A 114,556-nucleotide genomic window follows, 5' to 3' on the forward strand; every position below is an offset into this window, starting at 1 on the left:
CGGCGCGGGGCGGTGTGTCCTGCTCGTCGGCGACGGTGTAGTGGTCGGGGCCGCGCGCGACGGCCACGTCTCCGGGGCGGATCAGCTGGGGTTCGCCGCTGTCGGGCACGATCCAGGCGGTGCCGCGCACCATGATCATGACGGAGAGGGGCGCCTCGTCCGCGATACGGACGGACCAGGGCGGGTCGAAGCACGCGCGGATCATGAACGCTCCCCGCGCGCGGGGGCCCTCCAGCAAGCCTGCGAGTACGTCCATGCCGGAAGCGTAGACGCACGCGTATGGGGGTGAGTCCCTGGCGGATGGTTCCTTGTGGCGGGCGGCAGTTGACTGGGACGCATGACAGAGAGCGCGTCGCAGACGCAGAAGATGACAGTCCTCGTCACGGGTGCTTCCGGCAAGACCGGGCGCCGGGTCGCGGAGGCCGCCGAGGCGGCGGGGCACACGGTGCGGGCCGCTTCCCGGTCGGGGGCGGTGAAGTTCGACTGGTACGACCCCTCGACCTGGGAGGACGCCCTGCGGGGCGCGGACGCCGCGTACCTCGCCTACCAGCCGGACGTCGGCGCGCCCGGCGCGGGCGAGGCGGTGGGCGCCCTTGCCCGGCAGGCGGTGGCGCTCGGTGTGCGGCGGCTCGTGCTCCTGTCCGCGCGGGGCGAGGACCAGGCGGAGCCCGCCGAGCGGGCGCTGCGGGAGTCCGGGGCGCAGTGGACCGTCGTACGGGCGAGCTGGTTCGCCCAGAACTTCAGCGAGGGTCCGCTGCTCGAAGGCATGCTGGCCGGGGAGCTGGTCTTCCCTGCCGGGGAGGTGCTCGAACCGTTCATCGACTCGCGGGACATCGCGGACGTGGTGGTCGAGGTCCTGCGCCCCGGATCGGCGCACGCGGGGCGGATCGTGGAGGTCTCGGGGCCGCGACTCCTGTCGTTCCGGGAGGCGGTGGCCGAGATCTCGGCGGCTGCCGGGCGGGAGATCCGCTACGTTCCCGTCTCCGCCCGGGAGTACGGGGCCGCGCTCGCGGAGTTCGGGGTGCCGCCCGAGGAGACGGAGTTCCTGATCGAACTCTTCGAGACGAATCTGGACGGGCGCAACGCGTATCTCTCCGATGGGGTGCGGGAGGTTCTGGGGCGTGCGCCGCGGGACTTCGGGGATTTCGCTCGCGAGCATGCGGAGGCGGGCGTCTGGAAAGCGTGATTCTCCCCGACCCCGCCCCTTCCCGAAAACTCGCCGGCGCGAGGGCCTTGTCCTCAATCGCCGGACGGGCTGAAATACCCAGCCCGTCCGGCGCTTGAGGGCACCCCGCCCCCCTACTCCGGCGGCGGAGGCTGCTCCCCGTTGCTGCTCCCGCCGCTCTTCTTCACGTGCGTCCGCAGGCGCGAGGAGACGTCGTCCGGGGGGAGGAAGCGGGACCAGCGTTCGGGGAACTCGGACGGCATGTCCGGGTCGTCGGGGTCCGCCAGGGCCTCCCGGGCAGCGGCCGCCCTGGCCACCACCTCGACCGCCCGGGCCTCTCGTATCCGGTCGTTGGCCGCCCGCGCGGCAGCCGTGGCGACGGAGGGCCACACCCGGTCGATGGCGGCGTTCACCGCGGCCCCCACGAGAACCGCGAACGCCGACACGCCGATCCACAGGAGCACCGCCACGGGCGCGGCCAACGAACCGTAGATCGTGGGCCCTTCGACCGTGCTCGTGAGGTAGATGCGCAGCAGGAAGCTGCCGAGGACCCACATGCCGAGAGCGATCAGCGCACCCGGCATGTCCTCGACCCAGGGAGAGCGCACCGGCACGGACACGTGGTACAGCGTCGTCAGGAACACCACCGAGAGCAGCGTCACCACCGGCCAGTACAGGACCTGCACCACCGTCGTGGAGCCCGGCACCAGGTTCACCACCGCGTCAGGGCCCGCCACCATCAGCGGCAGCGCAACCGAACCGATCAGCAGCGCCACGATGAACAGGCCGAACGCGAGCAGCCGGGTCTTGACGATGCCGCGCGCGCCGTCCAGGCCGTACATGACCGTGATCGTGTCGATGAAGACGTTCACGGCGCGCGAGCCCGACCACAGGGCGAAGAGGAAGCCGATCGAGATGACGTCGGGGCGGCCGACCCGCATGACGTCTTCCAGTATCGGCTGCGCGATCTGGCTGACGCCCTTGTCGGAGAGGACCGTGCGGGACGCCTCGAGGATGTTGTTCTCCACGCTGGCGATGGTGTTCGCGCCGGTCCACCGGTCCACGTACGCGAGCAGACCGATCAGGCTGAGGAGCAGCGGGGGCACGGAGAGCAGCGTGAAGAACGCCGCCTCGGCCGCCAGACCAAGGATCCGGTATTCGATGCACGAGTTGACCGTGTCCTTGAGCAGCAGCCAGGCAGTCCTGCGCTTGGAGACGTTGCTGTAGAGAGCGCGGGCCCGGTGCCAGCGGCCGCTCGGCCTCCCGGGTGTTTCTTTTGCCTGGTGCACCTCCTTACCGTAGCGGCATGGCAGCCACCACCCACACAGTGACCAACCAGGCTCCGCCCCTGGTGGGATATGACGTCTTTACGTCTGACCGGGCGCTCGCGGAAGGAGTCGAACGGCATCTCGATCCCGCGCTTCTCGCTACCGCGCGGGAGCAACTCTCCGAACTCGGGCGTACGGCAGGATCGGTCCAGGCGCGGGACTGGGGGTTTCTGGCCAATGAGAATCCGCCCGTTCTGCACACCCATGACCGCTATGGGAATCGTATCGACGAAGTCGCCTTCCATCCCTCGTGGCACCGGCTGCTCGGCAAGGCGGTGTCGGCGGGTCTGACCGCGGCCTGGTCGCGGCCGGGCGGCCATCTGCGGCGTGCCGCCGGATTCCTGGTGTGGACGCAGGTCGAGGCGGGGCACGGCTGCCCGGTTTCGATGACGCACGCGGCGGTGCCCGCGCTGCGGGCCGATCCGGCGCTGGCCGCCGAGTGGGAGCCGCGGCTCACTTCTCTCGTCTACGACGAAGGGCTGCGGCCCGCTTCCCAGAAGGCCGGAGTGCTCTTCGGAATGGGGATGACGGAGAAACAGGGCGGCAGCGACGTGCGGGCGAATACGACACGCGCGCGTGCTCTCGCGGAGGAAGGCGCCTATGAACTCACGGGACACAAGTGGTTCTGTTCCGCACCTATGTCCGACGGTTTTCTCGTGCTCGGACAGGCCGCCGAGGGGCTCACGTGTTTTCTCGTGCCGCGCGTGCTCGATGACGGCACCCGTAACGCCTTCGCCATTCAGCGCCTGAAGGACAAACTGGGAAATAAGTCGAATGCGTCGAGCGAAGTCGAGTTCGACGGAACGTGGGCGCGGCGGGTCGGCGAAGAGGGGCGCGGGGTGCGCACCATCATCGACATGGTGGCCGCCACGCGGCTCGACTGCGTCGTGGGCTCGGCGGCGCTCATGCGGCAGGCCGTCGCCCAGGCCGTGCACCATGCCACGTACCGCGAGGCGTTCGGCGGCAAGCTCGTCGACAAGCCGCTGATGCGCAACGTACTGGCGGACCTGGCCCTGGAGTCGGAGGCGGCGACGACGCTCGCGCTGCGGCTGGCCGCCGCGTACGACGACGGGAGCGAACAGGAGCGGGCGTTCCTGCGGATCGCGGTGCCGGCCGCGAAGTACTGGGTGACCAAGCGCTGCACGCCGCTCGTGGTGGAGGCCCTGGAGGTGCTCGGCGGCAACGGCTACGTCGAGGAATCGGGGATGCCGCGGCTGCTCCGCGAGTCGCCGCTCAACTCGATCTGGGAGGGCTCGGGCAACGTACAGGCCCTTGACGTGCTGCGGGCGCTTCAGCGGGAGCCGCAGGCGCTGAACGCCTTCCTCCGGGAGGTCGGCCTCGCGCGCGGCGCCGATCACCGGCTGGACGGCGCGATCAAGGCGCTGCTCACCGAACTGGCCGATCTGGACGGCATCGAGGCGCGGGCCCGCCGGCTCACCGAGCGGATGGCGCTCGTGCTCCAGGGTTCGCTGCTCGTGCGGTACGCGCCCCCGGAGGTGGCCGACGCGTTCTGTGCCTCGCGGCTCGGCGGGGACTGGGGGTCGGCGTTCGGGACGCTGCCGCACAGTCTCGATCTGGCGGCCGTGGTGGAGCGGGCCGCGCCCGGCGGCAACTAGCGGGATGCGCGGGGGTGGTGCCGCGCCGACACGGCGCCACCCCCGCTTTCAGGCCCCGTTGAGGAGCGCTGACGCCGCGTGAACGGCGGCGAACATCATCTTCCGGCGCCGCACGGCCGTCCGCGAGAGTTGCAGACCGTTGCAATCATCGGTTCTTTGCTGAACTACAACAGTTCATCACTGAACTAATACCCTTGCCGCCACCGAAGGGGCACGATGAGCGGATGAACGCGACCTCGACGATCGACCTCGCGAGGATCTCCTCCATGGACCGCACTCAGGCCGCGCGGCTGCTCGCGAGCGTGCGCCACGCGGCTCTCAGCGGACAGCGCCCGCGCGTGCAGCCCCGCCCGGTGATAGAGGAGTCCTGGGGGCGCATGCTGCTCGACGGGGTCGATCCGGACCGCGACTTCCGCTCGCGGCTGCTCGGCGCCGAGGAGTTGGAGGAGCGGCGGCGCGCCTCGCCCCTTGCGGAGATCGTGCCGGTACTGCGGGACGCGCTCGTCTCGGTGGCGGACGCGGCGCACCACATCATGGTGGTGTGTGACGCGGACGGCCGGGTCCTGTGGCGCGAGGGCAACTCGGCGGTGCTGCGCAAGGCGGACTCGCTCGGCTTCGAACCGGGCGCGGACTGGAGCGAGAGCGTCGTCGGCACGAACGGCGTGGGAACGCCGCTCGTCGTGCGCCGGCCCGTGCACGTGTTCTCCGCCGAGCACTTCGTGGAGACGCATCACGCGTGGACGTGCACGGGCGCGCCCATCACCGACCCCCGTGACGGCCGGCTCCTCGGCGTGGTCGACATCAGCGGTCCGCTGAACACGATGCACCCGACGATGCTCGCCCTGGTCGACTCGGTGGCCAAGCTGGCCGAGGCCCGGCTGCGGGAGAACCATCTGTCGGCGCTCGACCGGCTGCGCTCGGTCGCGGCGCCGGTCGTCGCCCGCCTCGGCGGGCGTGCCGTGGCCGTGGACCCGCACGGCTGGACGGCGGCCGTGACGGGAATGCCGCCGACGGACCGGTTCTCGCTGCCCGCGTCCATGGCCGCGGGCCACATGCGGCTGCCCTCCCTGGGCCCCTGCGCGGTGGAGCCGCTGCCCGGCGGCTGGCTGCTGCGCGCCGAGGAGGCCCCGCAGCCGCTGACCGCGACGCGGCTCGTCCTGGACGTGCGGGGGCCGCGGCGCTGGTCGGTCACCGTGGAGGGCGGCAGCGCGGGGGGCTGGACACATGAGCTGAGCCCGCGGCACGCCGAGTTGCTGTTCCTGCTGTGCGCGCACCGCAAGGGGCGCAGCGCGTCGGGCCTTGCCGAGGACATGTTCGGCGATCCGGGCCGTACGGTGACGGTCCGCGCCGAACTCTCGCGCGTCCGCCGCTACCTGGGCAACCTCCTGGCCCACCGTCCCTACCGTTTCGCCGAGGACGTGGACGTGGAGATGCTCCTCCCCGACCACCCCGCGAACCTGCTCCCGCATTCGACGGCCCCGGCGGTACGCGCGGCACGGCGGGTGCCGGAGCCTTGAGGACGCTCACGGAAACCTCGATCACCCAGGCTCGCAGGTCAGGGCGGCCCCGCCGTGCACGTGACCCCCGTCTCGTGATTCTCTGACCGGCATGAGCCTCACTGTCACCACTTGGTCCCTGGAGCAGACCGCGCCCGGCGATCTGCGTCCCGCTGCCGCTCTCGGGGGCGACGACGTACGGATCGTCCTGGCCGAGATCCCCTCCCCCGAGTTCAGCCGCTTCCTCTACGCCTCGGTCGGCGGCGACCTCCGCTGGACGGACCGGCTCTCCCTCTCCTACGCCCAGTGGCAGGAGCAGCTCGCGAAGCCCGGCGTCGAGACCTGGGTCGCGTACGAGAAGGGGACGCCCGCGGGGTATGTGGAGCTGGCGGCGCAGGCGGACGGTGACGTCGAGATCGTGTACTTCGGGCTCATCCCCGCCTTCCGGGGCCGGGGAATCGGCGGCCATCTGCTCTCGTACGGGGTGCGGCGGGCCTGGGACCTGGCCGAACGGCATCCGGAGCTGCCGCCCACCAAGCGGGTATGGCTGCACACCTGCTCCAAGGACGGCGAGCACGCGATGGACAACTACCTCCGCCGTGGCTTCCGGCTCTTCGACACCAAGGTGGAGGAGGAGCCGGACGTGCCGACCCCCGGCCCCTGGCCCGGCGCCTAGGCTCTTCTCGCGGGGGCGGCGAAACGCCCGGTCAGGCGCCCCCGCGAGAGCCGGAACGAGTGACCGACACCACACCATCTCGCGATGCGAGACTCCCCCGTCCACATCTTGGATAATGGTGGACTGGGCCGAAAGTCCCATGACACGCTTCCGTCATGGATCGCACTGGAATTGCCTTGGTGAGTCGACGCCACGTCGATCTCTGCCGCATGTCCAGCGCCATGTGTCCGGCGAGCTGACAGCACCAGCGCCGACGCCTCTCTCTTCCTGACCACTCCTTGCGCACCGCCGCGCCTCCTGCGCGAAGTGTGCAGGTCAGCCCCGCCCTCAGCCCGCCTTGAAGGACGTATAGCCATGGCTGCCACCCCCGAAAAGCCCACGACTGCCGCGCCGCGGCGCAAGGTGAGCCGTCACCGTGGTGAGGGCCAGTGGGCCGTAGGCCACTTCACGCCGCTGAACGGGAACGAACAGTTCAAGAAGGATGACGACGGTCTCAATGTGCGGACACGCATTGAGACGATCTACTCCAAGCGCGGCTTCGACTCCATCGACCCGAACGACCTCCGTGGCCGTATGCGCTGGTGGGGGCTCTACACCCAGCGGCGGCAGGGGATCGACGGCGGCAAGACCGCGATCCTGGAGCCCGAGGAGCTGGACGACGAGTACTTCATGCTGCGCGTCCGGATCGACGGCGGGCGGCTGACCACCGAGCAGCTGCGCGTCATCGGCGAGATCTCGCAGGAGTTCGCGCGCGGCACCGCCGACCTCACCGACCGGCAGAACGTCCAGTACCACTGGATCCGCATCGAGGACGTCCCCGAGATCTGGGAGCGCCTCGAAGCCGTGGGCCTCTCCACGACCGAGGCCTGCGGCGACACGCCCCGCGTCATCCTCGGCTCGCCCGTCGCCGGTGTCGCCGAGAACGAGATCATCGACGGCTCCCCCGCCATCGACGAGATCCACCGCCGCCACATCGGCAGCCCCGAATTCTCCAACCTGCCGCGCAAGTTCAAGACGGCCATCTCGGGTTCCCCGCAGCTCGATGTCGCGCACGAGATCAACGACATCGCCTTCGTGGGCGTCAACCACCCCGAGCACGGCCCGGGCTTCGACCTCTGGGTCGGCGGCGGCCTGTCCACCAACCCCAAGCTGGGCGTGCGGCTCGGCGCCTGGGTGCCGCTCGACGAGGTGCCGGACGTATGGGCCGGCGTCATCGGCATCTTCCGTGACTACGGCTACCGCCGGCTGCGCAACCGCGCCCGTCTGAAGTTCCTCGTCGCCGACTGGGGGCCGGAGAAGTTCCGGCAGATCCTCGAGGACGAGTACCTCGAGCGGAAGCTCGTCGACGGGCCCGCGCCCGAGCAGCCGGCCGGCACCTGGCGCGACCACCTCGGCGTGCACAAGCAGAAGGACGGCCGCTTCTACGTCGGTTTCGCCCCCCGCGTCGGCCGCGTGGACGGCGCGACGCTCACGAAGATCGCCGACGTGGCCGCGGCGCACGGCTCGGGCCGCCTGCGCACCACCGCCGAGCAGAAGATGATCGTGCTCGACGTCGAGGAGGCACAGGTCGAGTCGCTCGTGGCGGGGCTCGAAGCCCTGGACCTGCGCGTGACTCCCTCGCCCTTCCGGCGCGGCACCATGGCCTGCACCGGCATCGAGTTCTGCAAGCTGGCGATCGTCGAGACCAAGGAGCGCGGCGCCACGCTCATCGACGAACTGGAGCGCCGCATCCCGCAGTTCGACCAGCCGATCACCATCAACATCAACGGCTGCCCGAACGCCTGCGCCCGCATCCAGGTCGCCGACATCGGCCTCAAGGGCCAGCTCGTCCTGGACGACGAGGGCAACCAGGTCGAGGGCTTCCAGGTGCACCTGGGCGGCGCGCTCGGCCTTGAAGCCGGGTTCGGCCGCAAGGTCCGCGGTCTGAAGGTCACCTCGGCCGAGCTGCCCGACTACGTCGAGCGGGTCCTCACCCGCTTCCAGGAGGAGCGCGCGGACGACGAGCGCTTCGCCACCTGGGTGGGCCGGGCCAGCGAGGAGGCCCTGAAGTGAGCGAGCGTGCCGCCCCCTTCCACTGCCCCTACTGCGGCGAAGAGGACCTGCGTCCCAACGAGACCGGTCACGGCGCCTGGGAATGCGCCGCATGCAATCGAGCCTTCCAGTTGAAGTTCCTCGGGCTGCTCGCCCGCGGAGTTCAGCGCAACAACGTTGGAGGGGAAGAGATATGACGACCGCTCAGGTGCAAGAGCAGCGTACGAACGACGAGTTGAAGGCTCTGGCCGAGCAGGCGGGGCGGGATCTGGAAGACGCGTCCGCCCTCGACATCCTCCGGTGGGCCGTCGACACCTTCGGCGAGCGCTTCTGCGTGACCTCCTCCATGGAGGACGCCGTCGTCGCCCACCTGGCATCGCGGGCCCGCCCCGGCGTGGACGTCGTGTTCCTCGACACCGGCTACCACTTCCCGGAGACCATCGGCACCCGTGACGCCGTCGCCGCCGTGATGGACGTCAACGTCATCACGCTCACGCCGAAGCAGACGGTCGCCGAGCAGGACGCCGAGTTCGGCGCGAAGCTGCACGACCGCGACCCCGACCTGTGCTGCGCCATGCGGAAGGTCAAGCCCCTTGAGGAGGGCCTGGCCTCGTACGCCGCCTGGGCGACAGGACTGCGCCGCGACGAGTCCCCGACCAGGGCCAATACCCCGGTCGTCGGCTGGGACGAGAAGCGCCAGAAGGTCAAGGTCTCCCCCATCGCCCGCTGGACGCAAGACGACGTGGACGCCTACGTCGACGAGCACGGCGTTCTGACCAACCCCCTCCTCATGGACGGCTACGGCTCCGTGGGCTGCGCGCCCTGCACCCGCCGCCTCCTGGAGGGCGAGGACGCCCGCGCGGGCCGCTGGTCGGGCAACGCCAAGACCGAGTGCGGGATCCATTGATGACAGCCCTTCAGCAAGCCGGCGCGCCCGGCCCCGGAAACGTATCGGAGAAGCACGTGACCACCGGAGCCACCATCTGGCTCACCGGCCTGCCCAGCGCGGGCAAGACCACCATCGCGTACGAGCTCGCGGGCACACTCCGCGACGAGGGCCACCAGGTGGAGGTGCTCGACGGCGACGAGATCCGCGAGTTCCTCTCGGCGGGCCTCGGCTTCGGCCGCGCGGACCGGCACACGAACGTGCAGCGCATCGGCTTCGTCGCCGAACTGCTCGCCCGTAACGGCGTGAAGGTCCTGGTGCCGGTGATCGCGCCGTTCGCCGACAGCCGCGAGGCGGTGCGGGAGCGCCACCAGAAGGGCGGCACGCCCTACCTGGAGGTCCACGTGGCCACGCCGGTGGAGGTCTGCTCCGTACGCGACGTGAAGGGTCTGTACGCCAAGCAGGCGGCCGGCGAGATCTCCGGGCTCACGGGGGTCGACGACCCGTACGAGGCACCCGAGTCACCCGATCTGCGCATCGAGTCCCAGGACCAGACCGTGCGGGAGTCCGCGGCGGCCTTGCGCACGCTGCTCATCGAGAGGGGTGTCCTGTGAGCGACGCATGCGCGGCCGCCCAGCCGCAGACGACCGTGAATCCCGCACCTCTGCGCCGCGCAGGCGGAGAAGCGAACGAAAGGGGTGCAGCATGACCACGACCGTGGCCACCGTGACCGAGGGGACGGACAGCCCGTACGCGCTGTCCCACCTGGACGCGCTGGAGTCCGAGGCGGTGCACATCTTCCGCGAGGTGGCGGGCGAGTTCGAGCGGCCGGTGATCCTCTTCTCCGGCGGCAAGGACTCGATCCTCATGCTGCACCTGGCGCTGAAGGCGTTCGCCCCGGCGGCGATCCCCTTCTCGCTCCTTCATGTGGACACCGGGCACAACTTCCCCGAGGTCCTGGAGTACCGCGACCGCGTGGTGGCCGAGCACGGGCTTCGGCTGCACGTGGCCTCCGTGCAGGAGTACATCGACGCGGGCAAGCTGCGCGAGCGCCCCGACGGCACCCGCAACCCGCTCCAGACCCTGCCGCTCACCGAGAAGATCCAGAGCGAGAGGTTCGACGCGGTCTTCGGCGGCGGGCGCCGCGACGAGGAGAAGGCCCGCGCCAAGGAGCGCGTGTTCTCCCTGCGCGACGAGTTCTCGCAGTGGGACCCGCGCCGCCAGCGCCCCGAGCTGTGGCAGCTCTACAACGGCCGCCACGCGCCCGGCGAGCACGTCCGCGTCTTCCCGCTGTCCAACTGGACCGAGCTGGACGTGTGGCAGTACATCGCCCGCGAGCACATCGAGCTCCCCGGGATCTACTTCGCGCACGAGCGTGAGGTCTTCAGCCGCTCGGGCATGTGGCTGACCGCCGGCGAGTGGGGCGGCCCCAAGGACGGCGAGACGACTCAGAAGCGCCTGGTGCGCTACCGCACGGTCGGCGACATGTCCTGCACCGGCGCCGTCGACTCCGACGCCACCACCCTGGACGCCGTCATCACCGAGATCGCCGCGTCCCGGCTGACGGAGCGAGGCGCCACCCGCGCCGACGACAAGATGTCCGAGGCCGCGATGGAAGACCGCAAGCGCGAGGGGTACTTCTAACCATGACCAGCACCACCGAACCCGACAAGGCACAGCCGCTCTCCGCCGAGCAGCTGTCGGCCACCACCCTGCTGCGCTTCGCGACCGCCGGTTCCGTCGACGACGGCAAGTCCACCCTCGTGGGACGGCTGTTGCACGACTCCAAGTCGGTCCTCACCGACCAGCTCGAGGCCGTCGAGCGTGCGTCGGCCAGCCGCGGCGCCGGGGCGCCCGACCTGGCGCTGCTCACCGACGGCCTGCGGGCCGAGCGCGAGCAGGGCATCACCATCGACGTCGCCTACCGCTACTTCGCCACCCCCGCGCGCCGGTTCATCCTCGCGGACACCCCGGGCCACGTGCAGTACACGCGGAACATGGTCACCGGCGCCTCGACGGCCGACCTCGCCGTGGTTCTCGTCGACGCCCGCAACGGCGTCATCGAGCAGACCCGCCGCCACGCCGCCGTCGCCGCGCTCCTGCGCGTCCCGCACGTGGTGCTCGCCGTGAACAAGATGGACCTCGTCGACTACGAGGAGACCGTCTTCGCGAAGATCGCCGAGGAATTCACCGCGTACGCAAGCGAGTTGGGCGTACCGGAGATCACCGCCATCCCGATCTCGGCGCTCGCGGGCGACAACGTGGTGGAGCCGTCCTCCAACATGGACTGGTACGGCGGGCCCACCGTCCTGGAACACCTGGAGACCGTCCCGGTCAGCCACGATCTGACCTCCTGCCACGCGCGCCTGCCCGTCCAGTACGTGATCCGCCCGCAGACCGCCGAACACCCCGACTACCGCGGCTACGCGGGCCAGATCGCGGCGGGCACCTTCCGGGTCGGCGAGTCCGTGACGGTGCTCCCCTCGGGCAAGACGTCGAAGATCGCGGGCATCGACCTGCTCGGCAAGCCCGTGGACGTCGCCTGGACGCCGCAGTCCGTGACGCTGCTCCTGGAGAGCGACATCGACATCGCGCGCGGCGACCTGATCGTGCCGAGCAGCGACCAGCCGCAGACGTCGCAGGACATCACGGCGACGGTCTGCCACGTGGCGGACACCGCGCTGAGCGTGGGCCAGCGGGTGCTGCTCAAGCACACCACCCGCACGGTCAAGGCGATCGTCAAGGAGATCCCCTCGCGGCTCACCCTGGACGACCTCTCCCAGCACCCGGACCCCGGGGCGCTGGTCGCCAACGACATCGGCCGCGTCGTCATCCGCACCGCCGAGCCGATCGCCGTCGACGCCTACGCCGCCTCGCGCCGCACCGGTTCCTTCCTCCTGATCGACCCGGCCGACGGCACGACCCTCGCGGCGGGCATGGCGGGCGACGCCTTCGCCACCGACTCCGAGACGCCCGAAGAGGCCGAGCCGGCCGCGGACGACGAGGGCTGGGACTTCTGACCATGACCTCCATCGACTATTTCTCGACCTTCGCGAAGGAGGGCGGCCGCGTCGGCAGCGGCGCCCTCGGCGCGGGGCAGGGCGGGGTCGGGCGATGTGCGTGATGACGTACGCGCACCGCTTGCGCGCCCACACCCCCCGCGAGTTCGACCTGCGAAGACGAAAACCTGCCGATCTCCCGGCCACGCCCTGACGGCGTGACCGCCGGGCCAACGAGAGGAAACCCTCCCGTGCCTGCCAGCCTCCGCGCTCCACGCCCACGCATGACCGGCGGTCGCCGCGCCCTCGCCGCCGTGGCCGCCCTGCCGCTGCTCGCCGTAGTGCTCACTTCCTGCGGCTACGGATCCGCCGCGGACGACAAGGACGACAAGGCCGAGGTGGCCGCGGGCGCGAAGAAGATCGAGGGCCTGGACGAGGTGAAGATCGGGTACTTCCCGAACCTCACGCACGCCACCGCCCTGGTCGGCGACCAGGAGGGCCTGTTCCAGAAGGAACTGGGCGCGACGAAGGCGAAGTACACGCAGTTCAACGCGGGTCCCTCGGAGATCGAGGCGCTGAACTCGAAGTCGATCGACATCGGCTGGATCGGCCCGTCGCCCGCGATCAACGGCTACACCAAGTCCCAGGGCAAGAACCTGCGCATCATCGGCGGTTCGGCGTCCGGTGGCGTGAAGCTGGTGGTCAACCCCGACAAGATCAAGTCCCTGGACGACGTCAAGGGCAAGAAGATCGCGACGCCCCAGCTCGGCAACACCCAGGACGTGGCCTTCCTCAACTGGATCAGGGAAAAGGGCTGGAAGGTCGACGCGGAGAGCGGCAAGGGCGACGTCTCGGTGGTCCGCACCGACAACAAGATCACCCCTGACGCCTACAAGTCCGGCTCGATCGACGGTGCCTGGGTTCCCGAGCCGACCGCGTCGAAGCTGGTCGCCGAGGGCGGCAAGGCGATCCTCGACGAGGCCGACCTGTGGCCGGACAAGAAGTTCGTGATCACGAACATCATCGTGTCGCAGGAGTTCCTCAAGGAGCACCCGAAGGTCGTCGAGGCCGTCCTGCGCGGTTCGGTGAAGACCAACCAGTGGATCAAGGACAACCCGGAGAAGGCGAAGGCCTCCGCCAACGCCGCCCTCAAGGAGGCCTCCGGCAAGGAGCTGCCCGCCGAGGTCATCGACCCGGCGTGGAAGTCCATCCAGACCACGGACGACCCGCTGGCCGCCACGCTCGACTCCGAGGCCGACCACGCGGTCAAGGCGGGGCTGCTCGACAAGCCCAACCTCAAGGGCATCTACGACCTCAGGCCGCTGAACAAGGTCCTCGAGGCCGAGGGCAAGCCCGCTGTCGACGACGCCGGCCTCGGCGTCAAGTAACCCCGGACGCCAACCAGTTCCCAGGAGGTGACGACCATGGCGACGAGCACCCTCGCCAAGGCGGCGGAGGACATCACGGCCGCCCCGCACGCAGCCCGGATCGAGCATGTCTCGAAGTCCTTCGCCACACCCGCCGGGCAGCAGCTCGTCCTGGACGACATCACGCTCGATGTCGCTCCGGGCGAGTTCGTCACGCTCCTGGGGGCTTCGGGCTGCGGCAAGTCGACGCTGCTCAATCTGGTGGCCGGGCTCGACAAGCCGTCGGCGGGCGACATCGCCACCGACGGCCGCCCGGCCCTGATGTTCCAGGAGCACGCGCTGTTCCCGTGGCTGACCGCGGGCAAGAACATCGAGCTGGCCCTGAAGCTGCGCGGCATCGCGAAGGCGGAGCGGCGCGAGCGGGCCGAGGAACTCCTCGGTCTCGTACGGCTCCAAGGGGCGTACGGCAAGCGGGTGCACGAGCTGTCCGGCGGCATGCGCCAGCGCGTGGCGCTCGCCCGCGCGCTCGCGCAGGACGCCAAGATCCTGCTGATGGACGAGCCGTTCGCGGCGCTCGACGCGATCACGCGCGACGTCCTGCACGACGAGCTGACCCGCATCTGGAGCGAGACGAACGTCTCGGTCCTCTTCGTCACGCACAACGTGCGCGAGGCCGTCCGCCTCGCCGAGCGCGTCGTGCTCCTCTCGTCGCGTCCGGGCCGGGTGGCGCACGAGTGGCGGGTCGACATCCCGCACCCGCGCCGCATCGAGGACTCCGCCGTGGCGGAACTGTCCGTCGAGATCACCGAACAACTGCGTGGGGAGATCCGCCGACATGGCCAGCACTGACACTCCGGTCGGCAAGACCGAGGTCGACAAGGGCGCGCGGGACGGCGGCAGAGACAGCAACCAGGACCTGGCGGGGCTCGAGGCGGGCCTGGACGCCCTGGACGCGGTCCAGTCCCGGCGCGTTCCCTTCCGCCAGACCTTCGTCAAGAAGATCCTGCCGCCGGTGACCGCCGTCGTGCTCGTCCTCGTGGTCTGGCAGATCCTGGTCTGGGCGAAGGTCACCGACTCCTACAAGCTGCCCGCGCCCTCCGTCGTCTGGGACGAGGTGGAGGAGGCCTGGCTGCAGGGCACGCTCCTGGAGTACATCTGGACGTCCGTCTCGCGCGGTCTGCTCGGCTTCCTGATGGCGCTGGCGATCGGTACGCCGCTGGGTCTGATCGTGGCCCGCGTGCGGTTCATCAGGGCGGCGATCGGCCCGATCCTGTCCGGCTTGCAGTCACTGCCCTCCGTGGCGTGGGTGCCGCCCGCCGTGATCTGGCTCGGGCTCAACGACCAGATGATGTACGCGGTGATCCTGCTCGGCGCGGTCCCCTCGATCGCCAACGGTCTGGTCGCGGGCGTCGACCAGGTGCCGCCGCTGTTCCTGCGGGCGGGCCGCACCCTGGGGGCGACGGGCCTGCGCCACACCTGGCACATCGTGATGCCCGCGGCGCTCCCCGGCTACCTTGCGGGACTGAAGCAGGGCTGGGCGTTCTCCTGGCGCTCGCTGATGGCCGCGGAGATCATCGCGCAATCCCCCGACCTGGGCATGGGGCTCGGCCAACTCCTGGAGGCGGGCCGCACGAACAGCAGCATGTCGCAGGTGTTCTTCGCGATCCTCCTCATCCTCGTCGTCGGCATCGCCATCGACCTGCTGATCTTCAGCCCCCTTGAGCGGCGCGTGCTGCGCAGCCGCGGACTTCTCGCGAGGAGCTGACCCACCATGTACGTCCGCCCCCTGCGCACCGCCCGCCCCGTCCTGCTCGTCGTCGCCCACGGCAGCCGCGATCCGCGGCATGCCGAGACCGTGCGCGCCCTGGTGCGCCGGGTGCGGGAGCAGCGGCCGGGGCTGCGGGTGGAGACCGGCTTCCTGGACTTCGACTCGCCCTCGGTCCCCGAGGTGCTCGAATCCCTGGACGCCGAGGGCGTACGTGACGTGATCGCGCTGCCCCTGCTCCTCACCCGGGCGTTCCACGCGAAGTCGGACATCCCCGCGGTCCTGAGCCAGGCGCCGCCCCGCCTGCGCATCCGGCAGGCGGCGGTGCTCGGCCCGTCCCCGCTGCTCCTGACCGCTCTGGACCAGCGTCTTTACGAGGCGGGCCTCACCCCCGCCGACAAGTCCTCGACCGGGGTCGTACTGGCCGCGGCGGGGTCATCGGACCCGGAGGCGATCGCAGTGATCGCTGAAATCGCGCGGGAGTGGCGGCACACCGGTTGGTGCGCCGTGCGGCCTGCGTTCGCCTCCGCATCTCTGCCCCGCACTCAGGACGCCGTGCGGGAGCTGCGCGGCCTCGGTGTGCGCAGGGTGGCGGTGGCGCCGTACGTCATCGCGCCCGGTTTCCTGCCGGACCGCATCGCGCGGGGCGCGGCCGACGCGGACGTCACCGCCCAAGTCCTCGGCGCATCGGCGGGGTTGGCGCGGCTCCTCGTGCAGCGCTACGACGAGGCGCGTGCCGAGTCCGGTGTGGTCGGGCGGGTGGCGCGGGTTCCCGTGCTGGCCTAGCTTGTGGGTTCATGACCCTTACCAGATCCCGGACGCTCTGGCTGCGCACCGAGCCCCTGCACGCAGTGCTCTACTTCGAGGAAGGCTGCCGCGATCTGGGCAGGGCACTGGGCCTCAAGGGTTTCTGGATGGGCTATTTCGCGGCCCGCACGGCTCCCATGGGCCCGATCGAGGCGGGCCCCGCGACGGCCTCGCTCGGTGTCTTCGCGCCCGACATGGTGGCCCGGGCTCTGCCCTCCGCCTGGCAGTACGTCTCGCCGGGCCGGATCGTGGAGGAGCGCGCGGCCTACACGGCCCGGGCCCTTCGCTCCCTGGTGCCCGGCATCGACGACCAGGCCATCGCCCTGTGTCCGCCCCTCGCCGCGATGGTCGAGGACGCACCCTCGCTCGCCCGCCCGCTGTTCGCGGCGAACCGCGACGTGAGCGACCGCACCGACCCGGTGCAGCGGCTGTGGCAACTGGTCACCTGCGTACGCGAGTTCCGGGGCGACGCGCATGTGGCCGCGCTCGCCGACCACGGTCTCGACGCCTGCGAGGCGGTGGTGCTCGCCGCCGCCACGGGCCGCGTGGACCCGGCAACCATCCGGCACGACAGGGGGTGGAGCGAGCAGGAGTGGGCGCACGCTGTGGACCGGTTGCGCGGGCGCGGCCTGGTGGACGGGGACGGACACGTCACCGAGCGGGGCCGCACGGAGCGTGAGCTGATCGAGGACGCCACGGACCGGCTCTCGGCCCGGCTGCTTCGCCCGCTCGCCGCCCGGGACGCGGACACGCTCCTGGCCGCCCTCGAACGCCCGGTGCGGCAGATCCTCGCGGCGGATCTCATTCCCTTCCCCAATCCGATCGGGCTTCCGCGGCCGACGGGCTGAGCGGGCCGGGCGGGGGGGCCGGGCCAATCTGGTTGCCGTGGTGCCGCCTCAGCCCCTACCGTCACGCCGATGACCCCCGTACTGCGTTCCGCACGCCTGAGCCTGTCCCCCTATGTCGCCGCCGACGAGGAACAGTTCGTCTCGCTGCTCCAGGACGAGGCCGTGGGCCGCTGGTTCGGGGACGGGATGCAGAGCGTGGACCAGACCCATGCGCTGTTCCGCCGGATCTTCGGTCTCGTGTACGCCGAGAACCAGTTCCCGGTGTGGGCGGTGCGGCACGAGGGCCGCTATATCGGGCACGCGGAGATAAAGCCGTCGCCCGAGAGCTGGCTCGACGGGCACGAGATCGTCTACGGCCTGTTCCGGGGCAGCTGGGGCAAGGGCCTCGGCACGGAGCTGGCCCGCCTGCTCACCTCCTACGGCCATGAGACGCTCGCCCTTCCAGAGGTGCACGCGACCGTGGACGCCCAGAACATCGCGTCCCTGACGGTCCTCAGGCGCCTCGGTTACACGCAGGGCCGTTCGGTGCCGGAGGACAACGGCCGCACCACGCTCCTGATGACCTCGGCGCTCAGCTGACCCCGAGGCCACCCATACCGGTGCGTTTCAGCTCGCTTCTGACCTCGCCACCAGCGCCAGCAGCTCGGACACCGGCATCGACCCCGCCTCGCGCCGCTCCCGCGCGAACGCGTTCGCCACGGTCTGCAACGCGTCGTTCACCGGCGTCGGCACTCCGTGCAGGCGCCCGAGCAGCGCGATCTCGCCGTTGAGGTAGTCCGCCTCGATGGTGCCCGTGCCCCGGCTCAGGCTCTGCCAGGAGGAGCCGCCGCCGCGCTTCGAGCCGTCGAAGGGCTCGAAGCTGACACGGTCGCCGCGGGCCTCCTTCTGCTCCTGCTCGCCCACCGCCTCGATACCGGCGGCGGCGAGCACCGCCTCGCCCTCGGCGCGGGCCCGCCGGTAGAGCGCGACGGCGTCGTCGCCGGCGAGTACGCCCGTGACGGCCTCGATGGAGTTGGCGAGATTGGCGAGCAGCTTCCCGTACTTCCAGCGCATCACGTCCGCCACGACGGGCGAGTGCAGCTTCGACTTCTCCAGGTCGGCGGAGATGAGACGGGCGGTGTCGTCCGTTCCCCCGGGGTAGCGGCCGAGGTGCAGGATGCCCGTGTACGGGGCACCCGCCGCGGAGACCGAGCCCGGCTCCACGTGGGTCGCGGGCAGCCAGACGCACATCCCGTACACCCGCCGGAAGCGGCGCAGCGCGATGCGTTCGCTCTCCACGCCGTTCTGCGCGCAGATCAGCGGAAGGACCTCGCCCGCCGTTCCGCCGCCCGCCACCGGACGCCCGCTCCAGGCGTCCAGGGCGGCCGCGCAGTCCTGTGTCTTCACGGCGAGGAAAAGCACGTCGTCCGCGTGCAGTTCGCCGAGCTCTTCGGGGGTCCGGACGACGGGCAGCCGGTGGACGATCGTCCCGTCGGCCGTCCTGACCCGCAGTCCGTTCTCCCGAACCGCCTCGTAGTGCGCGCCCCGCGCGACGAGGACCACGTCGTGGCCGCTCTCCGCGAGGCGTCCGCCCACCGTGCCGCCGATCGCCCCTGCTCCGATGATGATGTAGCGCATGGGGCCGAGCCTCGCACATCCGGCCGGGGAGTGATCAGGTTTCCGGCGTACCGTCGTCGGCGCTGAACGGCGTGCCCTGGTGGAACCAGAGCAGCCACTCGCCTTCGTACCGGCGCCACAGTGAACTGCGGTGCGCCGTACGCCCGTTGCTCTCGGTGTCGAACGTGAGGTGTACGACGTCGTCGGCGAGCTGGACGCCCCGCATCCGGGAGGTCATGATCGGGCGGCCGGTCCGGTGCGTGTTCTCGCTGAGCGCCTTGATGATCGACTCACGGTCCCAGGGGGTGCCGGAGGCGCCGAACTCGGTGAACTCCGGGTGCAGCAGCGCGGCGAGCAGGGCGGGCTGCGTACGGACCTCGGGGGCGAGCAGCCGGAGCTCGGCCTCGATGGCCGCCTCGACGGCGGGGGTGCGATCAGCCACGGTCCGGCTCCCGGGTGAGCTCCACCAGCTTGGCGACGGTGTTCCAGTTGCGGGACGTGGCGATGAGGCCCTTGAACAGGGCCGGGCGTGACAGGGCCTCGCCCAGCTTGGAGCGGCCGAGGCCGTCCGGCGCGTAGAGGTAGAGGGCGCGGTCGCCGAGCCGGAACTCCTCGGGCAGGAACGCCGCCCGGTCGATGTTGTCGAGCCGGGAGGCGTCGACCGGCTCGGAGAAGTACGTGACGTGGAGTTGCTTTCCTTCGAGGGAGGCCGCCGGGAAGGGGCAGGCGTCGGCGACCGCCTTCAGATAGGCACCGTCGCGCACCAGGACGTCCACGGCGAAGCCGAAGTGCCCCTCGATGGCCTCGCCCACCCGCGCGGCCAGGGTGTCCTCGTCGGCCGCCTCGCTGGTGAAGACCGCGTTACCGCTCTGCAGATGGGTGCGTACGTCGCCGAACCCCAGCCCGGAGAGCAGCGGCCGCAACTCCCCCATCGGCACCTTCTTGTTGCCGCCCACATTGATGCCGCGCAGGAGCGCCGCGTATGCCTTGACCGTCATCCGCACACCATAAGACGGCCGCCGCGCCCCGTGGGGGTGGGCGCGGCGGCCGCCTGTCCATTGGGTGTTGCCCGATCAGGTGTTACTCGACGACCTTGAGCAGCTTGTTGGGCGTGCCCTCGCTCGGGTTCGAGATCTTGTCCGCGGTCGCTCCGTCGGTCAGGGCCTTGGCGACGGCGTCCGGCTTGGCGTCCGGGTGGGCCGCGAGGTAGACGGCGGCGGCGCCCACGACGTGCGGGGTCGCCATCGACGTGCCGGAGATGGTGTTGGTGGCGTCGTCGCCCGTGTTCCAGGCGGACGTGATGTCCGAGCCCGGCGCGTAGATGTCCACGACCTTGCCGAAGTTGGAGAAGTCGGACTGCTCGTCGTCCTTGGTGGAGGAGGCGACCGTGATGGCCTCCGGCACGCGGGACGGGGAGCCCTGGCCGGCGTCCGAGGACTCGTTGCCGGCCGCGACCGCGAAGGTGACGCCGGAGGCGATGGCCTTCTGGACCGCCGCGTCGAGCGCTTCGTCGGCGCCGCCGCCCAGACTCATGTTGGCGACCGAGGGGCCCTCGTGGTTCTTGGTGACCCAGTCGATGCCGGCGACGACCTGCTCCGTGGTGCCGGAGCCCTGGTCGTCCAGGACGCGGACCGCGACGATCTTCGCCTTCTTGGCGACGCCGTGCGCCTCGCCGGCGATGGTGCCGGCGACGTGCGTGCCGTGGCCGTTGCCGTCGTCCGCGTTGTCGTCGTTGTCGACGGCGTCGAAGCCGGAGGTGGCGCGACCGCCGAAGTCCTTGTGGCTGACGCGGACACCGGTGTCGATGACGTACGCCGTGGCGCCCTCACCGGCCGCGTCCGGGTACGTGTACTTCTTGTCGCCCGCGGTGTCGTCCTGGTCGATGCGGTCCAGGCCCCACGACGGCGGGTTGTCCTGCGTCGCGTTGATGCTGAACTTCTTGGACTGGACGACCTTGCCGACGGCCGGGTCGGCGGCCAGACGCTTGGCCTCGGTCTCGCTGAGGCTCTTCGCCGAGAAGCCGTTGATCGCGGAGGAGTAGTTCCGCTTCAGCTCGCCGCCGTACTCCTCGGCGAGGTCGGACTTGGCTCCCTTGTCGGCCTTCTCGTCGAGCATGACGATGTAGCTGCCTGCGACGGCGCCCTTGGCGTCGGCTCCGTAGACCTTGCCCTCGGCGGGGGTTGCCGCACCGGCGAACGAGGTCGCGAAGACGGTGACGCCGGCCGCGGTGGCGGCGGTGGCTATCGCCGCGACGAGCTTCACCGAGCGGACACGCTTGTGAGTTGCCATGAAGAGGGGTCTCCTCGTGGTGCTTGTGGGGGGTATGTGGGGGGTTTCAAAACTTCACTGCAACGCCCCCCGAGATCCGGAAGATCTCCGGGCGTTGGGACGAAACCATGTCTGATTGACGCGCGCAGATCAATACCTACATACACCTGTGACTTGTTCAACAAGGTTCTGTAATAACAAATCGGGCCCCCGTCGGCAGATCGGACACCGCGGGGCCGAATCCCGTAAGTCGCCATAGATGTAAGGGGCTTGTGACGCCCCGGCCCGGCGGTGGCCGCGGTGGCTGCCGGACCCCCTGGGCATGAAAGAACGCCGGACGGGCTGGAGGTGTCCAGCCCGTCCGGCGTTCGGGGACGATGTCGGCGAAGGCGGTGGGGCCCTTACACCGTCGTCAGAACCTTGCGCTCCTCGAAGGAGTCGATGGTCCGCGTGAAGTCCCGCGTCGAGAGCAGCAGCTTGTAAATGATGGCGAGCTCGAAGACGAGGAGCAGCGCGCCGGAGACGATCGTCGCCGGAAGCACCACGTCGAACAGCGGGCCGATCATGAAGACGCCCATCTGGAACTCGATGCCGCTCACCAGGTGCGTACGAATCCGGTGCCGCAGCAGGAAGGAGCGCGCCCGCAGGTACGCGGGGAACTTGCCCCGGAACTCCTGGTGCAGGTCGATGACCTGCTTCTTGGGCGCGGGTGCGGCCCCGACGGCCTCGACGGCCTCCAGGGCCTCCACGGCCTCCACGGCCTCCACGGCCTCCGGAGTCTGCGGCACTCCCTGCTCCGCCCGCGTCTTCTGCAGGTCCTGCTCGATGTCGGCCTCGGGGTTGTCCCGCAGGAGGTCCTCCATGAAGGCGAGCTCGGCCTGGTTCTCGGCCCGGCGCGCCGCCCGCATGCGGCTCTTGATCTGCTTGCGCATGGTGTGCCGGATCTTGAAGATCTCGAGCCCGTTGATGTAGCGCAATGTGTCGAGGGCCACCACGGCGACCGCGGCCCAGATATAGAAGGCATCCCCGGTGCGGTGGAACTGTCCGCCCATCAGGGCCACCGCACACGCCATCACGCGAATCCGGTCGAAGACGAAGTCCAGCCAGGCGCCGAATACCGAACCGGTGCCGGTGAGGCGCGCGACCTTTCCGTCCATGCAGTCGAGGATGAAGCTGCAGTGGTAGACGACGGCGCCGACGACCAGCCACTGCCAGTCACCCATCGCGAAGAACGCCGCGGAGACGAGCCCCAGCAAGAACGCGCCCCAGGTGATCTGGTTGGGCGTGATCCGGGTCCGCATCGCCGTCCACCGCACGAGAGGCGTGGCGACCGGATCGACCAGAATCACGGTCCACCAGGCGTCTCGCTTCTTCTGGGTAATACGGCGCACCTCGTCGAGGGGCGGTATGTCTCGTCGCATGTGGGGTCAACTTCCTGGCGTTCGCGGAACGTTCACCTCACGCTAAGAAGCCATTGGTTCAACTTACAAGTAGCAGAGCGTGCAACCTTTCGGGTGGGGTAATGGTCGAACGGGCAAGACGAGTCAATACCTATGCCAGAACCACCCTGCGTTACCTGAGCGTTATCGAACGACAGGTATGTAACAGAATTGTCCGGGGTGCAACGGAATAGCGTTTTCAAGCATCGGGCTCGCGCCCGTCGGGGCGAATGCAGTACGCCCCGACGAGCCCGATCCGCGTCCCGACGGCCGCCGGCGTCACCTCCCGGCCGGCCCCGCCGCCTTCGCCAGCTCCTCCTCGATCAGGTCCGCCGCCCTCTTCGTGCCGCCCTCCCCCGCCATCCCGGCGCGTATTCCGGCCAGACGCCGCGCCACCTCCGGGTCGTCCGTCAGGGCGAGCACGGCGTCCCGCAGCGTCCGGGCGGTGACCTCCTCCATCGGTATGTGCCGGGCCACCCCGAGCGCCTGGAGCATGTCCGCGTTGCCGAACTGGTCGACGGCCTGCGGCACCGCGACCATCGGCGTCGCGGTGGCGAGTCCTTCCTGGCTGCCGCCCGCGCCGGCGTGCGTGATGAAGGCATCGGCCTGCTTGAGGACCGCGAGCTGCGGGACCCACTGGCGGACCTCCACGTTCCGGGGGATGTCCCCCAGTTCGCCCGCCTCGACGTGCTTGCCGACCTGGAGCACCACATGCCAGCCGGGCAGATCCCCGAACGCCTTGACGCACTCGCGATAGAAAGCGGGCTGCTTGGTGAAGGACGAACCGAGCGAGACGAGCAGCACCTTCTCCGCGTCGGCAGGACGCCGCCAGTCGCCCTGCGCCGAGCGGTCGCCCTGGCAGGCGCCGACGAATGTGTGCACCGTCTCGTCGACCCGGTCGGCGTTCGGCTGGAGCGCCTTGGGGATCAGGACCAGCGAGCGGGGCGGGCGGCCGACGAAGGAGTCGGGGTCCTGAGTGACACCGTTCTCCTCCAGCCAGGCATGGAAGCGCGCGTAATACGCCTTCCCGCGCTCGGTTTCCTTCAGCTCGGCGTACATCGGCTCCGAGACCTCTTCCTCATAGCCGTCCCAGGCCACGAGGTTCGGTGAGAGCGAGATCTCGGGCACACCCCAGCGGCGGGCGAGCACCCGCGCGGGATACGAGGTGATGTCGTGCAGGACGAGGTCCGGCTCGTCGCCCTCGTACGCCGCCGCCAGCTGCGGCAGCGTCTCGATCCCCTCGGTGAGGAACGGTTCGATGTTGTCGATCAGTTCGGTGCCCCAGGCCTCGGGGTCGTCGTCCGGGCCCGGCAGCGTCGTCTCGAAGAGCACGGGCTCGGCGCCGGTCTCGGCGACCTTCCCGGCGAAGAGCGGCGGGATCGCGTACGTCACGCGGTGGCCGCGGGCGACGAGCTCACGGATCACTTCGAGGCTCGGGTTGACGTGCCCGTGCGCGGCGATGGAGAACATGGCGATATGGGCACGCTGGCGTGAGGTCATGTCCGGAACCTTAAACGAGACGAGACGTCTCGTGCAACCGGATGACCTGTCCGACGCGGCCGACTCCGCGATGTGCCTATCTCTGGTACCGCGCCAGCACCAGGTTTCCGTCCTCCACCAAGCGCTCGCGCAATTCGTCCGGACCGATCGCCCCGCTGTAGTACTCCTGGAGTGCCGGGGTGGCCACCTTGTCCTTCCACTCCGGATAGCCGCGCACGGACTGCGCGGGCGCCGGGCGCAGACCCTCGGCGAGGGCCGTGCCCGCGGCCCAGTCGTCCTTCTTCGTGCGCAGGGCGGGATCCTTCAGCGCCTCCTTGCCCGTCGGCAGCATCCAGTCGCCGCGCGCGAGTTTCACCATGTTGTCCGGCTGCAGGAAGAAGTCGATGAACTCGGCCGCCTCCTTCTTGTGCGGGCTGTCCTCGGAGACGGACAAGGTCTGCGGGCTGACGCCCTGCGCGAGGCCCTCCGCTCCGGCCGGAGCGGGAAGCACCTGCCAGTCGAAACCCTTCGGCGCCTGCTGGACGATCTGCTGGCGGTAGGAGAAGCCGAGCGGGACCATCGCGTACTTCCCGCCGAAGAAGCCGGGCAGCGTGTCGGAGCCGCCCATGCCCAGGGTGGTTCCGGACGCGCTCTTGTCGGTGTTGACCTGGTCGTGGACCGTACGCGGCATGATCTCGTCGGCCGCCTCGAAGCGGACGTCGACCTTGCCGTCCTCGCCCCGGTGGAACATCTTTCCGCCGGTCGACAGCGAGAGGTTCAGCGTCGCGGACACCGGCTCCTTGAGCGGCCAGGCCACGCCGTACTTCCCGTCCTTGCCGTCGCCCAGCTCCTTGCTGACCGAACGGAACTCCTCCCAGCTCCACGGTTTGTCGGGGGTGGGAATCCGCACGCCCGACTTCTTGAGCCACTTCGCGTTGGCGATCAGGACCCGGGGCTCCTGGAGGAAAGGCACTCCGTAGACCTTGCCGTCGAACGTCGCCGTCTGCCAGCTGCGCTCGGGGATGTCGGACTTGAGGCGCTCGGGGAGCAGCTCGCCGATGTCCGCGAGATACCCGCCGTACGCGAAGTCGGCGAGGTCGTCCGAGGCGTCGTGGATGATGTCGGGCGCCTCGCCGCCCTCGAAGGAGGTCAGCAGCTGGTCGTGGACGCTGTCCCAGCTGCCCTGCACGTATTCGACGCGGACATCGGGGTGGGTTTCGTTCCACTCCTCGACGAGGGCCTTGTTGGCGTCGACGGACTCCTTCTGCCAGGCCAGGGACTGGAACTGGAGCGTGATCTTCCCGTCGTCGTCGCCCGAGTCGCCGCTGCAACCGGTGAGCAGCAGCGCGAGCGCCAGGCCGGCGGCGGTCACGAGACGTGGTGCTGCGCGCATCAGGCCTTCACCGCCCCTGCCAGCATGCCGCCCGTGATCCGCTTCTGGATGATCGCGAAGATGACGAGCGAGGGGATGGTCGCGAGGAACGCGGCCGCGGCGAGCGGCCCGAGGTCCGCGACGCCCTCGGTGCCGATGAAGCGGTTGAGGATGACCGGCAAGGTCTGCTTCTCCGGGGTCTTGAGCAGGACGAGCGCGAAGAAGAACTCGTTCCATGCGGTGATGAAGGCGAACATCGCCGTGGCGACGATGCCGGGGGCGAGCAGCGGCGCGACCACCGAGACGAAGGTGCGCACCTTGCTCGCGCCGTCGACCGCGGCCGCCTCTTCGAGTTCGGTGGGCACGGCGCGGACGTACCCGACGAGCATCCACAGCGCGAAGGGCAGCGACCACACCACATAGACCATGATCAGGCCGAGCAGCGAGTTGATCAGGTGCAGGTTCTTCAGGATCAGGAACAGCGGGATGATGATCAGGACGAAGGGGAACGCCTGACTGATCACCACCCAGCCCGTCGCCGCCTTCGAGACGCGATTGCGGTGCCGCGCCATGACGTACGCCATCGGGGTCGCGATGACGACCGCGATCAGGGAGGCGCTGAGCGCCGCGACCAGGGAGTTGCCCGCGGCCCGGAGCAACGGCTGCTCGTCGAAGGCCTGCCGGAAGTTCTCCAGGGTCGGGTTCTCGGGAATCCAGGTGGGATTCAGGCTGCCCAGTTCCCGCGCGGGTTTGAAGGCCGTGGAGATCAGCCACAGGAACGGGAAGGCGAGGAAGACGAGATAGGCGGCGAGCGCCGCGTACTGCGCGGTGCGCGTGGACTTCTTCGTACGCATCATGACTCGTCGGCTCCCTTCAGACGGCCGACGAGGTAGAAGGCGAGGATCACGGAGATCACCGCGACCATCACGCAGCCCATGGCGGCGGCATAGCCGAACTGGCCGTAGCGGAAGGCCTCTTCGTAGGCGAAGAGCATGGGAAGGCGGGTGCGGCCGCCGGGGCCGCCCTGGGTGAGGACGTAGACCAGGGCGAAGGAGTTGAAGTTCCAGATGAAGTTGAGCGCCGTGATGGCGAGGGCGATCGGCTTGATGGCGGGCCAGGTGACGGTACGGAAGCGGCGCCAGGCGCCCGCGCCGTCCATCGCGGCGGCCTCGTGCAGTTCGCGCGGGGTGTTCTGCAGCCCGGCGAGCAGCGCGACAGTGGTCTGCGGCATGCCCGCCCAGACGCCGACGACGATCACGGCGAGGAGCGCGGTGGAGGTGCCGGTCAGCCAGTCCGTGCCCTCGCCGAGGCCGAGGTCGGACATCGTCTCGTTCAGGACGCCCGCGTCCGGGTGGTAGACGAGCCGCCACATGATGCCGACGACCACCTCGGGCATCGCCCAGGGAATGATCGCGAGCGCCCGCGCCAGCCAGCGCATCCGCAACGGCTGGTTGAGCAGCAGGGCGAGGCCGAGCGCGAGGAAGAACTGCGGCACGGTGACGCCGAACGCCCAGATCAGGCCGATGCGGAACGAGTCCCAGAACAGCGTGTCGTGCAGCAGGTCCTGGAAGTTGAGGGCGCCGATCCACTGGGTCGGCTCGGTTCGGCCCGACTGGGAATCGGTGAACGCGAGCACGATGCCGTAGAGCAGCGGACCCACGCTGAGGATCAGGATCGGGATCAGTGCGGGAAGGACCAGGAACCAGGCGCCGTGGTCCGTGCCTCTGCGGGCGGACGCGCCTTTCGCTGACCGCTTCGTTGCGGTCGCCAATGTCACGGAATCGGCTCCTTTGGGCGGCTCATCGGGGTTTGGCCGCCCAGGCGGCCCCCGTCATCGTGCTGATGGGATCTTGATACGTCAAGCAGCTGCGCAGGCCGAGCAGCCTCTTGGCCTGTGCAAATGGGAGACTGTGCCGGCGAACGGAGCGAGCGGTGCGGGAGGCAACGGATGGACGAGGCGCGGGCGAGGGACGTACTGAGCGCGGCGGGACTCGGGCGGGACGCGGCGCTGCTCGCACTCGGCGAGAACGCGGTGTTCGCCGACGGCGAGTCGGTGGTCAAGGTCGGGCGTGCGGCGCCCGGGCTTCTCGACCGTGCGCGGCGTGAGTTGCGCGTCGCGCGGTGGCTGGAGGAGTCGGACGTGCCCGCGGTGCGGGCGGCCGAGGCCGAGCCCCGTCTGGTGGACGGGCATCCGGTGACGGTGTGGCAACGGCTGCCCGAGGCCGTGCGTCCGGCCGAGCCGCGTGACCTCGCCGCGCTCCTCCGCCTCGTGCACGCCCTTCCCGCACCCGGCTTCGAGCTGCCACGGCGCGAACTCCTCGGCGGGGTCGAGCGCTGGCTGCGGCTGGCCGGCGACACGATCGACGTCGAGGACGCGGACTATCTGCGCGAGCGCAGGGACGGCTTCGAGGCGGCGGCGTCGGCGCTCACCCCCCGCCTCGCTCCCGGCCCCATTCACGGCGACGCCCTCCCCCGCAATGTCCTCGTGGGCGCGGACGGTCCGGTCCTGGTGGATCTGGAGACCTTCTCCGCCGACCTGCGGGAGCACGATCTCGTGGTGCTCGCGCTCTCGCGCGACCGGTACGGACTGCCGGACGAGGCGTACGACGGGTTCGTCGCGGAGTACGGCTGGGACGTACGGGAGTGGGAGGGGTGCGCGGTGCTCCGGGGCGCGCGGGAGACGGCCAGCTGTGCGTGGGTCGCACAGCACGCTCCCGGCAACCCGAAGGCCCTTGCCGAGTTCCGCCGCCGGGTCGCCTCGCTGCGTGACGGGGACACCGGCGTGCGGTGGTACCCCTTCTGAAGTGTGCCGGACGCCGCCGGAGGCCTCAGACTCCGGACGCGGACTCGCTGAACTGCTCCCGCAGCGGCCAGGTACCGTCCACCACGGCTTCCTGCTGCCCCTTGGACCGCAGGAATTTCTGGAAGTCCGCCGCCCACTGCGCATACCAGTCGATCTGGCGGCGGTGCAGCTCCGCCGGGCCGAAAGCGGCCAGCTTGGGGTGGCGGTCGGCTATCGCCGCGGCCAGGCGGGCGGCGGCCAGGGCGTCCGACGTGGCGTCGTGGGCGGACTCCAGGCGCACGCCGTACTCCGTGCAGACCGCTTCGAGGTTCCGCTTGCCCTTGCGGTAGCGCTCGACGGAGCGGTCGATCGCGTACGGGTCGATGACCGGGGCCGGTTCCGCGCCGCCCAGGCGCTCGCGCAGGGACGGCAGGCCGTGCCGGTGCAACTCGGCGGAGAGCAGGGTCAGGTCGAAGGTGGCGTTGTAGGCGACGACCGGGACGCCCGACAGCCAGTACGACACGAGGACCGCCGCTATCGCGTCGGCGACTTCCGACGCCGGTCTGCCGTGCGCCGTGGCGCGTTCGTTCGAGATGCCGTGCACCGCGACGGCCTCCGCCGGGATCTCGACCCCCGGGTCGGCGAGCCATTCCTTGCGGCCCAGTGTCTCGCCGGCCCTGATCTCGATCACCGCCGCCGTGACGATGCGTGCCGTGTACGGATCCGTCCCGGTCGTCTCCAGGTCGAAACCGATCAGCAGCTCCCGGTGCCAGCCCATGGCCGCCCCCTTCTCTGTGGTGCTTTCCCCCATTGACCACCACGATCCCACGCGCCACTGACAATCCGAGGCGCGCGTTCCGGTTAGTGCCTGCGCATGCCGTCCCGGCCTCTCAAGACACCGGCCGCGAGTCCGCCCAGGCCAGCTCGAACTCCTCCCGGTACGTCTCGAAGAGTCCGTTCTCGTCCGTCTCGTCCGCCTTGACCACCCGGCGTCCGCCGCGCAGCACGAGCACCGGCGCCTCCATCCCCCGCGTCCTTCGCAGATACGACTGGACGACCGCGATGCCGTCCGCGCCGTCCCCGTCGACCAGATACGCGGTGAAGCGCGGCGTCTCGTCGAAGACCTGGATCTCGAAGGCGCCCGGATCGCGCAAACGGGCCCGCACCCGGCGCATGTGCAGGATGTTCATCTCGACGCTGCGGCTCAGCTCGCCCCGCTTCAGGCCCAGTTCGCGCTCCCGGCGCTTGACCGCGCTGCTGGCCGGGTTGAGGAAGAGCAGCCGCACCCGGCAGCCCGACTCCGCGAGGCGCACGAGGCGGCGTCCGGAGAAGTTCTGGACCAGGAGGTTCAGGCCTATCCCGATCGCGTCGAGGCGGCGGGCGCCGCCGAAGAGGTCCTCGGCGGGGAACTGCCGCAGGAGCCGCACCCGGTCCGAGTGGACGCCGACCACGTCGGCGTACCGGTCGCCCACCAGGGACTCGACGGCGTCGACGGGCAGCCGGCGCGCGGACGGCGTGTCGGTGCCGGCGCCGAGTATGTCCAGGAGCTTCGCCGAAGCGCGCTCGGCCTGGGCGAGCACGGCGGTGGACAGCGCGCGGTTGCGCGAGACGACGTTGCGCGTGACTTCCAGCTCGTCCAGGGCGAGTTCGACGTCCCTGCGGTCGTCGAAGTACGGCTCGAAGCAGGGCCAGTGCTGCACCATCAGCTCGCGGAGCTGGGGCAGCGTGAGGAAGCTGAGGACGTTGTCGTCGGCCGGGTCGAGCAAGTAGCCCTTGCGGCGGCTGACTTCGCGTACGGCGACGGCCCGCTGGACCCATTCCTGCCCGGCGGGTCCCGCGGCGGCGACCACCCAGTCGTCGGCGTGGACCGGTTCGTAGATGGGGCGCAGAACAGCGGCCACGACCGCGCGCAGCCGCTGTTCCACGAGATTCAGCCAGATGTAGGCCCGCCCGGCGCGCTGGGCGCGTGTGCGCACCTCGCGCCAGGCGTCGGCACCCCAGTCCAGTTCGGGTCCGATCTGAGATCCCATCTCCATCGGCCGCGCCAGGGACACCGCTCCGGGCGGGCCGTCCGCGGAACTCCCCTCGTGACCCTCGTCACCAGGGGGCAGTTCCCGCCCTCCCGAGCTCACCCAGCGCACCCCTTCCGCTCCCCCGGAGCCTCCCCCGTTCAACGATCAAGGAAGGGTACTCCGGGAGCGGCGGCCGGTGCAGCAGGATGGAGAGGGTGCTTTCTCAACTACCGCACGCCTGTATGGCCGTTCTGGTCGGCGAGGTCGGCGGGAGTGAGCGGATTCATAGCGGTCACGTCACGCGGGGCGAGCGAGAAGCCCTGCCAGTGGACCGGCATGGGCTGCTGGTCCTCGTCCCGCGCGATGTGGTGGAAGCCGATGTTGACCCAGGTGATCGGGTGCTTCAGCGTCTGGCCGTTGACCCATTTGTCCACGCTCTTGGGCCCGCAGTTCTCGGAAAGATTGTCGCTGGTGTACTTCTCGCACTTCTTGTACTCGGTGAAGTACACGTCGTGGTTGCTGTAGTTGCGTCCGGGGTGCTTGACGGTGTGACCGGGCACGATCTCGTACGACCGCTTGTGGCCGTCCGCGTTCTTGCCCGCCGCGCTCACCACGCGCCACCAGCGCATGCCCTTGACGTCGCCGATGAGTTCCTTGGTGACGGGGGTGCGGGTCGTCTTCGTCTTCGGGTTGCCGTTCCCGGTGGGCGGCGTCACCTTGGAGTCGTACTGCTCGACCTTGGCCTTCGGGGAGCCGTCGAGGCCGAAGTTGAGGCGCCAGGAGACGTTGTGGCTGTGGCTCTCCGCGTAGTCACGGGCGCCCTTGCCGATGGGCCAGCCGCGGCCGTCGGTTCCGTTGTAGTCCTCGGGTGCGAGGCTGCCGGTCGCGCCGACGTTCGAGCTGATCACGCCGTCCGACGAGAAGCGCCACTCGGTGATGTACTCGTACCAGGACGCCTGGTTGACGGTGTAGACGAGCAGGTCCTTGCCCTGCGCCTGGTAGACCTTGCCGGGGTTCGAGTAGAGGTCCGGGGTCATGCGGTAGGCGTGCCCACGCGCGCGCGTGGTGGTGCACAGGCCCTTCACCTTGCCTCCGGGTATGGGCGAGGAACTGCCGACCTTGACGGTCTTGATGGTGCCGCCGGGGCACTCGGAGGGCTTCAGCGGGACGAGGTCCGTGCCGAAGGTGGCGCCGGTGAGGTCCTGGTACTCGTTCTCGCCGTCGTCGTAGGGCACGTGCACCTGGGCGAGCCGTGCGCTGGTGAGGACGGGGATGGGCTTGGGCTCGTTCTTCGGCTGGTACGAGATGTTGTCGAGCACGAGGCCGGCGTTGGTGTTGTAGTGCCAGCACATGCGCCAGGTGGTGCCGCCGTCGACGGTCTGTTCGATGCGGTAGTCGGCGCTGCACGCCGGGGCGGCGGCAGCGGGGGCGTCCTTGGCGGCGTTCTGGGTGGCGCCCGCCGGGCCTGCGGCGGCGACGGCGGTGCCCAGGAGCGCGGTGACCGCAAGGCCGATGGAGACGCGCTTGCGGGCGCGCCCAAGTCTGTTCACGAGCATGCGAGATGACTCCCTTGTACGGAAGTGAAGGAGCGCGGGCAGGTGGTCCCCGCCGCTGCCGCTCAGCGGAGGCGGGTGACGGTGCGGTCGCTCAGGTCGACGATCAGGTCACGGGTGTCGATCCAGGGGCCGTTGACGACCTTGCTGACGACGCTGAGGCACCGGTGTTCGCCGCACTCGGCGAGCGGGGCCGGCAGCTTCTCGACGGTCTCCTTGTGGAAGACGAAGGCGCTGAGCGTCAGCTGGTCCGGCGAGGTGAGCTCCTTGCCCATCGCGTCCTTGTAGTCGCTCTTGAGGTCCTTGCCGAGCGGGTCGGCGATCAGCAGCTGAGCCGCCTCGCGCAGTTCTTCCCTGGCCGCCGGCGGCTGGACGCCGTGCGAGGTGTCGGTGTCCTCCACCTTGCCCGTGTCGAGGTTGACCGTCTTGGTGACCAGCGCGTCGGACTTGTAGTCGTAGTAGACGATCTCCGCGCGGCGCGGCCTCTCGGGGTCGAGGGCCTCGGTCGGGTCCGCCTCGCTGAGGTTGCTCGCGAGGAGCTGCGGGCCGCGGTCGCCCTCCACGTCACGGGCGGACCTGCGGAGATTGCCGGTCATGGCGATCTGCTCGGCCCGCTTCATCTCGTCGTCGGTCAGCGGGTCGCTGCCGATGCCCTTGTCGCCCTCTTCGGGCGCTGCCTCGACGACCCCGTCCTTCGGGATCGCGTTCTGCTGTGCCGCTCCCGCGGCCGCGCTGCGGTCCTGGCCCCGGGACTCCCCCGCCCCGGCCGAGTCCGGCAGCGTGATTCCTGCCATCACGGCGGTGGCTGCCACGGCGACCGCCGTACCGGCCACTACCTTCCCCAGATGGCGTCTGACTATTTCGCGCACATCCCCCCCAATTTCCCCTGTTGCCCCACTTATGGGCATGACAAGTGTGTGGTCGGCCGGTTAGACGGTCTCAACTCCTGCGTGGTTGCTCCACTTTCGGGGAGACTCTCGCCAATGTGACCCCGGGCCGAGGGGGCGGTAGTGGAAGAGTCGGATGCATGCAGGTGTGGCCAGGGCAGGCGTATCCACTCGGTGCGACGTACGACGGCGCCGGCACGAACTTCGCGGTCTTCTCCGAGACCGCCGACCGCATGGAGCTCTGTTTGTTGCACGACGACGGCTCGGAGACAGCCGTCGAGCTGCGTGAATCCGACGCGTTCGTGCGGCACGCGTACCTGCCCGGCGTGATGCCGGGCCAGCGGTACGGCTTCCGTGTGCACGGGCCCTACGAACCCGAGCAGGGGCACCGCTGCAACTCGGCGAAGCTGCTGCTCGATCCTTACGCCCGGGCGGTCAGCGGCCGGGTCGACTGGGGAGAGGAGGTGTACGGCTACCGGTTCGGCGCCCCGGACAAACGCAACGACTTGGACTCCGCGCCGCACATGATGACCTCCGTGGTGGTCAATCCGTACTTCGACTGGGGCGACGACCGCCCGCCCCGCACCCCGTACAACGAGACCGTCCTCTACGAGGCCCACGTCAAGGGCCTGACCATGCTGCACCCGGATCTTCCCGACGAGCTGCGCGGGTCGTACGCGGCGCTCGCGCATCCGGCGATCATCGAGCACCTCACGCAGCTGGGCGTGACGGCTCTCGAACTGATGCCGGTGCACCAGTTCGTGAACGACCACCGTCTTGTCGACATGGGCCTGAACAACTACTGGGGCTACAACACGATCGGCTTCTTCGCGCCCCACAACGCCTACGCCTCCTGGGGCGACCGGGGCGAGCAGGTCCTGGAGTTCAAGCAGGCGGTGAAGGCGCTGCACGAGGCGGACATCGAGGTGATCCTCGACGTCGTCTACAACCACACGGCCGAGGGCAACCACCTGGGCCCGACGCTGTCCTTCAAGGGCCTGGACAACGCCTCGTACTACCGCCTCATGGATGATCCCCGCTACTACATGGACACCACGGGGACCGGCAACTCCCTCCTGATGCGGTCGCCGCACGTGCTTCAGATGATCATGGACTCGCTGCGGCACTGGGTCACCGACATGCATGTGGACGGCTTCCGCTTCGATCTCGCGGCGACGCTCGCCCGGCAGTTCCACGAGGTGGACCGGCTTTCGTCGTTCTTCGACCTCGTGCAGCAGGACCCCGTGGTGAGCCAGGTGAAGCTGATCGCCGAGCCGTGGGACGTCGGGGAGGGCGGCTACCAGGTCGGCAACTTCCCGCCGCTGTGGACCGAGTGGAACGGCATGTACCGCGACACCGTGCGCGACCTGTGGCGGGGCGAACCGCGCACCCTCGCGGAGTTCGCGTCCCGGCTCACCGGCTCGTCCGACCTCTACCAGGACGACGGGCGGCGCCCTCTGGCGTCGATCAACTTCACCACCTGCCACGACGGTTTCACGCTGCACGACCTCGTCTCGTACAACGACAAGCACAACGAGGCCAACGGCGAGGACAACCAGGACGGCGAGAGCCACAACCGCTCCTGGAACTGCGGCGCGGAGGGCCGGACGGACGACCCTCAGATCCTGGAGCTGCGCGAACGGCAGATGCGCAACTTCATCGCGACGCTGATGCTCTCGCAAGGCGTCCCCATGCTCAGCCACGGCGACGAGTTCGCCCGGACGCAAGGGGGCAACAACAACGCCTACTGCCAGGACAACGACATCGCCTGGGTGCGCTGGCCGGAGGGCGAGAACGCCCAGCTGGAGTTCACGCGCGCGATGGCGTGGCTGCGGCGCGATCACCCCGTCTTCCGGCGGCGGCGGTTCTTCCACGGCCGTCCGGTCGAGGGCACGCACGACGAGCTCTCGGACATCGCCTGGTTCACGCCCGAGGGCGACGAGATGACGCAGGAGGACTGGGACGCCTCGCACGCGCGGGCGCTGACGGTGTTCCTGAACGGCAACGCCATCTCCGAGCCGGGCCCGCGCGGCGAGCGGATCACCGACGACTCGTTCCTGATGATGTTCAACGCGTCGGCGCACCCGCTGGAGTTCGTGATTCCGGTCAATCACGGCCGCCAGTGGCAGGTGGTCGTGGACACCGCGCAGGCGGAGGGCGTGCCACCGGACACGGGGATGAAGGCGGGGGCCGGTGAGCGCCTGACACTGACCGACCGCAGCCTCATCGTCCTGCGGCGCCCTGCCTGACCGGAGGTGCGTCGTTCGCGCCGCCGTCCGCCCCGGGGCGGGCGGCGAGCGCGACGAGGAACGCGACGGCGGCGGCCGCGCTGCCGAGGGCGAACGCCGCGCCGGGGCCGTACGACTCGGCAAGGCGTCCCGCGACGGCGAGCGTGACCGCCTGGCCGCCCACGAAGGCGCTCGCGGCGAACGTCATCCCCTCGGCGAGCCGCCCCGTCGGGCAGGAGCGCTCGGTGAGCGCGAAGCCGGTGATCAGGTTGGGTGCGTAAACGGCGCCGAACACGGTCACCACGACGTACAGGCCCGTCATGCCGTCCGCCCAGACCAGCGGCAGGGAGAGCAGCGCCGCGGCGGCCGTCGCCACGCGCCAGCGCGCGTGCAGACCGAAGCGCTCGGGCAGCGCGGCCATGGACAGGCCCACGACGGCGCTCATGACGCCCATGGCGGCGTAGACGAGCCCCGCCTGGCCCGGCTGCCCCAGCTCCTCGGTGCGCGCCGTGACGCCCGCTCCGCAGGCGCCGAGCAGCACGCCCAGGAGGACGAGCCCGACGCGTACGACGATCACCTCGCGCGGCAGACGCCGCCGGACGCCACGCGCGCGTGCCCCCTGCGCCGCGCGGGCCGCCCGCACGGTCCTTCCCGTGGGGTGCAGGGCGAAGCCGGAGCCGCAGACGGCGACCAGGAGCGCCGCCGCCCCGAAGGCGTACGCCGGATGGCCCGCGACGGCCGCGAGGCCCACCAGGGCGGGGCCGAGCACGAAGGACAGCTCGTCCATGGTGCTCTCCAGGGACAGCACGGTGTTGACCAGGCGGTCGTCACCGCCCGCCCCGCGCACCAGCGGGACGGCGCGGGCGCGGGCCAGCGGGCCGATCCCCGGGATGCTCGCCCCGGCGAGCACCGCGAGGACGACGAGCGCGGGCGTGGGCAGCCGCAGGACGGCGCCGAGCGTGTACACCGCGATCGCCACGGCGTTGAGCAGCGAGAAGCCGAGGACGACCGGGCGCTGGCCGCACCGGTCGGCGAGGCGGCCGACGAACGGGCCCATGGTCACCTGGCCGAGCGCGAGCGCGCAGGCGACCACGCCTCCCGTGGCGAGCGAGCCGCTGGTCTCGGTGACCAGGAGGACGCTGCCGAACTGGATCATGGCCACGGGGAGCCTGCCGAGGAACGAGATCACCGGCAGGAGCGCTCCGGTGTGCCCGATCACTTCCCGGTAGGTGTCCGGGAATCGTCGTACGCCGGACGCGTCACGTCCGGTCTGTTCCGCTGCGGCCATCGTCCGACGCTAACGACGCCCGGGCCGCCACACGCATGAGTCGATGGCACGAAAGCCCTCCGGGCGGGTACGTAGGTTCGCATGACGCCTGAGCGCTCGGAGCCCGCGGTGCCGCCACCGCCCACCGCCACGTACCGGCTGCAGCTCCAGCCGGAGTTTCCGTTCGCGGCCGCCGAAGCGGCCGTCCCGTACCTGGCCTCTCTCGGAGTCTCGCACCTGCACCTGTCGCCGGTGCTCGAAGCCGTCCCGGGGTCCACGCACGGCTATGACGTCGTGGACCACGCGCGCGTGCGTGACGAGCTGGGCGGCGAGGAAGGACTGCGGGCCCTGTCGCGCACCGCGCGGGCGCACGGGCTCGGCCTCGTCGTGGACATCGTGCCCAACCACATGGCGGCAGTGCCCCGGCACAACCACGCCCTCTGGGAGGTCCTGCGCGAGGGCCCCGACTCGCCCTTCGCCCGGTGGTTCGACATCGACTGGGACGCGGGCGGCGGCCAGGTGCTGCTGCCGGTGCTCGGGCGCGGGGTCGGGGACGAGCTGGAGCGCCTGCGGGTCGACGGGGACGTGCTGCGCTATCACGAACACGCGTTCCCCATCCGTGCGGGCACCGAGGAGCTGCCGTTGCCGCGGCTCCTCGACGCCCAGTGGTACCGCCTCGCGTGGTGGCGGCTGGCCCGTACGGAGCTCAACTACCGCCGCTTCTTCACCATTTCGGACCTCATCGGAGTGCGGGTCGAGGACCCGGAGGTGTTCGACGCGACTCACGCGAAGATCCTGGGACTGCTGCGGGAGGGGGTCGTGGAAGGGCTGCGGATCGACCACCCCGACGGTCTCGCCGATCCGGGGGCCTACCTCCAACGGCTGCACGAGGCCACCCGCGGGCGGTGGACGGTCGTCGAGAAGATCCTCGGCGACGGCGAGCAGCTGCCGGCCGCGTGGCCCGTCGCGGGCACCACCGGGTACGACGCGCTGCGCCACCTCGACGGCCTCTTCACGGACCCGGCGGGGGCCGGCGGACTCCTCGGGCAGTACCGCAGGTTCACGGCACCTCCGGTGGACCGGGGCGGCGACTGGGGGGCGACGGTGCGGCGCGCCGCGTACAAGGTGCTCACCCATGAACTCGCCGCCGAGACCGACCGCCTCACGCGCGAGGCGACCGCCCTGTGCGCAGGGGACCCCGCGCTGCGCGACCACGCGCCGTGGGCGCTGCGCACCGCACTCCAGGAGCTGCTCGTACGGCTGCCCGTCTACCGGCCCTACGTCTCCGGGGGCGTCGAACCGGCCTCCGTCCTCACCGTGGGGGCCGCCGAAGAGGCCAAGGCGGCCTTCGCCGTGCGGGAGGAGGCCGAGGCGGTGGACGTCGTACGGGATCTGGTCCTCGGGCGGCTCGGGTCCGGGCCCGCGCTCGACGGCTTCCGGGCGCGGTTCGCGCAGACCTCGTCGGCGCTGCGGGCCAAGGCGGTCGAGGACACGGCGTTCTACCGGCACGCACCGCTCCTCTCGGCGGCCGAGGTGGGCGGCTCGCCCGAGCGTCCCGCGGTGTCCCCGGAGGCGTTTCACGCCTACTGCACGCGCGTGCAGCGCGACTGGCCCTACGCGGGCACGGTGCTCACCACGCACGACACGAAGCGCAGCGCCGACGTACGGGCGGGCATCTCCGTCCTCACGCAGTGCCCGGAGCGGTGGGCCGACCTCCTGGTCGAGGTGACCGAGCAGACCGCGCGCGCGGGGGGCGCCTCGGCGCCGGACCCGCAACTGGCGTGGGCGGCCTGGCAGACGGCCGTCGGCTTCGGCTTCCCCTACGACGAACGGCTGCAGAAGGCGCTGCTCAAGCACGTGCGCGAGGCGGGCCTGCACACGAGCTGGACCGAGCCGAACGAGGCTTACGAGAAGGCCGTGACGGCGTTCGTGGAGGCGGGCCCCTGCGGGCCGCCGCTCTACACCGTCGCGGAGTTCGCCGGCGCCCTGCGGCCCCATGTGCGGGCCAATCTCCTCGGCGCCGCGCTGCTCCAGCTCGCGATGCCCGGGGTGCCCGACCTCTACCAGGGCACGGAGAACGAGTACCGGGCCCTGGTGGACCCGGACAACAGGCGGCCCGTGCGGTTCCAGCCGCATGTCCTGGAGCACCTGGAGCAGCACCGTGACCGCTGGGACCTCTCCGAGGAGAAGCTGGCCGTCACGACGACCGCGCTGCGCCTTCGCAGGCGGCGCCCGGAGCTGTTCGGCGGCGCGGCGACGTACGAACCGCTGGCGGCCCGGGGACCCGGCGCCGCGCACTGCGTGGCCTTCTCGCGCTCCGGAGAGGTGATCGCGGCGGTGACCCGGCTTTCGCTGCGCCTTGCCGAAGCGGGCGGCTGGGGCTCCACGGAGCTGGCGCTTCCGGAAGGGCGGTGGGTGGACCTGCTCGGCCGGGGACGGGAATTCACGGGGCACGCGCGCGTGGAGGAGCTTTTCGGGGAGCTGCCCGTGGCGCTTCTGGAGCGGGTCTCAGCGGGGGCGGACGAGTAGGAGGCGTGGTGCCCGCGCCATCAGCCCGCCGGCCGCGGGTCTGAAGCCGGGGGCCCAGCGCAGGCCCGGCATGGCGTCGAGCAGGGCCCGCAGCCCGCACTCGGCGACGAGCCCGGCGACGGTGGCCGCCGGGCAGCCGCGGCCTTCGGCGCCGAACGCGAGGTGGGCGGGGTCCGGGCGGAAGATGTCGTAGCGGTCGGGGTCGGCGAATCGGAACGGGTCGCGCCCCGCCGAGCCGATGAGGCAGGCCACGACGGAACCCGCGGACAGGAGCGTGCCGCCCGTCGTGACCGGGGCGGTCGTGCGGCGCAGTACGACGGGCGTGGGCGGATCGCGGCGCAGGGACTCCGCCCATGCGCCGGGTATCAGCTCCGGACGGGCGCGCACGAGGTCCAACTGGGCGGGGTGGTCCAGGAGGTTGGCGAGGAAGGAGGCAAGGGCGAGGGCGGTGGTCTCGCCGCCTCCCGTGAGGAGCGCGGCGGCAAGGGCGGTGACGGCCTCGTCCGAGGGCGCCCGGCCGTCCGCCCGGGCGCGGCACAGCACGGAGAGCAGGTCCGCGCCGGGACGGTCGCGCCGCCGCGCGACGTGGGGGCGCAGAAGACCGGCGAACTCCGGGTGGATGCCCCCGGCGCGCGCAGGCCCCGTACGGCACCACTCGCGCACCCGCGCGGCGTCCTCGCTGGGCAGCCCGAGCGCGGCGACGGCGGCTGCCGCGGGCAGCCAGGCGGTGAACTCGGCGACGAGGTCGACCTCGCGCCGCCGGGCCATGCGCCGGGCGAGTACGTAGGCGATGCGGTCGGCGGCGGCCCGCAGCGGGGGCTCCAGGCGCGCGGGGGCGACCGGGTCCGGCCCGGTCGCCGCCGGTCGGCTCCCGGTGTCGTCGAACACGGCACGGACATCCGCGTACCGGCTGACCAGCCAGGCGCCGAGCATCTCGTCGCGGACGAGGGGGAGGGTTTCGCGGAGGGTTCGGTAGAGCGGGTAGGGGTCACGCTCGACGCCGGGGGCCAGGAGGCTGGGCGGTGGGGGCGGTACGGGTCCGGACCGTCCGTGGTTCCGTCCGGCGTCTGACGCCGGGGTCGGCGGACTCGGCGGACTCGGCGGACTCGGCGGACTCGGCGGACTCGGCGGACTCGGCGGAGCCATTGCCACATGGTGCCCGCGAGGGGTCGAGCTCAGCGACACAGCAGACCCCGTTCGGGCTCGGCGCGCGGCGGACAGCCGTGCGAGGGGGTTTCGCAAGTAGCCGTGCGATGGGGTTTCAGCGCATCACCGCGAGCCGCTCCGCGCAGTCTCCGTACACCCATTCGGGTGACGCTGCGGCAGGAACATGGCGAGGCGGCACCGCCCGGGACGCACGCTTGACACGTGCCCTACCGCGTGGCGTACTGCGGATTGCTTCAGCGGACAAGTCAGAGGTGAGTCAACTGGCGGAGCATGGCTATCCCACTGTGGCTGAACTCGTACTGTCCGCAAGGAAGTTGGCCGCCCACCGTCCCGAACTGAGCACCCTGCGCCAGGTGGGTGCATCGCGCGCCGGAAGACCCCTGCACCTGCTCTCCGTCGGCCGCTCCCGTCGCGCCGTCCTGGTCGTCGCCGGCGCGCACGCGAACGAACCGACCGGCGGTTCGACGCTGCTCCACCTCGCGGAGTGGGTCCTGCGGGACGAGGACCTGCGCGCCGACACCTCCTGGCACTTCCTCCTGTGCGCCGACCCGGACGGCGCGAGCCTGCACCGCACGCCCTCGCCGCGCACCCTGTTCGACTACCACCGGCACTTCTTCCGCCCGGCGGGCCCCGAACAGCCCGAGTGGTCCCCCTCCGTCCTGCCGCCCGACCGGCTGCCGCCCGAGACCCGCGTCCTCACCGGGCTCATCGACGAACTACGGCCCTACTTGCAGGTGTCGCTGCACGGAACCGATCTCGGCGGCAGCTGGGTGCAGTTGACGCGGGACATACCCGGGCTCGCGGAACCGTTCGCCAAGTCGGCGGCCGAGCTGCACATCCCGGTGGAGACGGGCGCCTCGGACGCCGCGGGCTGGCCGGTCTCGGGGCCCGGGGTCCATGTGCTGCCGGGCCCCGGCTCGGCCGCCGCCTATCCGAGCCTCCCCGAGGACGCCCGGCACACCACCTGGCACCACGCCCACCGGTACGGCGGTCTGACCGCCATCGTCGAGGTCCCGATGTGGGCGAGCGACCTCGTGGACGACGCGGCGGCCCACCCCTCACCGGCCCTCGCCCTGCGCGGCTTCTCGTGGCGCCTGCGCCAGGACGCGCGCCTGGTCGAGGACATCCTCGGCGAGGCCCTGCCCCGGCTGCCGCAGGCCCACGGACCGCTGCTGCGCGCGGCACGCTGGGCGCTCGACCTGGTGCCCGGCCTCGCCGACGACTGGGCCGGACTGCCGCCCGCGGGGACGTCCATGGCGTACATCGGCAGCGTCGACGCCTTCGGGCGGCGCCTTCCGCTGCGGGCCGCCGCGATGCTGCTGCGGGTCCTCGACGCGGCGGGCGACCGGGCCGCGCCCCGCCTCGAACGGCTCGTGCTGCGCTGGAGCGACGCGTTCGCCGAGCGGTTCGGGGCACGCTGGGTGCCGCTAGAGCACCAGGTCGAGCACCAGTCACGGACGACGGTCGCGGCGGCGCGCCACGCGCGCGTGCGGGGCGACTGACCGCGGCGCTCTCAAGGACTCACGGCAGCCCCCTCAAGGACTCACGACAGCCCCTTCAACGGCTCACGACGCGGAGAGCCGGAAGCCCATCTTCCCGAAGCTGACCTGATCGCCGTCCTGGACCACGGCCGCGCCGATCACCCTGCGACCGTTCACGGACGTGCCGTTCGTCGACCCGAGGTCGCGCAGCACCCACATGCCGCCCTGCCTGCTCAGCTCGGCGTGCACCCGGGAGACCGTCTCGTGGCTGAGCCTGAGCCCGTTCGCGGGGTCGCGGCCGATCCGCAGGGGGTACGGGTTCGCCGGCACCGGCAGGAGCAGCTTCGGCAGCCGCTCGGCCTGCCAGACCCTGCGCAGCCGCACCGTGAACCCGGAGACCGCGCCGACGGCCCCGAACACCGCCCGCGAGAGGCGGCCCTCGGTCTGCAGATCGGCGGTGAGCGCGGCCAGTTCGTCGGGCTGCCGGGCGGCGAGGGCCAGCTCCATGCGGCGCACGAACGTGTCGTGCGAGAGCTTGCCGAGGGCAGCGCCCTCCCTGAGCACCTTCAGCGCCCTGTCTCGCTCGGCGTCGGTCAGCCGCGCGGGGTACGTGTGGATCTCGAAGGAGGACGTCACCCTGGTGATTGTCGGTCAGCTCGGCCGGGGTGTCCAGAAAACGCGGAACGACCCCGAGCCGATCACTTCTGCAGCACGATGGACGGACGTGACCACGGATGACGTACGGATGAAGACGGATGGCCGTCGACGGACGGCAGACAAGGGGGGACCGGCGGTGGAGTTCGAGGTGTGGGCACCGGGAGCCGAGCACGTCGCGCTGCTGTGCGAGGGCGCCACGCACGCGCTGGAGCGCGCCGGGGGCCGGACCGGCTGGTGGACGGGCGAGGCGGAGGCCGCCGACGGCGCGCGCTACGGCTTCTCGCTCGACGGCGGCCCCGTGCTGCCCGATCCCCGCTCCCGGCGCCAGCCGGACGGCCCCGACGGGCTCAGCGCCGTCGTCGACCACGACCGGTACGCGTGGCGCACTCCCTGGGCGGGGCGCGGGGTGCGGGACGCGGTCCTGTACGAGCTGCACGTGGGGACGTACACACCGGAGGGCACGCTCGACTCGGCCGCGGGGCGCCTCGATCACCTGGCCGAACTCGGCGTCACCCATGTGGAGCTGATGCCGCTGTGCCCGTTCCCCGGCCGGCACGGCTGGGGGTACGAGGGCGTGTCCCTGTGGGCGGTGCACGAGCCGTACGGCGGGCCCGAGGCGCTGAAACGGTTCGTCGACGCGGCGCACGCGCACGGCATCGGCGTCGTGCTCGACGTGGTGCACAACCACCTCGGCCCGTCCGGCAACTATTTGCCCGCGTTCGGCCCCTACTTCACGGACACCCACCACACCCCCTGGGGCGCCGCCGTCAATCTCGACGCGCCCGGCTCGGACGAGGTGCGCGCGTATCTGATCGGCAGCGCCCTCGCCTGGCTGCGCGACTACCGCGTCGACGGCCTGCGCCTGGACGCCGTGCACGCGCTGTGCGACACGCGCGCGTGCCACTTCCTGGAGGAGCTCTCGGCGGCCGTGGACGAGCTGTCCGCCGAGCTCGGCAGGCCGCTCTCGCTCATCGCCGAGTCCGACCAGGGTGATCCGCGGACCGTCACCCCGCGCGCGGAGGGCGGGCTCGGCGTGCACGCGCAGTGGAACGACGACTTCCACCACGCGCTGCACTGCGCGCTCACCGGCGAATCACACGGCTACTACGAGGACTTCGCCCGCGCCCCCTTCGCCGCGCTCGCCAAGACGCTGACGGGCGGCTTCTTCCACGACGGTACGTACTCGACGTTCCGCGGGCGCCGGCACGGGCGTCCCGTCGACAAGGCCCGTACGCCCGCCTACCGCTTCCTCGGCTACACGCAGACCCACGACCAGATCGGCAATCGCGCACAAGGAGACCGGCTCTCCGCGGCCCTCTCCCCCGGCCTGCTCGCCTGCGCGGCGGCTCTCACGCTCACCGGGCCGTTCACGCCGATGCTGTTCATGGGCGAGGAGTGGGGCGCCACCACGCCCTGGCAGTTCTTCACGGACCACACCGATCCCGAACTCGCGGAGGCCGTGCGGCGGGGCAGGCGGCGGGAGTTCGCGGCGCACGGCTGGGCCGAGGAGGACATCCCGGACCCGCAGGACCCGGCGACCAGGGACCGGTCCTGTCTCGACTGGGCCGAGCCCCTGACCGACCCCCACGCGCGCGTGCTGGCCTGGTACCGCGAACTGATCGCCCTGCGCCGCACCCGCGGCGACCTCCTCGACCCCGATCTCGCGGCACTGCGGGTCGCGTACGACGAGGAGCGGCGCTGGTTCGCGGTGCGGCGCGGCGATCTGCGGATCGCGGTGAACGTCGGCAAGGAGGCGGTCGACGTCCCGCTCGGCGGCCGGGGCGCGCGGGTGCTCGCGGCGTGGGAGCCGGTCACCGCGCCCGGGCCTGACGGGGTGCTGCGGCTGCCCGCCGAGTCGTGCGCGGTCCTTGCGACGCCGTGAGGCCGGCGTACAGAGGACGCCTGTCGCCTGTCGGTCAGTTGACGATCGCCAGCTCGCGGGGCGTGGAGTTGAGGCGCCGTACGCCGTCATCGGTGACCGTCACGATGTCCTCGATGCGCACTCCGAAGCGGCCCGGCAGATAGATGCCGGGCTCCACGGAGAAGCACATCCCCGGCACGAGCGGCAGCTCCTCGCCCTCGACCATGTAGGGCGGTTCGTGGGTGGTGACGCCTATGCCGTGTCCGGTGCGGTGGATGAAGTGCTCGCCGTAACCGGCATCGGCGATCACCGCCCGTGCCGCCCTGTCGATGTCCTGGCAGGCGGCGCCGGGCCGCACCGCGCGGCAGCCCGCCTCCTGGGCCTCGCGCACGATGTCGTGTACCCGCTGCTCCTCGGCGCCGGGCTCGCCCACGTGCACCGTGCGCGAGGTGTCCGAGCCGTAGCCGTGCAGCAGGCCGCCGAAGTCGAGGACGACCATGTCGCCGTCCTCGATGACGCGGTCGCCCGCCTCGTGGTGCGGGTTGGCGCCGTTCGGGCCGGAGCCGACGATGGTGAAGTCGACCTGCGAGTGCCCGTACTGCCGCAGCAGGGCGTCGAGATCGGCGGCCACGTCACTCTCCCTGCGGCCCGCGAAAGCCACCTTCTTGATCTCTTCGTACGTCGCGTCCGCGGCGGCACCGGCCGCCGCCAGGCGCTCCAGCTCGGCGGCGTCCTTGACGGCGCGCAGCATGGGGAGCGCTCCGGTGAGGGATACGTAGGAGGTGTCCGGCAGCTCGCTCTGGAAGCCGAGGAGATGCATGGCCCAGGAGTTGTCGCTGACCCCGAAGCGGCCGTCGACGTCGAGGAGCGGGGCGGTCGCCGCGTAGGGGTCCTTGCCGTCGGACCAGTCGCGCAGGGTCAGCGCGCTCGCCCCTGCCGCGCGCTCCGCGTCCGGGGCCTCCAGGGTGGGCACCACGAGCACCGGCTCCTGACCGGCGGCGAGCACGAGGACGGTGAGGCGCTCGGTGGCGACGGGCTGATACCCGGTGAGCCAGATCAGGTCGGGGCCCGGCGCGACGAGCAGCCCGGCGAGCCCCGCATCCGCCGCGGTCGCCGCGGCACGGTCCATGCGGGCCTTGTAGTCGTCGGCGGTGAAGGGCGCGGGGGTGCCGGGGGTGCCGGTCATAGGGGCCTCCAGGGCTGCTCACTGCTGCGCGTACGGTGCGCTGCCGGTGCGGCCGATCCTGCCCGCACCGCCGCGCGTACGCGACCGGGTTACGGAGGCTTTACGGCATCCCCGGCAGGCCGCGCCACACCGCTCGGCGCCGCCCCGGCCCGCGTCGGCTCACGTCACAAAGCCCGGCGTCACTGACAGGGACTGCCGCTGGCCGTTCGCGTGACGGACGGTGACGGTGATGTTCCTGCCCGGGTCCGCGGCGGCGACCGCCGTCGCCAGGGCCTTGGCCGAGGCGACGCGGGTCCTGCCGAAGGCGAGCACTACGTCCCCGCGTACGAGACCGGCGCTGTGGCCGGGGCCGGGGCTGTGCACACCGGCGAGCAGGGCTCCGGGGCCGCCGGGGGCGTCGACGGCCTCCACGCCGAGCGCTGGGCGCGCCGGGGTCCGCTCGGGGGCCTTGCCCGGCTGCCTCCCCGGCTGCTTCTGCGGCGGGTCCGGCGGGGCGGCGGGTCCGGACGCCGCGCCCGGGGCGGGATCGCCGCCGGGCGCCGCCGGACCTGCCTGCCGCCCTGCGGCGTCGCCCGTCGCACCGCCCTGCGCCTGCGACTGCTTCTGCATGTCGGCGAGCTTGCTCATGCCGATGACGGTGGCGCTCACTGTGCCGAGCCCCACCCCCGACAGCACGAGGACGACCGAGAAGAGCAGCCCGAAGAGCAGGGTGGCCAACCGCCGCCCGCGCCGCCGCGCGGCATGCGGGCGGTGACCCGGCCCCGCTACGCGACCGGGGCCGGGTGTCCGCCCGGCCCCCGGTTTCCGCCCGATCCCGAGCTTCTGGCGGACGCCGGGCTTGCCGCCCCGGCCGAACTTGCTCGAACCGCCGAACTTGCCGCCCGAGCCGTGCTCCTGTCCGGGCATCGGCTTGGGACGCAACGCAGTCTGATCCATGGGCTCGCCTCCGGCCACAGCCCTACCCGGCGTGCACCGGCGCGACGATTCACGAACGGGTGAAGTCCAGGTGTGCGCCCCTGCCCCCTGGGGCTCGCCCCGTCCCGATGTGCCCCGTTCCGCACGGGCCCAGTCAGCCCGTGTGCCCCCCTTCATGACCCCCTTCGTGACCCCCGTGTCCCGCCCCGTGGTCGAACTTCAGGGCTTCCGGCGGCATGACCACGAAGGGGCGCATCATGCCCATGTCCTCGTGCTCCAGAAGATGGCAGTGGTACATGAAGCGCCCGTACGCGCCGTCGAACTTGCCCATGACCCGCAGCATTTGACCGCCGGGGACCAGGAAGACGTCCTTCCAGCCCCGCTCGTTCGGCGCGAGGGGGATCTCCTTCTCCGGGTCGAAGCTGACCGGAGCCAGGGTGCCGCCCACGGTGACGTCGAAGCCCGACGCGTCGTACGCGTCGCGGCCAAGGAGTTGGAAGTCGGCCAGGTGGATGTGCATGGGGTGGGTCACCGGCGGGTTCACCGCGAGGTTCAGGAAGCTCCACTGTTCGTGGCTGCCCTCGGCGATGGTGAAGCCCAGGCCGTCGTTGAAGGTACGGGCGGTCCTGCGGTACGTCTTCGTCTTCCCGTCCGCGCCCTTGACCTGGATGACTCCCTCGGTCGGGACCTGGATGCCGCCCGCGTCCTTGACCTCGGTCATCTCCCAGATCTCCGGGTGGCCACCCCCGCCCTTCGTGGCGGGCGGCGTCAGGACGATCAGGCGGTGGCCGTGCTCGATGTCATGGCTCAGCGGGCGGAACGAGCCCGAGAGGATCTCCGGGAGCGAGAAGGGGTCCTCGCACTCCGCATCCCGCACGCGGAACTCCATGACCTGCGGATAGCGCACGTCGTTCGCCGGGTCGGGCACTCCGGGCGCCTGGCCCCTGCCCTTGTTCACGAGCCGCACCCGCCGGCCCGCGAGCGCGCGGAAGTCGATCAGCAGGTCCATCCGCTCGGCCGGGGCGACGGTGAGCGTGGGCAGCGCGTCGTCGAAGTCGACCGGCACCGGACGCGGCAGCAGGCCGCCGTCGCTGCCGATCTGGTGCATGACGCCCTGCACCGGGTTGTTGTCCTCGTCGACGAGCACGAGGTCGTAGACACGGGCGTTCGACGCGTTCACCAGGCGGAAGCGGTGCCAGGCCGCGTCCACGTCCGCGTAGGGCCAGATGCGGCCGTTGACCGTGCTGTACGGACCCGTGAAGGGCAGCGACACCGGCTTGCCCGTCTCCGGGTTCTTCTCCTGGATGATCACGGTCTTGTGCAGCAGGCGGCCGTTGAGACGTCCGTCCTCGTCCGTGTCCAGGTTCCGGTCGGCGAGCAGCAGCGGGATCTCCCGCTCCCCGCGGGGGAGGTGGAGCGCGTCCTCCTCGTCGTCCCGCACGAGGTAGGTGCCGTACAGACCCGCCTGGACGTTCCAGCGGGTTATGTTCATGGCGTGGTCGTGATACCACCATTGAACCGCCTGGTGGTCGTTCGGATACTCGGAGAGCTGGGCGTCGCCGAACCCCACCGCGTTGTCCGCCCACCCGTCGTTGCCCCCGCCGGTCTGCGCGCCGTGCAGATGCGTCACCGACCAGGCGGGCAGTGCCGCCACGTCCTTGTTCGGCTCGACGCCCGCGCGCCCCGGTAGGGTGGCGGGGCTCGGGTTGCCCCGCGGCACCTCTACGGACGTCACGGGATACTCGCTGCCCTTCGGGATGCGGTTGGTCCAGGCGATCCGGACGCGCCGCCCGCGCCGCACCTCGATCGTCGGGCCCGGAACACAGCCGTCGTACCCCCACATCAGGGTCGGCGGCAGTTGCGGGTGCAGCCGGATCCAGGCCGGACGCAGCGCGATCTCGGTCTCCGCGGGCACGTCGGTCTCGTCCCGCACGTCCACCGAGTCCGGTCGCAGGACGGGCGGCACCGGAAGCGGCGTGACGTACGGCGTCAGCTCCCCCGCGTCCGCTGCCGTTGCCGCCGTCGCGTCCGCGTCGGCGGGCGAACCCGTCGGACGGTCCGTGATGCGCTCAATGATGTCGGTCAAGTCGAACACCCCCGTGTTTCGCTCAATGCGGTCGATCCATGCGACTGATCGGTGCAGATGCAATGGCCCCTGCTCTGGGGCCGGTTGGGCGACCCGGTCAGTGGCCGCCCTCTACATCAGAAGACTCCCGGCACTACGACCAAGTTCCACGAATCCCCCATTCCGCAAGAAAGGGATCGGAAACCGCATATGGAATTGGGTAGTCCTGTTGTGGGTCTGCCGCCAGTGACCGCTGTTACTTTCGGAGCATGACCGAACGTGCACTCCGTCTGCTGCGACAGGACCCACGTCTGGCCGAGCTGGCCGCGTTCCCTTTCGCATTCGACCTGTCCCGCGCGGACCACGTCGAAGAGGTCCGCCTCGCGTCCGGCGGCCCGCTCGAACCCGTCGCGGGGGACGATTCCGGGGGCACGTATTTCGTCTGCGGGGACGGATCCGTGCTGTACGCCGACTCCGAGGGGTCAGCCGGGATCATCGGGGACAGCGTGGACGAGGCCCTGGAGATCCTCGTCGGGCTGCCCGGCTGGCAGGACTACGTAGGTCTGTCGCCGACGGACGGCGAGGCGCGGATACTGGCGGAGATCGCCGACACGGAGGGCGACTTCCGCGAGGACTGCGTGCCCGACCTCGACGCGCACCGCGCCGGACTGCGGGCCGCGCTCGGGCTTCCGGAGCGCTCCCCCGTGCAGTTGGTCGCCCGGCTGCACGCCGCCCTGCTGCGCACCGAACCCGACCACATCCTCCTCAACGCCGAGGAGCACCTGGCGTACAAGCGCCTCGATCCGCACCCGCGCCCGCCTCTGTGGGAGCAGGTGCTCGCCAAGGGCCGCACCGATCTGGCCCTGCTGCGGATGGGCGACCGCACGGTCTGGGAGGGCGTGACGCAGGACAGAGCGCGCCGGGTGGCCGCGTTGCGCGCCGCGCAGTTCGACCGGCGGAACACGGACCGCGCGCTGCTGCGGCATCTCCTCAAGCATGAGGCTGACGCCTCCATGTCGGACGAACTGCGGCTCGCGGTGGTCCTCGTGGGGTTGCACTGCCTCCCCGAGGATCTGCCCCTCTTGCGCGAGGTGCACGAGACGACGTACGACACCTGGTGCGGCCTGGGCGGGCTTCCGGACGAGGCCGGTCAAGTACAGGAGTGGGCGCGCTCGTTCGACGACTCCAACTACGGGACCGACCCCGACGACGAACCGGAGTCGACCTGGCTGGAGCTCGCGCGGGACCAGGGGATGGTGGAGACGGCCCGCGCCTACCTGATCCGCGAACTGGACGACTCCGGCCCAGACCCCGCACAACTCGCCGTACTGCGCGATGAGTTGACGCTGATCGGCGACTACACCCAGGCGATCCGGGCCCAGCGTCTGCACCTGTCGCTCCAGGACACCGACCACGGCCGCCAGGCCGCCGACGCACGCCTCGCCGAGCTGGAGCGCAGGGCCCTGGACGCGACGGGCTCCTGACGACCGGGCCGCTCAGCCCGGCCGAGCAAGCAGTACGGCGCGCGCGTCGACCCGGAGCTGTGGCGGCAGTGCGTGGAGGTGACCATCCGCAACCGTGTGTTCGAGAGCGAGGGCCCCGATGCCCCCGATGCCCCGCACAGGCCCGGCGACGACCCCGAACTCGACGACTTCGGGGCCGCGCTGCGCGGCCTGGTCGGGAAGATCATCCGCTACGAGTCCCGGTTCCGCGCCGACGAGCTCCTGCCGCCCGACGGCCATGTCCGTAACGTCGCCGCCCGGGACATCGGGCGCGCCTCGAAGATGGCCCGCTGAGGGCGCGGCGCCCGGTACGCGACCCACGCCGAGCTCGAAGCGGCCGTCGAGCGTGCGAGCCACGAGGCCCGGGCGGAGAACTCCTCCCGGGAGGAGTTCTCCGCCGGCTACGCCCTCGGCCGCTGCCCGCACTTCGACGAGGAGCAGTTCGGCGACTGGTGCACGACGGCGCTCCGGGCCCACCGCGAGCTGGCCTCGGACCCGGACAGCCCATGGCTGGCGGTGCTGTTCAAGTGATCCGGTCGCGGCACCAGCAGTGGCCCGGGTCACCAAGGGCCCGGGTGCTGGCCCGGGTGCACAGTGGCCCGGGTGACCGCTCGGGCCACTTCGCTCACCTGAGCACCCCGCATCACAATATGGTCTCGCTGCCCCGCCAGGGTCTTGCCAGCCGCCCGTGTAATCGATTCCAATCCTCCGTGTAATCGATTCCACAAGGAGGTGGACCGGCGATGGCGAGCATCAAGGACGTCGCGGCCGAGGCAGGCGTGTCCGTCGCCACGGTCTCGCGCGTCCTGAACAGTCACCCCTCGGTGAGCCCGGCCGCGAGGACCCGCGTCGTCGCCGCGATAGAGAGCCTGGGCTACCGCCCGAACGCCGTCGCCCGCTCCCTGCGCACCGACCAGACCCGCACGCTCGGCCTGGTCATCAGCGACGTACTGAACCCGTACTTCACGGCCCTGGCCCGCTCCGTCGAGGAGGCGGCCCGCGCGCTCGGCTACAGCGTGATCATCGGCAACGCCGACGAGCGGCCCGAGCTCCAGGACCACCACGTGCGCACACTCCTGGACCGGCGGATCGACGGGCTCCTGGTCTCCCCCACCGACGGCGGCTCCCCGCTGATGCTCGACACCGCGCGCTCCAGCACCCCGATGGTGTTCGTGGACCGCTGGATCCCCGGCGTGGACGTCCCCGTCGTCCGCGCCGACGGCCGCGAGGCCATCCGTGATCTGGTCGCCCATCTGCACGCGGTGGGCCACCGCAGGCTCGCGATCATCGCGGGGCCCGCGGCCACCACGACCGGCAGCGAGCGAGTCGAGGCCTTCCGCGAGGCACTGCGCGGCTACGGGATTCCGCTGCCCGACAGCTACATCGGGCAGGGTGACTTCCAGGCCGACAGCGGTCGCCGGGCCACCGAACGGTTCCTCGCGCTGCCGCAGCCGCCGCACGTGATCTTCGCCGCGGACAACCTGATGGCGCTCGGCGCGCTCGACGCGATCCGGGCCCACGGCCTGCGTGTACCGGACGACATCGCGCTCGCCGCCTTCGACGACATCCCGTGGTTCGTGCACACCGATCCCCCGATCACCGCCATCGCCCAGCCGACAGGCGATCTGGGCCGGGCCGCCGTACAGGCCCTGGTCGACCGGATAGAGGGCAGGCAACCCCGGTCCGTCACCCTGCCCGCACGTCTCGTCGTACGCCGCTCCTGCGGCGAGTCCCCCACCGACCAGAGGAGCAACACGTGAGCGACCCGGACGAGTTGCCGCGCACCACGCAGTCGGACGCCGCCGAGCTGCTGCGGATCGAAGGCATACGCAAGACGTTCCCCGGCGTCGTCGCGCTCGACTCGGTCGACTTCGACCTGCGCCGCGGCGAGGTGCACGTCCTGCTCGGCGAGAACGGCGCGGGCAAGAGCACGCTCATCAAGATGCTCTCCGGCGCCTACCGCCCCGACAGCGGCCGCATCCTCGTGGACGGGAAAGAGGTCCGCATCCACGGCGCGCAGGACGCCGAGCGGCTCGGCATCGCCACGATCTACCAGGAGTTCAACCTCGTCCCCGACCTCACCGTCGCCGAGAACATCTTCCTGGGCCGCCAGCCGCGCCGCTTCGGGATGATCGACCGGAAGGCGATGGAGTCGGCCGCCGAAGAGCTCCTGAAGCGGGTCGGCGTGCGGGTGTCGCCGCGCGCGAAGGTGCGCGAACTGGGCATCGCCCGGCTCCAGATGGTGGAGATCGCCAAGGCGCTCAGCCTGAAGGCCCGCGTCCTGATCATGGACGAGCCGACGGCCGTCCTGACCAGCGAGGAAGTCGATAAACTCTTCGCGATCGTGCGGCAGTTGCGCGCGGACGGCGTGGGCGTCGTCTTCATCACGCACCACCTGGAGGAGATCGCCGCCCTCGGCGACCGCGTGACCGTCCTGCGCGACGGCCGCAGCGTCGACCAGGTGCCCGCGTCGACCGCCGAGGACGAGCTCGTACGGCTGATGGTGGGCCGCAGCATCGAGCAGCAGTACCCGCGCGAACGCCCCGACACCGGGCCCGCGCTGCTCACCGTCGACGGCCTGACCCGTGACGGTGTCTTCCACGACGTCAGCTTCGAGGTGAGGGCCGGTGAGGTCGTCGGTCTCGCGGGGCTCGTCGGCGCGGGACGGACCGAGGTGGCGCGTGCCGTCTTCGGCGCCGACCCGTACGACAAGGGCTCCGTCGATGTACGCGGTGAGCGGCTGCCCCGGCATGACGTGATCGCCGCGATGGGCGCCGGCATCGGGCTCGTACCGGAGGACCGCAAGGGCCAGGGGCTCCTGCTCGACGCCTCCGTACAGGAGAACCTCGGTCTGGTGACGCTGCGTTCGGCCACCCGATCCGGGTTCGTGGACCTCAAGGGGCAGCGGGCCGCGGCGGCCGGGATCGCCGAGCAGCTGGGCGTGCGGATGGCCGGGATCGGCCAGCACGTGCGCACGCTCTCCGGCGGCAACCAGCAGAAGGTCGTCATCGGCAAGTGGCTGCTCGCCGACACCAAGGTGCTCATCCTCGACGAACCGACACGTGGCATCGACGTGGGCGCGAAGGTCGAGATCTACCAGCTGATCAACGAACTGACGGCCTCCGGACACGCGGTCCTGATGATCTCCAGCGATCTGCCCGAGGTCCTCGGCATGAGCGACCGCGTGCTCGTCATGGCGCAGGGCCGCATCGCGGGCGAACTCGCGGCGGCCGACGCGACGCAGGACGCGGTGATGGCACTCGCCGTGAGCAGTACGGCAGTTCAGACAGACGAAGCAACCGAAGGGAAGGCCTCCCGTGGCCACTGAAACGCTGAAGAGCAACGCGGGTGGCGCCACCGGTCTGCGCCGCGTCCTGCTCGACAACGGCGCGCTGAGCGCCCTGGTCGTCCTCCTGGTGGCGATGTCGCTGCTTTCCGGCGACTTCCTCACCACCCAGAACCTGCTCAATGTGGGCGTGCAGGCCGCCGTCACGGCGATCCTCGCGTTCGGCGTCACCTTCGTCATCGTCTCGGCGGGCATCGACCTGTCGGTCGGCTCGGTGGCCGCGCTCTCCGCGACGGTCCTCGCCTGGTCGGCGACGTCCGAAGGGCTGCCGGTCTGGCTCGCGATCGTCCTCGCCGTCGGCACCGGCATAGCGTGCGGCTTCGTGAACGGCCTGCTCGTCTCGTACGGGAAGCTCCCGCCGTTCATCGCGACGCTCGCGATGCTCTCGGTGGCCCGCGGCCTGTCCCTGGTCATCTCGCAGGGCAGCCCGATCCCGTTCCCCGACTCGGTCTCCAACCTCGGTGACACCATCGGCGGCTGGCTGCCGGTTCCGGTCATCGTGATGATCGCGATGGGCCTGGTCACGGCCGTCATCCTGGCCCGTACGTACATCGGCCGCTCCATGTACGCGATCGGCGGCAACGAAGAGGCCGCGCGTCTCTCCGGACTGCGCGTCAAGCGGCAGAAGCTCGTCATCTACGGCCTCTCGGGCCTCTTCGCCGCCGTCGCGGGCATCGTCCTCGCCTCCCGTCTCGTCTCCGCGCAGCCACAGGCCGCGCAGGGTTACGAACTGGACGCGATCGCCGCGGTCGTCATCGGCGGCGCGAGCCTGGCGGGCGGTGTCGGCAAGGCGTCCGGCACCCTGATCGGCGCGCTGATCCTGGCGGTCCTGCGCAACGGCCTCAACCTCCTCTCCGTGTCCGCCTTCTGGCAGCAGGTCGTGATCGGCGTCGTCATCGCCCTCGCGGTGCTGCTCGACACGCTGCGCCGCAAGGCCGGGGCGACCCCCGGCGCCTCGACGGGCGCGGCGGCCGGGGGCGGCAGGAAGGGGCCGCAGGTCCTGAAGCTGGGGCTCGCGGCCGTGCTGGCGGCGGCCGTCATCGGTGGCGTCTCCCTCTTCAACAACGGTTCCTCCTCCGGCACGACGACGAAGGTCGGCATGTCGCTCTCCACCCTCAACAATCCCTTCTTCGTGCAGATGAAGGAGGGCGCGCAGGCGGAGGCCGAGAAGGCGGGCATCGACCTGACCGTGACCGACGCGCAGAACGACGCCTCGCAGCAGACCAACCAGTTGCAGAACTTCACCGGCGAGGGCATGAAGTCGATCATCGTCAACCCGGTCGACTCGGACGCGGTGGGCCCGGCGGTGCGCGGCGCCAACAAGTCGGACATCCCGGTGATCGCCGCCGACCGCGGGGTGAACAAGGCGAAGGCGGCGACGCTCGTCGCCTCCGACAACGTCGCCGGCGGCAAGCTCGCCGCGAAGACCCTCGCGGAGAAGCTGGGCGGCAAGGGCAAGATCGTCACCTTGCAGGGTGTCGCGGGCACGTCGGCGAGCCGGGAGCGCGGCAAGGGCTTCGCCGAGGGCATCAAGGAGTACCCCGGCATCAAGGTCGTCGCCTCCCAGCCCGCGGACTTCGACCGTACGAAGGGCCTGGACGTCATGACGAACCTCATGCAGTCCAACCCCGGCATCGACGGTGTCTTCGCCGAGAACGACGAGATGGCCCTCGGCGCCGCCAAGGCGCTCGGCGGCAAGGCGGGCAAGTCGGTCGCGGTGGTCGGCTTCGACGGAACTCCCGACGGGCTCAAGGCGGTCGAGGGCGGCACGCTCTACGCGTCCGTGGCGCAGCAGCCGAAGGAGCTGGGCCGGATCGCCGTGCGGAACGCGGTGAAGGCGGTGCGCGGCAAGGATGTGGACGCGATGGTGAAGGTGCCGGTGAAGGTGGTCACGCGGAAGAACGTGGCCGACTTCTCCTGACCCCCCGAGGCTCCGAGCCGCCCGCCGATCGAACGAACACAGGAGCTGGATCCACCGATGAACGACCACGACGCCGCCACGTACGACCTCCTGATCGTGGGTTCGGCCAACGCCGACCTGGTCATCGGCGTCGAGCGCCGCCCCGCCCCCGGCGAGACGGTCCTCGGCTCCGACCTCGCCACGCATCCCGGCGGCAAGGGCGCCAACCAGTCGGTCGCGGCGGCCCGGCTCGGCGCCCGTACCGCCCTGCTCGCGCGGGTCGGCGACGACGCCCACGGCCGGCTCCTGCTGGAGTCGCAGCGCGCGGCGGGCGCGGACACGGTGGGCGTCCTGGTCGGCGGGGCGCCCACGGGCGTCGCGCTGATCACCGTCGACCCGTCGGGCGACAACAGCATCGTGGTCTCGCCGGGCGCCAACGCCCGGCTGACCCCCGAGGACATCCGTGCGGCGGGCAGCCTGCTCGCCGCGTCCCGGGTGATCTCGACCCAGCTGGAGATTCCTGTCGAGTCGGTGACCGAGCTCGTACGCACGCTGCCGCCCGCCGCCCGCTTCGTCCTGAACCCGTCGCCGCCGACCCCGCTGCCGCCCGAAGTCCTCGCGGCCTGCGACCCGTTGGTGGTCAACGAGCACGAGGCGCGCTACATCCTGGGCGACGACGCGGCGCCCGAGGACTCCCCCGCGGACTGGGCGCGGGCGCTGCTCGCCCTCGGCCCCCGCTCGGTGGTGATCACACTGGGCGCGGACGGAGCACTGACGGCGGACGGCGACGGCTCCCCCGTCGCCGTGCCGAGCCCGAAGGTGGACGCGGTGGACACGACCGGCGCGGGCGACGCGTTCACGGCGGCCCTGGCCTGGCGCGTCGGCCTGGGCGACGATCTCCCGACGGCGGCGGCGTACGCGGCGCGCGTCGGAGCGGCGTCGGTCACCCGGCAGGGCGCCCAGGAGTCGTATCCCACCTCCGACGAGGTGGAGGTGCTTTACGCATGAAGAAGACCGGCATCCTCAACCGCCATCTCTGCGGCGCCCTGGCCGAGTTGGGCCACGGTGACACCGTCCTGATCTGCGACGCGGGCATGCCGATTCCGCCGGGCCCCAAGGTCGTCGACCTGGCCTTCCGGGCGGGCGTGCCGTCCTTCGCCGAGGTGCTCGACGGGCTGCTCGCCGAGCTGGTGACGGAGGGCGGCACCGCGGCGACGGAGGTCCGGCAGGCGAACCCGGCGACCGCGGCACTCCTGGCCTCCCGCGTCACGCCCCTCACCCTGATCCCGCACGAGGAGCTCAAACGCCGCACGGCGACGTCCCGTCTGGCGGTACGCACCGGCGAGGCCACGCCGTACGCGAATGTGCTGCTGCGGTGCGGGGTGTTCTTCTAAGCCGGACGCGTCGCGACCCCGGCCGCGCCTACCGGCAGACTCGCCCCGCCGGAGAGACCCGCCCCGCCGGGAAAACTCAGCGTGCGGTACACCGTCACCCCGCCCGTCAGCTCCCCGCACGCCTGCGCCGCCGCGCTGACGCGCTGGGTGTACGAGGGGTCGGCGGTGTCGAGGAGGATGCCGAGGGTCGTGCCGCTGTGTGCGACGGCGACGCCGAGGCCGCCGACCTCCCGGCAGATCTCCCGCATCGGCTCCAACGACCATTTGTGGCGCAGGAGTTGATTCATCTGGGCGCTGCGGGTCGCGACCCTGCCGACCTCCGCGAGATCGCGGCGGCGGACGGCGCAGGCGAGCCGGTCGAGCAGGCGCGCGTACTCGTGGCGGTCGGCCGGGGTGAACGGCTTGGGGATGCGGTTGAAGTCGACCGTATCGACCGAACCGCCCTCGTCGATCCCCACCACGGCCATCACCGGAAGCGACCCGAGCACCGCGCGCAGCCGCACGGTGCGATGGTGGAAGGCGACGATCGCCGGGTAGAGCACCCCGTCCGTCGGCTCGATGTCCGCCAGCAGCCGTTCGATCCGGGACGGCGGCATCGCGACACCCAGCGCCCGGCCGACCGCCCGCGCGGTCGCGACGAGGTCGGCCGATGAGCTCGCGAGCCCCTTGCCCTCCGGGATGACGCTGTTGACGTGGAGGGTCCCGCCGACCGGCACGCCCGTCCCGCGTTCCGCCGACTCACCGATCGTGCGCGCGAGTCGGAGCGCCTTGGTCTTGCCCGCGGGCCGCACCACCACGTCCCCGGAGCCGGGCTCCCGACGGAACGTGGCCATCGTCCAGCGTGCGACGGGCAACGTCACCAGGAAGTCCCCGTCCTCCTCCGGCAGCACACCCTGAAGCAGCTCACCGAAGGTGCCGAAGGCGGTTCCCACGCCGATTCCCGCCGGCCCCGCGCCCGCACCCGCCGTGCGGGGGCGCGGCCCCGCATCCCGGGACAGCTTCACAGGTCTCCTCTCAACATCCTGACGCCTACGTCCCGACGCCTACGTCCCGACGCCTACGTCCCGACGCCTACGTCCCGACGTCACGTACCGACGCCGTCAGGCCCACAGGCTGCCACAGCACTATGCGTCTTGACAATCATTTTCATCTAGTGTGATGCTCTCGGCTCGGCGACCGGTACACGGCCAATGAACACAGGGGGCAGCGGGCAGACATGCACGACCACATAGCCGAAGCGGTGAAGAAACCCGATCTCATATCCCTGGAACCGGGCTTGCTCTGCCTCCGGTTCGAGACGATGAAGATCTATTCCGCCCTCGGAGCAGTCCGTCACCTTCTCGAATCGGGTGCCGTGAAACACGGCGACACCCTCATCGACAGTTCCAGCGGCATCTACGCACAGGCCCTCGCACTCGCCTGCCACCGCTATGGAATGAAGTGCCACATCGTGGGCTCCACGACCGTGGACCGCACCTTGCGCATCCAACTGGAGATACTCGGCGCCACGCTGGAACAAGTGCAGCCGTCCAAGAATCTCCGGCTCGACCAGGAGCTGAGAGTGCGGCGCATCGCCGAGATACTCGAAGCGAATCCGTCGTACCACTGGATGCGGCAGTACCACGACGGCATTCATTACTACGGCTATCGCGACGTGGCCGGGACGATCGACACCGAGCTCCCCGAAGGCCCCCTCGCCCTGGTGGGCGGGGTCGGATCGGGGGCCTCGACCGGTGCCATCGCCGGATATCTGCGAGAAGCGGGACGGGACGTCTCACTCGTCGGCGTGCAGCCCTTCGGCAGCGTCACCTTCGGCTCGGAACACGTCGCCGACCCGGACATGATCATCGCCGGCATCGGCAGCGCCATCGAATTCAAGAATGTCCGGCACGAGGCGTACGACCGCGTGCACTGGGTGAATTTCGACTGCGCGGTGTCCGGCGCGGTATCGCTCCTCAGAAACAGCGGCATATTCGCCGGACTCTCCGCCGGCGCCGCCTATCTGACCACTCTCTGGGAACAGCGCCGCGACGACTCCCGTAGGTACGTCTTCATCGCGGCGGACACCGGTCACCGCTATGTCGAGAGCGCCTACGCGAAACACGCACAGGCACCGGACATCGACACCTTGAAGCCGCATGAGATCACCTCGCTCGACGAGCTGAGGCACCCCTGGTCGACCACCTCGTGGCCCGATCTCCCCGACCGCTGACCGCGCGACAGCCGAGCACCCCTTTTCCGCTTCCACCACACCGAGAGAACTCCACATGTCACACCCCGACCCGCGCACGCCCCACAACGTCGCGGAGCTCATCGACGCCGTCCTGGCCGGCGGTTACGGCCCCGACCCCGACGAGCTCACCGTCACCAGCGCGTTCTGGCTGTACAACACCACCCGCCTCGCGGGCAGCCAAGTCACCTACCACAACCACTACTTGCTCCTCAGGGTCGGCACGGCCTTCGGCGCCTGCTCCTTCGAGGCCGGTGAACTCGCCCCGGACTTCTGCGAGAACGCCTCGGGCCACACCCTCGGCAAACTGCTGCGCGCCGAGTCGACTCCCGTCCGTATCGCCGCACTCGACGCCTATCTCGCGCAGGTGAGCCCGCACCGGGAGGCCGCCGGCGCCGAGCGCGTCATGCTGCCCACCGGCACCCCGGAGGTCCGGGCGAAGGCGCGCGACGCCGCGATCGCCGGGCTGCTCGACATCGAGCCGGGCGCGAAGGTCGCACTGATCGGCGTGGTCAACCCCCTCGTGGCGGCGATACGCGAGCGGGGCGGCGTCTGTCTGCCCTGCGATCTCAATCTCCGTACGACCCAGTGGGGCGACCGGATCACCGACGACATGACCGAGGTACTCGGGGAGGCCGACGCCGTGGTCGCCACCGGCATGACGCTGAGCAACGGCACCTTCGACCTGATCCTCGCGCACTGCCGCGAGCACGGGGTGCCGCTGGTGGTGTACGCGCAGAGCGGCAGCGCCGTGGCCCGCGCGTTCCTGCCCGCGGGCGTCACCGGACTCTCCGCGGAGCCCTTCGCGTTCTCGCAGTTCAGCGCCGACGAGACCCCGCTCTACCGCTACCGGGAGGCGGCGTGAGCGTCGACTCCAGGGACTCCGCGGTGCATCCCCGGCCCGTCGAGGCGGAAGAAGCCGTGCCGGGCGATCTGCGGATGGCCCGCATGTTGTGGCCCGTCCTGGTGGCGTCCGCGGTCGGTCTGCTGCCGTTCACCGTCTTCAGCACGTATCTGGTGCCCATGGCCGAGGACGCCGAAAGCAGTGTCGCGACCCTCGGCGGACTGCGCGGGCTCGGCGGTCTCGCCGCCCTCCTGGTGGGCACCGCGCTCGCGCCCCTGATCGACCGCGTGCGCAAGGAGTGGGCCGCCGCGGGCGGTCTCGCGGCACTCGGCGTGTCCGCCGCACTCGGCGCGAGCGGGGACTTCATCCTGCTCGCCGTGTTCTGCCTGCTCGTCGGCGCCAGTACGTCGGTGCTCAACCCGGCGCTGACCGCCGCCGCCGCCGACCGCTTCGGCTCGGGGAAGGCCGCCGGGCGCGCGGCGACGCTCGTCACGGCGACCCAGTCGATGACGGCGATGCTGGCGGCGCCGGTCATCGCGCTGCCCGCCCTGTTCTGGGGCTGGCAGGGCGACCTGCTCGCCGTGACCGGGGTGTCGCTGCTCCTGGCCGCCGTCTTCTTCGTACGCGGCAAGGACAAGCCGGTCGAGGAGCAGGCCGACGGCCTACGCCTCGGCTACATCGCCTCGTTCAAGGCGCTCGGCGCGATTCCGGGTGTCGTGCCGCTGCTGCTCATCGCCCTGCTGCGCACCGCCGTGTTCATGGGCTACCTCTCCTACCTGGCGGCCTACTACGACGACCGGTTCGACCTCGGTCCCGGGCTCTTCGCGTTCGTGTGGACGCTCAGCGGCGCGTCGTTCTTCGTGAGCAACCTCCTCACGGGGCGGATCACGAACTCCGCCGAGCCGCGGATCGGCACCGAGCGGATGCTGGCCTTCGGTCTGGTCGCCGCGCTCGTCTCGGTCGTGGGTTTCTACTTCACGCACTGGCTGCCGCTCGCGCTCCTGATGACGTCCCTGCACGCGGCCGGCCACGCCGTCGTCGCCGCGTGCGTGGTCAGCCTGCTCGTCCGTCGCTGCGGAACCCAGCGGGGTGCGGCCCTGAGCGTGAACGCCGCGGGAATGAGCCTCGGCGTCTTCGTGGGCGCGGGCCTCGGAGGGCTCGGTCTCGGTCTCGCCGGCTACCCCGGGGTCGCCGCGACGTTCGGCGCGCTGGTGGTGGCGGCACTCGTGGCGGGGGTGTTCGTGCTGCGGGCGGGGCCGGTGGGTGAGGCAACGCCGGTGGAGACGGAACCCGCGGCCTGAGCGAAACTGCGGGCCGGTGGCGGCTGATCGCGCCCGCGCGGCGGAGCCGCACAGGTCACGGTCCGCTCCCCTCGCGGGGCGCGTTACGACGCCCGGCTCCAGCGCGTCCCGCTCCGACACAGCTGCCCTCGCACCGAATCGAAAGGCCCGACCACCATGTCCCCGCCCTCGCTCTCCCCCACGGCTGCCGTTGCCGCGGCGTCCGACGCCCCGCCGCCGGACACGCCGGCCAAAGGCGTACGAAGTAGGCTCACCTCCCGCACCGGGCTTGCGGCGACCTGCGCCGCGCTTCTCCTCGTCCTCCTCGCCTCCGTCGTCGTGGCCATCGGCCTGGGGTCCGCCGTCGTCACACCGGGTGACACCGCCCGGCTGCTGTGGGCGGCGTTGAGCGGCGGGAGCATCGCCGCCGATGAGGTGACGACGTATCAGATCATCTGGCAGATCCGTACACCCCGCGTCCTCCTGGCGGCACTTGTCGGCGCCGGGCTCAGCGCGGTCGGCGTCGCCATCCAGGCCCTGGTGCGCAACGCCCTGGCCGACCCCTTCGTCCTGGGCGTCTCCTCCGGCGCGTCGGTCGGCGCGGTCGGCGTGACGGTCACGGGCGGGCTCGCGGCGCTCGGCATCTACGCGGTATCGGCGGGGGCGTTCATCGGGGCGCTGGTGGCATCGCTCCTGGTGTACGCCGCTTCGGCGAGCCGCGGTGGCGTGCTCTCGCCGCTGCGGCTCGTCCTGACGGGCGTGGCGATGGCGCTCGGCTTCCAGGCCGTGATGAGCGTGATCATCTACTTCGCGCCGGACAGCGAGGCGACCAGCATGGTCCTGTACTGGACGATGGGCAGCTTCGGCGCCGCGAGCTGGGGCTCCCTGCCCGTCGTGGCCGGCTGCGTACTGCTCGGCCTCGCCGTGCTCCACCGCTACAGCAGGGCGCTCGACGTCCTGGCGCTCGGCGACGAGACCGCGACGAGCCTGGGCATCAGCCCCGACCGGCACCGCAAGGGCCTGCTCCTGCTCGCCTCGCTGATCACCGGAGTGATAGTCGCGGTGAGCGGCGCGATCAGCTTCGTCGGCCTGGTCATGCCCCACCTCGTACGCATGGTGGTCGGCGCCACGCACGCGCGGGTGCTGGCGGTCGCACCGCTGGTCGGAGCGGTGTTCATGGTCTGGGTCGATCTCGTGTCGCGGACCCTCGTGGCGCCGCGCGAGCTGCCGCTCGGGGTCATCACGGCGCTCGTCGGGGTGCCGGTGTTCGTCACGCTGATGCGGCGCAAGGCCTATATGTTCGGAGGGCGTTGAGATGGACCTCGTACTCGACGGCCTGTCCGTGACCATCGACGGCAAGCTCCTCGTCCGGGACCTGTCCCTCGAAGTGGGCAGCGGTCAGATCGTGGGCCTCGTCGGCCCGAACGGCAGCGGCAAGTCCACCGCGCTCAAATGCGTCTACCGGGCGCTGCGGCCCAGCTCCGGCGTGGTCAGGGTGGGCGACGACGACCTCTCGCGCCTGACGCCGCGCCGTGGCGCGCAGGTCGTCGCGGCGATGGCCCAGGACGGCGCGGTGGACCTCGACTTCACGGTGGAGGAGGTCGTCGCGCTGGGCCGCGCCCCCCATCTGCGCGGGAACCAGGCTCTCGGCGCCCGCGAACGGGAGCTGTGCGCAAGGACGATGGCCCGCCTCGATCTCACCCGCCTCGCCGACCGCGGCGTACTCACCCTGTCGGGCGGGGAACGCCAACGCGTCCTGCTCGCACGGGCGTTGGTGCAGGAGCCGCGGATCCTGGTCCTCGACGAGCCGACCAACCACCTGGACGTGCGCCACCAGATCGAGTTCCTCTCGCTCCTCAAGGGCTCGGGCCTCACCGTCCTCGTCGTCCTGCACGACCTCAACCTCGCGGCGGCCGCCTGCGACCGCATCGGGGTGCTGTCGCACGGCGCGCTGGTGGCCGCCGGGACGCCGGAGGAGGTGCTCACCACGGGTCTCGTCGACGAGGTGTTCGGCGTCAAGGCCAGCGTGATCAGCCACCCCCTGACCGGCGACCCTCAACTCCTGTACGCGCTGAGCCCCTCGCCCCCTCTCTGAACCTCTCTGAACCTCTCTGAACCTCCGAACCCCTGAACCCCACAGCCCCCTGAACCTCTGAACCTCTGAACCTCTGAACCTCTGAAAGGCGTTACGACGTCATGCCCAGAACACGCATCACCATCGGATCGGCGCTCGCGGGAGCCTTGCTGCTCAGCGGCTGCGGCGCGGAGGTCGACTCGGACTCCAAGGCCGCGGGCGCGCCCGACAAGGTCACCGTGAAGCGCTGCGGTGAGCCCGTCGCGTACAAGACTCCGCAGCGCGCGGTGGTCTACGAAGGCGGCAGCGCGGACAAGATGTTCAGCCTGGGCCTGACCGAGCACGTGCACGGCTATGTGATGCCGCCTGCCAACCCGCCGGTCAGCGAGTCTCCTTGGGCATCGGAGTACGCCAAGGTGAAGATGCTCAGCGACGATCTCCTCAACAAGGAACTCGTCGTCGAGGCCAAGTCGGACTTCGTCGTCGCGGGCTGGAACTCGGGCTTCAGCGACCAGCGCGGCATCACCCCGGAGATCCTGGACAAGCTCGGCATCCAGAGCTTCATGCACACGGAGAGCTGCTTCAACTACCCCGGCCACCCGCAGAAGGTCACACCGTTCAAGGCCCTGTACTCGGACCTGGAACGCCTGGGCAAGATCTTCCGGGTGGAGAAGAAGGCGGACGAGGTCGTGGACGGCCTCAAGAAACGCGTGGCCGCCGTCGAGTCCAAGGCCCCCGAGAAGGACGACGTCCCCGTCTTCCTCTACGACTCCGGCACGGACCAGCCCTTCACGGCGGGCAGCCAGGTCCCGCCCAACGACATCATCAAGTCGGCCGGAGGCAGGAACATCTTCGACGGCCTCGACGAGCGGTGGACCCAGGTGAACTGGGAGGCCGTCGCCAAGGCCGAGCCCGAGGTCATCATCATCTTCGACTACGGCGACAAGCCCGCCAAGGAGAAGATCGACTTCCTGAAGAAGTCCCCGCACACCAAGGAACTGCCCGCCGTGAAGAAGAACAACTTCTTCGTGCTCGACTACAACGAGGGCATCAGCGGCCCGCGCAACGTCGACGGCCTGGAGAAGTTCGGGAAGTACCTGCGCGACCTGAAGCGGTAACAGCCGCGAAGCCTCAGCCGGCCGCCCGGTCGAGCGCGCCGGTCAGACGGCCGAGGAGTCCTTGCAGGGCGAGGACCTCCTCGACCGTCATGCCGGTCGCTTCGAGGATCCGGCGCGGGACGGCAAGCGCGCGCTCCCGCAGCTCCGCGCCGTCGTCGGTCAGGTGAACGGTGACGGACCGCTCGTCGGCGGCACTGCGCTCACGCCGTACGAGACCGGCCGCCTCGAGCCGCTTGAGGAGCGGCGAGAGCGTGCCGGAGTCGAGACGCAGGCGCTCGCCGATGGCCTTGACGGGCCGCGGGCCGTCCTCCCAGAGCACGAGCATGACCAGGTACTGCGGATAGGTGAGGCCCAGATCCTTGAGGGCATCGCGGTAGACGCCGCCGAAGGCGCGCGAGGCGGCGTGCAGCGAGAAGCAGACCTGGTGGTCGAGGCGCAGGAGCTCGGAGTCGGGCAGGTCCGTCTTGTCGGGCGCTCCGGGTCCGGGGGGCCCGGAGGGGGCGGGGGGCCCGGAGGGGGCGGCGGTCGGCGAGGGCGTCATGGCTTCAGGGTACCTCGCACGCGTCATTCAGTTGTGCACAACTAAATCGTGTGCAACTATTGCTCTCGAGCGAACGAACTCCGTTGCTCACGTTCTTCGACCGAGGGAAGAGGACACCCCATGAACGCGCTGTACACCGCCGTCGCCACCGCCAACGGCCGCGAGGGCCGCGCCGTCAGCTCCGACGGCCAGATCGACCTCGCGCTCGCCATGCCCCCGGCCCTCGGCGGCGACGGCCGGGGCACCAACCCCGAGCAGCTCTTCGCCGCCGGGTACGCGGCCTGTTTCGCCAGCGCCATGGGAGCGGTCGCCCGTGAGATGAAGGTCGACACCAAGGACGTCTCGGTCACCGCCGAGGTCTCCATCGGCAAGGACGACGCGGGCTTCGGGCTCGCGGTCGTGATGCGCGTGGAGCTGCCGGACTCCCTGGCCGGCGAGACCGGGCAGCGGCTGGTCGAGGCGACGCACGCGTACTGCCCGTACTCCAAGGCCACGCTCGGCAACATCGAGGTCGAGCTCGTCATCGAGTAACCCTGGCCGACGGCCGGAATTCGGGCCCGCGCCGTACGGCGGGTACCGTAGAGGGACCGATCTCATGGGCCTCCTGGTGGGCTGCGTGAACCCCAGGAGGCCCAGAATGACGACGAACCGCGGACGCAAGGGCGTGATCCGGAAGCGGATGACGTCGACCGGCGAGTCGTATGTGGTCGCCGCCCGCAATCTCAAGTCGATGAAGGACATGGGCGCCACCCGCGAGGCCGTCGTCACCCAGCGCTGGCAGCCCGCGGAAACCCTGGACGTACCGTGCCCCTGCGGCGGCACCTGCGAGCCCGGCGAGAAGTGCGACCGCTGCCACGCCCGCCACCGCCACGTGGCCCGCTACCCCGGCAGCCGCACCGAGGTCGAGATCTGGGCCGACCGCTACGACTGCATGGGCTGCGCGTCCACGTACACCATCCTGGTCGAGCTGCCGGACCGCCCGTGGGGCATCGCCGAGACAGTGGTCCAGGGCGGGTCCGCGGAGCCGGTCGTCAAGGCCCGGGTGTTCCCCGGCGTGAAGCATCCGCTGCTGCGGCCCGAGACCCCCGAAGAGGACTGAGTCCGCTCGGGACCAGGGCTGAGTCCGCTCGGCGGGGCCCGCCGTATATCGCGCGCGTCGCATCGATCAGCCGTTCTACGATCGCCTCCTTACTGCCGGTATCACCGGACCAATCGGGGGCGGACATGCGTGAGAGCGTCGAGGACGGCGAGAAGGGGGTCGCCGCGGCCGTGCGGCTCGCCGAGGGGGCCCGGCTGCGGAGTGTCGTGGCTGCCGATGATCCCGTCGGCTGGGTCTCGCTGGACGCGGGCGTGCGGGAGGTGTCCTGGAGCTACCCGACCCGCACGGTGCCCCGGCCGGCGTGGGAGCACGCCGCCCCGCTGCCCGCCGACCTGACACAGCTCGGTGAGTCCGGGCTCGCGCTCGCCCTCTGCCACCGCGACGGCAGGACGCGCGAGACCGCGATACGCCGGGCGGGGCCGTACCCCGGCCTCCTTCCGCTCATCGTCATCCGCTGCTCCGACTGGGCCGCCCCCGTGCGCGAACGCGCCCGGAAGCTGCTGCGCGAGGCGCTGGACCCGCCTGCCGCCGTCGCCCTCGCCCCGCTGATCCTGCTGGTCGGCCGCCGCGACCGGGGCGGCTTCGGCGTCGAGCTGCTCGGGGACACGCTGCGGCGAGCGCCCCTCGCGGAGTTCGCCGCCCTCCTCGTCCACCGCGACCGCGTGACGCGGCGGTTCGCCTACCGCCTCGCCGCCGAGCACGACCGCCTGAGCCCCGCCGAACTGGCCCGCGCCGCCGCGGACGACCCGGACTTTGTGATCCAGGATCTGTGCGCGACGGCGGCGCTCACGAGGCTGCGGGAAGCGGACGCCGCTCCCGCGGACGTGCTCGAACCGCTGCTGACCGCACGCCCCCCGCATGTCCGCTCGGCCGGTGTCACCGCGCTGCGGCGGGCGGGGCAGCCGGAACGGGCGGAGGCGTTCCTCGGCGACCGGTCCGGGCGGGTGCGCGCCTGCGCCCGGTATGTCGTACGACAGCACGGAGGCGACCCCGTGGCCTGGTACCGGGAGCGGTGCGCGACGCCGGACGACCCCGGCCTCGTGCCCGGCGCGGTCATCGGCCTCGCCGAGTGCGGCGACCGTGCGGACGGCGCGCTGCTGCGGCCGTTGCTCGCACATCCCGCGGACGGGGTACGGGGGCAGGCCGTGGCCGGACTCCGGGCGCTGGACCTGGCGGACTCGCGGCAACTGCGGCCGCTGCTCGACGACCCGGCCCCCGGCGTCGTACGCCAGACGACCCTCGCCCTGCTGCCGTCCGCCCGGCAACTCCCCGCCGACTGGCTCCTGGAGCGCGCGGGGCCGCGGCTCCCCCGGCACATCCGCGTCGCCGCGTTCCGGCTGCTCCACGCGCACGGCGGGGTCGCGGTGCTGCGAGCGGCGGTGGGACTTCTGGACGACCCGGACGTGAAGCTGCGCACGTGGGCGGCGCAATCCGTGCAGCGCTGGCATCCCTCGGCGGACGTACGGCGCGGAGACCCGGAGGTGGGCGTACTGCTCGACCGGTGCGGGCACCTCTTCAGCGAGCATGTCCTGAAGAGGCGCAAGTGGGCGGCTGGTTTGGACGCCTGACCCGGCTCACAGTGCGCGCCATCCGCCCGCCGAGCAGTGCCGATCGCCCCGGTACCGCAAGTGGAACCCGGCACAACGTCCGATATACGAACCCCTCTTCCCGGATTCTGACCGGATTCTTCCCTTGACGGCGCGTCCCGCCACCCTCAATATCAGGCAACGCACTTTGCGCCACGCACCCTTCTTCAGCACAGCTCCAGCTCTTCAGCACAGCTCCAACGCCCTGCGGCATCCGCGTCGCGGGGCGTCAGTACGTTCCGTCCCCTTCGCTGTTCGGAATTCGGAGCCCCACATGAGACTCTCCAGATCCGCCGTGCCCCGCGCCCTGAGACGGGCCACCGCGGGCGTCGCCACCCTCGCCGCCGCCGGCCTGATCGCGGCCACCGCGCCCGCGGCCCTGGCAGCCCCGTCCCCGACGCTCGCGGCCCCCGACATACCGCTCGCCAACGTCAAGGCGCACCTCTCCCAGTTCCAGTCCATAGCCTCGGCCAACGGCGGCAACCGCGCCCACGGCCGCCCCGGCTACAAAGCCTCGATCGACTACGCGAAGGCCAAGCTGGACGCGGCCGGATTCACCACCACCGTTCAGCAGTTCACCTCCAGCGGTGCCACCGGCTACAACCTCGTCGCGGACTGGCCGGGCGGCGACCCGAACCAGGTCCTGATGGCGGGCGCGCACCTCGACAGCGTCTCCTCGGGCCCCGGCATCAACGACAACGGCTCGGGCTCGGCAGGCGTCCTGGAAACCGCGCTCGCGGTCTCCCGCGCGCAGTTGCAGCCGGAGAAGCACCTGCGGTTCGCCTGGTGGGGGGCGGAGGAGCTGGGCCTGGTCGGCTCGAAGTACTACGTCAACAACCTCCCGACCGCCGAGCGTTCGAAGGTCTCCGGCTACCTCAACTTCGACATGATCGGCTCTCCGAACCCGGGCTACTTCGTCTACGACGACGACCCCGCGATCGAGAAGACGTTCAAGGACTTCTACGCGGGCCTGAACGTCCCCACGGAGATAGAGACCGAGGGCGACGGCCGCTCCGACCACGCCAGCTTCAAGAACGTGGGCATACCGGTCGGCGGCCTCTTCACGGGCGCGAGCCGCACGAAGACCAGCGCGCAGGCCCAGAAGTGGGGCGGCACGGCGGGCCAGGCCTTCGACCGCTGCTACCACTCCTCGTGCGACACCACGGCGAACATCAACGACACCGCGCTCGACCGCAACAGCGACGCCATCGCCCACGCGATCTGGACGCTCGGCACGGACACCCCGGTCCCGCCGGGCGACTCGTACGAGAACACCGCTGACGTCACCATCCCGGACAACGGCACGGCCGTGACCTCGACGATCAACGTGACCGGCCGCACGGGCAACGCCCCGGCCACCCTCAGGGCGGACGTCGACATCCGCCACACCTGGCGCGGCGACGTGGTCGTGGACCTGCTCGCCCCGGACGGCACGGCGTACCGCCTGAAGAACTCCAGCGGCAACGACTCGGCGGACAACGTCATCGCGACGTACACGGTCAACGCGTCGAGCGAGCCGGCGAACGGCGCCTGGAAGCTGCGCGTGCAGGACGTGGCGTCGCAGGACACCGGCTACATCAACAGCTGGAAGCTGACCTTCTAGAGCGTTGCGGAAGTTCGGGAGCGCCCCGGACACACCCCGGCGCCCGGCAGCGACTTCCGCTGCCGGGCGCCGGGACAGTGACCGCCGGCTCAGCCCTCCGCGGGCGCCAGCGTCAGTGCGATCGAGTTGATGCAGTACCGCTGGTCCGTCGGGGTCGCATAGCCCTCGCCCTCGAAGACGTGGCCGAGGTGCGAGCCGCAGCGGGCGCAGCGCACCTCGGTGCGGATCATGCCGTGCGAGGTGTCCTGGAGCAGTTCGACCGCGTCGGTGTCCTTGGGGTCGAAGAAGCTCGGCCAGCCGCAGTGCGACTCGAACTTCTCCTCCGACGTGAACAGCTCCGCGCCGCACGCGCGACAGCTGTAGACACCCTTGGTCTTGGTGTCCGTGTACTCACCGACGAACGCGGGCTCCGTGCCCGCTTGGCGCAGGACCGCGTACTCCGAGGGGCTCAGCTCCGCGCGCCACTGCTCGTCCGGCTTCTCGACGTCGTACGACATGAGACTGAACCCCTTACTGCTTGGTCTTGCTGCTTCGGATCACCGCTGGGAACTACTGCTTCGCCAGTTCGGCCAGGATCTGCGGGCCGAGGTCCGTGACGTCGCCCGCTCCCATGGTGAGAACGAGATCACCGGGCTTCGTCATTCCCGCGACGGCCGCCACGGCGTCGCTCTTCTCGTGCGCGGCCCGCACGTCGGCGCCAGCGGCCACGGCCGCGTCGATGATCAGGGCGCTGGTGATGCCGGGGATCGGGTCCTCGCGGGCGGGGTAGATGTCGAGGACCACGGAGGCGTCCGCGAGTGCCAGGGACTGGCCCATCTCCTTGCCCAGCTCCTGCGTGCGCGAGAAGAGGTGGGGCTGGAAGAGGACCAGGAGGCGCGAGTCGCCCGCGGAGGCCCGCATGGCCTCCAGGTCGGCCGTCATCTCGGTGGGGTGGTGCGCGTACGAGTCGATGACCTGGACGCCGGCTGCCTCGCCCTTGAGCTGGAGGCGGCGCTTGACGCCGGTGTACGAGCCGATGGCCGAGGCAAGGTTGTGCGCCGGGATGCCGACGGCGATGCCCGCGGCGAGGGCGGCGACGGCGTTGTGGGCGTAGTGGCGGCCGGGGACCGAGACCGTGAACGTCAGGAACTTGCCGTTCAGGATGACCGTGACCTCGCTGGTCAGGCCGCGCGCGGTGATCTTGTGGATGCGCAGGTCGGCACCCTCCGACTCGCCGTACGTGACGACCTTCAGCTCGCCCGCGTCGCGCACGCGCTTCGTCAGCTCCGCCGCGCCCGACTGGTCCGCCGCGATCACCAGGGTGCCGCCGGGGACGATCTTGCCGACGAACGTCTCGAAGGACTCGTAGATCTCGTCCATCGACGCGTAGTTGGCGTGGTGGTCGAGCTCCACGTTCAGGATGATGGCGACCTCGGGCGCGTACTTGTGGAAGCTGCGGTCGCTCTCGTCCGCCTCCGCCACGAAGATGTCGCCCTCGCCGTGCAGGGCGTTCGAGCCCGGCGCGTCCAGGTCGCCGCCGATCGCGTACGAGGGGTCGAGGCCGAGGGAGGAGAGGGTGACCGCGAGCATCGACGTCGTCGTGGTCTTGCCGTGCGTGCCGGCGACCGCGATCGGACGCAGGCCCTCCATGAGGGAGGCCAGGGCGTCCGAGCGGTGGACCACCGGGATGCCGAGCTCGGTGGCGCGGGCCAGCTCGGGGTTGTCGGCGCGGATGGCGGAGGAGACGACCACGCAGGTCGCGTCGGACGCGAGGTGCGCGGCGTCGTGGCCGATGTGGACCGTGGCGCCCAGGGCCCGCAGGGCCTCGGCGGTGGCCGACTCCCGCGCGTCGCTGCCCGCGACCTTGGCGCCGCGCTGGGCCAGGATCTTGGCGATGCCCGACATTCCGGCGCCGCCGATGCCGATGAAGTGCGGTCGGTCCATGGCGGTGGGCAGGCCGGGTGCCATACGTGTGTCTCCCAAGGGTCCAAGAGTTACGGCAGCTGAGCCGCTGAGCAGGGCCCAGACTATTGCCTCGCACGGACACGGGGCACACCTGCGCCCTGTAAGGGGCGCGAGGAACGGCGCGACCAGCCCTCACCGAACCCGCGGACCAGCTTTCGCGTACGAGAGGGGACTAGTCCTTCGCGTGCGAGAACAGCTTCAGGACCGGGACCCCCACCTTGTGCCGCGCACGAGACGCCCAGTCCCGGTGGAAGAACTCTTCCACGTAGTGGGGATCGGTCAGGACGATGACCTCGTCGGCGCCCGCCTCGTCGACCAGTTGCTTGAGCGCGTCGAGCGGATGATCCTCGATCAGCTGGCCAAGGGCCTCGCAGCCCGCCGCGCGCAGCGCGGCCAGCGAGACCTCCAGAGCCTTCTGCGCGGGGGCCGCCGCCTCCTGCCCCTCGGGGACGTCCCCTTCCCTCGCCGCCTCGTCGATCTCCCCCAGAGCCACGTCGTCGATGGCCCGCAGCAAGCGGTCGGCCTGGTCGCCGCGGGGCTGGAGCAGCACCCGGAAGGTGACCGTCTCGTCGCCGTGCAAGGTGGTGACGAACTCCACGTCGGCGGAGGTCAGGGCCTTCTCGATCATCAATACGCTTGTGAACACGACAGGCGCCCTTCTCATCCGTGGACCGCCGAGAGTCTGTCTCGACAGCCCCTGCGGAAACCATCCTGCCCCGTGGCCGCACGGGGTCTGCGACTTTTAGTGTGCCCAGCGGAAGCAAAACGGAACGGTTGATTCCGCTGATTGTCAGGTTTGACGGTATCGGGTGAAGAGGAACCCGGCCTCCTCCAGTACGGAGGTCAGGGTGAATCGTTCCGGCACCGCCACCGAGGACCCCCAGGCGATCCGCTGCGCGTCCCCGGAGGTGAGCATCGGGGACACCGTCAGACAGAGCTCGTCCAGGGCGCCGGCCGCCACGAGCTGGCCGAGCAGCCGGGGCCCGCCCTCCGTGAGCAGCCGGGTCAGGCCGCGCTCCGCGAGGGCGGGTGCGATCCGCTCCGGTTCGACCACGGCCCCCTCCCCCGCGATCACCACGACGGCGCCCGCCTTCTCGGCCGCGGAGATCCGGTCGGCCGGCGCCTCGGCACCGGTCACCACGAGCGTGGGCACCAGCGGCTCGGTGAAAAGCGGAAGGGAGAAATCCAGGTTGAGGCTCGCGCTGACGACGGCGATCGCGGGCACCACCGTCTGCCCGGCCGCGGCCCTGCGCGCGGCGAAGTCCGCACGCTCCCGTGCCGGCCGGTAACCCTCCTGGCGGACCGTCTCGGCACCGACGACCACGACGTCGGCGAGTGCGCGCAGGGTGCCGAAGATCCGCATGTCCGCTGCGTTCGAGATGGGGTGGGAGCGGCCGTCGTGCTGGGCCGCTCCGTCAAGGGTGGACACCATGTTGGCGCGCAGCCAGGGGGCGTCGCCCGGCGGGTAGGCGTACGCGTCGGCAAGCTCCCCCAGCTCCCACTCTCGTACTGCCGTTTCGTCTGTCTGGTCGGTCACAGGGAACAGGCGTCGCATGTCCAGCAGTCTTGCACGGCGCTTAGAGTTAGGAACCGTGTCGTCCTCCACCGCCGCCCCCGGGCAGAGCCCCATAGCCGAAGCGGCTCCCCTGTCGCTGTGCGCCCGCGAGCCCCATGTCCCCGCCGACCGTCTGGTCGCCGAGATGGTGCCGCCCCCGCGCTTCGACTCGGTCCGCTTCGATACGTACATACCGGACCCCAAGCAGCCGAGCCAGACCGAGGCCGTGCGGGTCCTGAGCGAGTTCGCGGCCGGGCTCGGCGGCGCGCACGCGTCCGGGTCGGGCAAGCGCCGCTGGTTCCAGAAGAAGGCGGCCGCCCCCACCGGCCCCCGCGGCGTCTACCTCGACGGCGGCTACGGCGTGGGCAAGACCCACCTCCTCGCCTCCCTCTGGCACGCGACGCCCGCCGAGCCCGGACAGAAGGCGTTCGGCACCTTCGTCGAGCTGACCAACCTGGTCGGCGCCCTCGGCTTCCAGCAGACCGTGCGCACCCTCAGCGGGCACCGGCTCCTGTGCATCGACGAATTCGAGCTCGACGACCCGGGCGACACGGTGCTCGTGTCCTCGCTGCTCTCCCGGCTCGTCGACGAAGGCGTGGCGCTCGCCGCGACCTCGAACACCCTGCCGGGCAAGCTCGGCGAGGGCCGGTTCGCCTCCGCCGACTTCCTGCGCGAGATCCAGGGGCTCGCGACCCACTTCAGGTCACTGCGCATCGACGGTGAGGACTACCGCCACCGGGGCCTGCCGGAAGCGCCCGCTCCGTACTCGGACAAGCAGGTCACCAAGGCCGCGTACGCGACCGAAGGTGCGAGCCTCGACGACTTCCCGCACCTGCTCGACCACCTCGCGCGCGTCCACCCCAGCCGGTACGGAGCGCTTACGGACGGACTCGCGGCCGTCTGCCTCACCGAGGTGACGCCGGTGCCCGACCAGTCGACCGCGCTGCGCCTCGTCGTCCTCGCCGACCGTCTGTACGACCGCGAGGTCCCCGTGCTCGCCTCGGGTGTCCCCTTCGATCAGTTGTTCAGCGAGGAGATGCTGAACGGCGGCTACCGGAAGAAGTACTTCCGGGCGATTTCGCGGCTCACCGCGCTCGCGCGGGACGCGAAGAGCCTCGTAAAGGCGTAAAGACTCACCGCTACGCGCGTGGTTCCCGCGCGCCTAGGCGCGTGGTACACACATCCGGTCATGTTCCTGTCCGCCAGCAGGAGGTCGGCCTTTTATGTCCACGACACGACGTCAGGTACTAGCCCGCACCGGTGCGGTGGGTGCGGGAATCGCCTTCACCGGTGCGCTCTCGGAACTCTTCGCGGGCAGCGCCGCCGCGCAGGGCAAGGCAGGATACGGGCCGCTGGTGCCCGACCCCGCCGGGCTGCTAGATCTGCCGAAAGGTTTCCGCTACAAGGTCCTCTCGCGGGAGGGCGGCGATCTGCCGTCCGGTGAGGGCAAGGTGCCGAGCAACTTCGACGGCATGGACGCGTTCCGCGGCAAGCGCGGCGGCGTGCATCTCGTCCGCAACCACGAGAACCGCCACAACGGAAGAACTCCCGTACCCACGGTCAAGGGCCTCACCTACGACCCGATGGGCAAGGGCGGCTGTACCGCACTCGCGCTCGACCGCCACAACAACGTCCTGGGCGAACGCGTCGCGATCGCCGGGACCGCGGTCAACTGCGCGGGCGGCCCCACCCCATGGGGCACCTGGCTGACCTGCGAGGAGACCGAGGACAAGGCCGGCACGAACGGCTACACCAAGGACCACGGCTTCATCTTCGAGGTCGACCCCGTCGACCCGCACCGCACCGGCGCCGTACCGCTCACCGCGATGGGCCGCTTCCAGCACGAGGCGATCGCCGTCGACCCCCGCCGCGGCGTCGTCTACGAGACCGAGGACGCCTTCCTCAAGCCCTTCGGGCTCTTCTACCGCTTCCTGCCCGAGAAACCCGAGGGCGGCCTCGGCTCCCTCCGCGCGGGCGGCACATTGCAGGCCATGCGGGTGCCGGGGGTGCCCGACCTGTCCGCGATCCAGGAGACGGGTGCCAGCTTCAAGGGCATCGAATGGGTCGACGTGCCGGACCCGCTGGCCGTCGAGACTCCCATCAGGAACCAGGACTTCGGCCCCAAGGGCATCACGCACGCGCAGAAGCTGGAAGGCTGCTACTGGGGCGGGAAATCGGTCTACTTCGTCTCGTCGTTCGCCCACAGCGCGGAGGGCTCGGCGGGCGACCACTTCGGACAGATCTGGCGCTACGACCCCTCCGAGCGCCGCCTCACCCTCGTGATCGTCTTCGGCCCGAGCACCGACATCCAGCTGCCGGGCGAGTCCCCCGACAACATCTGCCTCGCTCCCAGCGGCGGCCTGATGGTGGCCGAGGACGGCGGCGGCGCACAGCACGTGTACGGCGTGACGCGGCGCGGCGAGGTCTACGCGATGGCCCGCGGGCGGCAGAACATCGGCACTCCCGAGGAGCCGGAGTGGGGCGAGTTCGCCGGCGTCTGCTTCTCGCCGGACCACGACACGATGTACGTCAACTGCTACACGCCCGGCACGACGTTCGCGGTGACGGGGCCCTGGCACAGGACCTGATCCGACCCGGGGCCGGGTGCGCGGCGACGTGCCGCGCACCCGGCCCGCGGCCGCCGGACCGGCCCTACGAGCCGATCAGCGGGTAGTGGTCGGACAGGTTGGTGTACGTGTACTTCTTGCCCCAGCTGGAGACCGTCCAGGGCGCGCTCTGCTCCTTGACCACCTCGTTGTGCCAGCCGGCGGGGCGGGCGTGGCCCTCGCGGTGCAGGACGTAGTCGAGGTCCTCGCGGGGGTCGTCCGGGTAGCGCTCGGCGGCGATGGAGTTGTCCCGGGTGTCGAAGGAGTACGGGTGGCCGCCGCGGCTGTCGGCGGGGGCGAAGCCGCCGTCGGCGAGCATCGAGGCGTACTCGTCGCTGTGCGAGTCGACGTTGAAGTCGCCCGCGGCGATGACCTGCTCGCCCGCCGGGATGTTCTTGGCGTCCAGGAAGGCGTCCATCTCCTTGAGCTGCGAGGCGCGGGTCGCGGCCGCCTCGCCGGAGCCGCAGCCCGGGTCGGTGGACTGGGTGTGGGTGCCGACGACGTGCACCTTCTTGCCGTCGACGTTCAACTGGGCATAGACGAAGCCCTTGTTGGAGTACGAGTCGGAGCCGCAGGCGTCCTTGTAGACGTACTGCTCCTTGCGCAGGATCGGCCACTTGCTCAGGACGGTGACCCCTCCGTCCTCCGGGGTCACCGCGGAGTACGCGCCGCCGGTGGCGTCCCAGCCGTCCTTGCTCCGGCCCATGACGGGGGTCTGGTGCGGGTAGCGGTCGGCGGCCTCGGCCTTCAGCGCCTCGGAGGACGAGTTGTCGAAGGCCTCCTGGAGGACGACGACGTCCTTGCCCTCGAAGAAGTCCGCGGCCGGTATGGCCTTGGCGCGGTGGTCCTGGCCCCAGTTCGGGTAGAGGTTCTTGCTGAACAGGAACGCGTTGTACGAGAGCACCTTGAGTGCCGGAGTGTCGGCAGAGGCGGCAGGCGCGTCGGCGGCGGTCGCGGACGGGGCGACGGCGACGAGCGTGGCCGCGGCGAGCACCGTGGTGATCGCGGCGGCGTGAGTCCTGCGCAGCGCTGGGTGCGGCACTGAATCTCCCGGGTGTGGGGGGGGCGTGGTGAGGGTGCACGTGACGGGGCACGTGGTGGGGCGCCGCACATCCAACCAGCCGGGACTACTTCTGGGGATACGCCGCGTGAACAAAGATCACGCGGCGGGAGCAGAACGATTTTGTGCGGGCTGCCCCGTGTGAACGATCAGTGCGGGTGTTCTCGGCTCAGAGATCGGCGAGCGTGTTGTCCACCGTGTCGAGCAGCGCCTGCCGGTCGTCCTGCACGCGGGCGAGAATGCGCAGGCCGTAGTACGTGCTCTGCACCCGGCGCGCGACGGCCCCCGCGTCGGCCGTGGAACGGAGTTCGCCGGTGCGGCTGCCGGTCGCCACGACCGCGCGCAGCTCCTCCTCCACGCGGTCGAAGTTGCGGCGCACCGCGTCCTTGACCTCCGGGTCGAGCCCGGCGATCTCGACGGCCGCGTTGATCGCGAAGCAGCCGCGCCCGTCAGCCTCGTCGAGATCGGCGTCCACGGCGTGGACCATCATGTCCCGCAGCCGCCGCTTCGCCGGCCCCTCGCCCCGCAGGATCTCGATCTGCTCGGCGGTGCTGGTCTCGTAGTAACGCTGCAGGGCACGCAGATAGAGCTGACGCTTGCCGCCGAAGGTGTTGTAGAGGCTGGAGGGCCCGAGCCCGGTGCTGTCGCACAGCGCGCGCGTCGACGTGCCCTCGTAGCCATGACGCCAGAACGTCTCCATGGCCGCGGTGATGACACGGTCCTCGTCAAACTCTCGTGGCCTGGCCATGGCCCCCACAGTACGGGTTTTGGAAGACACGTACAAAACAAGCGGCGCATGTGTGGTGCCGGGCCGGTCGCCCGGGTCATGCCGTCACGTGGGTACGTTCGCGGCGCTCGGTCACGGCGTCCCGTTCCGCCCGCTGAAGCCGTGCCGCCCAGAGGACGGTCACCGCGCCGGCGGCGGCGAGCGCGGCGCCGACCCACGCCACGGAGGCGTAACCGAGGCCCGCGTCGATGGTCATTCCACCGAGCAGCGGCGCCAGGGTGTTGCCGACGTTGAACGCGGCCGTGTTGGTGGCGCCGACCAGCGTCGGGGCAGCCGGGGCGAGAGTGAACACCCGTGACTGGAGAGCCGGGTTGGTGACGTATCCGACCAGGCCCAGCAGGAAGACGAGCGCGATCACCGTGCCGGTCGACCCGGCCGTCAGGGCGAGCAGCGCCGAGAAGAGGGCGAGCGCCCCGAGCCCCGCGCCGAGGGTCCGCAGCGGGCGCGCCTCGGCCGTGCGCCCGCCGATGAAGAGGCCCGCCATCCCGCCGACGCCGAACAGGGCGAGGACCGCCGGCACCCATCCCGCGGGCACTTTGCTCACCTCGGTCAGCAGGGGCGCGAGATAGCTGAAGGTGACGATGACCGCGCCGAAGGCGAAGGCCGTGATCGCGTACGAGAGCCAGAGCTGGGGACGCGCCATTCCGCGCAGCTCGGCCCTGACCGACGTACGCCCGGCTTCGCCGCGGCCGCCGGGAACGACGAGCAGCGTGCACACCAGGCTCACCGCGGTGGCCGCGGCGACCGCCCAGAACGCGGCGCGCCAGCTCGAGTACTGGCTCAGCACGGTGCCGGCCGGCACGCCGACGACCGTGGCCAGCGTCAGGCCACCCGCCACGACGGCGACGGCCTTCCCCTTGGCCGCGGGCGGCACGAGGGCGACCGCGGTGGCCACGGCGACGCCCCAGTACCCCGCGTAGGCGAGGGCGCTGATCACGCGGGTGACGAAGAGGACTCCGTAGCCGGGCGCGAGGGCGCCGATCACGTGGGCGACGACGAAGGCCGCCTGGAGCGAGACGAGTGCGGTGCGCCGGGGCCAGCTGAGGGTGGCCACCGCGAGCAGCGGCGCGCCGACGACCATGCCGATCGCGAAGGCCGAGATCAGCAGCCCCGCGTCCGGGATGGACACCCCCAGGTCCGCGGCCATGCCCGGCAGGAGGCCGGACAGCATGAACTCCGAGGTCCCTTGGGTGAAGATGCCGAGGCCAACTATGTACACGGCAGGCGGCATTGACGCACTCCTGATCACGTTCCACGCTTTTGAAGCACTCGCTCCAAAACTGACGCCCAGGACGCTAGCACATTCTGAATCGATCGCTTCAAAAAACGTCAGTGGGCGGCCCGGTCACAGCTGACCGACTCACCGGCCGCGCGTTCCGCCGCGCTGCGGAGCACGCAGAACTCGTTGCCCTCGGGATCGGTGAAGACCACCCACCCGGTGCCGTCGGGATTCCTGCGGTCCGCCGCCACGGTGGCGCCCACCGTCAAAAGCCGTTCGACCTCTTCGTCGCGGGGGCCTTCGGGCTGTAGGCAGAGGTGGACGCGGTTCTTCTGGGTCTTCGGCTCCGCGACTTCGGCGAAGTAGAGGTGCAGCCCGGTGGGCAGGGCGATGGCCGCGGTCGATTCGCCGGGCAAGTCGTCGTCGTTGAGCGGGCGCCCCACCACCTGGCTCCAGAACCGGGCCAGTTCGTACGCGTCGGTGCAGTCGAAGGCGACATTGAAGAGGGTCGAGTGCATGGCTGGGCCTTTCGTCGGTATGGACAGCACCCTCATCGCTACGGCCGCCGCCGCCAAGCGGATTTGTCAGTGGCGGGTGCCATTCTGGGACATTGCGACATCACCGCGGTCCTGGTGCACGACATATTCGGCGGCGAGTTGCTGGTCGGGGAGGTGTGGTCGGCCGAGGGCGAGCAGCAGGGCTTCCACTGGTGGAACCGCCTCGCGAGCGGGATCGAACTGGACCTGACGCGCGAGCAGTTCCGGCTCGGCCAGCGGATCACGGCACCGCGCTCGGTGGCACGACTGCCGGGTCGCCTGCCGCGCCGTCATGGGGACTACGAATTGTTGCGGCGGCGGTTCGCCGAGGCGGTGGTGGCGGCGGCTGCGGGGTCTGTTGCGGCGGGTTGAGCGCCCCCGTGTGCGCCGCGCGATGGCGGTAGAGCTAGCGATAGGCGGCTTCGGCCGGGGCGCATAGGAGACGGGCGAGCGAGCGGGCGGTTCGGCCGTCCGGGGCAGAGTGAGTCACCCTTACCCATTTAATCCTATTTGCGCAGCTATGTTCGCAACATGATCACCCCAGCACGAAAACTGAACGCACGGGGATGGCAGGGCGCATGGAGGCTGACCACCGCCTGTGCGCTGACGACCCTCACCCTCACCGCGCTTGCCGCCTGCGGCTCGCCATCGGCTCCGGGCGCGGGGAGCCGTGACCGGACCGCGAGCACCACCGTGAGCGCCCCGCCCCGCCCCGCGACGCTCGCCCCCGGTCCCGCGGGCCTCACCCCCGTCTTCAAGAACGCCCCGCGGACCCCGGCGTCCACCACCCCCACCGTGGCCCTCACCTTCGACGCCGACATGACCGCCGACCAGGGGCCGCGCGCCGCGGCGGGCGAGCGGTTCGACAACCCGGCGCTGGTGAGGACGCTGCGCCGGGAGAAGGTGCCCGCGACGTTCTTCATGACGGGGCGGTGGGCCGAGGAGTACCCGGCGCAGGCCAAGGACATCGGCCGGGACCCGCTCTTCGAGGTCGCCAACCACTCGTACAGCCATTACGCCTTCACCGACCGCTGCTACGGACTGCCGACCGTCCCCGCCTCCCGTATGCGCGCGGACATGGAGCGTGCCTTCGCCGCGTTCCGCAAGGCGGGCGTCGAGCACCAGGTTCCGTACTTCCGCTTCCCCGGCGGCTGTTACGACAAGCGGTCGCTGCGCGCGCTGGCTCCCGGCGGCGTCACGGCCGTGCAGTGGGACGTGGTGAGCGGCGACGCCTTCGCCACGGACGCCGGCGCCGTGGCCCGGCAGGTGCTCGACGGGGTGCGGCCAGGCTCGGTCGTCGTCATGCACTGCACGCGCAGCGCGGCTCCCACGACGGAGCGCGCCCTGCGGACGATCATCCCGGAGCTGCGCGAGCGCGGCTTCCGTTTCGTGCGGGTGTCGGAGCAGATCCGGGCGGCCGGCGTACGCGGATAGCCTGACCCGCATGGACGCCCCCGCCGACATCACCGGCTCCGCCGACACCACCGACACCACCGACTCCGCCGAAGGCCCGTACGCCGAGTGCGTGCTGTGCCGCAAGCCCACCGAGTACCCCCAGACCCACAAGGGCGTGACGCTGTGCCCCGTGTGCGAGTGGCACGAGGCCCAGCGCACGGCCTGCTCGGGCTGAGCAGAGCCGGAGCGAGCACACCCCCGGCCAGGCCGGACCTCCGTCCGGGGAGGGTGGCAAACTGGCCCCGTGAGCAGCGATCAGACCGCCGCCGGGATCCCCGAGCCGCAGGACAGCCCCGACCCGCCGGAGAGCCCCTTCCGCGTGGAGCCGACCCCCCGTGACGAGGCACCTCAGTACGTACTGCCGCTGGTGGCCCGCATCGAGCGTGCCGAGCCCCCGCACCGTACGGACGCCCTGGAGACCGCGGCCCGCGCGGTGCTCGTCATGCTCGGCGACGAGCGGTCCCTCGGCGACGGCGAGTGGGCGCAGGCCATGCGGGACTGGCAGGACGCCCGGATCCGCAAGGTGGTGCGGCGGGCCCGCGGTGCCGAGTGGCGGCGGGCCGAGGCGCTTCCCGGCATCACCGTCACGGGCAAGTCGGCGGAGGTCCGGGTCTTCCCGCCGATCCCGCTGGACGGCTGGCCCAAGGAACTGGCGAAGCTCCAGGTGTCCGGCACCGATCTGGACGACCCGGAGCCGGTGCCGCCCGCGGACGCGACCGCACCGGTCCTGTGGATGAGCCCCGACGTCGAGATGTCGGCGGGCAAGGCGATGGCGCAGGCGGGGCACGGAGCCCAACTGGCCTGGTGGGAGCTGTCGGACGAGGAGCGCGTGGCCTGGCGGGACGCCGGTTACCCGCTGTCCGTGCGCACCCCGGACGCCGCGCTCTGGCGCGAGCTGGTGGCGAGCGGCCTGCCGGTGGTGCGGGACGCGGGCTTCACGGAGATCGCGCCCGGTTCCTGCACCGTGGTCGCCGACCATCCCGCCCTGCGCCGCTGAGCCCTCCCTCGCCCTGTGCTCAGGCGGTGACGCTGGCCACGGGGGCGAGGCCGTAGGTGCGGGCATAGCCGTTCTCGGTGCCTACGAGGAGGTCGACGATCTCGAAGTAGCGGTCCCAGAACGGGGTTTCGCGCAGTGCGTCGATGAGGAGCTGGTACGCCTCGTGGTCATCGGCCTCCCAGACCCAGACGTCGGTGACGCGGGCGGAGTAGAACTCCGTGTCGTAGAAGCGTGACCTGACGCCGGTCGTCTTTGCCTTGATCGCCGGGATGACTTGGGTGGTGAAGGCGTCCACCCGTTCCTGAGGGGTCATGGCGAGCCACTCGGGTGTGGTTTTGACGAGGATGAATGCGGTGACCGGCGCTGTAGTGGTGTTCTCGGCTGGCATGTCTGGGGCCTTTCGGGCGTCGGTTGGTGGGTTCGCGCGATGGGTTCGCGCGGTCGGTTCGCGCGGTGGGTTGTCGGTGGCCTCAGGAGAGGTCGGAGAGGACGGCCGGCTTGAGCGTCTGCGCGCACCGCTGTTCGAAGGTGGTGGGGGTCGCGGTGTCCGGGGTGCGGGCGACGCCCGCGTCGAGGCCCTCGTTCTTGGCCCGCTTCATGTCGACGATGCCCTGCGCGAACGCCTTGTTCAGGCGGTAGCCGACGAGGGTGTCGTACAGCTCGTCGAGCGGCTGGCGTTCGTAGCGGACGGGGCGGCCGAGCTGCTCGGTCATGATGCGGGCCAGGTCGTCGGGGGAAAGGTCCTGCGGACCGAGGACCGGGACGTTGTCGCTGCCGGTCCAGGTGCGGTCGAGGAGCAGGTCCGCCGCGACTGCCGCGATGTCCGCGACGGCGACGAGCGGGGCCCTGCGGTCGGCGTCGACGGCGTCGGTGAAGACACCCTTCTCCCGGAGCGATCCGGCCTCCTCGAGGACGTTCTCGAAGAAGGACGGGTTGGCCAGGGCACGGTAGGCGACGCCGGTGCCCGCGATGAGGTCGTCCATCGCGTGGGAAGCCGTGACAAGGCCCGCGCGGTCGGCGACCGGCGTGCCGCGGCCCAGCGCGGAGACGCCGACGACGTGACCGACGCCATGAGCGACGAGGGCCTTCGCGGCGGGACGTGTGAATCCGCTGTAGGCGTCCTCCGGAGTCAGGGAGGCGTCCGGCGGGACCAGCCAGAACACGGCGTCAGCGCCCTCGAAGGCACGGTCGACGACCTCGGGGTCGCCGTGTGAGCCGGTGATCACCTCGACGCGTTCGCGCACCGCGTCGGTGAGGCGGGCGGCATCGCGCACGATCACGCGCAGTTCCTCGCCTCGGGCGGGGGCGGATTCCAGGAGCAGGGGCAGCAGGTGGCCGCCGATGTTCCCGGTGGGAGCGGTAATGACGATCATGGAAACCTCGTGGAGTCGTGCCGGATCGGTACGTCCCTCATCCTGCGGAGAGCCGAGGTGTTGCCACAATGGGAACCTCAGCAAGGGATCATTGCCTGAAATGGAATTACGCCGATGACCAGCAGTCCCACCGGTTCAGAGCCTCCAGAACTCGGCATCGACGCCAATCTCGCCGTCGCGCTCGACGCTCTGCTGGCCGAGCAGAGCGTCACGCGCGCCGCCGCGCGTCTGCACACGTCCCCCGCCGCCATGAGCCGCACGCTCGCCCGCCTGAGGCGCATCCTTCAGGACCCCCTTCTCGTCCGGGCCGGCCAGCGGATGGTCCCCACCCCGCGCGCGCAGGCCCTGCGCGACGAGGCCGCCGCCGTCGTGCGCCGGCTCGGGGCGCTGCTCACTCCCGGCGCGGGGGCCGACCTCGCCTCGCTGCGCGGCACCTTCACCCTTCAGGCCGCCGACCTGATCGGCGCCGCGCTGGCTCCCGGTCTGCTGCGGCTGGCCCAACAGGCGGCGCCAGGAGTCTCGTTGCGGTTCCGGACCGAGGATCTGGAGGCCGGTCCCGCTCTCCGGGACGGCCGGATCGACCTGGAGGTGGGTTCCATCGACCACGTCGATCCCGAGACCGCGGTCGAGGAGCTCGTCGCCCTGCGGATGGCGGCTGCCGTCCGCCCCGGACACCCACTCACCGAAGGGACGTTGACCCCGGAGCGGCTCGCCGCCGCCGAGCACGTCGTGGTCAGCCGCCGCGGCCTGTTCAAGGGGCCCATGGACACCGCTCTCGCCGAGCTGAACCTTCGGCGGCGGGTCGCCGTCGTCCTTCCCAGCCATATGGCGGCGATGACCCTGGCCGCCGGCAGCGACGTCGTCTGCCTCGTCCCCACCGCGCTCCCCGGCGCCGCCCCCTCTCCTCTCAGCAGTCCGGCCGCCGCCCTCGGCCTGCGCCTCCTCGACATCCCGCTGCCTCTGCCGCCGCTGTCCGTCGGCATGGCCTGGCACCCACGCCAGGCGGCCGACGGAGGCCACCGCTGGCTCCGCGACGCCGTCCGCCGGACGCTCGTCGCACCCCGGAGCCCTGCCGGCTGACGTGCGGGCCCACGGGCACGGCATGACGAGAGAGGATGCACCTCGGGAAACGCACGGCTGCTTCTTCTACGGGGTGATCGCGGAGTTCGACGTCCGCGAGGGCGCGGTGCACGACGCCCTTGTCCACGCCGACCGCGACTGGAACGGCCATACGTCACGTCCTGGCCGCGTTCGCCGAAGAAGGCGTTCTGGAGCGCGGGTTCGCCCTGCCGGGGATCGGCGGGACGCCTCCCCGATGGAGGAGATGCCGGCACTCCCGGGACGGCGGACGGGAGCAGCGCACTCGTAGGGCAGAGCGTTGAACATCACGCACGCCTCTTCCGTATCCCCTGGTACCAGGAAGTAGCTTGCCTCGACGGCAGGTTGACCGGGCAGGGAGGCACGGCACATTGCGGCGTATCAACGGCACGGCTCTGATCATCGCGGCTCTCGTGGTCACACTGGGCGCGCTCGCGTTCCCCATGTGGTCCTACGCCGACCGTTCGGGCACGGGGCCCGCCAATCTGGCCGCAGGGTCCGTGGCGACACAGTGGGGTCCGCTCTCGGCGGCCGACCGCGATCTCCTCGTGAAGGTGCGGCTCGCGGGACTGTGGGAGCTGCCCGCGGGCCAGCAGGCCGTCGAGCGGGCGCCGACCGAGGCGATCAAGGAGGCCGGTGACCATCTGATCGTCGGCCACACGGACCTCGACAAGCGGGCCCGTTCGGTCGCGGCGCAGCTCGGCGTGGAGCTGCCGAACCAGCCCACGGCCCAGCAGCAGGGCTGGCTCCAGGAGCTGACCGAGGCCGAGGGCATGGAGTACCAGCGGAAGTTCGCGAATCTGCTGCGGGTCGCACACGGCAAGGTGTTCAGCGTGATCGCGCAGGTTCGGGACAGCACCCGCAACACGCTGATACGGCAACTGGCCAGCGACTCCAACCAGACGGTCCTCGACCACATCACGATGCTGGAGGCCACGGGTCTGGTCGACTTCGACGACATCGCCAACGGCGGCGCCGCCACCGCCACGGCCAGCCCCACCGGGCCCCCGCCGCCGAACGGAACCGCTCCCCCGGAGCCCCCGCCGGCCGGCCCGACCGGCGACGTGTCCACGACGTCACGGCCCTCTCCCGCGCCGCCCGGAGAGGTCAACACGAACAGGCCGGAACCTCAAATGTAGCTCTGAACGTCCCCCCTCAGGGGTTCGGCCGCACAGGCCCGGGCCATTACCCCTGCACACGTTCACAAGACACGGGCGCGAGCATGACGCGGGGTCTTGGCGGAGGAGGGGGAACATGAAGCCTTTGGGGACCGGAATCGGGTGGCGTCCGGAGATCGCGGACGCCGTGGAGCGGATGCCCGGCATCGACTGGGTCGAGGCTGTCGCGGAGAACCTGTGCCCCGGGCACATCCCCGACTCCCTCCAACGGCTGCGCGAGCGCGGCGTGACGGTGGTGCCGCACGGCGTCTCGCTCGGCCTCGGCGACGCCGAGCGCCCCGCCGAGACCCGCCTCGCCGCGCTCGCCGAGCGCGCGCAGGCACTCGGATCGCCGCTGGTCACCGAGCACATCGCCTTCGTACGCGCCGGAGGCCCGCTGACGGCCTCGCAGCCGCTGGAGGCGGGCCACCTGCTTCCGGTGCCGCGCACCCGTGACGCCCTCGACGTGCTGTGCGAGAACGTACGCATCGCGCAGGACGCGCTGCCGGTGCCGCTCGCCGTGGAGAACATCGCGGCGCTGATCTCCTGGCCCGGCGAGGAGATGACGGAGGGGCAGTTCCTGTACGAGCTCGTCGAGCGCACGGGTGTCCGCCTGCTCATCGACGTCGCCAACCTCCACACGAACCACGTCAACCGCGGCGAGGACCCGGCGAAGGCCCTGGACGAGCTGCCGGTCGAGGCCATCGCGTACGTCCATGTCGCGGGCGGCTTCGAGCGGGACGGCGTCTGGCACGACAGCCACGCCCACCCCGTGCCCGAGCCGGTCCTCGCGATCCTGGCGGACCTGGCGTCACGGGTGACGCCGCCGGGTGTCCTGCTCGAACGGGACGAGAACTTCCCGGCGCCGCAGGAGCTGGAGCGGGAGCTCAACGCGATACGGGAGACCGTGCGGGCGGGTGCACCGGTCTCCGGCGAGTGCGCCACCGTCACGGCGTCGGTCACCCCCTCCGCGGCGCCCGCCGTGCGTCCCGCTCCCGCTGCCGCCCCCGTTCCCGCTCCCGTCCCCGCCCGGCAGCGTCTCGCCCTCGCGCAGGCCGCACTCCTCTCCGCGCTCGTCGCGGGGACGCCCGCACCCGAGGGGTTCGACCGGGCCCGTCTCACCGTGCAGAGCCGGGCGCTGGCCGGCAAGCGGGCGGACGTCGTGGCGAAGGTGGCGCCCGAACTGCCGGAGATCCTCGGCGCGGCCTACCGCGCGCGGTTCCTCTCGTACGCCCGGTCACGTCCGATGTCCGGCGGATACCGGCGCGACGCGCTGGACTTCGCCGAGCAGCTGCTGCTCGCCGGGCAGCCCGAGGACGCCGCGGCGCGCGGGCAGCTGACCCGCTGGTGGCTGGAGCGGTCCGGGCCCGCGCCGCTGGACGGACGGCCGGTGACACGGTGGCTGCGGGCCGCGCGCCTCGCCCTGCGGCGGGGCTAGGAGGCGGCCGTGCAGATCCTGTCCGTCTGTCACGCCCTCCTTGTCGCGGCCTCGTCGGCCGCTCTCCTCGCCGCTGTCTCGCGCATACGGCGAGCCGGGCCCACGCAGCCCGACGCACGGCACGGAGCCGTTTTCGACCCCTTCGAGGCCGCTTTCCTCGCCGGCGGGCCCGGCCGGGTGGCCGACGCCGCCGTAGCGGCCCTGCACGAGGACGGACGCCTTGTCGTCGCGTGGCCCGGCATCGTCGAGATCCGGTCGGCCGAGGCCCGCAACCCGGTGGAGGCCGCGGCGATCGAGGCCCCGGCGTCCGCGCCGAGCAGCGCCCTGCACTGGCTGCGCATCGGCGTGATGCGCAGCCCCGCCGTACAGGCGATCGGCGACGACCTTGCCCTGCGCGGCTTGCTGGTGCGGCCCGAGGCACTGCGCGGCTTGCGGCGCCGGAAAATCCGGCACAACATCCTGACCGTCCTCGGGTTCGTCCTCGTCGTCGCCGTCATCGCCGTCGAGGACGGCGACGGACCCTCGTGGGACCCCGTGAGCGTGCCGACCATCACCATGATCGCGGCCTGGGCGGCCGGCGCTCTGGTCGGCGCTCTCTGCGGCGGGGCGGCCCGCACCGGGGTGACCGCCACGGGCCGGACCGCGCTTGCGGAGTACCGCGCCGCCGGGGCGGAGGTCCGAGGCGCGGCGCACCGCGTGGCGGTGGAGGGCCTTGTCGGCGTTCTCGACCCCGGTCTTCGCGCGCAGCTGGAGGCCGCGCACCGGGTGCGGCCGGGGCGGACCTCGGGGTCGTCGTCGGCGTACGCGAGCTCCGGGAGCACCATCGCGTGGTGCGGGGGCAGCGGGGCCGGCGACGGGTCGACGTGCGGCGGCTCCAGCTGCGGGAGTTCCGGCGGGGGCGGCGGCTCGTCCTGCGGAGGCGGCGGGGGCGGGGGCGGCTGCGGGGGCGGCAGCTCCTAGGCTTTGGCCAGGGGTTTTCCGGGAACGGGCCGGGATGCGGCCGGGGGCGCGACCGGCGGAACAGTGCCCGCCCGCTGCCCGCCCGTTTTCGATGCCCCTTACCCGTACGGCAGCTGACGTACTCCGGACGGTATCCCGCAGGGACCTCCGTGCGGCGCACTAACGTGCGGCGCGCAACAGGAGGCGTCATGCGATCCATCAACGGCACCGGCCTCATCGTCGCGGGCCTCGTCGCGACCCTGGCCGCGCTGCTCTTCCCCGTCTGGTCGTACGAGGACAGGTCGGGCACCAGCCTGGACAGACTCGACGCGGAGACCGTGTCGACGGAGTTCGGCCCGCTCTCCGCGCTCGACCGCGACTTCATCAGCAAGGTGCGCCTCGCCGGGCTCTGGGAACTGCCCGCCGGACAGCAGGCCGAGGCGCGCGGCACCACCAAGGCGGTCCAGACCGCGGGCGAACATCTCGTGGAGGGCCACACGTTCCTGGACGCGCGGGTGCGCGAGGTGGCGACGCGGCTCAATCTCGAACTGCCCAACCAGCCGAGCCCGCAGCAGCGGGAGTGGCTCGCGGAACTGAGCGACGCGGACGGCGACGCGTACGACGCGATGTTCGCCAACATCCTGCGCGCCGCCCACGGCAAGGTCTTCTCGGTGGTCGCCGAGGTCCGCGCCACCACCCGCAACTCGCTGGTGCGCACGCTCGCGGACGACGCGAACACGACGGTCCTCGACCACATCACGGTCCTGGAGGGCACGGGTCTCGTCGACTTCGACGAGCTGGCCCGTGACGCGGCATCGGCCGCCCCCGACCCGGTGACCCGCTCCCCGGCCCCGCCGGGTCCGATCGGGACCCCGTCCCCCGCGACCCCGGTCTCCCCCTCCCCGACCTTCCCCCTGCCCCCGCCGGCGTCCCGCCCCAAACCGACGGAGCCCGCACTGCCCGAGAAGAAGAAAAAGCCGGAGAAAGGCGCCGAGAAAAAGGGAAAGCGCGAGGCCCGCGGCAAAGCGGAAGGTCACGTATCTGCCATCCCGCGTCCGCATGCTGAATAACCCATGGCGCGGCCCCGCTTTCTCGCATAAAACACCGGCATGTTCTGGCTTCCTCTCCTTCTCGTGGCCTGGGTCGTGACGGGCCTGTCCTGTGCCCGGCTCTGCCTCACCGCGTACCGCGCCGTCCAGCACGGCGCGGCCCCGGAGCACCGTCATGAACTGACGCTCTACGAAACCGCGTTCCTCGCCGGCGGCCCCGCGCGCGTCGCCGACCTCACCCTGGTCTCGATGGCCCGCACCCGGCGCCTGCTGCTCGCGCACACCGGCTGGGCGACGGTCGTCGATCCGGTGGGCGGCGACGACATGGAGCGTTCCGTGCTCGGCGCCATAGGGCCCGCCGGGCAGTCACCGATAGCTCCGGTACGCCGGGCGGCGGCGGGCACCGACGCCATGCGCGCCCTCGCGGACCGCCTCGTCGCGGCGGGCCTCGCCCTGCCCGAGGGCACCTGGTCGGGGGTGGCCGGAGCGGTCCGGCAGGTGCGGGCCGCCGCGGTGGCGGTGCTCGCGCTGGGGGCCGTGGCGCTGCTGATGCCCGCTCAGGAGCCTGCGGGCCAGGTGCCCCTGGCGCTCTGGTTCGCGCTGCCGCTGGTCCTGAACGCGAGCTGCCTCGCCGTCGCCCGCGTCGAGATCCATCCCTACCCCCGCTGGGCCTCGCCCGCGGGCCAGCTCCTTTTGAGCTCGCTCCCCGCACGCGGCGGCTCGGACCTCACCGCCGTCGCCGTCCGCGGCACCCGCGCCCTCACCGATCCGGAACTGCGTGCGGCTTTCGCACACCGATATGCGGCGCATCGGGGTCATTGAGCCGAAACAGGTGAGGCGGTGCTTTACTTCGCCATTTACCGAACGAATCATCCCTTTTATTCGAGCAACGCACGGCCGAATGAAGGAATGAAGAGCGATGAGAGCAGCAGCCGCCCTCTACGGAACCGCCGGATCCCTGGTCCTGACCGCCCTCGTCGCCGCCCCCACGGGGAGCGCGTCCGCGGCCGACCCCGCCCCCTACCTGGAGGCGCACGGCAGTCTTCTGGCGGCCCAGCGCGCGGAGGCGGCCGGCATCCGCTTCGGCACGTGTCCCGCGTCGGAGGGCCTGCCGCCCTCGGTCAAGTGCGGCACCGTGTCGGTGCCGCTCGACTACGCACGCCCGTACGGCAAGCAGATCAAGCTGACCGTCAGCCACGTCAAGGCCACGAAGAAGGCCGAACCGCGTCGCGGCAAGGCCGTCAAACGGCAGGGCGCCCTCGTGTTCAACCCCGGCGGGCCCGGCGGGTCCGGCATGTACTTCCCGATGGCCGGCATGCTCCCGGAGTGGAAGCGCATCGCGGCGGCGTACGACCTCGTGGGCTACGCCCCGCGCGGTGTGGGGCGCTCGGCGCCGATCTCCTGCCAGGACCCCAAGCGGTTCGCCAAGGCGCCGACCGAGGCTCCCACCCACCCGACCGCCGCGTACAAGCAGGAGCGCATCAAGGAGGCGAAGGCGTACGCGGAGGGCTGCGTCAAGCGCTCGGGGCAGGACGTGCGGCACTACACGAGCCTGAACAACGCGCGTGACCTGGATGTGCTGCGGGCGGCGCTCGGCGAGAAGAAGCTGACCTTCATGGGCGCCTCGTACGGCACCTACTTCGGCGCCGTGTACGCCTCGCTCTTCCCCACGCACGTGCGCCGCATGGTGTTCGACTCGGCGGTCAACCCCGACCCCGAGCAGATCTGGTACCGCAACAACCTCGACCAGTCCGCCGCCTTCGAACGGCGCTGGGGAGACTTCCGCGCCTGGGTGGCCAAGCACGACAAGACGTATCACCTGGGCAAGACGCCCGAAGCCGTCATGCGCAGCTACGAGAAGGTGCGCGACGCGGTGGCGGCCAAGCCCGCGGGCGGCAAGGTCGGCCCCGGCCAGCTGCAGTCGGCGTACCTCCAGGCCGGGTACTACGACGACTACTGGCCCACGCGCGCGTCGGCGCTCTCCCAGTATCTGAAGGGCAACCCGAAGCCGCTGATCGAGCAGGCCGGGCCGGAGCCGAAGGCTGCCAAGGAGCAGGAGAACGGCAACGCGGTCTACACCGCGGTCGAGTGCAACGACGCGGCCTGGCCGACGGACTTCGAGACCTGGGACCGCGACAACTCACGCCTCGCGCGCGTCGCTCCCTTCGAGACCTGGGACAACGCCTGGATGAACCTGCCGTGCGCCTACTGGCCCGCTCCCCGGCAGCAGCCCCTCGATGTCCGCGCGTCGGCGAACCTGCTTCCGCCGACGCTGATCCTGGCCGCCGAACGCGACGCGGCGACCCCGTACGAGGGCGCCAGGGAGCTGAACCGCAGGCTGGGAGGTTCGGTCCTGGTGACCGAGCGGGACGCGGGAACGCACGGCATCGCCGGCGGACCCAACCGCTGCGTCAACGGCCACATGGAGTCCTACCTCCTGGAGGGCAGGCTCCCCGCGCGGCCCACGGAGTGCGCCCCGCACAAGGAGCCCGAGCCGCTGTCCGGCGCCCGGGCGGCGGCCCTTCCCGAGCAGCACTAGCGATCCCCCGCCGAAACACGCGCCGGGCGGGCGCGGCGACCGGCATCCGGTTGCCGCGCCCGCCCGGCACGTGGCACGAGGAGGGTTACGCGAGACCCGCCACGAGGTCCGCCACGGACTTGCGGCGGCCGGTGTAGAACGGGACCTCTTCGCGGACGTGCATGCGGGCCTCGGAGGCACGCAGGTGCCGCATGAGGTCGACGATGCGGTACAGCTCGTCGGCCTCGAAGGCGAGCAGCCACTCGTAGTCACCGAGGGAGAACGAGGCGACCGTGTTGGCGCGCACGTCGGGGTAGCCGCGGGCCATCATGCCGTGGTCCTTGAGCATGCGGCGACGGTCCTCGTCGGGCAGGAGGTACCAGTCGTAGGAGCGCACGAAGGGGTAGACGCTGACATAGTTACGCGGCGTCTCGTCGGCCAGGAAGGCCGGGATGTGCGACTTGTTGAACTCGGCGGGGCGGTGCAGCGCCATGTTCGACCAGACCGGCTCCAGGGCGCGGCCCAGCTTGGTGCGCCGGAAGAGGTTGTAGGCCTCCTGCAGCTCGTCGGCGGTCTCGGCGTGCCACCAGATCATGATGTCGGCGTCGGCGCGCAGGCCCGACACGTCGTACGTGCCGCGGACGGTGATGTCCTTGGCGGCGAGCTGGTCGAACAGCTCCTGGACCTCGTCGGCGTAGCCGGCGCGGTCCTCGGGGAGCACGTCCTTCAGCTTGAAGACGGACCACAGCGTGTAGCGGATGACCTCGTTGAGGTCCTTGGCCTTCTTGCCCGCGTTCGGGCTCTTGGCGGGGGCGTCGTCACTCATGGCCCTATTCTCCTCCGCCGCCGTGCAGGCTCTGCACCGGGTTGGCGGTGAGCTCCTGCACACCGGCGAGGTCGCCGCCCAGCTGGTCCACGGCCGCGTACGCGCTCGCGATGCACGCGGGGATGCCCACACCGTCGTACGCCGCTCCGCACACGGCGAGGCCCGGCAGCTTGCTCACGTGCTCGCGGACACGGGCCACGCGCGCGTGGTGGCCGACGGGGTACTGCGGCAGTCCGTCGTGCCAGCGCGTGACGCGGGTCGCGACGGGCTCGGCGTCCAGGCCGGTGGCCGCGCGCAGGTCGCGCCGGGAGAGCTCGACGAGCTCGGCGTCGTCGCGCCCCAGGATCGCCGTCTCGCCGTACCGGCCTACGGACGTGCGCAGCACAAGGAGGTCGGGGTCCTCGTCGGCGATCCAGCCCCACTTGCGCGAGGCGAAGGTGGACGCCTTGATGGTGTGCCCGTCGACGGGCGGCACGAGAAAGCCGCTGCCTTCGGGGAGGTCCGTCTCGCTGCGGCGGTACGCGAGGGTCATCAGGGCCATGGAGGCGTACTCGACGCCCGCGAGCTCGGCCGCGGCGGCGGGCGCCTCGACTCCCAGGAGCGCGGCGGCGGCGTACGCGGGTACAGCCACGACCACGGCGCCGGCGTCGATGATCTCCTCCCCCGCGGTGACCTGCCAGCCCTCCGGAGTGCGCCGCAGCCCGGTGACCGGCGTCCCGGTGCGGATCTCGCCGCCACGCGCGCGTACGGAATCGGCGACCGCGAGCGGGAGCCGGCCGACGCCGCCCTCGATGCCCATGAAGACGGGGCCGGTCTGCTGGTTTCGCGCGGCGCGGGCCTGGATCGCGCGGACGCCCTCGGTGAGCGAGGTGTGCGTGCGGGCGGCTTCGAAGAGCTGCGGGACGGCCGAGCGCATCGAGATGCGGTAGGCGTCGCCCGCGTAGACCCCGCCGAGCAGCGGCTCCACGAGGCGGTCGACGACCTCGCGGCCGAGGCGCTCGGCCACGTACGCGCCGACGGCGACGTCGTCGCCGACCTCGGTGGGCGGCAGGTCGCGGTCCTGCTCGATGCGGTGCAGGCCCTCGTCGGAGAGGACGCCGGACAACGCCGACGCGTCGCCCGGTACGCCCATGACGTGCCCCTTGGGCATCGGCCGCAGGGCTCCCCTGGTCCAGATCGCCGCGGTCGCCGTGGCGGGCGGCTGCAACCGGTCGCTCAGGCCCACCTCGCGCGCGAGGGCGACGGCTTCGGGGCGGCGGGCCAGCATCGACTCGGCGCCGAGATCGACGCGGACGCCCTCGATCTCGCCGGGGAGCAGCTTGCCGCCGAGCCGGTCGGAGGCTTCCAGGACGGTCACGCGGGCTCCGCCGGCGAGCAATCGGTGGGCGGCGGCAAGTCCGGCGATCCCGCCGCCGATGACAACGACATGGCCCGTACGTGTGTCCGTTTCGCGCATGCCCCCACTCTACGAGCCGCGCTCGCCCCGTCGCGCGAGTCCCTTCCGTGACCCCATCGGGACGTGTCGGCAACCACCGTTCTGCCCCTGCCCGGCGTCTAAGGAGCATCAATCACCACGGACCTCGGGGGGTACGTCGAGATGCTCGCGTCCAGCACGTCAAGGCACCGCACCGTCCAGACACTCTCGGCCGTCCTGCTCGCGGCGGCCCTCGCGCTCACGGGGTGCAGCGCGGGCGGCGGGGACAGCGGCGGCGACAGCGACAAGGCGGCGGGCTACGCGCAGGAGGACGCGGCCACCTCCGGCAACTCCGGCAACAAAGAGGGCAAGGGGGTGGGCGGAGGCGGCCGGGCGGATCAGTCCGGCAAGAAGAAGCCGCCCGAGTTCACCGGCACGCACATCATCCGCACCGCCACCCTGACCGTCCGCGTCAAGGACGTACCGAAGGCCCTGGACGAGGCGCGCGCGGCGGCCACCGACGCGGGCGGCGTCGTCGGCGACGAGACCACGGACCGCGACGACCGCGGCCACGAGCGCTCCCGCATCGTGCTGCGCGTCCCGCAGGACCAGTACGAGGAGGTCCTCACGGCGCTCGAAGGCACCGGCAAACTGATCGAGCGCAGGGCCAAGGCGCAGGACGTCACCGAGCAGGTCGTCGACGTCGAGAGCCGCGTCAAGTCGCAGCGGGCGAGCGTGGCCCGCGTACGCGAACTGATGGACAAGGCCACGAAACTGAGCGATGTCGTCACCCTGGAAGGGGAGTTGAGCACCCGTCAGTCCGAACTGGAGGCGCTGCTCGCCCAGCGGTCCTCGCTCAAGGACCGTACGAGCATGTCGACGATCACGCTCTCGCTGAGCGAGACGGCCGAGCGGAAGGCCGAAGCGGACGACGACGACCCGACGTTCGTGGACGCGCTGTCCGGCGGCTGGAACGCCTTCGTGACGATGCTGCGGTGGGTGACGGTCGCCCTCGGCGCGGTCCTGCCGTTCGTGGCGGTGGCGACGCTGCTGTTCGTGCTGTGGCAGCGTCTTGTGCGACCTAGGTTGCCCCGGCGGCCCGCGGTGGCCGCGGCCCCGGCCGCACCGGCTCGCGAGGGCGACGAAGCCTAGGAGCCCGGCGACTTCCGCCGCGTCGTAGCGTGTCCGTATGAGTAGCGCTAAAGAGCGACTGGTGGTCATCGGGGGCGATGCGGCGGGCATGTCCGCCGCATCGCAGGCACGCAGGCTCAAGGGGCCGGACGAACTGGAGATCGTCGCGTTCGAGCGCGGCCACTTCACGTCGTACTCGGCCTGCGGCATCCCCTACTGGGTCGGCGGCGACGTCCCTTCGCGGGACGAGCTGATCGCGCGTACGCCCGAGGAGCACCGGGCCCGCGACATCGACCTGCGGATGCGTACGGAGGTCACGGAGATCGATGTCGCCGGCGGCCAGGTCCGCACCCGGGACCTGGAGTCGGGCGTCGAGGCCCGGACGCCGTACGACAAGCTCGTCATCGGCACCGGCGCCCGCCCCATCCGCCCCTCCCTGCCCGGCATCGACGCCCCCGGCGTGCACGGCGTGCAGACCCTGGACGACGGCCAGGCGCTCCTGGACACGCTGGCCCGCACACCGGGCCGCAGGGCCGTCGTCATCGGCGCGGGCTACATCGGCGTCGAGATGGCCGAGGCCCTGATCCAGCGCCGCTACGAGGTCACGGTCGTCAACCGCGGCCGGGAGCCGATGTCGACGCTCGACCCGGACATGGGCCGCCTCGTCCATGACGCCATGTCCGGCATGGGCATCGAGATGGTGAACGACGCGGAGGTCACCAAGATCCTCACCGGTGACGACGGCCGGGTCAGGGCGGTGGCCACCGAGGACGCGGAGTATCCGGCGGACGTGGTGGTGCTCGGCATCGGCGTGCGCCCCGAGACGGAACTCGCGAAGGCCGCGGGCCTGCCCGTCGGCGAGTACGGCGGTCTGCTCACGGATCTGGCGATGCGGGTGCGGGGGCACGAGAACATCTGGGCGGGCGGCGACTGTGTCGAGGTGCTCGACCTCGTCTCGGGCCGCGAGCGCCACATCGCCCTCGGCACCCACGCCAACAAGCACGGCCAGGTCATCGGCTCGAACGTGGGCGGGAGTTACGCGACCTTCCCCGGTGTCGTCGGCACGGCCGTCAGCAAGGTCTGCGACCTGGAGATCGCCCGCACGGGTCTGCGCGAGAAGGACGCGCGGGCGGCGGGGCTGCAGTACGTGGCGGTGACCATCGAGTCGACGAGCCGTGCGGGCTACTACCCCGGCGCGGCCGCGATGACCGTGAAGATGCTCGCCGAGCGCCTCACGGGACGGCTGCTCGGCGTCCAGATCGTCGGCCGCGAGGGGGCGGGGAAGCGTGTCGACATCGCGGCCGTGGCCCTGACGGCGCGGATGACGGTGGATCAGATGACGGCGCTCGACCTCGGCTACGCACCGCCGTTCTCGCCGGTGTGGGACCCGGTCCTGGTGGCGGCACGCAAGGCGGTGGCGGCGGTGCGTTCGGCGCGCTAGCCCTCAGGACTCCGGGTTGTCCCTGTTCCCGGGGACTCCGCTCCGTCCACCGGGGGCTCCGCCCCGTTCCCCGGGGACTCCGCTCCGAAGAGAGCCTCGCGCCGCTCCCGCAGCCGCGCGAGGGTCTCGCGCGCGGTCGCGGCGGTGAAGGCCGGGCAGAGGAGGGCTTCCGGCGGGGCGCCCCAGCCGCCGGTGCCGCGCTCCGCTTCGTAGACCCGGCGCCCGGCGGGACTGCTCAGGTGGAGGCCGACCCAGACGGCGTCGGGGCCGCTGCCCGGCAGTCCGGGGTGCCCGTCGTGCGCGCACCGCGCGTCGGAGAGATGAGAAAGGGCCGCTTCGAGTCCCGCCGCCAGATCGTCGAGGACCGGCTTCGACCGCATCATGTCGGAGATCGCGTACCAGGAGACGGCCGCGGCGGCGACGACGAGCCCCGCACGGTCGTCGGGGTCGGTGGCCCGGCCGAGCGCGTCACCGACGTGGGAGATCTCGGAGTCGACGTCGGTGCCCGGCCGTGGGCAGCCGTGCAGGACGGCGGAGAGCGACTCGATGTCCTGCTGGATGTCCTCGGGGAGGCGCGGCGGGATGCCGGCCGCCGATCCGGGCTCGATGAAGTCCATGGCGATACGCGCGAACCCGGCGACGTTGCGCGGGCAGAGCCACTCGTCGCGCGGGCGCTCGTCCTCGTCCCACTCGGCGCCTTCGTCGACCAGGTCCGGCAGGAGGTCGCGGAGCCAGAAGAGGTGGTCCTCCAACTCGTCCTCGGCGTACGGATGCACTTCGTGGGGGCACGGCCTGTCCCCGAGCGCCCCGTCGGCCGCCCGCACCGCGTCGAACACGGCGCCGGGCACGTCGTCGCCCGGCAGCCAGCCGACGTACGGCAACATCATCACCAGGCCGAGGGTCCACTGGTGCGCGCGCTCACCGCCGGGGTCCGCGGCGAGCGCCCGTGCGCATTCCAGGACGATCCGGTCCTTCGCCGCGTCGCGGTGGCTCTGGTAGTCGTCCTGGACTCCGCCCCAGGCTTCGACGAGATCACCGATCTCCGCCGCGGACATGCACCGCCCCCTCCTCACCCGGCATATTCAGGTGAGATTTTCGGCCAACTACGAACCGCTCCGTCAGCGGGCGGTCCGCGTGTGGACGTGCTCCACGAGCCGGGTCAGCGCCTCCGGGTCCGTGGTCGGCAGGACGCCGTGGCCGAGGTTGAAGATGTGCCCCTCCAGGCCGGACGCGGCCGCAAGCACCTCGTCCGTCTTGGCCTCGATCGCCTCCCGCGTGGAGAAGAGGACCGCGGGGTCGAGGTTGCCCTGCAGCGCCTTGCCGGGACCGACCCGCCGCACGGCCTCGTCCATCGGCACCCGCCAGTCGACGCCCACCACGTCGGCGCCCGCCTCGCCCATCAGACCGAGCAGCTCGCCCGTGCCGACGCCGAAGTGGATGCGCGGCACTCCGTACGGGGCCACGGCGTCGAAGACCTTCCGCGAGGCGGGCATCACCGAACGCCGGTAGTCGGCGGGGGCCAGGGCGCCCACCCACGAGTCGAAGAGCTGCACGGCGCTCGCGCCCGCCTCGATCTGCACCTTCAGGAAGGCGCCGGTGATCTCCGCGAGCCGGTCCAGCAGGTCGGCCCACAGCTGCGGGTCGCCGTACATGAGCGCCTTGGTGTTCTCGTGGTTACGGCTCGGACCGCCCTCGACGAGGTAGCTCGCGAGGGTGAAAGGCGCGCCGGCGAAACCGATGAGCGGGGTGGACCCCAGCTCGGCCGTCAGCATGCCGATCGCCTGCGTCACGTAGCTCACGTCGTCCGGCGTCAGATCCCGCAGCTGGGCGAGGTCGGCGCGCGAGCGGATGGGGTTGGCGACGACCGGGCCGATGCCCGGCTTGATGTCGAGGTCGATGCCGATGGCCTTGAGGGGGACGACGATGTCGCTGAAGTAGATCGCGGCGTCGACCTTGTGGCGGCGCACCGGCTGCAGCGTGATCTCCGTGACCAGCTCCGGCATCATGCAGGACTCCAGCATGGCCGTGCCCTCGCGCACCTTGCGGTACTCGGGCAGTGAGCGCCCCGCCTGCCGCATGAACCAGACCGGCGTGTGCGGCACGGGCTCCCGCCGGCAGGCCTTCATGAAAGCGGAGTCGTACGTAGCTGCGTTCTGCTGGCCCGCGGGGCTGGTGTTGGCACTCACCCTCAGAGTCTCGCACGGGCCCGCGCACCCCTGTCCCGAGGGACACCCTGCCTTGACCGGGGCCCCTCGCACGGGTGTCTCTCCCTGCGCGAAGCCACCGTTCCCCTTAACCTTCCCCGCATGGCTGCGGCTCAGGGACAACGGTCGGACGGCGCTGGCGAGATGGAAAGTACGGAGGGGAAGGTGGCGGAATCGGCTCCGTTGCCCTTTCGGGCGGCGGTCGAGGCGCTGCGCGGGGCACGGCTACGGCCTGAGATCGAGATCGACCCGACGAAGCCGCCGAAGCGCCTGGCCCCCCATGCGTACGCCCTGGAGGCGGCGGTGGTCGAAGGCGACGAGGACCTCGCGGACGGACGTCTGGTCCTGCTGCACGACCCGGCGGGGCACGACGCCTGGCAGGGCACCTTCCGCCTTGTCACGCTCGTACGCGCGGAGTTGGAGCCGGAGATGGCGGCGGACCCGCTGCTCCCGGAGGTCTGCTGGTCCTGGCTGACGGGCGCGCTGCAGGCGCGCGGCCTGGCCTGCGGGGAGCCGAGCGGCACCGTCACGCGCGCGGGCTCGCACTACTTCGGCGGCCTCTCGGAGCGGACGCCTGCCTCGCAGATCGAGATCCGGGCGTCGTGGACGCCGCGCGAGGGGGCGGGCGGGGTACCGGACACGGCCTCGCACCTCGCGGCGTGGTGCGATCTGCTCTGCCAGATCGCGGGACTGCCACCGGTGAGCCAGAGCCACGGCGAGGGGTCCGTGGTGTCGCTTCCGCAGCGACGGGGGCCGCAGACGCCGTGACCACGCCGGACGTGGACGGGACCGAACGATCACGCGGATGAGCGCTTCTGAACGACTGCGATTCGGGTTGATCTTCGGATGATCGATCGCGTGTCCGAATGGTCCGAATTGTTACTCACCAAATCGTGATCATTCTCTAAAGGCGGACGGGTTTGATGCCGAAGAGGTTGGTGACCTTGACAGCACGGTTCGTCCCGGCTTAATCCCCGAGCCGGCCGACGTCCCGCACCCCAGGAGGCCTGGTGTCCGTTCTCCTCGAGCAGCCTGCAAGCCTGGTCGCCTACCGCCCGAACAAGCCGACCGCCATGGTCGTCGTGGCCGATCCACGCGTGCGCTCCACCGTCACCCGCCACCTGTGGGCCCTCGGTGTACGCGATGTGATCGAGGCCTCGTCGATCGCGGAGGCTCGTCCCCGCATCGGCAACCCCCGTGACATCTGCGTCGCAGACGTCCACCTCCCCGACGGCTCCGGCCTGACTCTCCTATCGGAAACCCGCGCGGCGGGCTGGCCGAACGGCCTCGCCCTCTCCGCAGCCGATGACATCGGCGCCGTACGCAACGCCCTCGCGGGCGGCGTGAAGGGCTACGTCGTCACCGGCACCCGCAACAACGTCGGTCTCCCCACCCGCCCCGGCGCCGCGCCCATCGGCTCGGCCGCCGCCCGAATGCACCGCCGCCCGCCGGGCGCCCCGAGCCACCCCGGCGGCTACCGCGAGCTGTCCGGCCGTGAGGTCGAGGTGCTCCGCCTGGTCGCCGAGGGCCAGTCCAACAAGGCCATCGGCGTCTCGATGGGCCTGTCCGCCCTGACCGTGAAGAGTCACCTCGCCCGGATCGCACGCAAGCTCGGCACGGGTGACCGGGCCGGGATGGTGGCGGTGGCTCTGCGCACCGGAATCATTCACTGACTGATTTACACCCCTCGCGCGCCCGTCGACGGAACGTTCCGTCGACGGGCGCTGTGCATACACAGATACCCTTGACAGGTGACCGACGCCCAAGAGACCGCAGCAGACAGTTCACTGCGAACCACCGGAGGCGGCCCTCCGGACGACGTCGAAACGGCGCCGATCCCTTTGCTCGAGCCGCGTGATGGCATTCCTCCGGTGGTCGCAGACGAAACCTCGCTCGCCGAGGTGATCGCCGCGTTCGCGGCCGGCAGTGGCCCCGTGGCCGTGGACGCCGAACGTGCGTCCGGCTATCGCTACGGCCAGCGTGCCTATCTCGTACAGCTGCGCCGTGAAGGCGCGGGCAGCACCTTGATCGACCCGGTCGCCTGTCCCGACCTCTCGGGGCTCGGCGAGGCGATCTCCGGTGCGGAGTGGGTACTGCACGCCGCCACGCAGGATCTGCCGTGCCTGCGCGAAATAGGCATGATCCCCACCAGCATCTTCGACACGGAGCTCGCGGGGCGCCTCGCCGGGTTCCCCCGGGTCGGCCTCGGCGCGATGGTCGAGGGCGTGCTCGGCTTCGTCCTGGAGAAGGGCCACTCGGCGGTCGACTGGTCGACGCGGCCGCTGCCCGATCCCTGGCTGCGGTACGCGGCGCTTGACGTCGAGCTGCTCGTGGACCTGCGGGACGCCCTGGAGAAGGAGCTCGACCGGCAGGGCAAGCTGGAGTGGGCCCGCGAGGAGTTCGACGCGATCGCCTCCGCGCCGCCCCCGCCGCCGCGGGTCGACCCCTGGCGCCGCACGTCCGGCATGCACAAGGTGCGCCGCCGCCGTCAGATGGCGGTCGTACGGGAACTGTGGACCGCCCGCGACAAGGTGGCCCAGCGGCGGGACGTGTCGCCCGGCAAGGTGCTCAGTGACGGGGCGATCGTGGAGGCGGCGCTCGGCCTTCCGCCGAACGTGCACGCTCTGGCCGGCCTCCCCGGCTTCGGGCACCGCATGGGGCGGCGCCAGCTGGAGCAGTGGCAGGCCGCGGTGGACCGGGCCAAGGCCCTGCCCGACTCCGAGCTTCCGCAGCCCGGGCAGGCCGTCTCCGGGCCTCCGCCGCCCCGGTCCTGGGCGGACCGCGACCCGGCTGCGGCGGCCCGCCTCTCCGCGGCGCGGGCGGCCGTCTCGGCGCTGGCCGAGGAGCTGAACATGCCCCAGGAGAACCTGATCACTCCGGACACGGTCCGCCGCGTCTGCTGGGAGCCGCCGGCTCAGGTGGACGCGGACTCCGTGGCGGCGGCGCTGGCCGCGCACGGGGCGCGCCAGTGGCAGATCACCCAGGTGACCCCGGCGCTGGTAACGGCCCTCACCACACCTGCGGCATCCGCCTCCCCGAAGTAGTCGCGCCCCGCCGCTTCCGCGGCACCTCTTCACCCACCCACCGCTCGCCCCGCAGTACGGGGCGGGGGCGGGTGGGTGCTTGGCGTTACGGGGATGGGGGCGGGCGGACGCCGGGCGATCGGGTGGGCGGGTGGGAGACATCCGCCGCGAAGCGGCGGGCCAGGGGAGCCACCACCGGCCCGCAGGGGCCCACCAACCCCCACCCCCTCGCGGCACCAGGCAAACGCCGGGCAATCGGGCGGGTGGGCGGGAGACATCCGCCGCGAAGCGGCGGGCCAGGGAAGCCACCACCGGCCCGCAGGGGCCCCTCACGGCACCAGGCAGACGCCGGGCAATCGGGTGGGTGGGTGGGGGAAATCCGCCGCGAAGCGGCGGGACAGCCGCCGCCCCGCCACCCCACAGGCCAAGTGTGACCTTCGCCTCCCCGAGCCAGGACTGGGCAGCCTAGTTACCGACAAGTAGCATGGGACACGGAAGCGCGCCGGCAGGCGCAACCGCACCCTGGAGGAGAGCCATCGTGCCTCGTACCGTCAGGGACGTCGTCTTCGTTGATGGCGTCCGCACCCCGTTCGGCAAGGCGGGCCCGAAGGGCATCTACCACGAGACCCGTGCGGATGACCTGATCGTGAAGGCCATCCGGGAGCTGCTCCGCCGCAACCCGGCCCTCGACCCCGCCAAGATCGACGAGGTCGCCATCGCCGCGACCACGCAGATCGGCGACCAGGGTCTGACGCTGGGCCGCACGGCCGGCATCCTCGCGGGTCTGCCGCAGTCCGTGCCCGGTTACTCCATCGACCGCATGTGCGCGGGCGCGCTGACCGCCGTCACCACGACGGCCGGCTCCATCGCCTTCGGCGCGTACGACGCCGTCATCGCCGGTGGCGTCGAGCACATGGGCCGCCACCCCATGGGCGAGGGCGTCGACCCGAACCCGCGGTTCGTGAGCGAGAAGCTCGTCGACGAGTCCGCCCTCTTCATGGGCATGACCGCCGAGAACCTGCACGACCGCTACCCGAGCATCACCAAGCAGCGCGCGGACGAGTACGCGGTGCGCTCGCAGGAGAAGGCCGCCAAGGCGTACGCCAACGGCAAGATCCAGCAGGACCTGGTGCCCGTCTCCGTACGCCGGACGAACGAGGAGGCCGGTGAGACCGGCTGGGGCCTCGCCACCGCCGACGAGCCGATGCGGCCCGGCACCACCCTGGAGAACCTCTCCGGTCTGAAGACGCCGTTCCGTACGCACGGCCGCGTCACCGCGGGCAACGCCGCGGGCCTCAACGACGGTGCCACGGCGTCGATCATCGCCTCCGAGGACTTCGCCCGCGAGAACAACCTGCCGGTCAAGATGCGGCTCGTGTCGTACTCCTTCGCCGGTGTCGAGCCCGAGGTCATGGGCTATGGCCCCATCCCGGCCACGGAGAAGGCGCTCGCCCAGGCGGGCCTTTCCATCTCCGACATCGGTCTCTTCGAGATCAACGAGGCCTTCGCCGTGCAGGTGCTCGCCTTCCTGGAGCACTACGGCATCGCGGACGACGACGCGCGCGTGAACCAGTACGGCGGCGCCATCGCGTACGGCCACCCCCTCGCCTCCTCCGGCGTGCGTCTGATGACGCAGCTGGCGCGGCAGTTCGAGGAGCAGCCGGACGTCCGCTACGGCCTGACGACGATGTGTGTCGGCTTCGGCATGGGCGCCACCGTCATCTGGGAGAACCCGAACCACAAGGACGCCGGAGGCGACAAGTGAGCAGCTCCACCACTGAGCTTCTGAAGGGCGCGGCCGAGCTGTTCCCGGACGAGGTCGTCACGCAGGCGCACGTACGCCACCTCGACCTGCCGGCCGGCGCCGGGCGCTTCGCGCTCATCACGCTGGACAACGGCTTCGACCACACCAAGCCGACCACCTTCGGCCCGGGCTCGCTCGCGAACCTGAACGCCGCGATCGACCAGGTCGAGAAGGAGGCGGCCGAGGGCACCATCGTCGGTGTCGGTGTCACCGGCAAGCCGTTCATCTTCGCCGTCGGCGCCGACCTCAAGGGCGTGGAGATCCTGGGGCGCCACGAGGACGCGCTCGCCATCGGCAAGGGCGGCCACGAGGTCTTCAAGCGCCTCGCCACCCTCGCCGTTCCCTCCTTCGCGTACTACAACGGTGCCGCGATGGGCGGCGGTGTCGAGGTGGGTCTGCACTGCTCGTACCGCACCGTCTCCAAGGCGCTGCCCGCCTTCTCGCTGCCCGAGGTCTTCCTCGGCCTGGTGCCGGGCTGGGGCGGCTGCGCGCTGCTCCCGAACCTGATCGGCGCCGACAAGGCCGTCTCGGTCATCATCGAGAACTCGCTGAACCAGAACCGCCAGCTCAAGGGCAAGCAGGTCTTCGAGCTCGGCATCGCCGACGCGCTCTTCGAGGGCGCGGACTTCCTGGAGCAGTCGCTGATCTGGACGGCCTCCGTCCTCAACGGCTCGCTCACGGTGGACCGCCCCGAGATCGACCGCGGCGAGGCCTGGGACGCCGCTGTGGCGCGCGGCCGCGGCATCGCGGACTCCAAGGTGCACGGCGCCGCCCCGGCCGCCTACCGCGCCCTGGAGATCATCGAGGCCGCCAAGGACGGCGACCTGCAGAAGGGCTTCGACGCCGAGGACAAGGCGCTCGCCGACCTCATCATGGGCGGCGAACTGCGCAGCGGCATCTACGCCTTCAACCTCGTCCAGAAGCGCGCCAAGCGCCCCGCGGGCGCTCCGGACAAGAACCTGGCGCGCCCGGTCACCAAGGTCGGCGTCGTCGGCGCCGGTCTGATGGCCTCGCAGCTCGCGCTGCTCTTCCTGCGCCGCCTCGAGGTGCCGGTCGTCCTGACCGACATCGACCAGGCGCGCGTCGACAAGGGCGTCGGCTACGTCCACGAGGAGATCGACAAGCTCCTCCTCAAGGGCCGCGTCAACCAGGACAAGGCCAACCGCCTCAAGGGCCTGGTCTCCGGTGTCCTGGACAAGGCCGAGGGCTTCTCCGACGCCGACTTCATCATCGAGGCCGTCTTCGAGGAGATCGGCGTCAAGCAGCAGGTGTTCGCGGAGGTCGAGGCGGTCGCCCCGGCGCACGCGATCCTCGCCACCAACACCTCCTCGCTCTCGGTCTCCGAGATGGCGTCGAAGCTGAAGCACCCCGAGCGGGTCGTCGGCTTCCACTTCTTCAACCCCGTCGCGATCCTGCCGCTCCTGGAGATCGTGCGCGGCGAGCAGACGGACGACGCCTCGCTTGCCACGGCCTTCGGTGTCGCCAAGAAGCTGAAGAAGACCGCGGTCCTGGTGAAGGACGCCCCGGCGTTCGTCGTGAACCGCATCCTCACCCGCTTCATGGGCGAGATCCAGAACGTCATCGACGAGGGCACCCCGGTCGCCGTCGCCGAGAAGGCCGTCGAGCCGCTCGGTCTGCCGATGTCGCCGCTGGTCCTCCTGGAGCTGGTCGGTCCGGCCATCGGTCTGCACGTCTCGGAGACCCTGAACCGCGCCTTCCCGGAGCGCTTCACGGTGTCGCCGAACCTCGCGGCCGTCGTCAAGGCCGGCAAGCGCGGCTTCTACGTCTACGACTCCGGCAAGCCGGAGCTGGACCCCGAGGTCGCCGCGCTCCTCAAGCAGGGCGACTCCGTCCTGACCGAGGAGCAGGTCCGCGACCGCGTGCTCGACGCGGTGGCGCAGGAGATCGGGCTCATGCTCGACGAGGGCGTCGTCGCCGAGGCGCAGGACATCGACCTCTGCCTGATCACCGGCGCCGGCTGGCCCTTCCACCTGGGCGGCATCACGCCGTACCTGGACCGTGAGGGTGTCAGCGAGCGCGTCAACGGCAAGCGGTTCCTGGCGCCGGGCGTGGCCAGCGTTCCCGCGTAACGCCTCCGCGTACGGGCGATGCCCGGCAGGCCTCCTGGTCTGCCGGGCATCGGTCGTTTCGCGGGACGCCCCGCGGGATGTCCTGCACGCGGGTCCACGCTCCTACACGCGGGTCCACGCGTCGAGCGCGAGGCCCGACTCCGCCTTCTGGCGCGCGATCCGCAGCGTGCCGTCGAGGCCGATCGTCGCCATGACCACGCGGTCCTGCGCGTCGAGCGCCAGCGCCGGGCCGCCCAGACAGGGTTCGCCCGTCTCGGCCCACCAGACGCCCGCCTGCTCGTCCTGCGTGGGGTAGGCCGCTATGACGGGGCGGCCGTCCTGGCCGCGGTGGGCGAGGACCGTACAGTCGTGGCCCTCTATCGTCGCGCGCAGGGCGGCCGTGGGGCCCGCGTCCGGGGTGCCGCCGAGGGGGCGGGCGTCCTGGTCGTCGCCGCGGTGGGCGACGACGCCCTTGCCGCGGGCGTCGGTGGCGTAGTACGTGAGGCGGTCGGAGGCCGTCTCCAGGGCCGTGCCCGAACCGGGGGCCGGGGGCAGCGGGATATCGTCGGTGCGCTGGAAGTCGGCCCCCTGCTTCTCCTGCGTCCAGTGCAGCGTCTTGTTCTCGGCCGGGCCGAAGACCTCGACGCGGCCCGCGGACGTGGCGACCGCCGTGATGCCGTCGAGGACCTCGCGGACCTTGAAGTCCTTCCAGCCCTCCCATTTGCCGCCCTTGCCCTCCCGCCGCAGCCGGACGCTGTGCACCGCGTCCCGCACGAAGACGTGGACCGATCCGGCGGCGTCCACCGCGGCGGTCGGGGCGCCGAGGTGCGGGGCGCGCTCGACCATCTTGGTGTGCGGGTTGCCGAGCGAGCGCCAGTCCATCAGCGGGCGGCCCGACTGGTACTGGACGGCGTGCACGACGTCGACCTCCGCGCCGCCGCCCTCCTTGGGGCGCGTCCGCAGCGCGACGAAGTGGACGTACCCGTCGACCCCCTGGGCCAGGGTGAGGTGGGTCAGGTGCGGTGCCCCGAAGAAGTCCGGGCCGCTCCAGTCCGCGCCGCCGGGGCGGTCCTGGGTCCAGCGCAGCAGGCCGTCCGCCGAGCGGGCGTACGCGGTGAGCCTGCCGTCCTTGCCGCGCAGCAGCCAGTTGCCGGTGGCGAGGGTGCCGCTCGCGGTGTGGCCGGCGGCGGGGGCCGTGGGGCGGGAGGGCTCCCGCCCGGGCCTTGGGGAGGATCTCAGCGGCATGCTTCGGCGCCGACCTTCCTACGAGCGTGCGTGTTCTGCGGCTTCTTCAGTCTACGTTCGCCGGGGATGTCTCCCGGCAGGGCTCGGCGGCCCGGTGTGCCAGGCTTGTGCCATGAGAACTCTGCTCGTCGTGGACGCCGCGAACGTCGTCGGCTCGGTCCCCGACGGCTGGTGGCGCGATCGCCGCGGGGCCGCCGAGCGGCTGCGGGACGGGCTCGTCGGGTACGCGCAGGAGGGCCTGCCCGGTCATCCGGGGCCGCTGGAGGTCGTCCTCGTCGTGGAGGGCGCCGCGCGGGGCGTGGAGTCCGTGCCCGGCGTACGCGTGGAGAGCGCGCCCGGCAGCGGCGACGACCGCATCGCGGAGCTCGCCGCCGAGGCCGGGGACCGCCCGTGCCTGGTCGTCACGGCCGACCGTGAACTGCGCCGCAGGGTGGCCGAGTCGGGGGCCGAGTGCGCGGGCCCCAGGACCGTACGTCCTCGGTAGCCGCCGATCCCCGGCCCCGCGCCCCTCAGCGCCCCTGGCCCGCCCGCGCGTACACCACCGCTCCCCCGACCCGCAGCACCGGCCGGTAGTCCACCGCGAGCACCCGCCGCAGCGACGGCACCCGGGCAGGCCCGTACGGTTTGCCGCGGGAGTCGTCGACCACGAGGGCCGGCGGGTGGCGCCGCAGCTCCTCGCGGAAGACCGGCCAGGCGCCCTCGACCGCGTACTTCTCCCCCACCTGCGGCCCGTTGCGGCCCCCGCTGTAGTTGGTGAGCAGCCCGGCCGTGAGGTAGCGGCTCGCGGGGGCGCGGTCGGCGAGCCAGTACGTCTCCGGGTGCATCCCCCACACAAGGACCTTCTCCCCCGCTGCGGTACGGGACTCGACCGCCTCCGCGAGCCGTACCGCGTGCGCCAGTTCGGGCCGCGGCGCCAGCAGGCCCCAGGCCAGGAACACCGCGCACGAGCACCCCGTGACGGCGACCGCCCTGGCCGTGCGCTCGCGCGGCAGGCTCTGCAGCGCCGCCGTGCCCAACAGGGCGAGCGGCGGCATCAGTTGCAGGTAGTAGTGGCCGAAGAAGTGGAAGCCGATCAGGACCGCGGCCACCGAGGACGCGAGCCACAGCCACAGCTCCGCCGCCCCGGTGCGGGCCACGCGCAGGACGCGGACGACCGGCGGGATGATCCCCGCGCACGCTCCCGCGAGGACCGCCGCGTTCACGAGCCCCCGGCCAAGCACATGGAGTTCGGAGCCGGTGAAGGAGGCGTACGCGCCGGAGCCCGTCACCGTCCAGAACACGAAGCCCGCGGGGTTCGTCAGGACGGCCGCGGCGAGGACGGGACCGCACAGGCCCGCCGTGAGGCGCCCCGCGCACCACGGGGAGGACCCGGCACGCCACAGCAGCCAGGCGACCGGCAGGAGCACTGCTCCCCCGGTCTGTTTGGCGAGGAACGCGCAGGCCACCGCCGTCCCCGCGGCGCCCCACCGGCGGCGGTCCGCGCACCACATGGCGGCGGCCGTGCACGGCAGCATGAAGATCTCGAAGCTGGCCGCCTGGGTGTCCTGCGGGTTCAGGCCGATCGAGATAAGCAGGTAGAGGACGCCCGCCGTACGGCCCGCCCGGTCCCCCCAGTGCCGCCGGGCCAGGGACGCCAGGAGTACCGCCGTCAGGAGCTGGGCGGTGACGGCGAGCGCTTTGAGCGGCAGCAGCGAGGAGTCGCCGAAGAGCGCGAAGGCCCCCTGGTACAGCCAGGGGACGAGCGGCGGCTTGCGGTCGACGACCGTTTCGTAGAGCTCGCCGCCGTGTGCCAATATCCGGGCCTGGACGGCGAGATAGCCCTCGTCGGGGTTCCACAGCGGCCACCGCAGCGAGGGCAGCCGGGTCGCGCACGCCAGGGCCGCGAGCAGCGGGAGCAGACGCGCCCAGTAGGCGCCCGTGCCGCCGGGTACGTGCTTCCCGGACAGGTCCGAGGCCCGAAGGGGGTTTACGGAACGTAGCGATGCGGTGGGCTCGACGAGCATACGGTGCACGCTATCCGGCCCCGCACTCCCTGCCGGAACGGGACATACGGGGCCGGATGTGAAGGAGTACCGAAGAGCGTCGGCGTATCGCGACTACCGTGCGTTGTCGGCGTGCGGGTCACGCTGGTGGAGTCGGCTGTGCCCACGCCCGTACACGAAGTAGACCACCACGCCGATGACCATCCAGACCGCGAACCGCAGCCAGGTCTCGGCGGGCAGATTCAGCATCAGCCACAGCGAGGCGAGCACCGACAGGGCCGGGATGAAGGGCACCAGCGGGGTGCGGAAGGCGCGCGGCAGGTCGGGGCGCTGCTTGCGGAGCAGGACGACGCCGATGGCGACCACCACGAAGGCGAACAGGGTCCCGATGTTGACCAGTTCGGCCAGTTCGTCGATGGAGGTGAAGCCCGCGACGATCGCGACGATCCCGCCGAGCAGCAGCGTCGAGCGGTAGGGGGTGCCGAACTTCGGGTGGACCTTGGAGAAGGTCAGGGGCAGCAGTCCGTCGCGGCTCATCGCGAAGAAGACGCGGGTCTGGCCGAGCAGCAGGATCATGCAGACGGAGGTCAGGCCGACCGCGGCGCCGAAGCTGATCACGCCCGCCCAGAAGGGGTGCCCGACGGCCTTGAAGGCGTCCGCGAGCGGGGCGTCCGTGGAGAGCTCGGTGTACTTCTGCATGCCCGTGACGACGACGGAGACGGCGACGTACAGGAGGGTGCAGATGAAGAGCGAGCCGAGGATGCCGCGCGGCACGTCGCGCTGCGGGTTGCGCGTCTCCTCGGCGGCGGTGGCGACGATGTCGAAGCCGATGAACGCGAAGAAGACCACGGCCGCCGCGGTGAAGATGCCCATCACGCCGAAGTGCGACGGCGTGAAGCCGAACATCAGCTGGACGAGGGGCGCCGTGATGCCGCCGCCGCCCTCGGCGGGCTCGGACGGCGGGACGAACGGGTCGTAGTTGGAGCCGGTGATGTAGAGGGCGCCGACGATGACGACCAGGAGCACCACCGTCACCTTCACGGCGACGATGACATTGGTGACCCGGGAGGAGAGCTTCATCCCGACGACCAGGATTCCGGTCAGGACGATCACGAGCAGACAGGCGAGGAGGTCGAAGCCGAAGGAGCCCTCGTGGGTGCCGCTCAGCGCCTGCGGCAGGTGCCAGCCCGCCGAATCGAGGAGCGAGCGCATGTAGCCCGACCAGCCCACGGCCACCACCGCGCAGCCGAGCGCGAGTTCCAGGATGAGGTCCCAGCCGATGATCCAGGCGGGGAACTCGCCCAGCGAGGCGTACGAGAAGGTGTACGCCGATCCCGCCACCGGCACCGTCGAGGCGAATTCGGCGTAGCAGAGCGCCGCGAGGGCGCAGACGAGTCCCGCGACGACGAAGGCGATGGCGACCGAGGGGCCCGCCGTCTCCTTGGCGATCTTTCCGGTCAGCACGAAGATGCCGGTGCCGATGATGACACCGACGCCGAAGACCGTGAGGTCGAGGGCGGACAGGGACTTCCTGAGCGCGTGTTCCGGCTCCTCGGTGTCCCTGATGGACTGCTCGACGCTCTTCGTCCTGAAGAGACTGCTGCTCACGGGCGTACCTCCCACGCTTGTCGTCCACGACATGATCGAGAGGCCGAGTACCCCGTAAGTCCCGGCACGGGCTTATTCACGCGAATGGGCCGGTCCCACCACCCGTACAGGGTGCTGGAACCGGCCCATCGGCGGTGTGCGCCGACTCAGTCGCGTGCGGGCTCCGCCGCCTCGACGGAGTCCACGGCGGCCGTGCGTTCGAACCTGCCGTCCAGCTTGGCGACCAGACCGGTGACCTGGCGGGAGATGTCCGGGGCGGTCAGGCCGATCTCGGCCATGATCTCCTTGCGGGAGGCGTGGTCGAGGAAGCGCGGCGGGATGCCGAAGTCGCGCAGCGGCACGTCGACGCCCGCGTCGCGCAGGGCCTGCGAGACGGCCGAACCGACGCCGCCCGCGCGCGAGTTGTCCTCGACGGTGACGACCACGCGGTGCTGCTCGGCGAGCGGGGCGAGCGCCTCGTCGACGGGCTTGACCCAGCGGGGGTCGACGACCGTCGTCGTGATGCCCTGCTTGTCCAGGAGGTCCGCGATCTCCAGGCACATGGGCGCGAGGGCGCCCACGGAGACCAGGAGGACGTCGGGGCGGTTGGTGCCCGCCTTGCGCAGGACGTCCATGCCGCCGACCTTGCCGACGGCCTTGACCGCGGGGCCGACCGCGCCCTTGGAGTAGCGCACGACGGTCGGGGCGTCGTCGACCTCGACGGCCTCGCGCAGCTGGAGGCGGACCTGGTCGGCGTCGCGCGGGGCGGCGATCCGCAGGGACGGCACGCACTGCAGGATCGACATGTCCCACATGCCGTTGTGCGAGGCGCCGTCCGTGCCGGTGACGCCCGCCCGGTCCAGGACGAAGGTGACGCCGCACTTGTGCAGGGCCACGTCCATCAGGAGCTGGTCGAAGGCGCGGTTGAGGAAGGTGGCGTAGACGGCGAAGACGGGGTGCAGGCCGCCGGTGGCCAGGCCCGCCGCGCTGACCGCGGCGTGCTGCTCGGCGATGCCGACGTCGTAGACCCGGTCGGGGAACTCCTCGGCGAACTTCTTCAGGCCGACCGGCTGGAGCATGGCGGCCGTGATCGCGACGATGTCCTCGCGCTCGCGGCCGAGCTTGACCATCTCCTCGCCGAAGACGGACGTCCAGTCCATGCCGCCCGCGGCGATCGGCAGGCCCGTGTCGGGGTGGATCGGGCCGATGCCGTGGAAGTGGTCGGCGTCGTCCTCCTCGGCGGGTTTGTAGCCGCGGCCCTTCTCGGTGATGCAGTGCACGATGACCGGGCCGCCGAAGCGCTTGGCGCGCGTCAGGGCGGACTCCAGGGCCTCGATGTCGTGGCCGTCGATCGGGCCGACGTACTTCAGGCCGAGGTCCTCGAACATGCCCTGCGGGGCGATGAAGTCCTTCAGGCCCTTCTTGGCACCGTGCAGCGTCTCGTAGAGGGGCCTGCCGACGACCGGGGTGCGCTCCAGGATGTCCTTGCCGCGGGCCAGGAAGCGCTCGTAGCCGTCGGTGGTGCGCAGGGTCGCCAGGTGGTTCGCGAGGCCGCCGATGGTCGGGGCGTACGAACGCTCGTTGTCGTTGACGACGATCACCAGGGGGCGGTCCTTGGCGGCGGCGATGTTGTTGAGCGCCTCCCAGGCCATGCCGCCGGTGAGCGCGCCGTCACCGATGACGGCGACGACGTGGTCGTCCTTGCCCCGCACCTCGTTGGCCTTGGCGAGGCCGTCGGCCCAGCCGAGGACCGTCGAGGCGTGCGAGTTCTCGATGACGTCGTGCTCGGACTCGGCGCGCGCGGGGTAGCCGGAGATGCCGCCCTTGCTGCGCAGCTTGGCGAAGTCCTGGCGGCCGGTGAGCAGCTTGTGCACGTAGCTCTGGTGGCCGGTGTCGAAGAGCACCTTGTCCTGCGGGGACTCGAAGACGCGGTGCATGGCGATGGTGAGCTCGACCACGCCGAGGTTGGGGCCGAGGTGGCCGCCTGTCTTGGACACTGCGTCGACGAGGAAGGCGCGGATCTCGCCGGCCAGCTGGTTCAGCTCCTCCGGGCTGAGCCGGTCCAGATCGCGCGGTCCCCTGATGCGGGTCAGCAGCGGCACCCGTGCCTCCTTGCAGTAGAGCTGTTCGAGCGTTGACCGGATGTTGCCGGGCTTGTCGAGTCTAATGTTCCGATACTGCCGACGGCGTCCGGGCCGTGAGTTCCGTGTCACGCGATCCGGGCATGACTGTGCCCGGCGTCTTCGTCGACGCCGGGCACAGGGTTCACGCGGGGCTGCTGCCGATCGGATGACGGCGGCGCCCGCCGGGCGGGGTCAGGCGCGTCCCGCCGCCTTCTGGCTCCTGCGGGAGACGGAGTCGAGGACCACCGCGGCGAGGAGCACGGCGCCGGTGATCATCGACTGCACGGCCTTGCTGGAGCTGCCCGACATGTACAGGCCCGTCATGATCGACTGGATGACCAGGATGCCGAGCAGCGCCGACCAGGGGGTGCCCCGGCCGCCGAAGAGGCTGGTGCCGCCGATGACCGCCGCGGCGATCGCCAGCATCAGCGTGTCGCCGCCGCCCAGGTTCGAGTCGGCGACGCCGGACTGGGAGGCGATGAACAGGCCGCCGAGCCCGCCGAGGAAGCCGGAGACCGTGAACACGGAGATCCGGATCCAGACGACGTTGATGCCGGCCCTGCGGGCCGCCTCGACGCCACCGCCGACGGCGAAGACCTGGCGGCCGTAGTTGGTGCGGCGCAGCACGAAGCTGGCCAGGACCACGACACCGACGAAGACGGTCAGACCGAGCGGAAGACCGTCCTCCTGGTTCAGGACGAAGGCGACGACGTAGGCCAGGACGGCGACGACACCGGTCCGCAGGGCCAGCTCGCTGACCGGGCGGTGCGGCAGGTCCGCCGCCTTGCGGCGCACACGCTGGCTCCACTGGGAGTAGGCGTAGGCGGCGACCGCGAAGGTCGCGAGGCCGTAGGCGGCCGCGACGTCGCTGAAGTAGTAGTTGTTCAGGTTGTAGATGATGCCGTCGGAGATGTTGTTCAGGCTCAGCGTGTTGCCGAGCACGTACAGCTGAAGCCCGCTCCAGCCGAGGAAGCCCGCGAGCGTCACGACGAAGGCCGGAACGCCGATCTTGGCGAAGAAGAAGCCGTGCAGGGCACCGATCGCGCCGGCGGCGGCCAGGCCGATGAGGACGGCGAGCAGCTCGTTCACGTCCTGCTTGATCGCGAGGACCGAGCTGATCGCGGCGGTGAGACCGGCGACGGAGCCGACCGACAGGTCGATCTCGCCGAGCAGCAGGACGAAGACGATGCCGGTGGCGATGAGGCCGGGGCCGACGATGTACTGCGCGATGTTGCTGAGGTTGGACGGGTCGAGGAAGCGGCCCGTGGTGATCTCGAAGATCGCCCAGATCACGATGAGACCGGTGACGACCGGGATGGAGCCGAGCTCACCGCCCTTGATCTTCCGCTTGAACTCGGTGAGGTAACCGGCGAAACCCTGCTCGCGGACGAGCAGGCGCGGGTCGACGGCGGGGATCGCGGCCGCGGCCGGGGCCTCGGCGTCCACCTTGTCCTGTGGTGGGGTGTTCACGGTCTCACTCACTTCGCGACCTCCGCGTTGCGCGCCTTGCGCCGGGTCACGGCGTTCTCCGTGGCCCCGGTGATCGCGGCGATGATCTCTTCGTTGCTGGTGTCCTTGACCTTGAAGACACCGTTGTTGCGACCGAGGCGCAGGACGGCCACCTCGTCGGCGACGGCCTTGACGTCGGCCATGTTGTGGCTGATGAGGAGCACCGCGTGGCCGCGCTCCCGCAGCCGCTCCACGAGGTCGAGGACCTGTGCGGTCTGCTCGACGCCGAGCGCCGCGGTGGGCTCGTCGAGGATCACCAGCTTGGGGTCGCCGACCAGGGCACGGGCGATCGCGACGACCTGGCGCTGACCGCCGGAGAGCGAGGCGATCGGGATGCGCACGCTCGGGATGCGGATGGAGAGGGTGTCAAGGAGCTCCTTGGCACGCTTCTCCATCGCCACCTCGTCGAGGACCTTGGCGCGGCCGAGCTCGCGGCCGAGGAACAGGTTGGCGACGACGTCCAGGTTGTCGCAGAGCGCGAGGTCCTGGTAGACGGTGGCGACGCCCAGGCCCTGGGCGTCGTGCGGGCGCGAGATGGAGACGGGGTTGCCGTCCCACTCGATGGTGCCCTCGTCGATGGGGTGGACCCCCGCGATCGTCTTGACCAGGGTCGACTTACCGGCACCGTTGTCGCCGACCAGGGCGACCACTTGACCGGCGTGTACTTCCAGTTCGACATCGGTGAGCGCCTGAACGGCACCGAAGCGCTTGGAGACGCCGCGCAACGCCAGCACGGGCGGAGCGGACATGTGAACCATCTCCTTCGTCCGCCGAGGGGTGCGGCGGAGGCCGTACGGACATGGCGTACGGCGGGATGTGATGTGTGGGCTAAGGGGGGTGAGGCAGAAGGGCGAGCAGACGTACGGCGTCCTGGCCCCCGACAGCGGGGCAAGCGTGAAGGGGACAAAGACGCCGTACGAGTCCGTTGCCGGCAGTGCGCGGCTACTTGATGCCGGCGTCCGCGCAGGCCTTGGCGAAGTCCGGGGTGCAGATCTCGCTCGTCTTGTAGAGCTTGTCCTTGACCACGGTGTCCTTGATGTCGTCCTTGGTGACGACGAATGCCTGGACGAGCGCCGACGGGATGCCCTTGTTGCTGGGGCTGTCGAGCTTGGCCGTGACCAGCGAGTCGATCTTCTCGCCGTTGAGGAGCTTGACCGCGACCTCGGCGGTCTTCTCCGCCTCGGGCTTGTACGGCTTGTAGATGGTGAAGGCCTGCGTGCCCTTCAGGATGCGCTGGATGCCCGCCAGTTCGGCGTCCTGGCCGCCGACCGGGATCCCCTTGACCTTCGCCGACTCCAGGGCCGCGACGATGCCGCCCGCCATGCCGTCGTTGGCCGAGTAGACGGCGTCGAAGCCGCCCTTGCCGAGGGAGGTGATGGCGGTGCCCATCTTCTCGCCGGCGATCTTCGGGTCCCACTCACCCGTCTGCTCGTAGACGATCTTCTTGACCTTGCCGTCGAGGACCGAGTGCGCGCCCTTCTTGAAGAGGGCGGCGTTCGGGTCGGACTCCTTGCCGTTGATCATGACGACATCGGAGTCCTTGGCCTTGTCGCCCAGGGCCTTGATGATGCCCTCGCCCTGGAGCTTGCCGATCTTCTCGTTGTCGAAGGAGACATACGCGGAGACCGGGCCCTCGGCGAGACGGTCGTACGCCACGACCTTGATGTCCTTCTTCTCCGCCTCCTGCACCCACGCCTTGGTGGCACCGGAGTCGACCGCGTCGAGAATGATGACCTTGACGCCGGAGTCGACGAGGTCGTCGAACTGCTGCTTCTGGGTCGAGACGTTCTCGGACGCGTTCTTGTAGTTGATCTCGCAGTCGGAGCAGAGCTCCTTGACCTTCGCCTTGATCAGCGGGTAGTCGAAGGACTCGTAACGCGTGGTCTTGCTCTCGGGCAGCAACAGACCGATGGTCTTGTTGTCCGAGTCTCCCTTGTCACCGCCACCGGCCTCGCCGCAAGCGGCAAGGGAAACGGCCATCGCGGTAGCGGTCATGGCTATCGCGGCACGACGCAGATGGGTGTTCACTTATTCAACCTCCCTGACGTGGCCGCGTCGTTGCGGCCGAGGTGGCTCGAAGTCAACTCGGCCGCCACACCAGCGTCAAGGAGTAAATCCTTAACGAGATGACAACGGTGCCATGCGTTATCTAAGTGAAGGCAGGTGCGGTCGTCGGCAGCGAGCCGTCCAAAAGGGTCGAATCGCCCATTTCGCTGAGTGCG

General features: G+C 71.1%; 105 protein-coding genes and 2 pseudogenes (2 of these 107 cut by a window edge). 62 read left to right on the top strand and 45 right to left on the bottom strand.

Annotation, left to right across the window (positions count from 1 at the left end):
• Positions 1-256, bottom strand: partial view of an AraC family transcriptional regulator gene (locus IE226_RS17965; protein WP_190082281.1) — the start only. 680 nt of this gene lie to the left of the window's left edge; only the first 256 of its 936 coding nucleotides appear in the window; it begins with the start codon at positions 254-256; its stop codon lies beyond the left edge, outside the window.
• 81 nt (positions 257-337) lie between these two features.
• On the opposite strand from IE226_RS17965, the gene IE226_RS17970 reads away from it, so the two are divergent.
• The gene (locus IE226_RS17970) at positions 338-1,186 is read left to right on the top strand and encodes an NmrA family NAD(P)-binding protein (RefSeq protein ID WP_190082282.1); all 849 of its coding nucleotides are present in this window, start codon (positions 338-340) and stop codon (positions 1,184-1,186) included.
• Between the two features lie 113 nt (positions 1,187-1,299).
• On the opposite strand, the gene IE226_RS17975 is transcribed toward IE226_RS17970, so the two are convergent.
• On the bottom strand, positions 1,300-2,454 hold the full coding sequence (locus IE226_RS17975) for a YihY/virulence factor BrkB family protein (protein WP_190082283.1): 1,155 nt from the start codon (positions 2,452-2,454) through the stop codon (positions 1,300-1,302).
• A gap of 17 nt (positions 2,455-2,471) precedes the next feature.
• Between IE226_RS17975 and IE226_RS17980 the strand changes: the two genes are divergently transcribed.
• The 16 genes from IE226_RS17980 (at position 2,472) to IE226_RS18050 (ending at position 17,563) form a co-directional block, all read left to right on the top strand.
• Entirely contained in the window at positions 2,472-4,109 is a 1,638-nt protein-coding gene (locus IE226_RS17980) for an acyl-CoA dehydrogenase family protein (protein WP_190082284.1), read from the top strand.
• A 224-nt stretch (positions 4,110-4,333) separates the two neighbouring features.
• Positions 4,334-5,626 carry a GAF domain-containing protein gene (locus IE226_RS17985; protein WP_190082285.1) on the top strand — a complete coding sequence of 431 codons (1,293 nt, stop codon included), beginning with the start codon at positions 4,334-4,336 and terminating at the stop codon, positions 5,624-5,626.
• Positions 5,627-5,717: 91 nt separating this feature from the next.
• A complete protein-coding gene (locus IE226_RS17990) occupies positions 5,718-6,281 on the top strand; it encodes a GNAT family N-acetyltransferase (protein ID WP_190082286.1) in 564 nt (187 codons plus the stop codon).
• A 155-nt stretch (positions 6,282-6,436) separates the two neighbouring features.
• Positions 6,437-6,520: a putative leader peptide gene (locus IE226_RS45240; RefSeq protein ID WP_323178717.1), complete on the top strand. Its 84-nt coding sequence runs from the start codon at positions 6,437-6,439 to the stop codon at positions 6,518-6,520.
• A gap of 115 nt (positions 6,521-6,635) precedes the next feature.
• On the top strand, positions 6,636-8,333 hold the full coding sequence (locus IE226_RS17995) for a nitrite/sulfite reductase (protein ID WP_190082287.1): 1,698 nt from the start codon (positions 6,636-6,638) through the stop codon (positions 8,331-8,333).
• Positions 8,330-8,509: a hypothetical protein gene (locus IE226_RS18000; RefSeq protein WP_190082288.1), complete on the top strand. Its 180-nt coding sequence runs from the start codon at positions 8,330-8,332 to the stop codon at positions 8,507-8,509. The genes IE226_RS17995 and IE226_RS18000 overlap by 4 nt, the downstream gene beginning before the upstream one ends.
• Complete coding sequence (locus IE226_RS18005; protein ID WP_190082289.1) at positions 8,506-9,219, top strand: phosphoadenylyl-sulfate reductase; 714 nt, start codon at positions 8,506-8,508, stop codon at positions 9,217-9,219. Before IE226_RS18000 ends, IE226_RS18005 begins: the two co-directional genes overlap by 4 nt.
• Complete coding sequence (gene cysC, locus IE226_RS18010) at positions 9,219-9,812, top strand: adenylyl-sulfate kinase (RefSeq protein WP_190082290.1); 594 nt, start codon at positions 9,219-9,221, stop codon at positions 9,810-9,812. The genes IE226_RS18005 and cysC overlap by 1 nt, the downstream gene beginning before the upstream one ends.
• Positions 9,813-9,903: 91 nt before the next feature.
• Positions 9,904-10,842: a sulfate adenylyltransferase subunit CysD gene (cysD, locus tag IE226_RS18015; protein ID WP_190082291.1), complete on the top strand. Its 939-nt coding sequence runs from the start codon at positions 9,904-9,906 to the stop codon at positions 10,840-10,842.
• A 2-nt stretch (positions 10,843-10,844) separates the two neighbouring features.
• Positions 10,845-12,218: a sulfate adenylyltransferase subunit 1 gene (locus tag IE226_RS18020; protein WP_190082292.1), complete on the top strand. Its 1,374-nt coding sequence runs from the start codon at positions 10,845-10,847 to the stop codon at positions 12,216-12,218.
• 263 nt (positions 12,219-12,481) lie between these two features.
• Positions 12,482-13,585, top strand: coding sequence for an aliphatic sulfonate ABC transporter substrate-binding protein (locus IE226_RS18025; RefSeq protein WP_190082293.1), 1,104 nt, complete (start codon positions 12,482-12,484; stop codon positions 13,583-13,585).
• A 36-nt stretch (positions 13,586-13,621) separates the two neighbouring features.
• Entirely contained in the window at positions 13,622-14,413 is a 792-nt protein-coding gene (locus IE226_RS18030) for an ABC transporter ATP-binding protein (RefSeq protein ID WP_190082294.1), read from the top strand.
• Positions 14,400-15,329 carry an ABC transporter permease gene (locus tag IE226_RS18035; RefSeq protein WP_190082295.1) on the top strand — a complete coding sequence of 310 codons (930 nt, stop codon included), beginning with the start codon at positions 14,400-14,402 and terminating at the stop codon, positions 15,327-15,329. The genes IE226_RS18030 and IE226_RS18035 overlap by 14 nt, the downstream gene beginning before the upstream one ends.
• Positions 15,330-15,335: 6 nt before the next feature.
• Positions 15,336-16,115 (top strand): sirohydrochlorin chelatase, encoded by a 780-nt coding sequence (locus tag IE226_RS18040; protein ID WP_190082296.1) that lies wholly within the window; start codon positions 15,336-15,338, stop codon positions 16,113-16,115.
• A gap of 11 nt (positions 16,116-16,126) precedes the next feature.
• Complete coding sequence (locus tag IE226_RS18045) at positions 16,127-16,984, top strand: SCO6745 family protein (RefSeq protein ID WP_190082297.1); 858 nt, start codon at positions 16,127-16,129, stop codon at positions 16,982-16,984.
• A gap of 69 nt (positions 16,985-17,053) precedes the next feature.
• On the top strand, positions 17,054-17,563 hold the full coding sequence (locus IE226_RS18050) for a GNAT family N-acetyltransferase (RefSeq protein ID WP_190082298.1): 510 nt from the start codon (positions 17,054-17,056) through the stop codon (positions 17,561-17,563).
• Between the two features lie 27 nt (positions 17,564-17,590).
• Here the strand turns inward: IE226_RS18050 and IE226_RS18055 are convergent, their stop codons facing one another.
• From IE226_RS18055 to IE226_RS18095, 9 genes and pseudogenes are all read right to left on the bottom strand, one after another.
• Entirely contained in the window at positions 17,591-18,601 is a 1,011-nt protein-coding gene (locus tag IE226_RS18055; protein ID WP_190082299.1) for a ketopantoate reductase family protein, read from the bottom strand.
• Between the two features lie 34 nt (positions 18,602-18,635).
• Complete coding sequence (locus tag IE226_RS18060; protein ID WP_190082300.1) at positions 18,636-19,022, bottom strand: nuclear transport factor 2 family protein; 387 nt, start codon at positions 19,020-19,022, stop codon at positions 18,636-18,638.
• The gene (locus tag IE226_RS18065) at positions 19,015-19,578 is read right to left on the bottom strand and encodes a DUF1697 domain-containing protein (RefSeq protein ID WP_190082301.1); all 564 of its coding nucleotides are present in this window, start codon (positions 19,576-19,578) and stop codon (positions 19,015-19,017) included. The genes IE226_RS18060 and IE226_RS18065 overlap by 8 nt, the downstream gene beginning before the upstream one ends.
• An 82-nt stretch (positions 19,579-19,660) precedes the next feature.
• Entirely contained in the window at positions 19,661-20,869 is a 1,209-nt protein-coding gene (locus tag IE226_RS18070; protein WP_190082302.1) for a S8 family peptidase, read from the bottom strand.
• Between the two features lie 380 nt (positions 20,870-21,249).
• Entirely contained in the window at positions 21,250-22,269 is a 1,020-nt protein-coding gene (locus IE226_RS18075; protein ID WP_190082303.1) for a CDP-alcohol phosphatidyltransferase family protein, read from the bottom strand.
• A 297-nt stretch (positions 22,270-22,566) separates the two neighbouring features.
• Positions 22,567-23,830 (bottom strand): annotated as a pseudogene (gene mgt / locus IE226_RS18080) (macrolide-inactivating glycosyltransferase).
• 33 nt (positions 23,831-23,863) lie between these two features.
• Positions 23,864-25,159, bottom strand: a complete 1,296-nt coding sequence (locus IE226_RS18085) for an ABC transporter substrate-binding protein (RefSeq protein ID WP_190082305.1) — start codon at positions 25,157-25,159, stop codon at positions 23,864-23,866.
• Positions 25,159-25,995, bottom strand: coding sequence for a carbohydrate ABC transporter permease (locus IE226_RS18090; RefSeq protein WP_373306984.1), 837 nt, complete (start codon positions 25,993-25,995; stop codon positions 25,159-25,161). Before IE226_RS18090 ends, IE226_RS18085 begins: the two co-directional genes overlap by 1 nt.
• The gene (locus IE226_RS18095; RefSeq protein WP_190082306.1) at positions 25,992-26,915 is read right to left on the bottom strand and encodes a carbohydrate ABC transporter permease; all 924 of its coding nucleotides are present in this window, start codon (positions 26,913-26,915) and stop codon (positions 25,992-25,994) included. The genes IE226_RS18090 and IE226_RS18095 overlap by 4 nt, the downstream gene beginning before the upstream one ends.
• A 171-nt stretch (positions 26,916-27,086) precedes the next feature.
• On the opposite strand from IE226_RS18095, the gene IE226_RS18100 reads away from it, so the two are divergent.
• Positions 27,087-27,941, top strand: a complete 855-nt coding sequence (locus IE226_RS18100) for a phosphotransferase enzyme family protein (protein ID WP_190082307.1) — start codon at positions 27,087-27,089, stop codon at positions 27,939-27,941.
• Positions 27,942-27,966: 25 nt separating this feature from the next.
• Here IE226_RS18100 and IE226_RS18105 read toward each other — a convergent pair whose 3' ends face one another.
• The 4 genes from IE226_RS18105 to IE226_RS18120 form a co-directional block, all read right to left on the bottom strand.
• Complete coding sequence (locus tag IE226_RS18105) at positions 27,967-28,698, bottom strand: 3'-5' exonuclease (protein WP_190082308.1); 732 nt, start codon at positions 28,696-28,698, stop codon at positions 27,967-27,969.
• 112 nt (positions 28,699-28,810) lie between these two features.
• Positions 28,811-30,052: a DUF5919 domain-containing protein gene (locus IE226_RS18110; RefSeq protein ID WP_190082309.1), complete on the bottom strand. Its 1,242-nt coding sequence runs from the start codon at positions 30,050-30,052 to the stop codon at positions 28,811-28,813.
• 107 nt (positions 30,053-30,159) lie between these two features.
• Complete coding sequence (locus IE226_RS18115) at positions 30,160-31,488, bottom strand: copper amine oxidase (RefSeq protein ID WP_190082310.1); 1,329 nt, start codon at positions 31,486-31,488, stop codon at positions 30,160-30,162.
• Positions 31,489-31,550: 62 nt separating this feature from the next.
• Entirely contained in the window at positions 31,551-32,297 is a 747-nt protein-coding gene (locus IE226_RS18120) for a Tat pathway signal sequence domain protein (protein ID WP_229871154.1), read from the bottom strand.
• A 215-nt stretch (positions 32,298-32,512) separates the two neighbouring features.
• Between IE226_RS18120 and glgX the strand changes: the two genes are divergently transcribed.
• Positions 32,513-34,621, top strand: a complete 2,109-nt coding sequence (gene glgX / locus IE226_RS18125; protein WP_190082312.1) for a glycogen debranching protein GlgX — start codon at positions 32,513-32,515, stop codon at positions 34,619-34,621.
• Here the strand turns inward: glgX and IE226_RS18130 are convergent.
• Positions 34,596-35,888 carry an MFS transporter gene (locus IE226_RS18130; protein ID WP_190082313.1) on the bottom strand — a complete coding sequence of 431 codons (1,293 nt, stop codon included), beginning with the start codon at positions 35,886-35,888 and terminating at the stop codon, positions 34,596-34,598. The genes glgX and IE226_RS18130 overlap by 26 nt on opposite strands.
• 81 nt (positions 35,889-35,969) lie before the next feature.
• Between IE226_RS18130 and treY the strand changes: the two genes are divergently transcribed.
• Positions 35,970-38,396, top strand: a complete 2,427-nt coding sequence (gene treY / locus IE226_RS18135; RefSeq protein ID WP_190082314.1) for a malto-oligosyltrehalose synthase — start codon at positions 35,970-35,972, stop codon at positions 38,394-38,396.
• Here the strand turns inward: treY and IE226_RS18140 are convergent.
• A complete protein-coding gene (locus IE226_RS18140) occupies positions 38,376-39,542 on the bottom strand; it encodes a cytochrome P450 (protein WP_190082315.1) in 1,167 nt (388 codons plus the stop codon). The genes treY and IE226_RS18140 overlap by 21 nt on opposite strands.
• A gap of 272 nt (positions 39,543-39,814) precedes the next feature.
• On the opposite strand from IE226_RS18140, the gene IE226_RS18145 reads away from it, so the two are divergent.
• Positions 39,815-41,065: a M14 family zinc carboxypeptidase gene (locus tag IE226_RS18145; RefSeq protein WP_190082316.1), complete on the top strand. Its 1,251-nt coding sequence runs from the start codon at positions 39,815-39,817 to the stop codon at positions 41,063-41,065.
• Positions 41,066-41,128: 63 nt separating this feature from the next.
• Here IE226_RS18145 and IE226_RS18150 read toward each other — a convergent pair whose 3' ends face one another.
• A complete protein-coding gene (locus tag IE226_RS18150; RefSeq protein WP_190082317.1) occupies positions 41,129-41,680 on the bottom strand; it encodes an FHA domain-containing protein in 552 nt (183 codons plus the stop codon).
• A 157-nt stretch (positions 41,681-41,837) separates the two neighbouring features.
• On the opposite strand from IE226_RS18150, the gene treZ reads away from it, so the two are divergent.
• Complete coding sequence (treZ, locus tag IE226_RS18155; protein ID WP_190082480.1) at positions 41,838-43,583, top strand: malto-oligosyltrehalose trehalohydrolase; 1,746 nt, start codon at positions 41,838-41,840, stop codon at positions 43,581-43,583.
• A gap of 34 nt (positions 43,584-43,617) precedes the next feature.
• Here the strand turns inward: treZ and IE226_RS18160 are convergent, their stop codons facing one another.
• From IE226_RS18160 to phsA, 3 genes are all read right to left on the bottom strand, one after another.
• Positions 43,618-44,748 carry an aminopeptidase P family protein gene (locus IE226_RS18160; protein WP_190082318.1) on the bottom strand — a complete coding sequence of 377 codons (1,131 nt, stop codon included), beginning with the start codon at positions 44,746-44,748 and terminating at the stop codon, positions 43,618-43,620.
• 159 nt (positions 44,749-44,907) lie between these two features.
• Entirely contained in the window at positions 44,908-45,684 is a 777-nt protein-coding gene (locus IE226_RS18165) for a PDZ domain-containing protein (RefSeq protein WP_229871156.1), read from the bottom strand.
• Positions 45,685-45,817: 133 nt separating this feature from the next.
• Complete coding sequence (phsA, locus tag IE226_RS18170; RefSeq protein ID WP_373306986.1) at positions 45,818-47,749, bottom strand: O-aminophenol oxidase PhsA; 1,932 nt, start codon at positions 47,747-47,749, stop codon at positions 45,818-45,820.
• Positions 47,750-47,997: 248 nt separating this feature from the next.
• On the opposite strand from phsA, the gene IE226_RS18175 reads away from it, so the two are divergent.
• From IE226_RS18175 to rbsD, 8 genes and pseudogenes are all read left to right on the top strand, one after another.
• Positions 47,998-49,212, top strand: a complete 1,215-nt coding sequence (locus IE226_RS18175) for a hypothetical protein (RefSeq protein ID WP_190082320.1) — start codon at positions 47,998-48,000, stop codon at positions 49,210-49,212.
• Positions 49,213-49,284: 72 nt separating this feature from the next.
• Entirely contained in the window at positions 49,285-49,524 is a 240-nt protein-coding gene (locus tag IE226_RS18180; RefSeq protein WP_190082321.1) for a hypothetical protein, read from the top strand.
• 18 nt (positions 49,525-49,542) lie between these two features.
• Positions 49,543-49,761, top strand: a pseudogene (locus IE226_RS45245) (DUF1266 domain-containing protein); the annotation flags it as partial.
• Positions 49,762-49,973: 212 nt separating this feature from the next.
• Positions 49,974-50,990 carry a LacI family DNA-binding transcriptional regulator gene (locus IE226_RS18190; RefSeq protein ID WP_190082322.1) on the top strand — a complete coding sequence of 339 codons (1,017 nt, stop codon included), beginning with the start codon at positions 49,974-49,976 and terminating at the stop codon, positions 50,988-50,990.
• The gene (locus IE226_RS18195) at positions 50,987-52,558 is read left to right on the top strand and encodes a sugar ABC transporter ATP-binding protein (protein WP_229871159.1); all 1,572 of its coding nucleotides are present in this window, start codon (positions 50,987-50,989) and stop codon (positions 52,556-52,558) included. Before IE226_RS18190 ends, IE226_RS18195 begins: the two co-directional genes overlap by 4 nt.
• Positions 52,548-54,497 (top strand): ABC transporter permease/substrate-binding protein, encoded by a 1,950-nt coding sequence (locus IE226_RS18200; protein WP_190082323.1) that lies wholly within the window; start codon positions 52,548-52,550, stop codon positions 54,495-54,497. The genes IE226_RS18195 and IE226_RS18200 overlap by 11 nt, the downstream gene beginning before the upstream one ends.
• 57 nt (positions 54,498-54,554) lie before the next feature.
• Positions 54,555-55,484, top strand: a complete 930-nt coding sequence (locus tag IE226_RS18205) for a ribokinase (RefSeq protein ID WP_190082324.1) — start codon at positions 54,555-54,557, stop codon at positions 55,482-55,484.
• Complete coding sequence (gene rbsD, locus IE226_RS18210) at positions 55,481-55,870, top strand: D-ribose pyranase (RefSeq protein WP_190082325.1); 390 nt, start codon at positions 55,481-55,483, stop codon at positions 55,868-55,870. The genes IE226_RS18205 and rbsD overlap by 4 nt, the downstream gene beginning before the upstream one ends.
• Here the strand turns inward: rbsD and IE226_RS18215 are convergent.
• A complete protein-coding gene (locus tag IE226_RS18215) occupies positions 55,867-56,802 on the bottom strand; it encodes a GHMP family kinase ATP-binding protein (RefSeq protein ID WP_190082326.1) in 936 nt (311 codons plus the stop codon). The two genes, rbsD and IE226_RS18215, sit on opposite strands and share 4 nt — an antisense overlap.
• A gap of 284 nt (positions 56,803-57,086) precedes the next feature.
• Between IE226_RS18215 and IE226_RS18220 the strand changes: the two genes are divergently transcribed.
• From IE226_RS18220 to IE226_RS18245, 6 genes are all read left to right on the top strand, one after another.
• On the top strand, positions 57,087-58,082 hold the full coding sequence (locus tag IE226_RS18220) for a pyridoxal-phosphate dependent enzyme (protein WP_190082327.1): 996 nt from the start codon (positions 57,087-57,089) through the stop codon (positions 58,080-58,082).
• A gap of 55 nt (positions 58,083-58,137) precedes the next feature.
• Positions 58,138-58,965 carry a Rossmann-like domain-containing protein gene (locus IE226_RS18225; protein WP_190082328.1) on the top strand — a complete coding sequence of 276 codons (828 nt, stop codon included), beginning with the start codon at positions 58,138-58,140 and terminating at the stop codon, positions 58,963-58,965.
• The gene (locus IE226_RS18230) at positions 58,962-60,245 is read left to right on the top strand and encodes an MFS transporter (protein ID WP_229871161.1); all 1,284 of its coding nucleotides are present in this window, start codon (positions 58,962-58,964) and stop codon (positions 60,243-60,245) included. The genes IE226_RS18225 and IE226_RS18230 overlap by 4 nt, the downstream gene beginning before the upstream one ends.
• Before the next feature lie 156 nt (positions 60,246-60,401).
• Positions 60,402-61,538, top strand: a complete 1,137-nt coding sequence (locus tag IE226_RS18235) for a FecCD family ABC transporter permease (protein WP_190082329.1) — start codon at positions 60,402-60,404, stop codon at positions 61,536-61,538.
• A 1-nt stretch (position 61,539) separates the two neighbouring features.
• Positions 61,540-62,319: an ABC transporter ATP-binding protein gene (locus IE226_RS18240; RefSeq protein ID WP_190082330.1), complete on the top strand. Its 780-nt coding sequence runs from the start codon at positions 61,540-61,542 to the stop codon at positions 62,317-62,319.
• Between the two features lie 101 nt (positions 62,320-62,420).
• A complete protein-coding gene (locus IE226_RS18245; protein WP_190082331.1) occupies positions 62,421-63,416 on the top strand; it encodes an ABC transporter substrate-binding protein in 996 nt (331 codons plus the stop codon).
• A 13-nt stretch (positions 63,417-63,429) separates the two neighbouring features.
• Here IE226_RS18245 and IE226_RS18250 read toward each other — a convergent pair whose 3' ends face one another.
• A complete protein-coding gene (locus IE226_RS18250) occupies positions 63,430-63,957 on the bottom strand; it encodes a MarR family winged helix-turn-helix transcriptional regulator (protein WP_190082332.1) in 528 nt (175 codons plus the stop codon).
• A gap of 120 nt (positions 63,958-64,077) precedes the next feature.
• Here IE226_RS18250 and IE226_RS18255 point away from each other — a divergent pair, with 120 nt between their 5' ends.
• The 4 genes from IE226_RS18255 (at position 64,078) to IE226_RS18270 (ending at position 68,245) form a co-directional block, all read left to right on the top strand.
• The gene (locus IE226_RS18255) at positions 64,078-64,488 is read left to right on the top strand and encodes an organic hydroperoxide resistance protein (RefSeq protein WP_190082333.1); all 411 of its coding nucleotides are present in this window, start codon (positions 64,078-64,080) and stop codon (positions 64,486-64,488) included.
• 106 nt (positions 64,489-64,594) lie between these two features.
• Entirely contained in the window at positions 64,595-65,056 is a 462-nt protein-coding gene (locus IE226_RS18260; RefSeq protein ID WP_190082334.1) for a hypothetical protein, read from the top strand.
• Between the two features lie 125 nt (positions 65,057-65,181).
• Positions 65,182-66,624, top strand: a complete 1,443-nt coding sequence (locus IE226_RS18265) for a hypothetical protein (RefSeq protein WP_229871164.1) — start codon at positions 65,182-65,184, stop codon at positions 66,622-66,624.
• 292 nt (positions 66,625-66,916) lie between these two features.
• On the top strand, positions 66,917-68,245 hold the full coding sequence (locus IE226_RS18270; RefSeq protein WP_190082335.1) for a M28 family metallopeptidase: 1,329 nt from the start codon (positions 66,917-66,919) through the stop codon (positions 68,243-68,245).
• 89 nt (positions 68,246-68,334) lie between these two features.
• Here the strand turns inward: IE226_RS18270 and msrB are convergent, their stop codons facing one another.
• The 4 genes from msrB to IE226_RS18290 all read right to left on the bottom strand — a co-directional run bounded on the left by msrB (position 68,335) and on the right by IE226_RS18290 (position 71,744).
• Positions 68,335-68,742, bottom strand: a complete 408-nt coding sequence (gene msrB, locus IE226_RS18275; protein ID WP_190082336.1) for a peptide-methionine (R)-S-oxide reductase MsrB — start codon at positions 68,740-68,742, stop codon at positions 68,335-68,337.
• 52 nt (positions 68,743-68,794) lie between these two features.
• Positions 68,795-70,192, bottom strand: a complete 1,398-nt coding sequence (murC, locus tag IE226_RS18280) for a UDP-N-acetylmuramate--L-alanine ligase (protein WP_190082485.1) — start codon at positions 70,190-70,192, stop codon at positions 68,795-68,797.
• Between the two features lie 169 nt (positions 70,193-70,361).
• Positions 70,362-70,835: an indole-3-glycerol phosphate synthase gene (locus IE226_RS18285; protein ID WP_190082337.1), complete on the bottom strand. Its 474-nt coding sequence runs from the start codon at positions 70,833-70,835 to the stop codon at positions 70,362-70,364.
• 144 nt (positions 70,836-70,979) lie between these two features.
• Positions 70,980-71,744 carry a pyrimidine reductase family protein gene (locus tag IE226_RS18290; RefSeq protein ID WP_190082338.1) on the bottom strand — a complete coding sequence of 255 codons (765 nt, stop codon included), beginning with the start codon at positions 71,742-71,744 and terminating at the stop codon, positions 70,980-70,982.
• 37 nt (positions 71,745-71,781) lie between these two features.
• Here IE226_RS18290 and zapE point away from each other — a divergent pair, with 37 nt between their 5' ends.
• Together zapE and IE226_RS18300 are read left to right on the top strand one after the other, a co-directional pair.
• Positions 71,782-72,873: a cell division protein ZapE gene (gene zapE, locus IE226_RS18295; RefSeq protein WP_190082339.1), complete on the top strand. Its 1,092-nt coding sequence runs from the start codon at positions 71,782-71,784 to the stop codon at positions 72,871-72,873.
• Between the two features lie 94 nt (positions 72,874-72,967).
• Positions 72,968-74,332: an alkaline phosphatase PhoX gene (locus IE226_RS18300; RefSeq protein WP_190082340.1), complete on the top strand. Its 1,365-nt coding sequence runs from the start codon at positions 72,968-72,970 to the stop codon at positions 74,330-74,332.
• Between the two features lie 64 nt (positions 74,333-74,396).
• On the opposite strand, the gene sph is transcribed toward IE226_RS18300, so the two are convergent.
• The 4 genes from sph to IE226_RS18320 form a co-directional block, all read right to left on the bottom strand.
• Positions 74,397-75,392, bottom strand: a complete 996-nt coding sequence (gene sph, locus IE226_RS18305; RefSeq protein WP_190082341.1) for a sphingomyelin phosphodiesterase — start codon at positions 75,390-75,392, stop codon at positions 74,397-74,399.
• 187 nt (positions 75,393-75,579) lie between these two features.
• Positions 75,580-76,158, bottom strand: a complete 579-nt coding sequence (locus IE226_RS18310) for a TetR/AcrR family transcriptional regulator (protein ID WP_190082342.1) — start codon at positions 76,156-76,158, stop codon at positions 75,580-75,582.
• 76 nt (positions 76,159-76,234) lie between these two features.
• Positions 76,235-77,428, bottom strand: coding sequence for a Cmx/CmrA family chloramphenicol efflux MFS transporter (locus IE226_RS18315; RefSeq protein ID WP_190082343.1), 1,194 nt, complete (start codon positions 77,426-77,428; stop codon positions 76,235-76,237).
• Between the two features lie 98 nt (positions 77,429-77,526).
• The gene (locus tag IE226_RS18320) at positions 77,527-77,934 is read right to left on the bottom strand and encodes a VOC family protein (RefSeq protein WP_190082344.1); all 408 of its coding nucleotides are present in this window, start codon (positions 77,932-77,934) and stop codon (positions 77,527-77,529) included.
• A 69-nt stretch (positions 77,935-78,003) separates the two neighbouring features.
• On the opposite strand from IE226_RS18320, the gene IE226_RS18325 reads away from it, so the two are divergent.
• The 4 genes from IE226_RS18325 to IE226_RS18340 all read left to right on the top strand — a co-directional run bounded on the left by IE226_RS18325 (position 78,004) and on the right by IE226_RS18340 (position 80,404).
• Positions 78,004-78,324, top strand: a complete 321-nt coding sequence (locus tag IE226_RS18325; RefSeq protein ID WP_190082345.1) for a YunG family protein — start codon at positions 78,004-78,006, stop codon at positions 78,322-78,324.
• Between the two features lie 159 nt (positions 78,325-78,483).
• A complete protein-coding gene (locus IE226_RS18330) occupies positions 78,484-79,386 on the top strand; it encodes a polysaccharide deacetylase family protein (RefSeq protein ID WP_190082346.1) in 903 nt (300 codons plus the stop codon).
• Between the two features lie 10 nt (positions 79,387-79,396).
• A complete protein-coding gene (locus IE226_RS18335) occupies positions 79,397-79,582 on the top strand; it encodes a hypothetical protein (protein ID WP_190082347.1) in 186 nt (61 codons plus the stop codon).
• A gap of 96 nt (positions 79,583-79,678) precedes the next feature.
• Positions 79,679-80,404 (top strand): aminoacyl-tRNA hydrolase, encoded by a 726-nt coding sequence (locus IE226_RS18340; protein ID WP_373306992.1) that lies wholly within the window; start codon positions 79,679-79,681, stop codon positions 80,402-80,404.
• A 19-nt stretch (positions 80,405-80,423) separates the two neighbouring features.
• On the opposite strand, the gene IE226_RS18345 is transcribed toward IE226_RS18340, so the two are convergent.
• Positions 80,424-80,792 carry a darcynin family protein gene (locus IE226_RS18345; protein ID WP_190082349.1) on the bottom strand — a complete coding sequence of 123 codons (369 nt, stop codon included), beginning with the start codon at positions 80,790-80,792 and terminating at the stop codon, positions 80,424-80,426.
• Positions 80,793-80,874: 82 nt separating this feature from the next.
• Entirely contained in the window at positions 80,875-81,777 is a 903-nt protein-coding gene (locus tag IE226_RS18350; protein ID WP_190082350.1) for an NAD(P)H-binding protein, read from the bottom strand.
• A 114-nt stretch (positions 81,778-81,891) separates the two neighbouring features.
• On the opposite strand from IE226_RS18350, the gene IE226_RS18355 reads away from it, so the two are divergent.
• The 8 genes from IE226_RS18355 (at position 81,892) to IE226_RS18385 (ending at position 89,997) form a co-directional block, all read left to right on the top strand.
• A complete protein-coding gene (locus IE226_RS18355; RefSeq protein WP_190082351.1) occupies positions 81,892-82,857 on the top strand; it encodes a LysR family transcriptional regulator in 966 nt (321 codons plus the stop codon).
• 22 nt (positions 82,858-82,879) lie between these two features.
• Positions 82,880-83,146, top strand: a complete 267-nt coding sequence (locus IE226_RS45250; protein ID WP_373306988.1) for a TetR family transcriptional regulator C-terminal domain-containing protein — start codon at positions 82,880-82,882, stop codon at positions 83,144-83,146.
• A 100-nt stretch (positions 83,147-83,246) separates the two neighbouring features.
• Positions 83,247-84,014 carry a DUF4142 domain-containing protein gene (locus tag IE226_RS18360; protein WP_190082352.1) on the top strand — a complete coding sequence of 256 codons (768 nt, stop codon included), beginning with the start codon at positions 83,247-83,249 and terminating at the stop codon, positions 84,012-84,014.
• 115 nt (positions 84,015-84,129) lie between these two features.
• Complete coding sequence (locus IE226_RS18365) at positions 84,130-85,470, top strand: MbnB/TglH/ChrH family RiPP precursor modification enzyme (protein ID WP_190082353.1); 1,341 nt, start codon at positions 84,130-84,132, stop codon at positions 85,468-85,470.
• 9 nt (positions 85,471-85,479) lie between these two features.
• Entirely contained in the window at positions 85,480-86,430 is a 951-nt protein-coding gene (locus IE226_RS18370) for a TIGR04222 domain-containing membrane protein (protein ID WP_190082354.1), read from the top strand.
• A 188-nt stretch (positions 86,431-86,618) separates the two neighbouring features.
• On the top strand, positions 86,619-87,479 hold the full coding sequence (locus IE226_RS18375) for a DUF4142 domain-containing protein (protein WP_190082355.1): 861 nt from the start codon (positions 86,619-86,621) through the stop codon (positions 87,477-87,479).
• Positions 87,480-87,518: 39 nt separating this feature from the next.
• Entirely contained in the window at positions 87,519-88,280 is a 762-nt protein-coding gene (locus IE226_RS18380; protein WP_190082356.1) for a TIGR04222 domain-containing membrane protein, read from the top strand.
• A 97-nt stretch (positions 88,281-88,377) separates the two neighbouring features.
• Positions 88,378-89,997, top strand: coding sequence for an alpha/beta hydrolase (locus IE226_RS18385; RefSeq protein WP_190082357.1), 1,620 nt, complete (start codon positions 88,378-88,380; stop codon positions 89,995-89,997).
• Between the two features lie 85 nt (positions 89,998-90,082).
• Here the strand turns inward: IE226_RS18385 and hemQ are convergent, their stop codons facing one another.
• Both hemQ and hemG read right to left on the bottom strand, forming a co-directional pair.
• The gene (gene hemQ, locus IE226_RS18390; protein WP_190082358.1) at positions 90,083-90,802 is read right to left on the bottom strand and encodes a hydrogen peroxide-dependent heme synthase; all 720 of its coding nucleotides are present in this window, start codon (positions 90,800-90,802) and stop codon (positions 90,083-90,085) included.
• A gap of 4 nt (positions 90,803-90,806) precedes the next feature.
• Entirely contained in the window at positions 90,807-92,258 is a 1,452-nt protein-coding gene (gene hemG, locus IE226_RS18395) for a protoporphyrinogen oxidase (RefSeq protein WP_190082359.1), read from the bottom strand.
• A gap of 141 nt (positions 92,259-92,399) precedes the next feature.
• Here hemG and IE226_RS18400 point away from each other — a divergent pair, with 141 nt between their 5' ends.
• Both IE226_RS18400 and IE226_RS18405 read left to right on the top strand, forming a co-directional pair.
• The gene (locus tag IE226_RS18400; RefSeq protein ID WP_190082360.1) at positions 92,400-93,368 is read left to right on the top strand and encodes a DUF4349 domain-containing protein; all 969 of its coding nucleotides are present in this window, start codon (positions 92,400-92,402) and stop codon (positions 93,366-93,368) included.
• 37 nt (positions 93,369-93,405) lie between these two features.
• Positions 93,406-94,788, top strand: coding sequence for an FAD-dependent oxidoreductase (locus IE226_RS18405; protein ID WP_190082361.1), 1,383 nt, complete (start codon positions 93,406-93,408; stop codon positions 94,786-94,788).
• Here IE226_RS18405 and IE226_RS18410 read toward each other — a convergent pair.
• Both IE226_RS18410 and hemE read right to left on the bottom strand, forming a co-directional pair.
• Positions 94,785-95,843 carry a hypothetical protein gene (locus tag IE226_RS18410; RefSeq protein WP_190082362.1) on the bottom strand — a complete coding sequence of 353 codons (1,059 nt, stop codon included), beginning with the start codon at positions 95,841-95,843 and terminating at the stop codon, positions 94,785-94,787. The genes IE226_RS18405 and IE226_RS18410 overlap by 4 nt on opposite strands.
• Positions 95,844-95,906: 63 nt before the next feature.
• Positions 95,907-96,974 carry a uroporphyrinogen decarboxylase gene (gene hemE / locus IE226_RS18415; protein ID WP_190082363.1) on the bottom strand — a complete coding sequence of 356 codons (1,068 nt, stop codon included), beginning with the start codon at positions 96,972-96,974 and terminating at the stop codon, positions 95,907-95,909.
• 120 nt (positions 96,975-97,094) lie between these two features.
• Here hemE and IE226_RS18420 point away from each other — a divergent pair, with 120 nt between their 5' ends.
• From IE226_RS18420 to IE226_RS18440, 5 genes are all read left to right on the top strand, one after another.
• Positions 97,095-97,760, top strand: coding sequence for a DUF3000 domain-containing protein (locus IE226_RS18420; RefSeq protein ID WP_190082364.1), 666 nt, complete (start codon positions 97,095-97,097; stop codon positions 97,758-97,760).
• A gap of 242 nt (positions 97,761-98,002) precedes the next feature.
• A complete protein-coding gene (locus IE226_RS18425; RefSeq protein WP_160507754.1) occupies positions 98,003-98,665 on the top strand; it encodes a response regulator transcription factor in 663 nt (220 codons plus the stop codon).
• Between the two features lie 78 nt (positions 98,666-98,743).
• Positions 98,744-100,036 (top strand): ribonuclease D, encoded by a 1,293-nt coding sequence (locus tag IE226_RS18430; protein WP_190082365.1) that lies wholly within the window; start codon positions 98,744-98,746, stop codon positions 100,034-100,036.
• A gap of 517 nt (positions 100,037-100,553) precedes the next feature.
• Complete coding sequence (locus IE226_RS18435; protein WP_190082366.1) at positions 100,554-101,780, top strand: thiolase family protein; 1,227 nt, start codon at positions 100,554-100,556, stop codon at positions 101,778-101,780.
• Positions 101,777-103,909: a 3-hydroxyacyl-CoA dehydrogenase NAD-binding domain-containing protein gene (locus IE226_RS18440; protein ID WP_190082367.1), complete on the top strand. Its 2,133-nt coding sequence runs from the start codon at positions 101,777-101,779 to the stop codon at positions 103,907-103,909. The genes IE226_RS18435 and IE226_RS18440 overlap by 4 nt, the downstream gene beginning before the upstream one ends.
• A 102-nt stretch (positions 103,910-104,011) precedes the next feature.
• Here the strand turns inward: IE226_RS18440 and IE226_RS18445 are convergent, their stop codons facing one another.
• Complete coding sequence (locus IE226_RS18445) at positions 104,012-105,133, bottom strand: PLL family lectin (protein WP_190082368.1); 1,122 nt, start codon at positions 105,131-105,133, stop codon at positions 104,012-104,014.
• A 112-nt stretch (positions 105,134-105,245) separates the two neighbouring features.
• Between IE226_RS18445 and IE226_RS18450 the strand changes: the two genes are divergently transcribed.
• Positions 105,246-105,617, top strand: coding sequence for a PIN domain-containing protein (locus IE226_RS18450; RefSeq protein ID WP_190082369.1), 372 nt, complete (start codon positions 105,246-105,248; stop codon positions 105,615-105,617).
• Positions 105,618-105,642: 25 nt separating this feature from the next.
• Here the strand turns inward: IE226_RS18450 and IE226_RS18455 are convergent, their stop codons facing one another.
• From IE226_RS18455 to IE226_RS18485, 7 genes are all read right to left on the bottom strand, one after another.
• The gene (locus IE226_RS18455; protein WP_190082370.1) at positions 105,643-107,136 is read right to left on the bottom strand and encodes an ArnT family glycosyltransferase; all 1,494 of its coding nucleotides are present in this window, start codon (positions 107,134-107,136) and stop codon (positions 105,643-105,645) included.
• A 93-nt stretch (positions 107,137-107,229) separates the two neighbouring features.
• Positions 107,230-108,756, bottom strand: a complete 1,527-nt coding sequence (locus tag IE226_RS18460; RefSeq protein ID WP_190082371.1) for an amino acid permease — start codon at positions 108,754-108,756, stop codon at positions 107,230-107,232.
• A 113-nt stretch (positions 108,757-108,869) separates the two neighbouring features.
• Complete coding sequence (gene dxs, locus IE226_RS18465) at positions 108,870-110,804, bottom strand: 1-deoxy-D-xylulose-5-phosphate synthase (protein WP_190082372.1); 1,935 nt, start codon at positions 110,802-110,804, stop codon at positions 108,870-108,872.
• Between the two features lie 213 nt (positions 110,805-111,017).
• Complete coding sequence (locus IE226_RS18470) at positions 111,018-112,307, bottom strand: sugar ABC transporter permease (RefSeq protein WP_190082373.1); 1,290 nt, start codon at positions 112,305-112,307, stop codon at positions 111,018-111,020.
• Positions 112,304-113,092: an ATP-binding cassette domain-containing protein gene (locus tag IE226_RS18475; protein WP_190082374.1), complete on the bottom strand. Its 789-nt coding sequence runs from the start codon at positions 113,090-113,092 to the stop codon at positions 112,304-112,306. Before IE226_RS18475 ends, IE226_RS18470 begins: the two co-directional genes overlap by 4 nt.
• Positions 113,093-113,276: 184 nt before the next feature.
• The gene (locus IE226_RS18480; RefSeq protein WP_190082375.1) at positions 113,277-114,362 is read right to left on the bottom strand and encodes a substrate-binding domain-containing protein; all 1,086 of its coding nucleotides are present in this window, start codon (positions 114,360-114,362) and stop codon (positions 113,277-113,279) included.
• A gap of 121 nt (positions 114,363-114,483) precedes the next feature.
• On the bottom strand, positions 114,484-114,556 hold the final stretch of the coding sequence (locus tag IE226_RS18485; RefSeq protein ID WP_190082376.1) for an ROK family transcriptional regulator. Its footprint extends 1,127 nt past the window's final position; 73 of the gene's 1,200 nt are visible here — the last part of the coding sequence; its start codon lies off the right edge, out of view — the gene reads right to left on this strand; its stop codon occupies positions 114,484-114,486.

Origin of the sequence: Streptomyces longisporoflavus, from assembly GCF_014649775.1 — a bacterium.
GTDB classification, from domain to species: Bacteria; Actinomycetota; Actinomycetes; order Streptomycetales; family Streptomycetaceae; genus Streptomyces; species Streptomyces longisporoflavus.

Coding starts and splice junctions, on each gene's coding strand:
- IE226_RS17970 (WP_190082282.1), top strand. CDS start 338: ATGACAGAGAGCGCGTCGCAGACGCAGAAGATGACAGTCCTCGTCACG.
- IE226_RS17980 (WP_190082284.1), top strand. CDS start 2,472: ATGGCAGCCACCACCCACACAGTGACCAACCAGGCTCCGCCCCTGGTG.
- IE226_RS17985 (WP_190082285.1), top strand. CDS start 4,334: ATGAACGCGACCTCGACGATCGACCTCGCGAGGATCTCCTCCATGGAC.
- IE226_RS17990 (WP_190082286.1), top strand. CDS start 5,718: ATGAGCCTCACTGTCACCACTTGGTCCCTGGAGCAGACCGCGCCCGGC.
- IE226_RS45240 (WP_323178717.1), top strand. CDS start 6,437: ATGGATCGCACTGGAATTGCCTTGGTGAGTCGACGCCACGTCGATCTC.
- IE226_RS17995 (WP_190082287.1), top strand. CDS start 6,636: ATGGCTGCCACCCCCGAAAAGCCCACGACTGCCGCGCCGCGGCGCAAG.
- IE226_RS18005 (WP_190082289.1), top strand. CDS start 8,506: ATGACGACCGCTCAGGTGCAAGAGCAGCGTACGAACGACGAGTTGAAG.
- cysC (WP_190082290.1), top strand. CDS start 9,219: ATGACAGCCCTTCAGCAAGCCGGCGCGCCCGGCCCCGGAAACGTATCG.
- cysD (WP_190082291.1), top strand. CDS start 9,904: ATGACCACGACCGTGGCCACCGTGACCGAGGGGACGGACAGCCCGTAC.
- IE226_RS18020 (WP_190082292.1), top strand. CDS start 10,845: ATGACCAGCACCACCGAACCCGACAAGGCACAGCCGCTCTCCGCCGAG.
- IE226_RS18025 (WP_190082293.1), top strand. CDS start 12,482: ATGACCGGCGGTCGCCGCGCCCTCGCCGCCGTGGCCGCCCTGCCGCTG.
- IE226_RS18030 (WP_190082294.1), top strand. CDS start 13,622: ATGGCGACGAGCACCCTCGCCAAGGCGGCGGAGGACATCACGGCCGCC.
- IE226_RS18035 (WP_190082295.1), top strand. CDS start 14,400: ATGGCCAGCACTGACACTCCGGTCGGCAAGACCGAGGTCGACAAGGGC.
- IE226_RS18040 (WP_190082296.1), top strand. CDS start 15,336: ATGTACGTCCGCCCCCTGCGCACCGCCCGCCCCGTCCTGCTCGTCGTC.
- IE226_RS18045 (WP_190082297.1), top strand. CDS start 16,127: ATGACCCTTACCAGATCCCGGACGCTCTGGCTGCGCACCGAGCCCCTG.
- IE226_RS18050 (WP_190082298.1), top strand. CDS start 17,054: ATGACCCCCGTACTGCGTTCCGCACGCCTGAGCCTGTCCCCCTATGTC.
- IE226_RS18055 (WP_190082299.1), bottom strand. CDS start 18,601: ATGCGCTACATCATCATCGGAGCAGGGGCGATCGGCGGCACGGTGGGC.
- IE226_RS18065 (WP_190082301.1), bottom strand. CDS start 19,578: ATGACGGTCAAGGCATACGCGGCGCTCCTGCGCGGCATCAATGTGGGC.
- IE226_RS18070 (WP_190082302.1), bottom strand. CDS start 20,869: ATGGCAACTCACAAGCGTGTCCGCTCGGTGAAGCTCGTCGCGGCGATA.
- IE226_RS18075 (WP_190082303.1), bottom strand. CDS start 22,269: ATGCGACGAGACATACCGCCCCTCGACGAGGTGCGCCGTATTACCCAG.
- IE226_RS18085 (WP_190082305.1), bottom strand. CDS start 25,159: ATGCGCGCAGCACCACGTCTCGTGACCGCCGCCGGCCTGGCGCTCGCG.
- IE226_RS18090 (WP_373306984.1), bottom strand. CDS start 25,995: ATGATGCGTACGAAGAAGTCCACGCGCACCGCGCAGTACGCGGCGCTC.
- IE226_RS18100 (WP_190082307.1), top strand. CDS start 27,087: ATGGACGAGGCGCGGGCGAGGGACGTACTGAGCGCGGCGGGACTCGGG.
- IE226_RS18105 (WP_190082308.1), bottom strand. CDS start 28,698: ATGGGCTGGCACCGGGAGCTGCTGATCGGTTTCGACCTGGAGACGACC.
- IE226_RS18115 (WP_190082310.1), bottom strand. CDS start 31,488: ATGCTCGTGAACAGACTTGGGCGCGCCCGCAAGCGCGTCTCCATCGGC.
- glgX (WP_190082312.1), top strand. CDS start 32,513: ATGCAGGTGTGGCCAGGGCAGGCGTATCCACTCGGTGCGACGTACGAC.
- IE226_RS18130 (WP_190082313.1), bottom strand. CDS start 35,888: ATGGCCGCAGCGGAACAGACCGGACGTGACGCGTCCGGCGTACGACGA.
- treY (WP_190082314.1), top strand. CDS start 35,970: ATGACGCCTGAGCGCTCGGAGCCCGCGGTGCCGCCACCGCCCACCGCC.
- IE226_RS18140 (WP_190082315.1), bottom strand. CDS start 39,542: ATGGCTCCGCCGAGTCCGCCGAGTCCGCCGAGTCCGCCGAGTCCGCCG.
- IE226_RS18160 (WP_190082318.1), bottom strand. CDS start 44,748: ATGACCGGCACCCCCGGCACCCCCGCGCCCTTCACCGCCGACGACTAC.
- IE226_RS18165 (WP_229871156.1), bottom strand. CDS start 45,684: ATGGATCAGACTGCGTTGCGTCCCAAGCCGATGCCCGGACAGGAGCAC.
- IE226_RS18175 (WP_190082320.1), top strand. CDS start 47,998: ATGACCGAACGTGCACTCCGTCTGCTGCGACAGGACCCACGTCTGGCC.
- IE226_RS18190 (WP_190082322.1), top strand. CDS start 49,974: ATGGCGAGCATCAAGGACGTCGCGGCCGAGGCAGGCGTGTCCGTCGCC.
- IE226_RS18205 (WP_190082324.1), top strand. CDS start 54,555: ATGAACGACCACGACGCCGCCACGTACGACCTCCTGATCGTGGGTTCG.
- rbsD (WP_190082325.1), top strand. CDS start 55,481: ATGAAGAAGACCGGCATCCTCAACCGCCATCTCTGCGGCGCCCTGGCC.
- IE226_RS18220 (WP_190082327.1), top strand. CDS start 57,087: ATGCACGACCACATAGCCGAAGCGGTGAAGAAACCCGATCTCATATCC.
- IE226_RS18225 (WP_190082328.1), top strand. CDS start 58,138: ATGTCACACCCCGACCCGCGCACGCCCCACAACGTCGCGGAGCTCATC.
- IE226_RS18235 (WP_190082329.1), top strand. CDS start 60,402: ATGTCCCCGCCCTCGCTCTCCCCCACGGCTGCCGTTGCCGCGGCGTCC.
- IE226_RS18240 (WP_190082330.1), top strand. CDS start 61,540: ATGGACCTCGTACTCGACGGCCTGTCCGTGACCATCGACGGCAAGCTC.
- IE226_RS18245 (WP_190082331.1), top strand. CDS start 62,421: ATGCCCAGAACACGCATCACCATCGGATCGGCGCTCGCGGGAGCCTTG.
- IE226_RS18250 (WP_190082332.1), bottom strand. CDS start 63,957: ATGACGCCCTCGCCGACCGCCGCCCCCTCCGGGCCCCCCGCCCCCTCC.
- IE226_RS18255 (WP_190082333.1), top strand. CDS start 64,078: ATGAACGCGCTGTACACCGCCGTCGCCACCGCCAACGGCCGCGAGGGC.
- IE226_RS18260 (WP_190082334.1), top strand. CDS start 64,595: ATGACGACGAACCGCGGACGCAAGGGCGTGATCCGGAAGCGGATGACG.
- IE226_RS18265 (WP_229871164.1), top strand. CDS start 65,182: ATGCGTGAGAGCGTCGAGGACGGCGAGAAGGGGGTCGCCGCGGCCGTG.
- IE226_RS18270 (WP_190082335.1), top strand. CDS start 66,917: ATGAGACTCTCCAGATCCGCCGTGCCCCGCGCCCTGAGACGGGCCACC.
- msrB (WP_190082336.1), bottom strand. CDS start 68,742: ATGTCGTACGACGTCGAGAAGCCGGACGAGCAGTGGCGCGCGGAGCTG.
- murC (WP_190082485.1), bottom strand. CDS start 70,192: ATGGCACCCGGCCTGCCCACCGCCATGGACCGACCGCACTTCATCGGC.
- IE226_RS18290 (WP_190082338.1), bottom strand. CDS start 71,744: ATGCGACGCCTGTTCCCTGTGACCGACCAGACAGACGAAACGGCAGTA.
- IE226_RS18300 (WP_190082340.1), top strand. CDS start 72,968: ATGTCCACGACACGACGTCAGGTACTAGCCCGCACCGGTGCGGTGGGT.
- IE226_RS18310 (WP_190082342.1), bottom strand. CDS start 76,158: ATGGCCAGGCCACGAGAGTTTGACGAGGACCGTGTCATCACCGCGGCC.
- IE226_RS18315 (WP_190082343.1), bottom strand. CDS start 77,428: ATGCCGCCTGCCGTGTACATAGTTGGCCTCGGCATCTTCACCCAAGGG.
- IE226_RS18320 (WP_190082344.1), bottom strand. CDS start 77,934: ATGCACTCGACCCTCTTCAATGTCGCCTTCGACTGCACCGACGCGTAC.
- IE226_RS18330 (WP_190082346.1), top strand. CDS start 78,484: ATGATCACCCCAGCACGAAAACTGAACGCACGGGGATGGCAGGGCGCA.
- IE226_RS18335 (WP_190082347.1), top strand. CDS start 79,397: ATGGACGCCCCCGCCGACATCACCGGCTCCGCCGACACCACCGACACC.
- IE226_RS18345 (WP_190082349.1), bottom strand. CDS start 80,792: ATGCCAGCCGAGAACACCACTACAGCGCCGGTCACCGCATTCATCCTC.
- IE226_RS18350 (WP_190082350.1), bottom strand. CDS start 81,777: ATGATCGTCATTACCGCTCCCACCGGGAACATCGGCGGCCACCTGCTG.
- IE226_RS18355 (WP_190082351.1), top strand. CDS start 81,892: ATGACCAGCAGTCCCACCGGTTCAGAGCCTCCAGAACTCGGCATCGAC.
- IE226_RS45250 (WP_373306988.1), top strand. CDS start 82,880: ATGACGAGAGAGGATGCACCTCGGGAAACGCACGGCTGCTTCTTCTAC.
- IE226_RS18365 (WP_190082353.1), top strand. CDS start 84,130: ATGAAGCCTTTGGGGACCGGAATCGGGTGGCGTCCGGAGATCGCGGAC.
- IE226_RS18375 (WP_190082355.1), top strand. CDS start 86,619: ATGCGATCCATCAACGGCACCGGCCTCATCGTCGCGGGCCTCGTCGCG.
- IE226_RS18380 (WP_190082356.1), top strand. CDS start 87,519: ATGTTCTGGCTTCCTCTCCTTCTCGTGGCCTGGGTCGTGACGGGCCTG.
- IE226_RS18385 (WP_190082357.1), top strand. CDS start 88,378: ATGAGAGCAGCAGCCGCCCTCTACGGAACCGCCGGATCCCTGGTCCTG.
- hemQ (WP_190082358.1), bottom strand. CDS start 90,802: ATGAGTGACGACGCCCCCGCCAAGAGCCCGAACGCGGGCAAGAAGGCC.
- hemG (WP_190082359.1), bottom strand. CDS start 92,258: ATGCGCGAAACGGACACACGTACGGGCCATGTCGTTGTCATCGGCGGC.
- IE226_RS18400 (WP_190082360.1), top strand. CDS start 92,400: ATGCTCGCGTCCAGCACGTCAAGGCACCGCACCGTCCAGACACTCTCG.
- IE226_RS18405 (WP_190082361.1), top strand. CDS start 93,406: ATGAGTAGCGCTAAAGAGCGACTGGTGGTCATCGGGGGCGATGCGGCG.
- IE226_RS18410 (WP_190082362.1), bottom strand. CDS start 95,843: ATGTCCGCGGCGGAGATCGGTGATCTCGTCGAAGCCTGGGGCGGAGTC.
- IE226_RS18420 (WP_190082364.1), top strand. CDS start 97,095: ATGGCTGCGGCTCAGGGACAACGGTCGGACGGCGCTGGCGAGATGGAA.
- IE226_RS18445 (WP_190082368.1), bottom strand. CDS start 105,133: ATGCCGCTGAGATCCTCCCCAAGGCCCGGGCGGGAGCCCTCCCGCCCC.
- IE226_RS18450 (WP_190082369.1), top strand. CDS start 105,246: ATGAGAACTCTGCTCGTCGTGGACGCCGCGAACGTCGTCGGCTCGGTC.
- IE226_RS18455 (WP_190082370.1), bottom strand. CDS start 107,136: ATGCTCGTCGAGCCCACCGCATCGCTACGTTCCGTAAACCCCCTTCGG.
- IE226_RS18460 (WP_190082371.1), bottom strand. CDS start 108,756: ATGTCGTGGACGACAAGCGTGGGAGGTACGCCCGTGAGCAGCAGTCTC.
- IE226_RS18475 (WP_190082374.1), bottom strand. CDS start 113,092: ATGGTTCACATGTCCGCTCCGCCCGTGCTGGCGTTGCGCGGCGTCTCC.